The organism is Chitinophaga sp. 10T418 (assembly GCF_056394125.1).
Map to the genome: position 1 here is coordinate 692,059 of NZ_JBFTHG010000003.1, position 115,343 is coordinate 807,401.

91 protein-coding genes, 3 tRNA genes and 1 pseudogene (2 of these 95 only partly in view) are annotated in these 115,343 nt (G+C 44.3%); 51 read left to right on the forward strand and 44 right to left on the reverse strand.

Features of this window, described 5'->3' with window-relative positions:
- Positions 1 to 505, forward strand: partial view of a LytR/AlgR family response regulator transcription factor gene (locus AC1DCV_RS10950; RefSeq protein ID WP_477023216.1) — the 3' portion only. 173 nt of this gene lie to the left of the window's left edge; 505 of the gene's 678 nt are visible here — the last part of the coding sequence; the start codon falls outside the window, past its left edge; its stop codon occupies positions 503 to 505.
- Here AC1DCV_RS10950 and AC1DCV_RS10955 read toward each other — a convergent pair whose 3' ends face one another.
- The gene (locus tag AC1DCV_RS10955) at positions 506 to 955 is read right to left on the reverse strand and encodes a DinB family protein (RefSeq protein ID WP_477023217.1); all 450 of its coding nucleotides are present in this window, start codon (positions 953 to 955) and stop codon (positions 506 to 508) included.
- An 86-nt stretch (positions 956 to 1,041) separates the two neighbouring features.
- Here AC1DCV_RS10955 and AC1DCV_RS10960 point away from each other — a divergent pair, with 86 nt between their 5' ends.
- The 6 genes from AC1DCV_RS10960 to AC1DCV_RS10985 all read left to right on the forward strand — a co-directional run bounded on the left by AC1DCV_RS10960 (position 1,042) and on the right by AC1DCV_RS10985 (position 14,552).
- Positions 1,042 to 5,100, forward strand: a complete 4,059-nt coding sequence (locus AC1DCV_RS10960; protein ID WP_477023218.1) for a hybrid sensor histidine kinase/response regulator — start codon at positions 1,042 to 1,044, stop codon at positions 5,098 to 5,100.
- 247 nt (positions 5,101 to 5,347) lie between these two features.
- Positions 5,348 to 8,470, forward strand: a complete 3,123-nt coding sequence (locus tag AC1DCV_RS10965; protein WP_477023219.1) for a SusC/RagA family TonB-linked outer membrane protein — start codon at positions 5,348 to 5,350, stop codon at positions 8,468 to 8,470.
- Between the two features lie 18 nt (positions 8,471 to 8,488).
- Positions 8,489 to 10,162: a RagB/SusD family nutrient uptake outer membrane protein gene (locus tag AC1DCV_RS10970; protein WP_477023220.1), complete on the forward strand. Its 1,674-nt coding sequence runs from the start codon at positions 8,489 to 8,491 to the stop codon at positions 10,160 to 10,162.
- A 181-nt stretch (positions 10,163 to 10,343) separates the two neighbouring features.
- Entirely contained in the window at positions 10,344 to 11,858 is a 1,515-nt protein-coding gene (locus tag AC1DCV_RS10975; RefSeq protein ID WP_477023221.1) for a glycoside hydrolase family 30 protein, read from the forward strand.
- The gene (locus AC1DCV_RS10980) at positions 11,858 to 13,663 is read left to right on the forward strand and encodes a glycoside hydrolase family 35 protein (RefSeq protein WP_477023222.1); all 1,806 of its coding nucleotides are present in this window, start codon (positions 11,858 to 11,860) and stop codon (positions 13,661 to 13,663) included. The genes AC1DCV_RS10975 and AC1DCV_RS10980 overlap by 1 nt, the downstream gene beginning before the upstream one ends.
- Positions 13,664 to 13,913: 250 nt before the next feature.
- Positions 13,914 to 14,552, forward strand: coding sequence for a hypothetical protein (locus tag AC1DCV_RS10985; protein WP_477023223.1), 639 nt, complete (start codon positions 13,914 to 13,916; stop codon positions 14,550 to 14,552).
- Here AC1DCV_RS10985 and AC1DCV_RS10990 read toward each other — a convergent pair.
- Together AC1DCV_RS10990 and AC1DCV_RS10995 are read right to left on the reverse strand one after the other, a co-directional pair.
- Entirely contained in the window at positions 14,549 to 17,065 is a 2,517-nt protein-coding gene (locus tag AC1DCV_RS10990; protein WP_477023224.1) for a TonB-dependent receptor plug domain-containing protein, read from the reverse strand. The genes AC1DCV_RS10985 and AC1DCV_RS10990 overlap by 4 nt on opposite strands.
- A gap of 10 nt (positions 17,066 to 17,075) precedes the next feature.
- On the reverse strand, positions 17,076 to 17,990 hold the full coding sequence (locus AC1DCV_RS10995) for an SAM hydrolase/SAM-dependent halogenase family protein (RefSeq protein ID WP_477023225.1): 915 nt from the start codon (positions 17,988 to 17,990) through the stop codon (positions 17,076 to 17,078).
- Between the two features lie 82 nt (positions 17,991 to 18,072).
- Between AC1DCV_RS10995 and AC1DCV_RS11000 the strand changes: the two genes are divergently transcribed.
- From AC1DCV_RS11000 to AC1DCV_RS11010, 3 genes are all read left to right on the forward strand, one after another.
- Complete coding sequence (locus AC1DCV_RS11000) at positions 18,073 to 18,888, forward strand: DUF6597 domain-containing transcriptional factor (RefSeq protein WP_477023226.1); 816 nt, start codon at positions 18,073 to 18,075, stop codon at positions 18,886 to 18,888.
- Positions 18,889 to 18,946: 58 nt separating this feature from the next.
- A complete protein-coding gene (locus tag AC1DCV_RS11005) occupies positions 18,947 to 19,486 on the forward strand; it encodes a GNAT family N-acetyltransferase (RefSeq protein WP_477023227.1) in 540 nt (179 codons plus the stop codon).
- A gap of 100 nt (positions 19,487 to 19,586) precedes the next feature.
- Positions 19,587 to 20,690, forward strand: a complete 1,104-nt coding sequence (locus AC1DCV_RS11010; RefSeq protein WP_477023228.1) for an acyltransferase family protein — start codon at positions 19,587 to 19,589, stop codon at positions 20,688 to 20,690.
- A gap of 7 nt (positions 20,691 to 20,697) precedes the next feature.
- Here AC1DCV_RS11010 and AC1DCV_RS11015 read toward each other — a convergent pair whose 3' ends face one another.
- Together AC1DCV_RS11015 and AC1DCV_RS11020 are read right to left on the reverse strand one after the other, a co-directional pair.
- Entirely contained in the window at positions 20,698 to 21,570 is an 873-nt protein-coding gene (locus AC1DCV_RS11015) for an alpha/beta hydrolase (RefSeq protein ID WP_477023229.1), read from the reverse strand.
- A gap of 95 nt (positions 21,571 to 21,665) precedes the next feature.
- Positions 21,666 to 23,495: a glycoside hydrolase family 9 protein gene (locus tag AC1DCV_RS11020; RefSeq protein ID WP_477023230.1), complete on the reverse strand. Its 1,830-nt coding sequence runs from the start codon at positions 23,493 to 23,495 to the stop codon at positions 21,666 to 21,668.
- A gap of 261 nt (positions 23,496 to 23,756) precedes the next feature.
- Between AC1DCV_RS11020 and AC1DCV_RS11025 the strand changes: the two genes are divergently transcribed.
- The 5 genes from AC1DCV_RS11025 to AC1DCV_RS11045 all read left to right on the forward strand — a co-directional run bounded on the left by AC1DCV_RS11025 (position 23,757) and on the right by AC1DCV_RS11045 (position 27,208).
- Positions 23,757 to 24,215 (forward strand): carboxymuconolactone decarboxylase family protein, encoded by a 459-nt coding sequence (locus AC1DCV_RS11025; RefSeq protein WP_477023231.1) that lies wholly within the window; start codon positions 23,757 to 23,759, stop codon positions 24,213 to 24,215.
- Positions 24,216 to 24,223: 8 nt separating this feature from the next.
- Positions 24,224 to 24,445, forward strand: coding sequence for a hypothetical protein (locus AC1DCV_RS11030; RefSeq protein WP_477023232.1), 222 nt, complete (start codon positions 24,224 to 24,226; stop codon positions 24,443 to 24,445).
- Positions 24,446 to 24,460: 15 nt separating this feature from the next.
- Positions 24,461 to 25,300, forward strand: a complete 840-nt coding sequence (locus AC1DCV_RS11035) for a sigma-70 family RNA polymerase sigma factor (protein WP_477023233.1) — start codon at positions 24,461 to 24,463, stop codon at positions 25,298 to 25,300.
- 181 nt (positions 25,301 to 25,481) lie between these two features.
- Positions 25,482 to 26,447, forward strand: coding sequence for a phosphatidylinositol-specific phospholipase C (locus tag AC1DCV_RS11040; RefSeq protein WP_477023234.1), 966 nt, complete (start codon positions 25,482 to 25,484; stop codon positions 26,445 to 26,447).
- A 101-nt stretch (positions 26,448 to 26,548) separates the two neighbouring features.
- Positions 26,549 to 27,208 (forward strand): hypothetical protein, encoded by a 660-nt coding sequence (locus AC1DCV_RS11045; protein ID WP_477023235.1) that lies wholly within the window; start codon positions 26,549 to 26,551, stop codon positions 27,206 to 27,208.
- A 602-nt stretch (positions 27,209 to 27,810) separates the two neighbouring features.
- Here AC1DCV_RS11045 and AC1DCV_RS11050 read toward each other — a convergent pair.
- Positions 27,811 to 28,689: a LysR family transcriptional regulator gene (locus AC1DCV_RS11050; protein WP_477023236.1), complete on the reverse strand. Its 879-nt coding sequence runs from the start codon at positions 28,687 to 28,689 to the stop codon at positions 27,811 to 27,813.
- A gap of 85 nt (positions 28,690 to 28,774) precedes the next feature.
- Between AC1DCV_RS11050 and AC1DCV_RS11055 the strand changes: the two genes are divergently transcribed.
- On the forward strand, positions 28,775 to 29,371 hold the full coding sequence (locus tag AC1DCV_RS11055; RefSeq protein WP_477023237.1) for a thioredoxin fold domain-containing protein: 597 nt from the start codon (positions 28,775 to 28,777) through the stop codon (positions 29,369 to 29,371).
- A gap of 87 nt (positions 29,372 to 29,458) precedes the next feature.
- On the opposite strand, the gene AC1DCV_RS11060 is transcribed toward AC1DCV_RS11055, so the two are convergent.
- Positions 29,459 to 29,926 carry an ester cyclase gene (locus AC1DCV_RS11060; RefSeq protein ID WP_477023238.1) on the reverse strand — a complete coding sequence of 156 codons (468 nt, stop codon included), beginning with the start codon at positions 29,924 to 29,926 and terminating at the stop codon, positions 29,459 to 29,461.
- A gap of 314 nt (positions 29,927 to 30,240) precedes the next feature.
- Here AC1DCV_RS11060 and AC1DCV_RS11065 point away from each other — a divergent pair, with 314 nt between their 5' ends.
- Together AC1DCV_RS11065 and AC1DCV_RS11070 are read left to right on the forward strand one after the other, a co-directional pair.
- Positions 30,241 to 30,897, forward strand: coding sequence for a GIY-YIG nuclease family protein (locus AC1DCV_RS11065; protein WP_477023239.1), 657 nt, complete (start codon positions 30,241 to 30,243; stop codon positions 30,895 to 30,897).
- A gap of 87 nt (positions 30,898 to 30,984) precedes the next feature.
- Positions 30,985 to 31,446 carry a YybH family protein gene (locus AC1DCV_RS11070; RefSeq protein ID WP_477023240.1) on the forward strand — a complete coding sequence of 154 codons (462 nt, stop codon included), beginning with the start codon at positions 30,985 to 30,987 and terminating at the stop codon, positions 31,444 to 31,446.
- Positions 31,447 to 31,487: 41 nt separating this feature from the next.
- Here the strand turns inward: AC1DCV_RS11070 and AC1DCV_RS11075 are convergent, their stop codons facing one another.
- Positions 31,488 to 32,261, reverse strand: a complete 774-nt coding sequence (locus tag AC1DCV_RS11075) for a helix-turn-helix domain-containing protein (protein WP_477023241.1) — start codon at positions 32,259 to 32,261, stop codon at positions 31,488 to 31,490.
- 196 nt (positions 32,262 to 32,457) lie between these two features.
- Between AC1DCV_RS11075 and AC1DCV_RS11080 the strand changes: the two genes are divergently transcribed.
- The 3 genes from AC1DCV_RS11080 (at position 32,458) to AC1DCV_RS11090 (ending at position 34,127) form a co-directional block, all read left to right on the forward strand.
- Positions 32,458 to 32,871 carry a BrxA/BrxB family bacilliredoxin gene (locus AC1DCV_RS11080; RefSeq protein ID WP_477023242.1) on the forward strand — a complete coding sequence of 138 codons (414 nt, stop codon included), beginning with the start codon at positions 32,458 to 32,460 and terminating at the stop codon, positions 32,869 to 32,871.
- A 138-nt stretch (positions 32,872 to 33,009) separates the two neighbouring features.
- Positions 33,010 to 33,573 (forward strand): Crp/Fnr family transcriptional regulator, encoded by a 564-nt coding sequence (locus AC1DCV_RS11085; protein WP_477023243.1) that lies wholly within the window; start codon positions 33,010 to 33,012, stop codon positions 33,571 to 33,573.
- Positions 33,574 to 33,695: 122 nt separating this feature from the next.
- Positions 33,696 to 34,127: a hypothetical protein gene (locus tag AC1DCV_RS11090; protein ID WP_477023244.1), complete on the forward strand. Its 432-nt coding sequence runs from the start codon at positions 33,696 to 33,698 to the stop codon at positions 34,125 to 34,127.
- Between the two features lie 20 nt (positions 34,128 to 34,147).
- Here the strand turns inward: AC1DCV_RS11090 and AC1DCV_RS11095 are convergent, their stop codons facing one another.
- Complete coding sequence (locus AC1DCV_RS11095; RefSeq protein WP_477023245.1) at positions 34,148 to 34,909, reverse strand: LytR/AlgR family response regulator transcription factor; 762 nt, start codon at positions 34,907 to 34,909, stop codon at positions 34,148 to 34,150.
- Positions 34,890 to 35,912: a sensor histidine kinase gene (locus AC1DCV_RS11100; RefSeq protein WP_477023246.1), complete on the reverse strand. Its 1,023-nt coding sequence runs from the start codon at positions 35,910 to 35,912 to the stop codon at positions 34,890 to 34,892. Before AC1DCV_RS11100 ends, AC1DCV_RS11095 begins: the two co-directional genes overlap by 20 nt.
- Before the next feature lie 252 nt (positions 35,913 to 36,164).
- Here AC1DCV_RS11100 and AC1DCV_RS11105 point away from each other — a divergent pair, with 252 nt between their 5' ends.
- The 5 genes from AC1DCV_RS11105 to AC1DCV_RS11125 are packed head-to-tail and all read left to right on the forward strand — an operon-like array spanning position 36,165 to position 39,888.
- Positions 36,165 to 37,103 carry a heme-binding domain-containing protein gene (locus AC1DCV_RS11105; RefSeq protein ID WP_477023247.1) on the forward strand — a complete coding sequence of 313 codons (939 nt, stop codon included), beginning with the start codon at positions 36,165 to 36,167 and terminating at the stop codon, positions 37,101 to 37,103.
- A gap of 7 nt (positions 37,104 to 37,110) precedes the next feature.
- Positions 37,111 to 37,581 carry a hypothetical protein gene (locus AC1DCV_RS11110; RefSeq protein WP_477023248.1) on the forward strand — a complete coding sequence of 157 codons (471 nt, stop codon included), beginning with the start codon at positions 37,111 to 37,113 and terminating at the stop codon, positions 37,579 to 37,581.
- A gap of 11 nt (positions 37,582 to 37,592) precedes the next feature.
- Positions 37,593 to 38,387: a DUF1223 domain-containing protein gene (locus AC1DCV_RS11115; RefSeq protein ID WP_477023249.1), complete on the forward strand. Its 795-nt coding sequence runs from the start codon at positions 37,593 to 37,595 to the stop codon at positions 38,385 to 38,387.
- 8 nt (positions 38,388 to 38,395) lie between these two features.
- Entirely contained in the window at positions 38,396 to 39,430 is a 1,035-nt protein-coding gene (locus AC1DCV_RS11120) for an alpha/beta fold hydrolase (RefSeq protein WP_477023250.1), read from the forward strand.
- A gap of 35 nt (positions 39,431 to 39,465) precedes the next feature.
- Complete coding sequence (locus AC1DCV_RS11125; protein WP_477023251.1) at positions 39,466 to 39,888, forward strand: organic hydroperoxide resistance protein; 423 nt, start codon at positions 39,466 to 39,468, stop codon at positions 39,886 to 39,888.
- Between the two features lie 118 nt (positions 39,889 to 40,006).
- On the opposite strand, the gene AC1DCV_RS11130 is transcribed toward AC1DCV_RS11125, so the two are convergent.
- A complete protein-coding gene (locus AC1DCV_RS11130) occupies positions 40,007 to 40,942 on the reverse strand; it encodes a hypothetical protein (protein ID WP_477023252.1) in 936 nt (311 codons plus the stop codon).
- A gap of 726 nt (positions 40,943 to 41,668) precedes the next feature.
- Between AC1DCV_RS11130 and AC1DCV_RS11135 the strand changes: the two genes are divergently transcribed.
- Positions 41,669 to 42,148: a DUF2975 domain-containing protein gene (locus AC1DCV_RS11135; RefSeq protein WP_477023253.1), complete on the forward strand. Its 480-nt coding sequence runs from the start codon at positions 41,669 to 41,671 to the stop codon at positions 42,146 to 42,148.
- Between the two features lie 3 nt (positions 42,149 to 42,151).
- Positions 42,152 to 42,364: a helix-turn-helix domain-containing protein gene (locus AC1DCV_RS11140; protein ID WP_477023254.1), complete on the forward strand. Its 213-nt coding sequence runs from the start codon at positions 42,152 to 42,154 to the stop codon at positions 42,362 to 42,364.
- Positions 42,365 to 42,503: 139 nt separating this feature from the next.
- On the opposite strand, the gene AC1DCV_RS11145 is transcribed toward AC1DCV_RS11140, so the two are convergent.
- From AC1DCV_RS11145 to AC1DCV_RS11155, 3 genes are all read right to left on the reverse strand, one after another.
- The gene (locus AC1DCV_RS11145; RefSeq protein WP_477023255.1) at positions 42,504 to 43,694 is read right to left on the reverse strand and encodes an MFS transporter; all 1,191 of its coding nucleotides are present in this window, start codon (positions 43,692 to 43,694) and stop codon (positions 42,504 to 42,506) included.
- Positions 43,695 to 43,777: 83 nt separating this feature from the next.
- A complete protein-coding gene (locus AC1DCV_RS11150) occupies positions 43,778 to 44,350 on the reverse strand; it encodes a Crp/Fnr family transcriptional regulator (RefSeq protein WP_477023256.1) in 573 nt (190 codons plus the stop codon).
- 242 nt (positions 44,351 to 44,592) lie between these two features.
- Positions 44,593 to 45,540, reverse strand: a complete 948-nt coding sequence (locus tag AC1DCV_RS11155; protein WP_477023257.1) for a GlxA family transcriptional regulator — start codon at positions 45,538 to 45,540, stop codon at positions 44,593 to 44,595.
- 87 nt (positions 45,541 to 45,627) lie between these two features.
- Here AC1DCV_RS11155 and AC1DCV_RS11160 point away from each other — a divergent pair, with 87 nt between their 5' ends.
- Positions 45,628 to 46,602 carry a quinone oxidoreductase family protein gene (locus tag AC1DCV_RS11160; RefSeq protein WP_477023258.1) on the forward strand — a complete coding sequence of 325 codons (975 nt, stop codon included), beginning with the start codon at positions 45,628 to 45,630 and terminating at the stop codon, positions 46,600 to 46,602.
- Positions 46,603 to 46,885: 283 nt separating this feature from the next.
- On the opposite strand, the gene AC1DCV_RS11165 is transcribed toward AC1DCV_RS11160, so the two are convergent.
- Entirely contained in the window at positions 46,886 to 54,634 is a 7,749-nt protein-coding gene (locus tag AC1DCV_RS11165) for an amino acid adenylation domain-containing protein (RefSeq protein WP_477023259.1), read from the reverse strand.
- 866 nt (positions 54,635 to 55,500) lie between these two features.
- Between AC1DCV_RS11165 and AC1DCV_RS11170 the strand changes: the two genes are divergently transcribed.
- A complete protein-coding gene (locus AC1DCV_RS11170; RefSeq protein ID WP_477023260.1) occupies positions 55,501 to 56,484 on the forward strand; it encodes an NAD-dependent epimerase/dehydratase family protein in 984 nt (327 codons plus the stop codon).
- Between the two features lie 77 nt (positions 56,485 to 56,561).
- Here AC1DCV_RS11170 and AC1DCV_RS11175 read toward each other — a convergent pair whose 3' ends face one another.
- The 4 genes from AC1DCV_RS11175 to AC1DCV_RS11190 all read right to left on the reverse strand — a co-directional run bounded on the left by AC1DCV_RS11175 (position 56,562) and on the right by AC1DCV_RS11190 (position 61,383).
- Positions 56,562 to 56,912, reverse strand: coding sequence for a hypothetical protein (locus tag AC1DCV_RS11175; RefSeq protein WP_079469635.1), 351 nt, complete (start codon positions 56,910 to 56,912; stop codon positions 56,562 to 56,564).
- A gap of 49 nt (positions 56,913 to 56,961) precedes the next feature.
- Complete coding sequence (locus AC1DCV_RS11180; protein WP_477023261.1) at positions 56,962 to 59,634, reverse strand: carboxypeptidase-like regulatory domain-containing protein; 2,673 nt, start codon at positions 59,632 to 59,634, stop codon at positions 56,962 to 56,964.
- 92 nt (positions 59,635 to 59,726) lie between these two features.
- Positions 59,727 to 60,722 (reverse strand): FecR family protein, encoded by a 996-nt coding sequence (locus AC1DCV_RS11185; RefSeq protein WP_477023262.1) that lies wholly within the window; start codon positions 60,720 to 60,722, stop codon positions 59,727 to 59,729.
- An 88-nt stretch (positions 60,723 to 60,810) separates the two neighbouring features.
- Positions 60,811 to 61,383 (reverse strand): RNA polymerase sigma-70 factor, encoded by a 573-nt coding sequence (locus AC1DCV_RS11190; RefSeq protein WP_477023263.1) that lies wholly within the window; start codon positions 61,381 to 61,383, stop codon positions 60,811 to 60,813.
- Between the two features lie 203 nt (positions 61,384 to 61,586).
- Between AC1DCV_RS11190 and AC1DCV_RS11195 the strand changes: the two genes are divergently transcribed.
- Positions 61,587 to 62,087: a hypothetical protein gene (locus AC1DCV_RS11195; RefSeq protein WP_477023264.1), complete on the forward strand. Its 501-nt coding sequence runs from the start codon at positions 61,587 to 61,589 to the stop codon at positions 62,085 to 62,087.
- A 269-nt stretch (positions 62,088 to 62,356) separates the two neighbouring features.
- Here the strand turns inward: AC1DCV_RS11195 and AC1DCV_RS11200 are convergent, their stop codons facing one another.
- From AC1DCV_RS11200 to AC1DCV_RS11215, 4 genes are all read right to left on the reverse strand, one after another.
- Positions 62,357 to 62,680 carry a YdhR family protein gene (locus tag AC1DCV_RS11200; protein ID WP_477023265.1) on the reverse strand — a complete coding sequence of 108 codons (324 nt, stop codon included), beginning with the start codon at positions 62,678 to 62,680 and terminating at the stop codon, positions 62,357 to 62,359.
- A gap of 77 nt (positions 62,681 to 62,757) precedes the next feature.
- Positions 62,758 to 63,330: a Crp/Fnr family transcriptional regulator gene (locus tag AC1DCV_RS11205; protein ID WP_477023266.1), complete on the reverse strand. Its 573-nt coding sequence runs from the start codon at positions 63,328 to 63,330 to the stop codon at positions 62,758 to 62,760.
- Between the two features lie 295 nt (positions 63,331 to 63,625).
- Positions 63,626 to 63,699: transfer RNA gene (locus AC1DCV_RS11210), tRNA-Pro, on the reverse strand.
- Between the two features lie 126 nt (positions 63,700 to 63,825).
- Complete coding sequence (locus AC1DCV_RS11215) at positions 63,826 to 64,704, reverse strand: MBL fold metallo-hydrolase (protein WP_477023267.1); 879 nt, start codon at positions 64,702 to 64,704, stop codon at positions 63,826 to 63,828.
- Positions 64,705 to 64,862: 158 nt separating this feature from the next.
- On the opposite strand from AC1DCV_RS11215, the gene AC1DCV_RS11220 reads away from it, so the two are divergent.
- Positions 64,863 to 65,369 carry a GNAT family N-acetyltransferase gene (locus AC1DCV_RS11220; protein WP_477023268.1) on the forward strand — a complete coding sequence of 169 codons (507 nt, stop codon included), beginning with the start codon at positions 64,863 to 64,865 and terminating at the stop codon, positions 65,367 to 65,369.
- 42 nt (positions 65,370 to 65,411) lie between these two features.
- On the opposite strand, the gene AC1DCV_RS11225 is transcribed toward AC1DCV_RS11220, so the two are convergent.
- Positions 65,412 to 66,851, reverse strand: a complete 1,440-nt coding sequence (locus AC1DCV_RS11225; RefSeq protein ID WP_477023269.1) for an RICIN domain-containing protein — start codon at positions 66,849 to 66,851, stop codon at positions 65,412 to 65,414.
- 524 nt (positions 66,852 to 67,375) lie between these two features.
- On the opposite strand from AC1DCV_RS11225, the gene AC1DCV_RS11230 reads away from it, so the two are divergent.
- Genes AC1DCV_RS11230 through AC1DCV_RS11250 form a run of 5 tightly spaced genes read left to right on the forward strand, consistent with a single transcriptional unit; the run spans position 67,376 to position 75,139 of the window.
- Positions 67,376 to 68,548 carry an efflux RND transporter periplasmic adaptor subunit gene (locus tag AC1DCV_RS11230; protein WP_477023270.1) on the forward strand — a complete coding sequence of 391 codons (1,173 nt, stop codon included), beginning with the start codon at positions 67,376 to 67,378 and terminating at the stop codon, positions 68,546 to 68,548.
- Positions 68,549 to 68,583: 35 nt separating this feature from the next.
- Positions 68,584 to 71,757, forward strand: a complete 3,174-nt coding sequence (locus AC1DCV_RS11235) for an efflux RND transporter permease subunit (RefSeq protein ID WP_477023271.1) — start codon at positions 68,584 to 68,586, stop codon at positions 71,755 to 71,757.
- Between the two features lie 26 nt (positions 71,758 to 71,783).
- Positions 71,784 to 73,202, forward strand: a complete 1,419-nt coding sequence (locus AC1DCV_RS11240; protein WP_477023272.1) for an efflux transporter outer membrane subunit — start codon at positions 71,784 to 71,786, stop codon at positions 73,200 to 73,202.
- Positions 73,203 to 73,261: 59 nt separating this feature from the next.
- Positions 73,262 to 74,368 (forward strand): sensor histidine kinase, encoded by a 1,107-nt coding sequence (locus AC1DCV_RS11245; RefSeq protein ID WP_477023273.1) that lies wholly within the window; start codon positions 73,262 to 73,264, stop codon positions 74,366 to 74,368.
- Between the two features lie 12 nt (positions 74,369 to 74,380).
- Positions 74,381 to 75,139 (forward strand): LytR/AlgR family response regulator transcription factor, encoded by a 759-nt coding sequence (locus tag AC1DCV_RS11250; RefSeq protein ID WP_477023274.1) that lies wholly within the window; start codon positions 74,381 to 74,383, stop codon positions 75,137 to 75,139.
- On the opposite strand, the gene AC1DCV_RS11255 is transcribed toward AC1DCV_RS11250, so the two are convergent.
- The 3 genes from AC1DCV_RS11255 to AC1DCV_RS11265 all read right to left on the reverse strand — a co-directional run bounded on the left by AC1DCV_RS11255 (position 75,140) and on the right by AC1DCV_RS11265 (position 77,427).
- Positions 75,140 to 75,715 carry an ASCH domain-containing protein gene (locus AC1DCV_RS11255; protein ID WP_477023275.1) on the reverse strand — a complete coding sequence of 192 codons (576 nt, stop codon included), beginning with the start codon at positions 75,713 to 75,715 and terminating at the stop codon, positions 75,140 to 75,142. It lies immediately after the preceding gene.
- Positions 75,705 to 76,562 (reverse strand): SDR family oxidoreductase, encoded by an 858-nt coding sequence (locus tag AC1DCV_RS11260; protein ID WP_477023276.1) that lies wholly within the window; start codon positions 76,560 to 76,562, stop codon positions 75,705 to 75,707. Before AC1DCV_RS11260 ends, AC1DCV_RS11255 begins: the two co-directional genes overlap by 11 nt.
- A 61-nt stretch (positions 76,563 to 76,623) precedes the next feature.
- Positions 76,624 to 77,427 (reverse strand): DUF6597 domain-containing transcriptional factor, encoded by an 804-nt coding sequence (locus tag AC1DCV_RS11265; protein ID WP_477023277.1) that lies wholly within the window; start codon positions 77,425 to 77,427, stop codon positions 76,624 to 76,626.
- Between the two features lie 92 nt (positions 77,428 to 77,519).
- On the opposite strand from AC1DCV_RS11265, the pseudogene AC1DCV_RS11270 reads away from it, so the two are divergent.
- Positions 77,520 to 77,844 (forward strand): annotated as a pseudogene (locus AC1DCV_RS11270) (glycine cleavage system protein H).
- A 94-nt stretch (positions 77,845 to 77,938) separates the two neighbouring features.
- Here the strand turns inward: AC1DCV_RS11270 and AC1DCV_RS11275 are convergent.
- The 8 genes from AC1DCV_RS11275 to AC1DCV_RS11310 all read right to left on the reverse strand — a co-directional run bounded on the left by AC1DCV_RS11275 (position 77,939) and on the right by AC1DCV_RS11310 (position 87,469).
- On the reverse strand, positions 77,939 to 79,063 hold the full coding sequence (locus AC1DCV_RS11275) for a 2-aminoethylphosphonate--pyruvate transaminase (RefSeq protein ID WP_477023278.1): 1,125 nt from the start codon (positions 79,061 to 79,063) through the stop codon (positions 77,939 to 77,941).
- A gap of 5 nt (positions 79,064 to 79,068) precedes the next feature.
- Positions 79,069 to 80,391: a DUF5690 family protein gene (locus AC1DCV_RS11280; RefSeq protein WP_477023279.1), complete on the reverse strand. Its 1,323-nt coding sequence runs from the start codon at positions 80,389 to 80,391 to the stop codon at positions 79,069 to 79,071.
- Between the two features lie 141 nt (positions 80,392 to 80,532).
- Positions 80,533 to 82,008: a phosphonoacetaldehyde dehydrogenase gene (gene phnY / locus AC1DCV_RS11285; protein ID WP_477023280.1), complete on the reverse strand. Its 1,476-nt coding sequence runs from the start codon at positions 82,006 to 82,008 to the stop codon at positions 80,533 to 80,535.
- 94 nt (positions 82,009 to 82,102) lie between these two features.
- The gene (gene phnA / locus AC1DCV_RS11290) at positions 82,103 to 83,350 is read right to left on the reverse strand and encodes a phosphonoacetate hydrolase (protein WP_441573326.1); all 1,248 of its coding nucleotides are present in this window, start codon (positions 83,348 to 83,350) and stop codon (positions 82,103 to 82,105) included.
- 305 nt (positions 83,351 to 83,655) lie between these two features.
- On the reverse strand, positions 83,656 to 84,138 hold the full coding sequence (locus AC1DCV_RS11295; protein ID WP_477023281.1) for a hypothetical protein: 483 nt from the start codon (positions 84,136 to 84,138) through the stop codon (positions 83,656 to 83,658).
- Positions 84,139 to 84,235: 97 nt separating this feature from the next.
- A tRNA-Pro gene (locus tag AC1DCV_RS11300) sits at positions 84,236 to 84,309 on the reverse strand.
- Positions 84,310 to 84,475: 166 nt separating this feature from the next.
- Positions 84,476 to 86,872, reverse strand: coding sequence for an ABC transporter permease (locus tag AC1DCV_RS11305; RefSeq protein WP_477023282.1), 2,397 nt, complete (start codon positions 86,870 to 86,872; stop codon positions 84,476 to 84,478).
- Positions 86,873 to 87,061: 189 nt separating this feature from the next.
- The gene (locus AC1DCV_RS11310; RefSeq protein WP_477023283.1) at positions 87,062 to 87,469 is read right to left on the reverse strand and encodes a hypothetical protein; all 408 of its coding nucleotides are present in this window, start codon (positions 87,467 to 87,469) and stop codon (positions 87,062 to 87,064) included.
- Between the two features lie 582 nt (positions 87,470 to 88,051).
- Here AC1DCV_RS11310 and chrA point away from each other — a divergent pair.
- Positions 88,052 to 89,383: a chromate efflux transporter gene (gene chrA, locus AC1DCV_RS11315; RefSeq protein ID WP_477023284.1), complete on the forward strand. Its 1,332-nt coding sequence runs from the start codon at positions 88,052 to 88,054 to the stop codon at positions 89,381 to 89,383.
- Between the two features lie 49 nt (positions 89,384 to 89,432).
- On the opposite strand, the gene AC1DCV_RS11320 is transcribed toward chrA, so the two are convergent.
- The 3 genes from AC1DCV_RS11320 to dnaA form a co-directional block, all read right to left on the reverse strand.
- Positions 89,433 to 89,555 carry a hypothetical protein gene (locus AC1DCV_RS11320; RefSeq protein ID WP_477023285.1) on the reverse strand — a complete coding sequence of 41 codons (123 nt, stop codon included), beginning with the start codon at positions 89,553 to 89,555 and terminating at the stop codon, positions 89,433 to 89,435.
- 727 nt (positions 89,556 to 90,282) lie between these two features.
- Positions 90,283 to 90,371 (reverse strand) — tRNA-Ser (locus AC1DCV_RS11325).
- Positions 90,372 to 90,759: 388 nt separating this feature from the next.
- Positions 90,760 to 92,193, reverse strand: coding sequence for a chromosomal replication initiator protein DnaA (gene dnaA, locus AC1DCV_RS11330; protein ID WP_079469646.1), 1,434 nt, complete (start codon positions 92,191 to 92,193; stop codon positions 90,760 to 90,762).
- Positions 92,194 to 92,745: 552 nt separating this feature from the next.
- On the opposite strand from dnaA, the gene AC1DCV_RS11335 reads away from it, so the two are divergent.
- From AC1DCV_RS11335 to AC1DCV_RS11350, 4 genes are all read left to right on the forward strand, one after another.
- Complete coding sequence (locus AC1DCV_RS11335) at positions 92,746 to 93,132, forward strand: DUF3127 domain-containing protein (protein WP_079469647.1); 387 nt, start codon at positions 92,746 to 92,748, stop codon at positions 93,130 to 93,132.
- Positions 93,133 to 93,293: 161 nt separating this feature from the next.
- A complete protein-coding gene (locus tag AC1DCV_RS11340; protein ID WP_477023286.1) occupies positions 93,294 to 94,853 on the forward strand; it encodes an NAD(P)/FAD-dependent oxidoreductase in 1,560 nt (519 codons plus the stop codon).
- A gap of 56 nt (positions 94,854 to 94,909) precedes the next feature.
- Positions 94,910 to 95,854: an ABC transporter ATP-binding protein gene (locus AC1DCV_RS11345; RefSeq protein WP_477023287.1), complete on the forward strand. Its 945-nt coding sequence runs from the start codon at positions 94,910 to 94,912 to the stop codon at positions 95,852 to 95,854.
- A gap of 16 nt (positions 95,855 to 95,870) precedes the next feature.
- Entirely contained in the window at positions 95,871 to 97,181 is a 1,311-nt protein-coding gene (locus AC1DCV_RS11350; RefSeq protein ID WP_477023288.1) for an ABC transporter permease, read from the forward strand.
- A 97-nt stretch (positions 97,182 to 97,278) separates the two neighbouring features.
- Here the strand turns inward: AC1DCV_RS11350 and AC1DCV_RS11355 are convergent, their stop codons facing one another.
- Positions 97,279 to 98,223 carry an NAD(P)H-dependent flavin oxidoreductase gene (locus AC1DCV_RS11355; RefSeq protein ID WP_477023289.1) on the reverse strand — a complete coding sequence of 315 codons (945 nt, stop codon included), beginning with the start codon at positions 98,221 to 98,223 and terminating at the stop codon, positions 97,279 to 97,281.
- Positions 98,224 to 98,326: 103 nt separating this feature from the next.
- Positions 98,327 to 99,319 carry a sugar phosphate nucleotidyltransferase gene (locus tag AC1DCV_RS11360; protein WP_477023290.1) on the reverse strand — a complete coding sequence of 331 codons (993 nt, stop codon included), beginning with the start codon at positions 99,317 to 99,319 and terminating at the stop codon, positions 98,327 to 98,329.
- 234 nt (positions 99,320 to 99,553) lie between these two features.
- Between AC1DCV_RS11360 and AC1DCV_RS11365 the strand changes: the two genes are divergently transcribed.
- The 5 genes from AC1DCV_RS11365 (at position 99,554) to AC1DCV_RS11385 (ending at position 103,760) form a co-directional block, all read left to right on the forward strand.
- Complete coding sequence (locus AC1DCV_RS11365) at positions 99,554 to 100,831, forward strand: serine hydroxymethyltransferase (RefSeq protein ID WP_477023291.1); 1,278 nt, start codon at positions 99,554 to 99,556, stop codon at positions 100,829 to 100,831.
- A gap of 162 nt (positions 100,832 to 100,993) precedes the next feature.
- Positions 100,994 to 101,827 carry an ABC transporter ATP-binding protein gene (locus AC1DCV_RS11370; RefSeq protein WP_477023292.1) on the forward strand — a complete coding sequence of 278 codons (834 nt, stop codon included), beginning with the start codon at positions 100,994 to 100,996 and terminating at the stop codon, positions 101,825 to 101,827.
- A gap of 9 nt (positions 101,828 to 101,836) precedes the next feature.
- Positions 101,837 to 102,649: a hypothetical protein gene (locus tag AC1DCV_RS11375; protein ID WP_477023293.1), complete on the forward strand. Its 813-nt coding sequence runs from the start codon at positions 101,837 to 101,839 to the stop codon at positions 102,647 to 102,649.
- A 12-nt stretch (positions 102,650 to 102,661) separates the two neighbouring features.
- On the forward strand, positions 102,662 to 103,033 hold the full coding sequence (locus AC1DCV_RS11380; RefSeq protein ID WP_441573312.1) for a GntR family transcriptional regulator: 372 nt from the start codon (positions 102,662 to 102,664) through the stop codon (positions 103,031 to 103,033).
- A 1-nt stretch (position 103,034) separates the two neighbouring features.
- Entirely contained in the window at positions 103,035 to 103,760 is a 726-nt protein-coding gene (locus AC1DCV_RS11385; protein WP_477023294.1) for a hypothetical protein, read from the forward strand.
- 127 nt (positions 103,761 to 103,887) lie between these two features.
- Here AC1DCV_RS11385 and AC1DCV_RS11390 read toward each other — a convergent pair whose 3' ends face one another.
- From AC1DCV_RS11390 to secA, 4 genes are all read right to left on the reverse strand, one after another.
- Positions 103,888 to 105,063: a M20 metallopeptidase family protein gene (locus AC1DCV_RS11390; RefSeq protein WP_477023295.1), complete on the reverse strand. Its 1,176-nt coding sequence runs from the start codon at positions 105,061 to 105,063 to the stop codon at positions 103,888 to 103,890.
- Entirely contained in the window at positions 105,047 to 105,487 is a 441-nt protein-coding gene (locus tag AC1DCV_RS11395) for an SPOR domain-containing protein (protein WP_441573309.1), read from the reverse strand. The genes AC1DCV_RS11390 and AC1DCV_RS11395 overlap by 17 nt, the downstream gene beginning before the upstream one ends.
- A 31-nt stretch (positions 105,488 to 105,518) precedes the next feature.
- Complete coding sequence (gene deoC / locus AC1DCV_RS11400; protein ID WP_477023296.1) at positions 105,519 to 106,190, reverse strand: deoxyribose-phosphate aldolase; 672 nt, start codon at positions 106,188 to 106,190, stop codon at positions 105,519 to 105,521.
- Positions 106,191 to 106,278: 88 nt separating this feature from the next.
- On the reverse strand, positions 106,279 to 109,602 hold the full coding sequence (secA, locus tag AC1DCV_RS11405; protein ID WP_477023297.1) for a preprotein translocase subunit SecA: 3,324 nt from the start codon (positions 109,600 to 109,602) through the stop codon (positions 106,279 to 106,281).
- A 377-nt stretch (positions 109,603 to 109,979) separates the two neighbouring features.
- Here secA and AC1DCV_RS11410 point away from each other — a divergent pair, with 377 nt between their 5' ends.
- The 3 genes from AC1DCV_RS11410 to AC1DCV_RS11420 form a co-directional block, all read left to right on the forward strand.
- Positions 109,980 to 110,558 (forward strand): RNA polymerase sigma factor, encoded by a 579-nt coding sequence (locus AC1DCV_RS11410; RefSeq protein WP_477023298.1) that lies wholly within the window; start codon positions 109,980 to 109,982, stop codon positions 110,556 to 110,558.
- A 56-nt stretch (positions 110,559 to 110,614) separates the two neighbouring features.
- Complete coding sequence (locus tag AC1DCV_RS11415) at positions 110,615 to 111,769, forward strand: FecR family protein (protein ID WP_477023299.1); 1,155 nt, start codon at positions 110,615 to 110,617, stop codon at positions 111,767 to 111,769.
- 285 nt (positions 111,770 to 112,054) lie between these two features.
- On the forward strand, positions 112,055 to 115,343 hold the 5' portion of the coding sequence (locus AC1DCV_RS11420; protein ID WP_477023300.1) for a SusC/RagA family TonB-linked outer membrane protein. 95 nt of this gene lie beyond the right edge of the window; 3,289 of the gene's 3,384 nt are visible here — the first part of the coding sequence; its start codon is at positions 112,055 to 112,057; its stop codon lies beyond the right edge, outside the window.

Sequence of the window (115,343 nt, forward strand, 5' to 3'; positions counted from 1 at the left end):
CGTATTAAATGGTATCAGTTTTCTAAAAACATTAAAACAAATACCCGCTGTTATTTTCACTACCGCTTATAGAGACTATGCTGCGGATGCTTTTGACCTGGCTGCCTGCGATTACCTGGTAAAACCATTTTCGCTGGAACGCTTCATCGTTGCCGTAGATAAGGCGAAAGAAAAAATTCAGCCGGCCACAGGCAGCGATCCTTATTTTTTTCTGAAAGCAGATGGTAAAATTTATAAGCTCCCGCATGAGGATATTTTGTTTGCAGAAGCGAAAGGCAATTATACTAAAGTGGTGTGCAATCAACAGGTAATTATTCCTAACCTCTCTTTTTCCGCGCTGGAGGCCTTATTACCGGCTACTACCTTCGTCAGAACGCATCGTTCGTTTCTTATCAACAAATCAAATATTACCCATATACAAGGTAATTGCATCTACATACAAAAGCACGAAATCCCGATCGGCAACAACTATAAAGAAGCACTGTTCAGACAATTGGGGTTGTAATTAATACGTTCCCAGTATTTGTTTGAGGTGATGTTCCATATGATGCAGATAATCTTCAATTAAAAACTGCAACGGCAATACAGTACCATCTCCGTACTTGCAACATCTGAGCAGGTCGTCTTCCGGGATTACGGTGATGATAGCCGCGAGATGACGGTTATATGTTTCCCACAACTGCAAAATGAGTTGACGATCCTGCTGCTGGTATTGCTGGGCACTGACCCAGGCATCACCATCGTATGCAATCGTTGGCACATTTTCTACCAGTCCTCTTACAAACCGTTGATGGTTGTTGGAAGCTGAATCAACCAGGTGGCCCAGGATTTCTTTCTTCGACCATTTACCCGGCGCCGGTTTATTAATAAAATCGGCATCCGCTATCTGCCGGATGCGATCAGGAATAATATTACACAGATTCGTTAATTGTTGCGCTACGTGCTGCACTGCCATGAAAATCTCTTTTCATCAAAATTAGATTTTTATAATCAAAAAATACCTCCCTTTTCAATAGCTTTATGAACAGTTAAAATGAGCCTATGCGCCACGTGAGGAAAATTTGCTTTGCTATAATGGGGATGGTGATCTTCACAAAAAATATATTTGCTATCGGCTATCCGATCAAATACCTGGGTATAGAAGACGGTCTGTCGAATAATGCAGTCACCAACGTATATCAGGACCACAAAGGCTTTATGTGGTTTGGTACCTATGATGGATTGAACCGGTATGATGGTTATAAATTTAAGATTTACCGCAATAAAATAGGAGACAGCACCTCTTTGCTAGACAATGTTGTTTACACCCTCGCAGATGACAGCCACCACCAGCTTTGGGTGGGCGGGCGCAGAGGGGTATGTGTTTTTAATCCTGTGAATGAACAATTCAGTCTGCCACGCTATCTGCCGGCCAACAGTAAAATAGCCCGGAAAGTGAATGGCAATACTCATATTATCAAATCTGATRATACCGGCATTTTATTAATAGGCACAGAAAAAGATGGGCTACTTTTATTCAACAACAGCACTGCCACTGGACGGCAAATTCCGTTAAACAACCACCACACAAACATTACAGACTATGAAGTAACCGCTATTGAATTTGCCGGAAAATCGGCCTGGGTATTTGTACAGAGTATTGGCTTGTGTAAATATGATATAGCGCGGCAGCAGTTAGATATTGTTTGCAGAGATATTACCCGCGGCAATTGCTTAACGGTGGATAAATCCGGTAACATATGCCTTGGGACTGACACTGGCGTTTTTCGTTATAATTCCGCGACTGGAAAATACGCCGGCAATGCACTCCCGGAAAACAGCAAAATAGTGAATCTGTATACCGACCGGGAAGGAACTATCTGGTGTGCCTCGGATGGTAACGGCATTTACCTGATGGCCGTTACCGATTCCGTAGCCACCCCATTTACCACTGCCGGTAGCAAGCAACAACTCAACAGCAATGCGGTATATTCTATTTATGAAGACCGGGAAGGCCGGAAATGGATCGGCACCTTGCGTGGAGGAATCAACATCGTAGCACCTAAGCGCAATCCGTTTGAATTAAATGTCCTGAACAAAAACCCGGATGCCCGGGCTATCGATAATTTTATTTTTTCCTTTTGTGAAGATGTGCATCATAATATCTGGATAGGTACTGATGGCGGTGGCCTGAAATACTGGAACCGCGAAAACAATACCTGGACATCTTATCAACATGACCTCTCCGGCAAATCCGGTATCAGCAGTAATTTTATTACAGCTATCATCGCCGACAGCCAGCATGACCTGTGGATGTCGACCTGGTTTGGGGGTATTAACCGATATTCCGTCGGCAGTGGTACTTTTCAACAATATGTTTGCTTTAATCCCTATACCCGTACAGCAGAAAACAATGTATGGATGGTGTACGAAGACCGGCAACAGGATATCTGGGCCAGCACCACCAACAATGGCACCCTGTATCGCCTGAACCGGCAACAGAACAGGTTTGATCTTTTTGACAGCAGCCTGGTAAACATGCAATGCCTCGCCGAAGATAAAGACGGCAATTTCTGGGGTGGCAATTACTCATCGCTCATCAAAATAGACAAAGCCCGTAAACAGCATCAACGATTTGATATAGGCTATACCGTAAGATCCATTTACCAGGATCAGCAGGGCACCTTCTGGGTAGGTACAGACGGAGGCGGTTTGTTACGCTTTGACCGTAAAACCGGTCAGTATAAGCGTTTCACCACTTCTGAAGGATTACCCAGCAATTCTATCCTGCGTATTTTAGAAGATAAAACCGGCAATCTCTGGCTCAGCACCTTCAACGGATTATCGCGGTTCGATCCTGCCAAAAACAGCTTCCGTAATTTCTCCGCCTCCGATGGCCTGCAAAGCAACCAGTTCAGCTTTAATGCAGCATTGAAATTAAGCTCAGGAGAATTCCTGTTTGGTGGCATCAAAGGGTTTAATATTTTTTACCCGGACAGCGTATACTCTCAAACTACCATTCCCCCGGTATTGCTAACGGCTATCAGAATCAACAATACCTCCATTACACAACAGGAAAAATATGTAACGGGGAGAAGTAAAGAAGAAGTACAGGAAATTACTGTTCCCTATGACAAAGCCACTATTGCCTTTGATTTTGTGGCACTAGAGTATACCTTACCAGATAAAATCAGTTATGCCTATCGCCTCCGGGGGTGGGATAACAGCTGGAACTATGTAGGACAAACGAGGACCGCCAATTATACCCACCTGCAGGAAGGCAGCTATGTGTTTGAAATAAAAGCCAGCAATGCAGACGGGCTATGGAGCAACGACATACATACTGTTACCCTCATCGTGCTGCCTCCCTGGTACAGAACCTGGTGGGCTTACCTGATCTATATCAGCAGCACCATTGCGGCCATTTACCTGTATACCCGGTACAAAGCCAGGGAAGAGCGATTGAAATATGAAATTAAACTGGCGCACCTGGAAAATGAAAAAGAGAAAGAGCTGAATGAAAAGAAACTGTCTTTCTTCACCAATATATCCCATGAATTCAGGACACCACTTACCCTGATCATCAATCCGCTGAAGGAACTGGTGCAAAATAAAGATAACCGGGACCTGAGCATCGTTTACCGCAATGCCAGACGCCTCCTTAGCCTGGTAGATCAGCTCCTGCTATTCCGCAAAGCGGACCGGGATGGTGACCAGCTGAAAATTTCAAAGCTGGATATTGTCAACCTCTGTCAGGAAGTATATCTCTGTTTTTCTCAGCAGGCTAAAATTAAAAACATTGACTACCAGTTTCTAAGTCCACAACCTGCCATTGAAATATATGGTGATAACGAGAAACTGGAGATTGCCATATTTAACCTGCTCTCCAATGCCTTTAAATTCACACCGGATAACGGCAGTATTATTTTTGAAATAGGCAGCACGGCCAACACCGTCACTATTACCATAAAAGATAGTGGCTGTGGTATTGAAGGTAGTGTAGGCAACCGGATATTTGAGAAGTTCCAACGGGCGCAGGATCACAAAGAGTCCTTACAAACCGGTTTTGGCATTGGGCTATACCTGGTAAAACATTTCATTGAAGGGCATCATGGCACCATCAGCTACCAGAGCAAAGTAAACGAAGGCACTGCTTTTCTCATTTCCCTGAAAAAGGGAAGCGACCACTTTGCTGGCACTCCCTTACAGGAAAACACCAGTTACAAATCGGCATTCCTGGAGGAGCTGACTGCGGTAAACACCCTGCCCAAACCAGAAATCCCGGTAGATACCAAAGAAATAGAAGGAAGCAGCACTACAATTACGGAGAAAAAATCTATCCTCCTGATCGATGATCATGATGAGATCCGGCAATACCTGCAGCAACTGTTCAAGGACCAGTTCATTGTATATGAGGCGGATAACGGCACCAGTGGCTTTGCTGCCGTGCAGCAATATATGCCCGACCTCGTCATCAGCGACATACAGATGCAGGGGATGGACGGCGTAGAGCTATGCGCCAAAATCAAACAAACGGCCACCTTAAGTCATATCCCGGTGATTTTACTTACCGGCTCCTCCGCCTCCGACACCCGGATCAAAGGACTGGAAGGTGGGGCAGATGATTATATCACCAAACCATTTGAAAAAGACTTTCTCATGGCCAAAGTGCATAACATCATTAAAAACAGGAACCTGCTGCAACAGTACTTTTTTGACCGCATCACCCTCAAAAACAGTAATATCAAGGTCCCGGCCGAATACCAGGACTTCCTGAAAAGATGTATTGAAATTATTGAAGACAACCTGGAAAATGAAGAGTTCTCTATTAAGAAGTTCACACTCGAAATAGGCATGAGCCATTCCAGTCTTTATAAAAAAGTAAAATCTATTTCCGGCCAAACGATCAATTCCTTTATCCGTTCCATCCGTCTCCGCAAAGCGGCCGTTTTGCTACTTAAGGAAAACTATACCATTACCCAGGCAGCCATGCAGGTGGGGATCGGAGATGTTAAATATTTCCGGGAACAGTTTGTGAAACTGTTTGGAATGAACCCTTCTGACTACGTAAAAAAGTACAAGCATTCTTTCAACCGGGACTTTAATGTCACGGAAAGCTGAGGGGTGAGATAAGTGCTGCCAACTGCCGGCATTTCCAGCATTTCCGCCATGGTATTCACTCCAGGTATACATGGCTGCCCAATTACCCCCTGTTATAATTTACGATTTTACCCCCCTTTTTAAATGATTTACCCCCTCTATGATTGTGGAGGGGGATAGTACATTGCGGATATCATAAGGCTGGGTATTAGCCCTCCTTGCAACCAAAAGAATATTCCACCTTCCAATTCATTTAAATTAATGCGTTATGAAAAGACTTCTATCCGGAACGGACTTCTTCTTATCTGTCCTATTACGGAGCCAACCTGTTTTGGGCCGTTTGTGTTTTCTTTTACTGTTGTTTTTTGCGGTTAATGTGCAGGCACAGCAACCGCTGATTACAGGCAAGGTAACTGCCGATGGGGAGGCAATTCCCGGTGTGACTGTCCGGGTGAAGCACAAAACAGCTGGCACATCTACAGATGCCGATGGTAAATTTTCCATCGCGGCTGCTATCGGCGACACGCTCCTGTTTAATCATATTGCTTATAACAACCTGAGTGTTCCCGTAAAAAACGGGACGCCATTAAAAATAGTCCTTGAGTCACTCAGTAAAACTGTGAACGAGGTAGTGGTAGTAGGTTATGGCACACAGAAGAAAGCTACCCTCACCGGATCTATCTCGGTGGTAAAGGGAGCCGACATGGTACAAAGCCCACAGCCCAATATATCCAACTCGCTGACAGGCCGCTTTTCAGGGGTGATTGCCAATAACCGCTCCGGCGAACCCGGATATGATGGTTCCAACATCACCATCCGTGGGCTGGCTACCACCGGTAATAATGATGTGCTGGTAGTAGTAGACGGCGTACCCGGTCAAATAGGTGGACTCGAACGACTGGATCCCAATGATATAGAAAGCGTGTCTATCCTGAAAGATGCCTCTGCAGCCGTATATGGCAGCAGAGCTGCCAATGGTGTTATGCTGGTAACTACTAAAAGAGGGAAAACCGGTAAACCGGTGATCAACTATAGCTTTAACCAGGGATTTTCTTCTCCTACCCGCCTGCCCAAAATGGCCGACGCATACACCTATGCACAAATCAGGAATGAAATACAATATTATGTTAGTCCTACCGGCGGCATGAACCAGGTCTATACCGATGCACAGTTACAGAAATTCAAAGATGGATCTGATCCGGTTAATTTCCCCAACACCAACTGGCAGGAGGCTACACTGAAGAAAATGACCACGCAGAACCAACATAGCCTGTCTGTGAATGGTGGCGGAGAAAACGTACGCTACTTCGTTTCCCTTGGTATGCTGGGACAGAATGGGCTGTATAAAAACGGCGTTACCAAATACGACCAGTATAATTTCCGATCCAATATAGATGCAGATGTGACGAAAAGATTGAAGGTGAGTCTCTATTTGTCCGGACGCCAGGAAGACCGGCTATTTCCAACCACCGGTGCCGGCGACATTTTCCGCAGCATTTACAGGGCCTACCCCACTGTGCTGGACAGGTATCCAAATGGGTTGCCCACTACCGGTATAGAAAACAATAACCCGGTGATGCAGGCCACTGACGCCGGTGGTATCAACCGGAATCCGTCCCAGGTATTTAATGGTATTCTGAAAGGCTCCTATGCTATTCCAGGTGTGGAAGGATTATCGCTGGATGGGTATTTATCCGCTGATAAATCCTGGAACTTCGGCAAATCATTCAGCACGCCTTATAAGGAATATACATTTGACAAAACCAGTCAAACCTATGTACAAACAGTAGTAGGTGGTTCCGCTGGCAAAGCCTCGCTGGCGGAATCACAAAGAAACGTGTCTTTGCTAACCACCAACATCAAGTTGAATTATGCCCGCCGTTTTGGCCAGCATAATGTAAGTGCCTTTGTGGGATATGAGCAAAGCAAAAACACGCTGGATACCCTCAATGCTTCCCGTTTGAATTTCCCGACTCCTCAAACACCAGAGCTGTCGCAGGGAGGATCTACTGCTACAGATAAAAACAACTCTGGCAGCAGCTACAATTTTACCCGTAAAAGTTATTTCGGGCGTATTGCCTACGACTACCAGGAAAAATACCTCCTGGAAGTACAGGCACGTGTAGATGGATCTTCTACTTTTCCTCCCGGCAACCAGTACGGATTTTTCCCTTCCATGTCTGCTGGCTGGCGCATCTCAAAAGAAGCGTTTTTCAAGCCGGTTACTTTTATCAACGACCTGAAATTACGGGGCTCCTATGGCTCGCTGGGTAATGATAATGTAGGTTTATTCCAGTATTTCGATAACTACTCGCTGATAAATCAGTACGTACTCAACGGACAAATTCATTCCGGTATCGATTTGACCAAACTGGCCAATCCATATATTACTTGGGAGATTGCTAAAAAGATGGACCTTGGGTTGAATGCCATCTTCCTGGATCATTTCAACCTGGAATTTATTTACTTCCAACAGAAACGCTCTAAAATATTGACCCAGCGGAATGCCTCCTTGCCACAAACATCTGGTATCGTAAATCCATATGATAAGAACAAGCCATTGGTACCTGCAGAAAATATCGGTAAAGTCAACAGCAATGGTATTGAGGCCACGCTTGGCTATGATAACACAACCAGCGGCGGTTTCCACTACAATATTTCCGGTAACATAACCTATGCTAAAAACAAAATCATGTTCATTGATGAAGCTGCCGGACTGCCATCCTATCAGCGTCAAACCGGCGGACCGATGAACACTTACCTGTTGTATAATGCCATCGGCATTTTCAGAACAGCAGAAGATCTCAATAAATACAAACACCTGCCAGGTGCACAACTGGGTGACCTGATTTATGAAGATCACAATGGCGACGGTGTTATCAACGCGGACGACGCGGTGAGAACCAAATATGGCAATATTCCTGAGATCACCTATGGCTTAATATTAAATGCAGACTACAAAGGCTTCGATTTGTCGATCCTGTTTGCCGGTCAAAGTCATGTAAGTCAATATGTATTAGCTGAATCCGGCACTATCGGCAATTTTTACAGCAGTTGGGCAGATAACCGCTGGAGCCCAACCAATATTAATGGCAGCTATCCAAGGGTAGACGAACGGGCATCTGCTTCTGTTAATGGCGGCCGCTACAATAATTCCTTCTGGTTAAACGATGCTTCTTTCCTGAGATTAAAGAATATTTCACTGGGTTATACCATTCATGCGGCGCTGTTATCACGTGCCAAGATTGGCGCACTCCGGGTATATGCCAATGCATTTAACCTTTTCACCATTACTAAAGTAAAAGACTATGATCCTGAGGGGAACAGTGCCAACGGACAGTTTTATCCGCAGCAAAGGATCATCAATCTTGGTGTAAATGTTAAGTTCTAAACCGTAAAAAATCAAGCAATGAAAACGTCTCATATAATATACAATCTGGCTTTAGTTGCCGCTGGACTATTCACTTCCTGCAAAAAGGATTACCTGAACATCACACCAACAGATCGTGTGCTGAGTAGCGCCGTGCTGTCTGATTCTTCCTTATTTGAAAACTATATTCTCAACCGGTACCTAAGTATTACCATGCAGGAAAAAGAGGGAGAAGGAACTAATCCGGGATTTGGCAGAGGATTCGAATATGCTTTATGGAGTTCTATTTCGGACGAATCTATTTATAACAATGATGATAATACCTGGGTGGTACAACAGGGACAGCTGGCGCCCGAAAACACGGGTATAGCGGGTACCATCTGGGGAAGAAGCTATCGCAGCATCCGGGAATGCAACTACGCCATCAATAACATTGATAGTGTAGGCATGAGTGCCGCTCTACGCAAAAGGCTGCTGGCAGAATTGCACTTTATCCGTGGTTACCGTTATCATGACCTGATCCGCAACTATGGTGGCGTGGTGCTGATGGGTAATAAAGAGTACAATCTGACCAGTGATCTCACGGATCCGGCTTTATTTAAACGGGCTACCCTGCAGGAGTCTATGGATTACGCAGTTGCTGAACTAACGGCTGCCGCGGCAGATTTGCCGGTAAACAATGACGGTACCTGGCAATCCGGCCGCGCCACCCAGGGTGCAGCACTGGCATTGAAAGCACGCCTGTTGTTATATGCCGCGAGCCCGCTGTATAAAGTAGGTACCTGGCAGGCCGCCGCTGCTGCCGCGAAAGTAGTAATGGACATGTCTAAATACTCGCTGACAGACGACTACAGCCAGTTGTTCCTGAAATCGGATAACAATGAAATCATTTTTGCACGTCAGTATGCGGTAGGCGCACGTCACGTATGCCTGGAAATATCCAATGGCGCCAATGGTTACGGCGGATGGGCAGGTAATACGCCCTTGCAGAATATGGTAGATGCCTATGAAATGAAAAATGGTAAACCAATTACAGATGCTACCTCCGGCTACGATCCGCAAAAGCCATATGATAACCGTGATGCCCGCTTCTATGCCACTATCCTTTATAACGGCGCGCCTTACAGGGGTTCTACTGTACAAACATTCTCCCCTGGTGGCAAGGACGGCAAAGATGGTCCGTCTAACTGGAATGCTACCAAAACAGGTTACTATCTCCGTAAATTCATGGATGATAAAAATCCTATTGATAATCCCTGGGATATAGCTGGATTACAGCCCTGGATATATTTACGTTATGCAGAAGTATTACTGAACTATGCAGAAGCACAAAACGAAGCAGTAGGTCCGGATGCGTCCGTGTACGATGCCATCAATAAGATCAGACGACGCGCCAGCGTAATGCAGCCGGTACTGACACCAGGACTATCTCAAACGGACATGCGGACAGCTATACAACGGGAAAGACAAGTAGAGCTGGCATATGAAGAGCACCGTTTTTATGATGTGCGCAGATGGAAGATTGCCAACACCACAGAAAATGTACCCGCTTATGGTATAGACGTCAGCGTTACTGCACCTGGTGTATATAAGTACACCAGGAAAGTAGCTTTGGGTGGCAGGTTGTTCAGCGACAAAAATTACTGGCTGCCTATTCCACGAGCAGATATACTGGCATCCAACAAAAAGCTGGAGCAGAATCCTGGCTATTAATTTATCCGCAGTATAGTTTAATTAAAGCCGCAAAGGAATAAACAGCAGGCTATGGAGATAAAATACCGGTCAACAAGTTTCGAAATAAATCCACCTGTATTTTATTATTTTACGGTCTTGCGTCATTTGATGTTATATTCCTTTGCGGCTTCGCGTGAACCAAACCGCTTTATTAATGAACATGAAAAAAGTAATTTGCTCACTGCTCCTGTGCGGTGTGTTACAAGCAGCAGCATCGCAAAGCAGTACCCCCATACAGGTATATATAGACCTACAACACACAGCGCAAACCATTCACAACTTTGCGGCCTCCGATGCCTGGGCATGTCAATTTACAGGGAACTGGCCCGACAGTAAAAGAGTGCAGATAGCTGATTGGCTGTTTAGCACAGACACCAGCAGCAACGGACAACCCAACGGAATAGGCTTATCCATGTGGCGGTTTAATATTGGCGCAGGGAGCGCCGAGCAAGGCGAAAGCAGTGGTATCAAAGATGAATGGCGGAGAGCAGAGTGCTTCCTGGGAGCGGATCATAGCTACAACTGGCAAAAACAGGCGGGGCAATTATGGTTTTTACAGGCAGCTAAAGCAAGAGGCGTTACCCGGTTCTTAGGGTTCCTGAACAGTCCTCCGATAGCATTTACCAGCAATGGTAAAGCGTTTGCAGACCATGGTCAATGTAATCTTGCTCCTGATAAATATGAAGCAGTTAGTAATTTTCTGAAAGATGTGATACGCGGTATACAAAAAAATACCGGTGTAACGCTCGGTTATATCAGCCCGGTGAACGAGCCGCAATGGGACTGGAGCGATGGCGGACAGGAAGGTTGTCCGTATAACAATGAGCAGATATATGGACTTGCAAAAGCGATTGATAAAAAATTCAATGCAGATCAGCTTTCCACCAGCATACTGCTTACAGAAGCGGGGCAGCTCAATTATTTATATTCCAGCGAAAACAAACCAGATAAAGGCATGCAGATAAAAGCATTTTTTGATCCGCATAGCGCTACTTATCTGGGTAATCATAAAAATATTTACCAGGGGATAGCAGCGCATAGCTACTTCACTACTTCGCCGGCAGATACGGCTACCGCTATACGAAAAAGAGTACTGGCTGCACTTAATGGAATAGCATTCTGGCAATCAGAATATTGTATACTGGGTAACAATGCCGGGGAAATGGACGGCAACAAAGCAGACCTGGGCATGGATGCCGCTTTATATATGGCGCGGGTCATCCACACAGATCTCACCGTAGCGAATGCCTCCGCATGGCAATGGTGGCTGGCAGTATCCCCCTATGATTATAAAGACGGACTCATTTACGTAGATAGAAATAAAACAGATGGACAAATTCACGATACTAAAATGTTGTGGGTGTTTGGTAATTACAGTCGCTTTGTAAGACCCGGTGCTAAAAGGATTGTGGCAGAATTGAGCGATAGTACTGCCGCGAAAAACATCTTGGTATCTGCCTATAAAAACACGGACAACCGCGTGAATATTATTGTTATCAACAGCGGTACCACCGCCAGCACCATTGCTATTCAATGCAAAGAGCTGCGTAACAAAAGTATACGCAGTTATACCACCAATGCACAGGAAAACCTGCTACCCGGTTATGTTTCCGGCAACACATTTTCTGTGCCAGCCCGTTCTGTAGTAACATTGACAGGAAAAATAAATAAGTGATGAAAAAAATTAGTTTAGCTATTTTAATGTTGTTCTGCTGTTTCCAGTTAAAGGCGCAGCATACCTTTCAGTTAGGTGACTCCGCCTTTCTGCTGGATGGAAAGCCTTTCCAGATGATTTCCGGGGAGATCCACTACCTGCGGGTACCACGTGAGTCGTGGCGCGACCGGATCAGGATGGCAAAAGCAATGGGGCTGAACACCATCGGTACCTATGTATTCTGGAACATGCATGAACCTGAGCAGGGACATTATGATTTTTCCGGTAACAATGATGTGGCTGCATTTGTAAAAATTGCACAGGAAGAAGGGATGTGGGTGATATTACGTCCCAGTCCGTATGCCTGTGCTGAATGGGAGTTTGGTGGATATCCCTACTGGTTGCAGAACAAAAAAGGACTGGTGGTAAGGAGTAAAGAACCTCAGTACTTATCTGCTTATAATAACTATATTAAAGCAGTAGGTAAACATCTGTCGGGCCTGCAAATAAATCATGGTGGTAACATCCTGATGGTGCAGATAGAAAATGAATATGGTTCTTATTCCAATGATAAAGACTACCTGGAAATAAACCGTAAAATGTTTGTAGATGCAGGATTTGACGGATTACTGTACACCTGTGATCCGGCTAACGATGTTGCCAACGGACATTTGCCTGGCTTGCTCCCCGCAGTAAATGGCGTGGATGATCCGGCAAAAGTAAAACAACTGGTGAGAGATAATCACAATGGTAAAGGACCTTTCTACATTGCAGAATGGTACCCTGCCTGGTTTGATTCCTGGGGAGAAAAACACCATACTGTGCCCTACGAAAATTACCTGAGCCGGTTGGATCGCGTATTAGCGGCGGGCATTTCCATCAACATGTATATGTTTCATGGAGGCACTACCAGGGGCTATATGAATGGCGCCAACTATAACGACCAAAGTCCTTACCAACCACAGATCAGCAGCTACGATTATGATGCACCGCTCGATGAAGCAGGTAATGCTACACCGAAGTTCATGAAATTCCGGGAAGTGATTGCGAAGCATTTACCGGCCGGACAAACATTACCAGAGGTGCCTGCTAAAAAACCGGTGATCACTATACCTTCCATTACCTTTAGTCGTAGCAATGCTTTATTCAATACGTTACCGGCAGCAGTTAAAAGCGTTGATCCGTTAACGTTTGAGGACCTGCAACAGGCATATGGATATGTATTATATCGTACTACCGTTACCGGTGGTAAGCAGGCATTGCTGAAAATAAAAGATCTCCGTGACTATGGCCTGATATTTATTAACGGCAAAAGAGCGGCAATACTGGACAGACGCTTAGCACAAGACAGTGCAGTAGTAACACTCCCGGCGGGAAAGGTAACACTGGAAATACTGGTGGAGAACCTGGGACGCATCAATTTCGGTCCTTATCTCCTGAAAAATAAAAAAGGGATTAACGGCGAGGTATTACTCAATGGCCAGGCCATACATAACTGGCAACAGTTTAAACTACCGTATGATAAACAACCTGTTGTAAAAGCGGGCACTGTTGCCGCTGATGCACCAGTATTAAAAGAAGGTAGCTTTGTACTGAGCAGTGTAGGTGACACCTACCTGGACATGACAAATTGGGGTAAAGGAGTGGTATGGGTGAACGGACATCACCTGGGCAGGTACTGGCAGGTAGGTCCGCAGCAAACATTATACGTACCGGCAGAATGGCTGAAAACGGGCAGCAATAAGGTAACCGTACTGGAAATGATTAAACCTGGTGCAAATACCTTGCAGGGGCTAGATCATCCGATACTGGATGTAATACAGTAACACAAGAAAAGTTTGCGACAGCTATTGGAGCGGGGTTCCGTTTCAATAGCTGTTTTTTTATCTTTATAGGGTACCCGCCCTCCGCGTTATCCATGAAAAAATTTGCTTTGTTAGCCGTTGCCTTTTCGCCAGCTTACCTGTTTTCTCTCAATCTTCTTTCTTCACCAATAACTCTTGGAGCGATTTTTGCAATTTTCACACCATTACCTTACCATTTATTTTGTAGCCGATCATCCCGTAATTACCCGATATGAAAAAGTTTCTGCTGTTAGCCGTTGCCTGTCTCACTGGTATTACCACCTTTTCACAAAGTTTTATGCATGCAATAGGTATATCCACCTTCATTGATCATACTTCACGGATGAGAAATGTTGTGAGTGCTGCTATCACTTACTCTCCCCGTTTTAACCTGATGGAAACCAAAAAAATGTCGGTATCTGTAGGTATTCCATTGAGTGTGGGTGGTTCCGGCGGCAGTGGTGGAGGATCCGAGGGTTACTACGTTGGCGATGACTATTACTATTATGACGATAATGATGATAGTGGTCCTAAAACCAAAGGACGATGGATGGTAGATGTCCCTGTTATTATTAACCTGAATTTTGCAGGTCTTTCATCAAAGATCAATGAAAACAAATTTGGCTTTTTTGTGGGTGGTGGCTTTGGTTATCACTATGGTCCGGTAAACCTGGAGCATGTGGATCGTAACGGCAACCACTACACGGATTCCACCATGCAAAACTCCTATGGCCCTATAGGCAACCTGGGCATGCGTATCAAGCTGTCTAAGCGCACACATGAAGGTATTGACATCAAGTTCTCCTACATGAAAAGTGTGAGCAAAAGACAGCCCGATATTTATGGCGTTGCGGTGATGTATGCTTTTTAATGATTGATATTAATGGCTACCCTGGCAAAGTAAAAAGAGCCCAGTGATCCCATTTGCACAGACGCATATTTAAATACGCCAAAATAACTATTACCGTATACCTGTTTATCCGGGAAAACATCCAGGATATTATTGGCACCGATAGTAATCACCACTGGTTTCAGGGCATAGCTGAGCGACAGGTCAGTGACTACCTTTCCCTTATGTACCTGTACTTCTCCAAATGGAAAACTATTACGTGACACTTCTCCGAAGTATACATTACGTAACAATACACTGAATTTCTTATAACCATAGGTAAGTGATAAATTTGCTTTTACCCTGGGTGTACCTTCTGTAATCAGGATACTGTCGTTAGGAGAAAAGAAAATCTGCTCCTGTCCTTTTAATCCTGCCGGAATATGCAGATCTCCGGTAATCTTATTTTTGTTGTAGTTGAAGCCCAGAGAAGCATTAAAGCTATGTGGCCCTGTACGGATATTGTAATCTGCTACCACATCTATCCCTACCGTGCGGGTATCTATGCCATTGCTGAAAAAGCGGGCAGACGTGGCGCCCAGCGGATTAATAATATTTTGTATTGCTGGTACCGGCTCTCCACTGGCATCAAATCCAAAGCTGCCGGTGAGTACAATTCTGTTTTTAATGTTGGTCAGGTAACCATCCACTGAAATGCTGAAGTTACGGGCTGCCTGTGCAGTAAAGCCAAGACTGTAGTTAACAGACGTTTCCTGTTTTAATGTAGGAATACCCAATGCCTTTGCAACATTGCTCTGATTGGTAAAAAATCCGGATTGTCCGAGTGTGTTATCCGGTAAGATATCTGTGCTCAGCGCACTGAAATACTGCTGGTGTAAAGAAGGTGCGCGGAAACCATTACTCACGGCGCCTCTTACGTTAAACACGTCAGATATTTTGTAACGGGTAGCCATTTTACCACTGAGTGCTGTTCCAAAATCACTGTAATGTTCCAGACGCGCTGCAGCGCTGATTAACCATTTGGAGGTTACATCCAGTTCTCCGTCTATATAAATACCCGTATTATTCCTGTTTTTATGAATCGCATTCTGTGGAGAAAAACCGGTAAAAGATTGCGATCCACCGGCCAGGCCGGAAGGATTGGTGACCGTACCATCGGGTTTGGTTACCAGTGCATAATTTTTCCAGGAAGCTTCTTCTCCTTCCCGGATGCGGTAATCGTCTACCCTGAATTCGGCGCCAAAGGCCAGGTTGAGGCCTGCTGCCACCTGCGTAAATCGGCGGCTGAAATCCAGGTTAGTCGTGTTTTGCAGGAACTCATGTCCGCCGGCTTTAAACGCTGTAGGAGAAGCAGCCTGCAGGGAAGCATTCACGGTATGATCTACCCGGTAATCGAAGCGGTTATCGCCGAGGGTATTGCTCAGGTCTGCCTGCCAGTCTCCCAGCTTATGTTTCAGTCCTATTGCAATAGAACGGTCGTGGATACGCGAATCAGTAGAGGGTTGAAAACCGTCCGGGAAAATGGGGTATACATTCACCGTGGGATCGCTTGGGAGGCGCCGGAAACCGAAACCTTGTCCCTGCCGGTAGCTGTAGCCCCCAAAAGAATAGAATTCGCTTTTCCCGTTGTTAAAAGGCAACGATAAATTATAGAAAACACCCCCGTTTTTTATTTGGGCATCGCCGATCTGGAAATTGAAATCATCTCTTTTCAATCCTTTCTGTTTCAGCATATCATCATCATACTTCCGGGAGGCAGCAGGATCGCTGGTAAAATCGTAGGAGAAAAAGTTATCCAGGGCAGACTGATCGAAGATGATCAGGTTATTGTTTTGTGCCCGGGTAGTTTTGCCTCTCTGGTAGGCTTCGCCGCTGATGTTGAGGTAGCCGCCCTGTTTGCCCAGGCCGGTACCGTAGTTAAGGCTTAGCTGTCCCAGGCCACCATCGCCGCGGGAGGTAACGCCACCCGTTACGGCAGCAAACAGCTGATGCGTATTTTGCTTCAGTATAATGTTGATCACACCGGCAATAGCATCTGAGCCGTATTGGGCGGAGGCGCCATCACGCAGCACTTCTACCCGGTCGATCGCTGAAGCGGGGATGGCGTTCAGATCGGTGCCTACCGAGCCATTACCTACTGTTCCCTGGTTATTGACCAACGAGGTAGTATGACGGCGTTTTCCGTTAATCAGTACCAGCAACTGATCTGGCCCCAGACCCCGGATACTGGCCGGATCAATATGCTCACTTCCATCGGAGGAGGATTGTCTGTTGGAGTTGAAGGAAGGAGAGATATATTGCAACAATTGATTCAGGTCATTTTGCGGGGCCAGGATCTGTAATTTAGAGATGTGAAACACATCTACCGGCGCCACCGTATTCAGGCGGGTACGACCACTGCTGCGGGTACCCACCGTCACAACTTCATTCAGCGTGCGCACCGCAGGAGCAGGAATAGTATCTGTTACCTTTTGGGCTTGTGCAATACCGCTGACCAGTACAAGAAAAGAGGCAGGGAATAAAAATTTTATCATCAGACGTTGGTTATTGTTTGCGTGAAACGGTTACTTCTACACTCCATTCACTTCCACTTCCAATATGATGCGTAGCTGCAAAATCGCCCATATTAAGGGCAAACGACAATTGCATTAAGCTATTGAGGTAGCTCAATGGCTGGCCTTCTGCTACTGCGCCAAAGGTTTGGCTGTACGGGGCGTTGGTTTCGTATACTTTTTTGCCCTTGTGGAAGAAAGTTACATGCAGCACATCGCCGTATTTCAGTTGCAACTGGCTTATTAAATCCGCGGTGATATTCGTCCAGATGTTACCATACTGTACATCCAGGATGGAAATGTTTCCTTTCAGTTTTCCACCTTCCAGTACGGCTGTCTGGTAAGGAATGTTTACCACCTCTTTGGGCAATACAGGACCTACCTGTTCGTAGCTGATGGTGCCGGCTGCCAGTCTTGCGGCTGTATAGGCATATACATCCCTGCCATGGAAAGTGTATGATTTCTGCGAATCTTTACGGCGGTTCACGGCTTCGTCAATTTGCCGTATTTCTTCAATGCCCAGTGATTTGGCTACGAGCGTTAAGGTGCCATTATCTGGTGTCACGATAAAATGACCACTATTTGTTTTCAGGACCACTGATTTCCGGCTGGTACCTACCCCGGGATCTACCACAGAAACAAACACGGTTCCTGCCGGCCAATAGGGCACCGTTTGTTCCAGTCGATAAGCTGCTTCCCAGATATTATAGGCGGGTATTTCATGTGTAAGGTCATATAGTTTCAGGTCGAATGAAACGCCGGAAGCCACGCCCTTCATGGCGGAAACGGCGCCATCTTTCAGGCCGAAGTCGGATTGGAAAACCACAATCTTGTTTTGAGCAAATCCATAGCTGGTCACCAAAACGAGTACCAGACTGCTGATAAAACGGTGTAAGTCTTTTCTCATGAGTGTTAATTAGTCTACAAATTTAGTAGATTATTAGGAAATCAGTAAAAATTCTTACCTTGAAGGTAAGATTACCTTTATAATGAAGTACCAGGAACTACCACCGCCATCTTATCTTAAAAACCATGTCCGTTATTTCTGGACACTGGAGAGTAGTGGTACCGAACATTTACCTCATATATTCGGGCCTGTAGCGGATGGCTGTCCCGGATTAATTTTTCAGCAATCACCTAACAGTACTTTTTTCCTGGACGATAAACAATTGCCGGATCTATTGCTGTACGGTCAAACGACCAGGTATACAGAATTACATTTAACAGGTGTTTTTTGTTCCATAGGCGTTTGTTGTTATCCCAATGCATTGAAATCCATTTTCGGATTAAATGCAGATGAACTGACCAATACCTGTTTAGATCTGGATCTGCTGGAAGCTTCCAAAGATTTTTATCTCGCTGAGAAATTATCTGATACCACTTCCATGGCGGGAAAAATTGACGTAATCGCGGCATTTTTGTTTAACCAGATCAACAAAAACGAGGGAGCAGCAGATGATATCACGCAGTTTGCGTTATCCCGTATTATACAATCCAACGGCAGCATTTCGTTAAAAGACCTGCAGGAGCAATTGCAGTTAACGGAAAGAAGTTTTGAGCGCCGGTTCAAACAGGGCGTAGGCATCTCTCCCAAATTATTTTCCCGGATATGCCGTTTTCAAAATTCATTAGCGCAGTTGAGGAGCAACAATTACAGTAAGCTATCTGATATCGCTTTCGAAAACGATTATGCCGACCAATCCCACTATATACGTGCCTTCAAAGAGTTTGCAGGCTTCTCCCCTTATCAGTATCAAAAAAAGTCTTCTGAAGTAACGGCTAATTTTCTGTTGATGGCCAAATAGGTGTTTGTCTTATCGGCGGGTTCCTTTAAATTGGGCCGTAAATAAAGAAAAGGACTGTATGGAGATATTTGTATCTACCGCCCGATTGATTCTGAGAGAATTGATTCCGGCCGATGCCCCTGGTATGTTTGAGCTGGACTCAGATCCGGAAGTGCAGCGGTACCTGGCCAACCAGCTCATTACCACCATGGAAGAAGCCCGTGAAAAAATCAATTTTATCCGGCAGCAATACAAAGAGAATGGTATTGGAAGATGGGCAGTCATTGAAAAAGATACCAACAGTTTTGTGGGTTGGGCTGGATTGAAGCTGATCACCACACCATTTAACAACCATGTAGATTACTACGATCTGGGTTATCGGTTTATAAAAAAATACTGGGGCAGGGGCTATGCCACTGAATGCACCATCGCTTCACTGAACTATGGATTTAATCAATTGAAACCGGATGCTATTTATGCCTGTGCAGATGTAGAGAATATCGGCTCCAACCGGGTGCTAGAAAAAACCGGATTTAAAATGCAGGAAACTTTTCATCTCGACCAGGTGCTTCATAACTGGTTTAAGATCAGCCGGGAAGAGTGGGCACAACGTTACTGAGCGGGCGATACTGACTGAGGTGTAGTTACAGCAGGCTGCATTAACTTGCTGTACACTAATAAGGAGCCAACCCTTTACCCTCAAAATCAGTATCCCATTTATGAAGATTAACAGCATACAGTTCTTACGCGCGATAGCAGTCATTCTCGTTGTACACGTACATGCTATTGATACTCAGGAAGCCTTTTCCGTATCTCATCAGCAAAAATTTTATTTCCTGGAAAACTTTGGCGCCATAGGTGTGGACCTGTTCTTTGGGATATCGGGTTTTATCATCAGTTACGTGGCAAACAGCTATTTTGGAGCKAGGGAAGGTGTTGATTTTCTGAAGAAGCGTTTTTTAAGAATCAATCCTATTTATTATGTGGCCAGTTTGCTGTTCATGGTAATGTTTTGTTTGTTTGACAAATTCTTCCCTGTGATAGCAGTATTAAATGGCTTAAAAGATACGGCGTTGATGTTACCGGTGTTGAACTCGCAGAAGTGGCTGGCGCCTATTTTGATAGTGGGTTGGTCACTCAGCTATGAGTGGTGGTTCTATGTGTTGTTTTTCCTGCTGATTTTATGCCGTGTAAAAAATAAGGCATTATTGCTGTTACTTGTTATTCCTGCCCTGGTAGTTATAGGCCGGCTTTTACATCCTACTGATTTCAGGCTGATATTCTATACCAATCCAATTATGCTGGAGTTTCTCTTTGGTGTAATTATTTACTGGCTGTACCGGCATGCCAGAGTGGCTACCGGGGTGGCCGCGCTACTGCTGATACTGGGCCTGGCAGGATATGTTTATAATATCATTTATGGCTTTGGGAACATCTCCGAGCTGGGTAGTGTGACCAGTGGTACTGGTAGTTTGAAACGGGTATTACTGTGGGGATTGCCCAGTGCATTTATTTTGGCCGGCAGTATTTTCCTGGAAAAGAAAGGAGTATTTGCCAGACTATGGAATAACCGCTTTGGTCTCCTGGTAGGAGATGCGTCTTATTCTATTTATTTAACGCACTATACACTCTTTTACGTATTGACGCAGGTGTATATACAAACTGGTTTCTTCTGGAATCCGGATCTTTCCATATTGGTACATATGGTGCTGGCAGTGGGAGCGGGCATTTTTTTCTACCTGAAGGTAGAGCGCCCGTTGATAAAACTGCTGCATTCCAAGCCACCTGTACAACAACCTCCCGTTCGCGCTGCTATGCCATGACTCAATATCAGGGGGTATTGGGTAACCAGCCCCCTCTTTTCATCCACCAGATCATAGGATCCAACCATTCGTATACGGGTAACCGTTGGGTAAATCCGTGGTTGCCTGTGGGAAACAGGTGTAGCTCTGCAGGAATCCCCCCTTTCAGCATGGCCTGATAGAAGGCTACACTGTTATTCACGCTTACCACCATATCATCATTGGCATGCGTAATATAAGCCGGTGGTGTATTATTGTTGACCCATTCCTCATTGGAAAAGAACGCAATCTTTTCTGCCGTAGGAGACTCTCCGATCAGGTTGATTTTTGAACCTGCATGAGCAAGGTCTTTGTTCATGCTGATAACAGGATATACCAGGATCATAAAATCCGGGCGCAGGTCAGTATTTTCTTTATTGGGAATATAGCTTCTGGCGCTATGGGTACCCAACGTGGACGCTAAGTGCCCACCGGCGGAATAGCCGGCAATACCTATCTTACTCTTATCCAGCCCCCACTTATCGGCATTCATCCTTACCAGTTTAATGGCCTGTTGGGCATCCTGTAAGGGGCCCATGCTTTTGTCGCGCATGGTGGCATCTGAAGGCAGTCTGTATTTCACCACGAAGGCCGTCACACCTTTGGTTTTAAATGCTTCTGCTATTTTAATACCTTCTTCATCGAAGGCGAGGAAAGCGTAGGCGCCGCCAGGAAAGATAATCACGGCGGTACCATTGGGCTTTTCCGGTTTATAGATAGAAATAGTGGGGGCATCTGCGGGAGCTGTTTTGCCGATACTGTTGGGAATAGAATCTTTGTAAAGCGGTAATATTTCCTGGGCTTTTAAACGGGTAATAAATAATGCCAGCGGAAAAACAAGAAGGGCCAAAAGCTTTTTCATGCGCAGATAATTATGTTGAATTATCTGTCAAAAGAAAAAATTTTAGCCCCCAAGTATGTTTTAGAATTCAGAAAGTAAAATGATTAACAATTGCTTCACCATTTTTCTGCCACCGCCAGCAGGTACCAGGCAGCATGTGGCAGCCACTGTTCAGCCCAGCGCCAGTCGTAGTCTTTCCCGGTACTGGCGTAAGAAAGATTGAAATCAATATCTGCTTCATTCTCCAGTCCGGAGGTGATACCATTTACAATTCCACCCGGTGCATTGGTATATTCAAATGTGCCAAAGAAGCCGTAAGCAGGATTATTGTGACCACTGCCCTGTAACATACAGGCATCATAGGGATTGAGTCCCAGGATCCAGTTGAGCTGGTTGAGTGCCAGCGTTTCCAGGCTGTCGTGCAGGGGTTTATCTGCTTCAAAGAAATGCGCAGCCATTCTGGCGGCAGCAGCAATAGAGCCCAGTCTTGCATTTTCACCCTGCCACCAGGGAGATGCTTCACTACCATGCGGGAAGAAGAACGTTGTTTTCCTGATCCCGGCCGTATCTTCTGTGTACTGCCGGCTGTAGCCAAACGGATTATTTACTTCCGCCGTTAGTGCCAGTTCATACTGCATATACCTGCGGATCGTTTCCTTTAACCGGGGTTGCACATTGGCCGGCGCCAACGGATAAAAGTTCAATAAGCTGATCACGGGTAAACCGGCATCTGATGGGTGAAAGAAAGGTCTGTCTTTATCATCTGCCCGGAAATAATTGGCATATTTACCACTGGTGATCAGCCGGTCCATCAGCTGCTGCGACCTTTTGCCGGCAGCGGCCAGGTATCCGGGTTTCTTTGTGGCCTTGTACAATTCCGTTGCAGCACTCAATGCACAATAATCATCTACAATATTCTCTTTGCCATCGTTAGTCATTTTGCTGTTTTCCTTTTCAAGGAAAGCAAAAGCATCTTCTGCTGTTTTCAGATAAGCAGCGTTAGTGTATTCCCCGGAGGTATCATAAGTGGAAGCAATGGCCAGTGCCGCAATAGAGAGGCCTGCTCCTGAGCGGTAACTGGACTGGTAGCTACGCCAGTTACTGTTTTCCACGGTGCTGCTGAAAGCCTGGTCTTTTGATTGTTTAATGCGATAGCCTTTATCTTCTTCACGGATCACGCGGTCTTTTGCCTGCTTGCCCGCCCCTGGAGCGTGTACAGAACGGTAAAAGGAACCATTGGGTGCTTTCAGCCGCACCAGGTAATCAGCGCCATACATCGCTTCATCGAGTATCCTCCGGAGATATTGCCGGTAATCGGTACCTGGCTTTTGTTTTAATAAAGCTTCTGTCTTCAGCAAACTCCACACAGTAAGGGAAATCTGCTGTGGGTTAAAATAGGTGGAAAAAGACAGGTGAGAAAGATGTTTACCGTAGTCACCGGTCGCATCATACCAGCCTCCGTGGGCGTCTATGGTGTCTGTTGTTTTACCGGATAGCAGCAGGTGATGATCAGCCTGATCCAACAGCCCGGAGCTTCTTTGTCCTTTGAAATAATAGATAACATCTGAGATGGTAGCCTGTTCCAGTACATTTTTATTAATAGAGAAAGGATAGGAAGATACCGGCTTACCGGCTACGTTGATGCGTACCAGGTAGTTCCCGGTCGTTTTAAATGCGCTGAAATCGATGGTCCAGAACAGCCAGTGTTTCCATTGACTCACCGGACCGCTGTATGTGACTTTTCCTTCGTATACTTTTTTCCCTGTTGTCGTTTCCAGCAGTTCAAAACTATTAATGGTTGCTTTTGTTTCGGCAATCACAATAGCTTGCTTAGGCTGATTGTATTCATAACCGATATGATTGATGAGTACTTTAATGGGCTGGGCGACTATTACTCCTGGTAGCAATAGCAACAGGAAGGATACAATGCGTATGAAAAATTTCATGATGGATAATTGTAAGGAGATAAGGTTTGTGATAGTAATATCTCCCTAAAATAATCAATCGGATATTAAGATCCGTAAATATTACATGGATGAAAAGGCGATTGCGGGCCAAAAATAATCACCTCTAAACAATTAATTATCAATTAATTAAAGATAACACGTCACATTTTTTCAAAAAAAGAAGGCCATCGTGTCACGTTTTGCTTCCATGTTCTGTCTTATTACTGTAACACACCAATTAAAAAATAAAAACGACACAAAATGGAACAGAGAATTTCTTACCAGGATACGACCAAAGGGCTTTTTGACGGATTAATGAAGACAGAATTTTACTTCAAAAAATCAGGAGCCGACCTGAAATTGCTGGAGCTGATGAAATACAGAATATCCCAGATCAATGGTTGCGCCTATTGCCTGGATGCACATCACAAAGAATCCATCCACATGGGAGAAACAGAGCTGCGTCTGCATTCATTGGTGGCCTGGAGAGAATGCCCGTACTACAGCGATAAAGAAAGAGCCGCGCTGGCCCTCGCTGAAGTGCTGACGAATACCAGCCGGGAAGAAGTAAGTGACGAGTTGTATACCACTTTATCCGGCCTATTTACCAAGGCAGAAATAGCTGATCTGACAGTCGCTATTGCTCAGATCAATGCCTGGAACAGGATTAACAAAGCATTTCGCACTACACCCGGTAATTATAAAGTAGGACAGTTTTAAACATATACATGATGACACCTTCCAACAAAAACAATCAACATAAAATGGCCTTCATTATCTGGCTGGCCATTTTTCCACTGATCACCCTTACATTCTATTTATTTGGCGACCTGCTGCTATTGCTGCCGCTTGTATTAAGAACATTTATATTGACAATCATTATAGTTCCAACAGTATTCTATATTATTGTGCCCTTGTACACCCGCCTTTTATCAGGCTGGTTCAAATAACCTAAATCATCTGTGGTGAAAGATTATCAGACTATATTATTTCCATACGCCTATAATATCTTAGGGGCTGTTGAAGATGCTAAGGATGCCATTCAGGATGTATTATACAATTACCTGGCGGCTTCCAGGGAGGGCATAGAAAATGAGAAGAACTACCTGATTAAAAGTGTGATTAACCAGGCCCTCAATATCAAGCAAAAGAAAAAGCAGGTAAAGCTGGGAGATGTGTGGTTGCCCGAGCCGGTAGCTACAGAGGGAGCAGATACTAATATCAACCTGCATGATATTGCGTCCTATTCTATGCTGGTGTTACTGGAGCAACTCAATCCAAAAGAGCGGGCCGTATTTATTCTGAAAGAGAGTTTTGGCTATTCTCACGAAGATATTGCGGAAGTACTGGCTATCACCACAGAAGGATCCCGGAAGCTGCTGAGCAGGGCACGTACAAGACTAAACGAATCGCGGCAGCCCGCTACCAACCGGAAAGTAGTTCCATCTGATATGCTGAACAATTTTATTCATGCTATCAGGAGCAGGGATACACATGCCCTGGAAAACCTGCTCTCCCGCGATGTTACCTTCTTTGCAGATGGCGGTAACAAGATGAGCGTAGTGAAAAAGATTTCTATTGGCTTGCAGGAAGTGGCAGAACTGTTACTCTATATTTATGAGAAATATGACTCGGGCTTCAGGGTAGAAACGGCCGAAATCAATCACCAGCCTGCGCTGCTGTATTACAATGACACCGCACTCGTGGCCTGTCAGATATTGAGTGTTTCAGCGGAAGATGGGAAGATATTCCAGGTCAGCAATGTGGTAGACCCGGACAAGCTGAAATCTTTTCCGGTAAAATAAAACAGTGATGGGTGGAGCAGCAAAACTGTCTCCACCCGCAACGTGATCATGTTTCTCCCGGTCGTCAACATTGATGTCCTTTTGCGGTTAATATCTCCCTTCACTATTAACCGATATTTAATTTTCACTGCGATGCAAAAACGATTTTCCGGTGTATTTTTAAGTATAAACATTTTCCACTATGAAGCAGAAAACCCTTTTTCTGGCCCTGGCCGCGTTCTCCCTTTTTGGTTGTAAAAAAGACCTGGTAAACCCAACTGCCAACACCGGCATTGAAACAGGAAAAAACAGCCTCACTGCCAACACACTCACCGTATCGCTCACCGCATGGATGGGATCTATTGCCGACAATACCAATATCAGCAATTTGTCTATTCCAGGTACGCATGATAGCGGCGCCCGAAATGAGCCCATTGGCGGTACTGCCAAATGTCAGAATCTCAGCATCCGTGAACAGCTGGATGCAGGTACACGTTTCCTCGACATCAGATGCCGTCACATTGGAGATGCTTTTGCTATCCACCACGGTTCTATTTATCAGAACCTGAACTTCACAGATGTATTAACCGCCTGTTATGACTTCCTCGCCACTAATCCTACAGAAACCATTGTGATGTGCGTGAAAGAGGAATATGATCCTACCAACAACACCCGCTCATTTGAACAAACATTTGACAGCTACACCGCACTTCAACCATCAAAATGGTACTTAGGTGATGCGGTGCCTAACCTTGGCCAGGTAAGAGGTAAAATTGTACTGCTGAGAAGATTCGGCGCTTCCAGTACGCCTAAAGGTATTGAAGCGACTAACTGGTCCGATAATACCACCTTCTCTATCAACAACGCCAACTCCAGTTTACGTGTACAGGATCAATATGTAGTTCCTGATAATAATGCTAAATGGACCGGCATCACTAATTTATTAACTGAAGCCAAGAATGGCAGCCAGTCAGTATTGTACATCAACTTCACCAGTGGTTATAAATCGCTGATCTTTGGTATTCCAAGTATTACCACTGTTTCCAATAATATTAATCCACGGATCAATACTTACTTCACCACTAATACCCATGGCAGGTATGGAATTCTTCCAATGGATTTCGCCGCGGCAGACAGGAATACGTTGATTATTAATACGAATTTCTAGGGTAGAAAATAATTGGCTATTTTTAAAAAATGATGGTCATCTGTTGATGACCATCATTTTTTTATTCAGTTGATCAGACTATTAACAATACCTCCTAACCTATGTTTTCATTCTTCCGCAAGCAAAAAGCAAATATCCATTCGATTGGCATTACCCATCCTGACTGGCCTAAAGTTAAAAATGACGATACTATTATTCAATGGGTGAATCCGGAAAATACCATTGCTGTATCTGTGAATTTCTTTGATGTACCGCCGGATATTCCAGCTACCAAAGACATTGACGTACTGAGAAACTTTTATAGAAACAATATATCCCGCATAAATGGCGGACTGATTGAAGTGGATACATCTCAGCTAAATAACCTTACTATCATTAAAACATTGTTTAAGATTCCGCAGGAAATATCCGGGATCACTTATTTAGCCTCCTTAACATTGCCATTTAAAACCTGTAGTTACGTGCTTAAAGTGCAGGCAGCGGAAACAGGAGCAACCGGCATGAGAGAGGCTTTCATTACCAACAAGCTACTATCAGGTGCTTCATCTGCTCCCCTTGAACAACTACTTTCCGAATGGTCGGATGATCCATATGATCCTCATTTCAAAGAGGGAACGCTGATGAATAAATCAGAGCAGGAAACATATGATCCGTTGTTTCCGGATCATCCGCTGACACAAGCCAGGAAGCTCATCACCCGAATAGGAAAGGACATTCAGCCTGGCGCTGAAATTGGCAAGCTCTTATCATTTTACAATTAAATAAATACTTATAAGGTATCCTAATTATAAAAATTCGCTCCCTTTAGGAGGGTATTTTTTTCAATATTGACAACATATATTTCGAACCTTTTTATAAAAGATTTGTTAAATGAGAAGGCCGCTGAAAATAAAATAACATATCCTTTGACTCAAAATAACTTTAAATAACCGATGCAATAATATACACCCCGATATCAATAGTGGAGTTAGTGAAAACCCTTTACTGCTCCTACACCTGGTTGGCAGCATTCATCTGAAATATACCTGCGTGTATACCGGTGCTATGTGTACCGGAAACAGATGGTATCCATGCCAGCTCACCGGGATCCCAACTCAAATATTATGAACAGGTAGCGGACTGGGACCGCACTATATAGTTAATGCAGATCCAATTATCCAGTGGTGTGGCGATTTTCCTGCATTTCTACCCACACAGGTGGCTAACCTGACGAGCACACTGGCAATGATTGTATAGTACTGTAGGTTCGAATCCTGCCCTGTTCACGAAGCCTGAATTATACACTACTGATCAGGTGATTGGCGGCAAGCACTTTTAAAGCAAGAGATAAAAAGCTTTCCCAATTGAATAATAGTTAGGCAACTTATTGAAAATACTCCTTCACTGCAGATACAAACAAAGGTATCAGTGGATGGCTCTTATTCAGGCTGGCCGCTCTCCACACCCTCTTTTTGAGAGGCGACTTCAACGGCAGGGTCACGATATCCTTACTTTTCAGGTAAGGAGCAATTACCCAGGTAGCGAAAATGCCAATCCCCATACCCGCATTGATCATTTCAACGATGGCTTCTGTCAGTTGAATACGCGTAGTGGTTTTCGGTTTCGTTTCCCGGAAAAACTCTTTCGAAAAATGGTTATGCGTGCCATAACCATCATATATCAGCAGGTCTTCCGTAGCAAAATCAGCAGCGGTGAGCGCTGTTTTTGTACGCGTATAGGGATGATTGCGTGGTAACACCACCACCAGGTTATCTGAAAATAAATTGGTGGTATAGATAGCCGGATGATCCGGTTTCTCTGAAACAATCGCCAGATCCAGTTCTCCGTTCAGCAGGTATTCCAGCGGTCTTTGTGTAGCCCCCACTACGATCGATATTTCCACCTGTTCTATCCGGGATTTTAAGCGGGTAATAATTTCCGGCAACCAATGATAACAGGTATAGCATTCTGTGCTGATACGCAGGCTGGATACCTTGCCTTTTTTAAATGCATGTATATCCTCATTTAAGCGCGACAGTTGCGGCAGGATCGCGCCGGCACTTTCCATGATGCGCCTTCCCGCATGTGTGAGCAGGAGCTTCTTATTTACCCGTTCAAAAACGGGCAACCCCGTTCTGTTCTCCAGGTCTTTTAGCTGGTGACTTAATGCTGATTGCGTAAGAAACAGGCTGTCGGCAGCTTTGGTGAGAGATCCATGTTCCACAATACGTTGCACCAGGAGCAGATCGTTGCTTATAATCATGAATATTTTTAATTAAAAATACGAAAACTATTCATTTCACTCATGAATTATGGTCCCCTACCTTTGACAAATAAAAAAATATACCATGGAAACAACCATAAAAAAATTTACCGAAGCAGATGTACACAGTGCTTTTGAACTGGCACGGGCCACACAAAAACCAGTGTTGATAGATTTCTGGAACACCAACTGTAAAGGTTGTGAACGGATGGATGCGATCACCTATGAAGATGCATCCGTACAGGAATACCTGGATCAGCATTATGTGCTGGTGAAATATCATGCCAGCAAAATAAGCAGGGAATTTTCCAAAACCTATCTGCCTAATGCGCTGCAATGGACACCGGCACTATACATATACTCACCGGATGGTGCAGTAGTGCGTAACGTAGCAGGATATCACTCGCCCAAACAGTTTATCATTGAACTATCTATCGGCCATGGAGCCATGTTAATGCGCAAAGGAAAACATGCAGAAGCATTGGAGTTATTGAGTCATCTCACCATCGCAGCGGAGTACCCTGTGCTGGATCAGGAAGCCATGTACTGGGCCGGCGTGGCATCATTCTTTGCCAACCGGAAAGATTTCAGGGATATAGTGCCTTACTGGAACAAGCTGATAGCCACTTATCCTGGTTCTACCTGGGCAGAGAAGGCCGATATTTTACCGGCAGAAATATAGAAAAATATTTAAGATCCGGCAGAGGACAACCTAAATCCAATTACAAGAGCAGGTGTCTCCATTGCCTGGGAGACACCTGCTTTTGTGTTATTTAACTGTTTTAAGCAGCCCTAATTGCTTCAAGGCAGTAACGCCATCATCCAGCCCTATTTCGGCTACAATTTTACCATTCTCAATTTTAAGCACGGTGGTTCCGGTAAAGTGCATCTTTTTCCCGGTAGCCGCGGGTAAAGACCCTGCTAAAAAATCACTGAAAGCCGGCCCTGTATGCGTACCTCCGCCTTCCCAACGACCCACTACATAATCGCCTTCAGCAATAAGGTCTGCGGCGCCCCAGAAATTAAGATCCGGGAAAGCGGCGCGGAAATCAGTCATGAAAGCTTTGATATCTTCATGTCCTTTCCTGGGTTCGTGCAATGAATACTGCAACAGCATATCTGGCGCTGCCAGTTCGTCTACGATCGACAGGTCACAGGTATCACCCCAGAAACTGGTAAACCAGCGTCCTACAATCGCTTTGTTGATTTCTTCTTTTGTTTTTTCGAGCGTTCCCATAATTTGAATGTTTAGTTTTTCAATTGTTTTAATTCACTAACAGATTCAAAATTACGGGCGGCTATAACGGATAGTAACCCGGTTCTTGCGGTTTTAAAATAAAGCAGACATTCCTGATTTCAGCAAGTTCTGGGTTGCGTAAAATAGCCGGTCATCGTACCATTGCAGATGATGCCAACACTGTCATACAGCCACTAATTAAGATCTGTCCCGACTCAAATTATCATTTACCATCATTCTTCAATTTTGTATATAATAATCATAGTCGTAAATTGATATCTTAATTCTCATTTAACAAGCGCGAAAACCACCTCATGGAGCAAGTACAAGTCGGTAAATGTGTGTACATTCTGAATACAGGGAAGAACCTGTATAAGATTGGCAAGACGCAGGACCTGCATAAGCGGTTAGCGGCTTATCATACACACTTGCCCGTTATGTTCCGTGTTATCCGGCAATATGCGGCATTGAATATGACCGACCTGGAAGAAAGTCTGCATATCCTGTTTCAGCATAAACGTGTAAAAGGAGAATGGTTTGAATTAAGTAAAGACGACCTGATCATCTGCGATAATGTGGCCAGAAACTATGCCCTTCAAGGGTTACAAAAACAGCCACGTAAGTATAATGATATCACTTTTAGCAACAACCCCATGTTGCAGGTGATGGAAGCCAATGAAAAATACCTGCAGGATTACTCCCGGATTGTAGATGATATCAAGCTGGGACTTAATAACAACGAAGTTTTTGAGCTACACGAAGGCACCGTTAGCAAAGTTATTATTGAAACCGTTCGGAGACTGATGCGCTACCGTACCCCCAATTCGGAATTCCTGGGCAAATGGCTGCGGGTGGCCAGCGAACTAAGTAGCAACGCCAGTGAGACCAGCATTCTCCAAAAATACAAAGGGCAGGTGAGTCGTTCTACCATACAAATGATCAAAAGGATATTGCATAACCAGCTATACTGACTCATTTTCAACCTTTACTATTTTGTTCGTTTTCTTACAATTCCAGGTGTCTGGTAGTTGTGATCTTTGTAAGAAACAAACTAACTTATGAAATCAGCCCTCCCCGTGCTCCTGTTTATCATGGCCATATGCTCTTTTAACGGTATGGCACAGTCACAGCAGCATACCAGTCTGGATGATGCAAAAAAAGCCATTGCAAAAGCCAATGCTGTTCACTTCAGCTTATTTGCCAAAAATGATGGATCTATTCTGAGCCTGTATACAGAAGATGCCTGTTTATTAATGCCCGGTGCACCTGCTTTCTGCGGACGGGAAGGACTTTCAAAATTCTTTGATGGTGTTTATGCCGCCGGCTCCAGAGACGGAAAAATTATTACCCTTGATGTTTATGGCGATGGAGAAGAATATGTAACAGAAGAAGGTCTCACACAGGTATTTGACGCCAATGGAAAAATGCTGGGTGAGGGCAAATATATCGTGATCTGGAAAAAGACCAAAGACGGCTGGAAGATGTTCAGAGACATGTTTAACAGCAGTCAGTCTAAATAGTATGATCGCCTGTCAAACGGGCATTTTTTTGCAGGGCTCCATCACCCAGCGGAACGAATTGCTGAAGGTGTTAGCCCTGTAAATCTTTTGAACTCCTTTATAAAATGCGCCTGGTCGAAATAGCCACAGTCGTACGCAATGGTTGTAAGCGGTATATCCCCGGACTGAATCAGTTGCAGACTTTTATTGAACCGCTGAATCTGGAAAAATGCCCTCGGGGTAAGACCCACATTATCGAGAAACAGCTTCTGGATATATCGTTCGGAAAAGCCGTATTTATCAGATAAGTATTTAATATCGAATAACTCCCCTTCTGTGCTGATATGACTGCATATCCGCTCAAGAATCGTAATCTTATTGTTCAACTTCCTGCTTTTATGTAATCGTTGAATCAGGAAAAGATCCAGCTCCCTTACTTTTTGTTCCAGGGTCGCGGCATGAATTAACCTGTCATAGAATTCGCCGCATTCCTTTCCGAGAAGGCCTTCCAGGTCTACCGAATCATTGGTAAACTCCGCAATGGGGTTAGGGAAAAAGAGTGCGTTGGCATGGGGATGAATCCTTGCGATGAGCACCTCCGTACCTTTGGTAACCGAAAGCCGGGTAGGCACGGTCAGTTGCCCCAGCACCTCTACTTTGGGCATATCAATAGGGCGACCGTTAATAATGGTACTGGCGCTGCCACCTGAAATATTGACGGCAAAGTCAATGTAGCCACTGGGGAAAAATGTTTGATCGGTCATATCCCTTTCCGTGGAAAACACCCAGTAGCCTTGCACGTAGGGTTTCAATATATGGGAAGGAGAAAATTGCATAGGGGCGATGTGATCGTTGGTTAGATGAATGTAAGAAAAATGTACTACAACGGAAAAAAAATGTAGCCTGTTACAAGAGGATATAAAATCATGGAAAAGACCGGCCAATTTGCTAACAAAATTTCGAACCTTTTCTTTGGCATGTTGTTAAATGGGAAGTTTTCAGTCGTATTTATTCACCTCAAAATAATATGTCATGCCTTATTCCCCTTTATTAGTAAAACCCTTCAGAGAAGAATTAACCCAGGTTGGTGTAGAGGAGTTAACTACTCCTGAGTCCGTGGATAAAATAATGGACAAAGACGGCGTTACCATGATTGTCATTAACAGCGTTTGCGGATGTGCCGCTGGCTCAGCCCGGCCAGGAATCAGACGGGCGCTGGAACATGACAAGAAGCCAGACAGGGTGGCCAGTGTATTTGCCGGACAGGATCTCGAAGCTACTGCCAGATTTAGAAATCATATAGCAGACATCCCGCCATCTTCGCCTTCCATTGCCCTTTTTAAAGACAAGGAATTGGTTTATTTCATTCCTAAACACAGGATTGAAGGCCGTGATGCAATTTCGCTTGCTGATGATTTAAAATCCGTATTTGACGAGTTCTGTTAATTCCGGTATTCTACCTTACAGACGACAATAAAAAACAACCTATCAGAAAAGGTCTGCCTATGGCGGACCTTTTCTGATTAATTAGAACAGCAGTTTTCTTCCGTCTTTAGTATTATCTTCGGAAAATAAGCACCCGCTATGCAAGAAGTACAGGCCTGGCTTAAAGAGCTCGCCGACCTAACTGACGAAGAGGCTCAAGCCATAAATAGTAAACTGATCTCGCTTTCATGCAAAAAAAATACGATTCTCCTTAAACAGGGACATAGTTGCGAATATATTTATTTCATTGAAAAAGGATTCGCCAGAGCCTTTTACACCAGGGATGGAAAACATGCGACTACTTTGTTCGCCAGGGAAGGTGATATCATTACCTCTATGTATTCTTTAATCACCAAAAGAAAAAGCAATGAAAGCATTGAGATCTTAGAAGATGCGTCCTTACTTAGAATTAGTGATGCAGAATTACAGACGCTCTACAAGACTTACCCCAACCTAAACCGGCTCGGCAGAATCCTGTTGGAAAAATATTTTGTTGAATTGGAAGAAAGAACGCTCTCTCTGCAATTTGACAGCGCTTTGGAAAGATACCAGAAGTTAATAACAAACCAGCCTTACGTCCTTCAGAGAGCCTCCCTGGGGCAAATAGCCTCCTTTCTTGGCATGTCACAAATTACACTCAGTCGTATAAGAAGCCACATCTAAATGCCATTTTTTAGCTTTTGCTAAAAACCAGCGCCCATAATATCCGGATTTTTGTCTTGCAAAAACAGGCGGCAGCGATAAATGACGCTGGACAAAATTCATTACCAAATCAAATATGATTTATGGAGGACGTTAGAATGGACGATACTCTTTATGAGAAAATTACTGCTTTATCCACAGCAGGAGATCTGCTTACGGATGCGAATGATTATGAAGGCGCGTTAAAGAAGTTCAAAATGGCGCTTGACCTGGTACCATTTCCTAAAACAGATTGGGCAGTATCGCTATGGCTGTATGCCAGTATCGGAGATATCTACTTTTTAATGAAAGCATATAAAGTAGCCAGTGAAAACTTTTCCAAAGCACTACATGCTCCGGATGGACATAAAAATGCTTTTATACATTTAAGGTTGGGGCAGATATTTTACGAAACTAACATCCCGGATAAAGCCATGGATCACTTACTCAAAGCATATGAGTTAAAAGGCCATGAGGTTTTTGAAATCGAACATGAAAAATATTTCTGGTTCCTCAAAAGTCATGTGCTCATATAATTATAACCCGATGCTTTCCCTCAACGATTCTCCATCCATTGCAGGAAATGAGTAATTTTTTCCTTTCCTACCACCAGCGGCTCATCGGTAGGCACGCTTAGATGCAATGCCAGTTTTCGCGCAGAATAATGTTCTACCTCTTTAATAGCATCAAAGTTTACCAGATACTGCCTGTTCAACCGATAAAACTGTTTGGAAGAAAGCTGTGACTGTATCTGCTCCAGCGTTTGTGGAATAATATATTTCTGCTGCTGGAAAGTAACCATATAAGGTGAATCATACTTGATGTACAAATACGCGATCTGATCTGTACGTACGGTGATATACTTGTTATTATGAAATACCAGGAAACTGGTTTTACCTTCATTCTTGTCCAGTCTCTTGATCAGCTCCTCCCAGTCGGACTGCTTACGCTCCTGAAAGAAATTCCTGAAATTATCCATCTTTTTAAAAGCAGCTTCCAGGTCACCAGCAGAAAAGGGTTTCAGCAGATAATCCACGCCGTTTGATTTAATGGCGTCCATAGAATATTCCCCAAAAGCAGTACAGAAAATCACGGGAGAAGAGATCTTTACCATCTTGAATATCTCAAAACACAATCCATCTGACAACTGTACATCCATAAATATCAGGTCCGGCGGTTCATTCGCAGATAAATAGGCCACTGCCTGCTCAATACTATTCAACATAGCATCCACACTGGCATCAGGTTTGATTTTGGCAATCAGTCCTGATAACGATTTGGCTGCTTTAACTTCATCTTCAATAATAATTATCTTCATTGATTACCGGTAATTTTACAGTAAAGGTTGATGTTTCAGGACATATGTCAATATTCCTGTTTAACAGATGATTATACCGTTCGTTAATATTCTCCAGCCCAATACCTGTAGATGCTTCAGGCGTGATCTTAGGTTGTACATTATTCTTCACCACAATAAAATCATTTTCTGAATAGACCTCCACATACAACGGCTTATTGGGAGCTACCACATTATGCTTAATACAATTCTCCACCAACAGTTGCAGCGTAAAAGGTGGAATCATGGATTTTTGCAGACTTTCTTCCACCCGGATATTCACTTCAAACCCTTCTTCAAAACGCGCTTTGAGCAAAAATATATAAGCTTCCAGAATTTTCAACTCCTCAGATAAGTGTATCAGGTCCAGCTTCCTGTTTTCCAGCGTAAAACGGTAAAAATCGGACAGCTTCAGGATAAAGTCAACACTATGCTCATCTTCACTCTCCACCATATATTTGAGTGTATTGAGTGTATTAAATAAAAAATGCGGATTTACCTGTTGCCGTAATAATTCATACTGAGCCGCCAGGTTATCCATCCTGGTACGCTCCAGCTCTATGCTCACCCGCTGGTTCTGATAGGTCTGATACAGCATATGAATAAACATATAAAAGGTCAGGTTAATCAATACCCCTCTCACTTCAAACATCAGCATTACCGGACCAAAGTTAATATGCGTTAATATCAGCTGCTGTATATACGACAGCAGGAACATCACCACCAGACCCACCAGCAGATTTTTGATCAGGGGATAGAGCGAAAATCCCCTGGCCACTTCATGCGAAGTATATACTGGTAAGGTTTTCATATTATAATACCATACAAACAGGGAGAATACGAATGTGATCAGCGAATTGGCGATCACCTCATAAATATTATACTGATGCTGTATCAGGTTGGGCAATGATACAATCACCCCTAAGAAGAGAGAGCTTAACCATATAATACGGCCTGAAATCTTAAAGGCTTGTCTTTTTTTCATAGCAGACCAAAGATAAAAGTATTTGTACAACAAGGGCAAAAAACAAGACCGTATCCGGCGTTTAATGCCCTGAACCGGACATAATCCACTCTGACATGGCCAGGCCGGAAAATGACCGCTTTTAAGCCCAATAAAGCCGATTCCGTTCAGGTTCCGATCTGTCCATGTCAGAGTGGATTTTGCCGATTACAGGGTATTCTGTTTTCAGGGGCACCCGGGATACTGTCTCTTTGTGTCATAATACTTCGAAACATGAAATTATCAAACCGGCTAAAAACAATCACCATCTCCGCAGTAGTACTTGCTGTAGTAGTTGCAGTGGCTTCCTTCACCACTCCTGTGGCAGACAATCCTCCGGTAACCGGGGAAATACAGGTACCTGCAGACGTGAAACAAATGCTGCAACGTGCCTGCTACGACTGCCATTCCAACACCTCCAACCTGAAATGGTTCGATAGATTACCTGTTGTGGCCGGGTTAGTAAAAGAAGATATACTCACCGCCCGTAAGCATCTGAACTTTTCTGAGTGGGATAAATTATCAAAAACAGAACAGGAGTCTGCACTCTGGGAAGCATATAACATGATCAACTCCGGTAATATGCCGCTGCCTTCCTATGCAGCGCTGCATAGCAATGCGAAAGTCACTCCGGCAGAACTCTCCGACCTGCGCAACTATCTCAACACCAGGCGGGCAAAGGTTGTTCCAGATACCACTAAAACCGCTGCAGCAGCGCAACAATGGAATAAACCGGCTGTACCTACTCCGCAACTCCCGGTGTCGGCAAACGGCATCCGCTATATGCCGGAATTCCGTCAGTGGCAGGTTATGAGTACCACTTCCCGGTTCGACAATACCACCATGCGCGTGATGTTCGCCAACCCGGTTGCCATGCAGGCTATAAAGGAAAATAATATCCACCCATGGCCCGATGGTGCCGTTATCGCTAAAGTAGTATGGGATAAAAACATAGATAATGAAGGTAATATACACCCGGGCAAGTTCCTGAATATACAGTACATGGTTAGAAACAAGGCGCTGTATAAAGATACCGATGGCTGGGGCTATGCTAAGTTTGAAACACCGAACCTTAAGCCATATGGTACCCTGATGACCTTCAAATCCTGCGCTTCCTGCCACCGCGCAGCCAACAAAACCGGTGGTATTTTCGATCTGTCTACCTTAAACTAATATAGCCATGCGCGTTATACTCTTCCTGATCATTGCGGCCACCGCATTCACCGGATGCTCCACCGCTAAAAAAGATATCCCTGTCATCAGGCCTTATGTATTCAATGATAGTGGTCTGCACGTGATCACTACCATCATCAATGAAAAAGCAGGAGCTGTCGCCATACTGTACGGTAACAATGCAGCTGTGGACTATCATACCAATCACCTGGCCTCACACCAACCGGCAGAACAATATACACTGGTTACCTACCGTGAGCAGGATAACAGGTTCTGGTTTGGCAGCTATATCAATGGGGAACTGCTCAGCGTGGAAACAGTAGATATGCATCCACTGGCAAACGGACAACAGCCTGATTATTCAATCCAGACATATAACGGAAACGCAGCTACGGAAAACAACGCTGCCGCCAGAACCACATTCATTACAACCCAGGATCCGGCATGGTATCCCGGAGATCTTCCATCATCCATCTAAAATCATCACATATGAAATCATTGATCGTATCCGCCTTCAGCATAGGAATGCTTTGTTTCAGCACATTGATAGGCTCCTGTAATACTTTATACGGGAACAATTCCACTTCGCTGGTAAATGCCGACAGCACCAAAGGATTTGCGGTAGTAGAACTATTTACCTCTGAAGGCTGCTCCAGCTGTCCGCCTGCAGATGAATTGCTGGCAAGACTTGAAAAAGAAAGCCAGGGAAAACCGCTCTATCTATTGGCCTTCCACGTAGATTACTGGGATCACCAGGGGTGGCGCGACAGCTTCAGTCAGCATATCTTTTCTGAAAGACAACAGCAATATGCCAGCTGGCTGCACCTCCCTAACATATACACCCCGCAGATGGTCATCAATGGCGGCAGTGAATTTGTAGGCTCTGATGTTGGCGGCGTAACACAAGCCATCAACAAGGCTTTTACACAGGAAACTCCGGATAACTTTTCCCTGCAAACGAAGATGGCCGCGCAACAAATGGAAGTTACCTGGCAATTATCTTCTCCACAAAAAAATACCAGACTACTACTCGCTCTTGTACAAAAGAACGGACAAAGCAATGTAAAAGCAGGTGAAAACGCTGGCAGAAAGCTTTCTCATGTGCAGATAGTGCAGTCACTGACGACGGTAGATATCAGGAAAACAACCACTGCATTGCTGCCTGTTCCGGCAGACTTTAATACGCAAAACTGGGAACTGATCGGGTTTGTACAAAAAGAAAGCAATGGTCAGATCATCGCAGCTACCAGGGCAGATCTTCAACACTTCTCCACCAACAAATAATTACTGATATGAAACCGTCCAAAACATACGATCGCCGTCACTTCCTGGGAATGGGCACACTGGCATTAGGTGCACTGGGTTTACCATTTCGTTCTCTTGGCGCCATGACTCCCACAGAGAAAAATAAAAGTACCTCTATTAGTATTCCGTTTAAACCGATAAAACAAATCAATGCCGGCGTACTCAACATAGGTTATGTGGAGATGGGACCAGCCGATGGTACCCCGGTAATACTTCTCCATGGCTGGCCTTACGACATACACAGCTATGAAGCCGTGGCGCCGCAACTGGCAGCGAAAGGATTTCGCGTCATCGTACCGCACCTGCGTGGCCATGGCACCACAACATTCCTTTCTTCAGACACCATGCGGAATGGTCAACAGGCGGTAGTAGCCCTCGATATCATCGCACTGATGGATGCCCTGCACATAAAAAAAGCAATACTGGGCGGATACGACTGGGGTACCCGCACCGCCAACATCATGGCCGCCTTGTGGCCGGAGAGAGTACAGGCGATGGTATGCGTGAATGGATATCTGATCAATAACCGCGAGAAAAATAAACAACCATTACCTCCGCAGGCAGAATGGAGCTGGTGGTATCAATTCTATTTCGCTACGGAAAGAGGCAGGCAAGGATTGGAGCAGAACCGGGAAGAACTCGCCAGGCTCATCTGGAAATTCAACTCTCCGGCATGGAAATTCGACGACAGCACTTTCAAGGAATATGCCAGCTCTTTCAGCAATGCGGATTATACAAATGTGGTGATCCACAACTACCGCTGGCGACTGGGTATTGCTGATGGCGATCCTGCATATGATGCGCTGGAAGCCAGGCTCGCGGAAGGTCCCGTTATCAACGTCCCCACCATTACGCTGGACGGAGATGCAGACGGCATCGCCAAAGCCACCGATGGTCAGGCATACAAAAAGAAATTTGTGGGTATACATCGCCATTACGTAATACCAGGAGCGGGGCATAATCTTCCTGGCGAAGCACCAGAACGTTTTGCCCAGGCTGTTATCGAAGCAGCGTCACTTTAGAAACTAATCTATTTATAAATAAAAAAACATTTATTATGAATACCAATACCACCACCACGAAAATACTATATACCGGCAAAACCCGCACTACAGGCGGTCGCGAAGGCAGCTCCGCGAGCACCGACAATCAGCTTAACATCAAACTGGGTGTACCCGGCAGCGGAAAAGGCACGAATCCGGAACAGCTGTTTGCTGCTGGATGGTCCGCCTGTTTTATAGGTGCCATGGGTCTTGCAGCGCATGCACTGCGCATTAAGCTCCCGGAAAATACCGCTGTAAATGCTGAAGTAGATCTCATGAATACAGATGGAGCATATAGTTTACAGGCACGCCTATACGTTGAATTACCAGGAATAGAAGAAGAAACAGCCCGGCAGATCGTTACAACAGCACATGCTACCTGCCCGTATTCAAAGGCCATCCGGAATAATATCCCTGTTGAAATAGTAGTGTCATAAAACCAACCATGGCATGTGGTAAGTTAACGGGTAGCCTTGGGGCTGCCCGTTTTTTATTGGGTCTTATGTCTAAACAAAGTAACTAAAGCGCTGGTATGACTCCAGTTCCTCCACTATACTATTTGATTAAAAAAAGTCCCAGGGAATAGCTGAACAAATAATTTTGACCTTTTAACTTAATCATTTTAGGTTGCGTCATATCCTCGCACTTAACCTTATATTTAGCAACCTGGTAATATACCAGATAAACAGGCGATGCTATTCTCCCATTTTGCCAACGGATCAGTATATCATCATCGAATGTTTCAGGCGCTGCCGGTGATTTAGCGAAGTCATTTTTATACAGGTCATCTTGTCTTACGAGCAATGCATTATTCTTTACTTCAAAAACATCACATCTTTCTCTGTGTACCACCTGGTACTCACATGGCTTCAGCCCGTAAGGCTGTAATAGCTCAATTTCATAGTCATCCAGCATCTTAAACTTTATGCTGTCCGCAAACTGTGAACCCAAAGCCTCAGATTTTCTATCTATACTATCTTTAAAAACAACTGTTTTAAAGTAGTCATGTTTTTTATAGTCCGGATAATCATATTTTTCTCTATTGAAGTACAAGTCTCCCTGCTTGTCAAGATAAAATGGCAATTTCCAATCAAAGGTCTTCTCTATGATCACCGTTCCGTGAATGTCGATAATTTTAAATGGAAGATGACTGTCGTCTGGTTTCAATAATATCCTATCGTCCTTTAAGAAAACCAATTCGGAGAGATGTTCCGTACCGAGCACCTTTATAAATTTCGTTGTATCTTTTACAAGATCCGCAAGGAAAGGAACTTCGGGATGCGTATCCTTTTTGGGGAATGGATTACACGACAACAGTGTTCCCATTAAAAATACCAAACAAACAGCTACCTGAAAGATTGAAATTGGGGCTCTTTTCATATTTTTCTTTTCATCTGGATACATGACATTATCTAACAATGCTTTCCCAGCATCTAAAATACAATATAAACAGATAACAGTCAGACAAAAAAAATGAACGATAACGATCAAACTATGAATGTAAAAACATTGTAAGACTGAATGTTTATACTACTTCTACACAAGATTTTTTCACTGCCTGTATGGACGTTTATATTCCTTTCATTAAAAAGCACGGCATCGGGCAAGCTACCACTTGCTTGAAGTAAAAGGATTTTTTGCACCATTGACAGTAGAACTGGAAGCCACCCTTATAAAATAAAATGCAAAAGAAGAAGTAGAAATATTTTATCTGACAAGCCTTACATCCTGGCAAAAATCTATCACCTGGAGTGATGCTGTTGATGTTAAGTGTTGACGGATTTATACATTGCCTCCCCAACTTATCTATCCGCAGGCATATCCACCTGTCATTCAACTGGATTAAAGCTGTTTTACCCTCATTTTGATGAATAAACCCCTTATACCTGCCTCCTTTAAATTGTACATCTTTTTTTATCAGCCAGAGCCTGTTATAGATTCTTTACTATAGCCAGTTCTGAACGTCATCCCCGCATCAAGTCCACCTCTGCTGCGCGGCTTCTATATATCCTATGCCTGACCCAGGTATAAGATCGGCGGAGTCTATATAATGAAGAGGCAATGCCGGCTACAATGATGGGTGTGTTCAATGCACTATATCTTATAACGACGAGGAAGATAATCTCCTCTACAATTTTCCAAAAACGCTAAATATTTATTGTTTATCAATAAATATTTATTATTTTTACAGCACCATCTAAAATTCATAAAATCATTATGAAAAGAATTTCAATAATATTTCTTCAGGCGGTCATCGTGCTTATCGGTATTGTGGCACTTGCCATTTTGATTCGACTTCCCTTAACCGAAGGAAGAGCCGCCAACTTAGATTTATTTAGCATTTACGCTGACCCATTCATCTTATATGGATATGCAGCATCCATTGCTTTTTTTGTTGCGCTATACAAGGCATTCAGATTACTTGGATATATCGGACAAAATAAAGTATTCTCATCAAACGCTGTTAAGGCTTTAAAGAGCATAAAGTATTGTGCAATCGTACTGGGTGTTTTAATTGTAATAGCAGGACTATACATAAGGATATCCCATAATAAAGAGGACGACCCTGCGGGTTTTCTTGCCATTTGTATTGTGACTACTTTTGTTGCTGTCGTAATTGCAACTGCTGCAGCAATATTTGAAAAAATATTGCAAAATGCCATAGATATGAAATCCGAAAATGACTTAACAATTTAAGCTATGCCAATTATTGTAAACCTAGACGTGATGATGGCAAAGCGAAAAATTTCTCTCAATGAACTTTCTGAAAGAGTTGATTTGACATTATCTAACCTTTCAATCTTAAAGACAGGGAAGGCAAAAGCAATTCGTTTTAGCACATTAGACGCAATTTGTAAAGCATTGGACTGCCAACCGGGTGACATTCTGGAATATGTAAATGACGAGAAATAACAACGGACCGCTAACAAACGGTTTGGCAACAGTCAGCATTACAAGCGGAAATAAAAAAGACAGGATAGCATAAATGCTATCCTGTCCAGTCTGGTCGGGGCAACTGTACACATTTCGAACTTTCTTATCCCGGACTTAATCAGCGTTCAGTAGTCTTGTTTCTCTGATAATTCCAAATTCCCAAAAGCAACGCTACCAATACAAAAACTCCGCCCACCCAAGGCATGGCATGTAGGGAGAATCTGTTCACAACGATCCCTCCCACCAGTGACCCAAAAGTCACTCCAATATTAAATGCAGACACGTTTACAGCAGATGCAATGCCACCACTTCCCGGCTTGTTTTTTTCCGATAGCTGCACTACCAGCAGTTGCAATGCAGGGACATTTCCATACGCCAGAAATCCCAACATCAATACAAGCGCGATGACAAAAAGCTTACTATCCAATACAAATGATAAAAGGAATAATACAATGGCGTGGAAAAGGAACAGGTACACCAAAGTTCTCGACGGCTTACGATCAGATAAGCGTCCTCCGGCAAAATTCCCTATAGCTACCCCAACTCCAAATATTAATAAAACAAGATTAATGGCGTTCCCGGAAAATCCCGTGATATTTTTTAATATAGGAGATAAGTAAGTGAACAAAACAAAAGTCCCTGTATAGGCAAAAATATTAGACAACAATACGATCAGGACGGAGGAACTTCTGAATACATCTGGAATGTCCCTTAACCTTAATGCAGCGGTTGGTTTAGGCTGTTGCGGCAATACAATGCCAAGCGTTACTAACCCTACAATAGCCCAAATGATAATTGCCAAAAAAGTGTTGCTCCAACCATAATGAGTACCAATGTAAGTTCCCAGGGGAGCACCCACAACTGTAGAAATCATTAACCCCGAAAAAACCAATGATATGGCGGTTGCTTTCTTGTTGTCTGCAACCATATTGCTGGCCACCACCACTGCGTGTGCTAAAAACAAACCATTAGCAGCACCAGTGATTACCCTGCTCATGAGTAGCATTGAAATGTCTTTTGCAAAAAAAGCAATCATATTTCCAAATACAAAGGAAAGGAGCGTCAGTATCAGCAGTTTTTTACGTTCTATGCTTCCTGTAAGTGCCGTAAACAGGGGACCTCCTATGGCAATACCCAATGCGTACATGGTCACCAATAACCCCGTTGAAGAAAGTGGGACGGATAAATCGGATGCGATGGAGGGTAGCAACCCTACAACAACAAATTCTGCTGTTCCAAATCCGAATATGCAAAAAGTTAAAGCCCAAATAGCCGAAGGAATCTTTTTTGATGTTGCTTGTTCTATCATTAATCTGAATTTTATTTCTACAAAATTCAGTTTGGAAGCAGCAGCATTAAAGGAAGTAGATCACAAAACGAGCGTGATAAATATCACGCGCTTGGGGATGTTAGCCTGCTCAGGGTTTCTCTCGAAATGCCTAAATAAGAGGCAATCAAATTTTTGGGAACCCGTTGTAAAAGGTCTGGATATTGCTGTATCAGGTACTCAAAGCGTTGCTTTGCATTGAAGCTAATGAGCGACAAGATTCGTTTCTGCAAAGCGATATACCCCGAAGTTGTTTTTTTACGAAAGAAATATTCCATTTTTCGCATTTCCTGACAAAGCTTTTCCTTGTTTTCCAATGAGATATAAAGTGTTTCGCTGTTTTCAAGACAGTCCACATTCAAAGTCGCCGGAGTTTGGCTATGAAAAGCTGCAGAATCTGAAATCCACCAATTTTCCGTGGCAAAAAGTATAATATGGGCTTTCCCTTTATCGTCAATATCCCAGGATTTCAACAAGCCGCTTATTACAAAATAGTCATACCTGGCGTAGTCGCCATTTTGTATGACATACTGATTTTTCAAAAACTTCCTATACGTAAAGTGGGACAGAACATATTCAAACTCATCGTTCGTTAGCTGTACTATTTCTTCAATATGTGCTCTTAGTTGTTGGCTCATTTAACGCTTAATTTGTATTCAGTGCTTTCGTTATACTTTCCCCTAAACGATGATGTACGCTTCATTATATAGCTACCAGAAAAGTCACATCACACCTAAATTTAAACAAAAGATCACAGGTACAGTACAACTAACTCATATACCAGCCACCATTAACATTTTTATTGTTTGACCTGCAATGTATCCGTTGGTTGCCAGCACTAAGCGCGTGAGATATATTGAACAGAAAAGTCAACGCTCACTCATCTCCCTGTTTCCCTGCGGAATTCCCCTGGCGGCATGCCGGTGATATTAGAAAACAAGCGTGAGAAGGAAGCCAAATCCTCATACCCTACCCGGTAGCAGATTTCGGAAATACTGAGTTTAGTTTCTCCCAATAATTTCTTCGCTATTTCCATTCGTTTTTCCTGGATCCATTTACCCGGACTGGTATCCAATTCTTCCCGGAACTTGCGTGATAACGTCCGGGAGGACATACCCATTTGCCGGGATAGAAAATCCAGGCTTAGGATTTCCATATTGTCTTTTAGCAGTTTGGTGAGTTGTTTTTCAAAGCTGCCAACCAATTCGGTAGCCGGAATCTCATAAGGGCTTTGAAATTCGCGCGCAGGCGGGAGTACCATTATTTTCCGTACACGTTTCAGCTGCTTTGCAAAACCGAGGTCTGTTAGCAGGCTGCTAATCAATTCCAACCCGGCAAAGCCTCCGCCGGAAGTATAAATATTTTCCTGTTTCACTACAATCCGGGAAGGTTCCCAGCGTACTGCAGGAAACCGCTGTTGTACCTCTTCTTTCAACCACCAGGAGATAGTAGCCCGCTTCCCATCCAGCACACCATTGGCCGCCAGGAGATAAGAGGCTCCGCAGGTGGCCGCAATAATGGCGCCGTGTCGTTGTGCGGCCTTAATAAATGGAGCCGCACGTTTTGCTTCCAGTGCCAATAAACGGTGTTCGGGGCTAGCCTGCGMTCCAGCCCCTGCTAATAAAATCAATACATCTGCTTTTTTAGAAGGTTTTGTTCTCGCATTAAAAGAAATAGCAGAACGTGAAACAGCGTGTGCATGTTTGGACACAAACTCAAAAGTAAAAACTTCCGATTCATTCACTGTATTCATCGCCTGCAGTACTTCCACCACGCTGGAGGCTATCGCTGCATAAAAACCGGAAGGTAAATAGATAACGAAATGCATGTGTCTATTTTTGCATAGTAATTGTCAGATAAGACATATCGAAGATAAGAAATGCCCGGTAATATTGTGATTCAAACAAACAACGCAATGAAAGCAATAACATTTAGCCGCATCGGCGCACCGGAAGAAGTACTCCAATTATCTGAAGTGCCAGTACCGGTTATAAAAGATAACGAAGTTTTGATCAGAACAACCGCAGCCTCTATTAACCCGGGTGATTTTCTATTTATTCAGAACCTTTACCCGGAACCCAAAAAGCCAGTATTCCCTCAACAGGTAGCCGGCAATCACGGCGCTGGTATTATAGAAAAAGCAGGGAAAGGAGTGTCGCTGCAACCGGGCAGCCACGCAGCATTCAGCTATTACAACTCCTGGGCGGAATATGTAGCGGTTCCGGCAGAATGGCTGATCCCCTTACCAGCCGATTATCCTCCTGAACTAGCTTCCCAGTTCGTAAATATGATTACTGCATGGGACCTGTTGAAGCAGTCGGACGTTAAGCCAGGACAGTGGCTGGTGTTGACGGCTGGTAATTCTACCGTATCAACATTGGTGTCTCAACTGGCGAAACAACAAGGAATACCCGTTATTTCCATTGTACGTCATGTCAAACAAGTACATTTACTGGAATCACTGGGTGCCACAGCAGTAATAGACCTTTCGGCAGAGCAGGGAAATATCACACAACGCATAATGGATATTACCGGCAATAAAGGCGTAAATGGTATTATTGATAATGTGGGAGGTCCGGTTACCGGGGAGTTGATCCGGTGCGTCGCCTTTGGCGGCAAACTAATTATCAATGGCGGTATGAGTGCGGAGAAATACACACTTCATAATTTCGACATTCTATTAAAAGGTCTCCAGGTTCAACCGCATGTATACCGCTACTTTTTCACGCCACCACTTCCGGAAGATATTGCTATGCTGAAGGAAATTGCAGAAATGACTGCCGGTTTTACTTCAAATGTTTTCGCGGGGCATGCGCTGGAAGATTTTAAAACAGCCATCAAAGAGAGTATTCACTTTTCGGAAAAAGGGAAGCATATTTTCATCATGTAATCAAATAAAAAAGCCATACAGTTTATGCTGTATGGCTTTTTCTAGTCAGGATGACTGGATACATTTCGAACTTATTTATCGGAGATCTATTGAAAATCAACGATTATGTTTATCTACTTAGATAGCCTTTTTCTCTTTGTGTTTTAAATAATAAACTGTTGCTAAAATCATTATTATCGCAAGCCCGACTACTGTAAAAGGAGTGAGTATTAGAAAAATCCTCCAATGTCAAAGGCAGCATTAAACTAATTGCACACAATAATTCTGACTGTTGAAACCAGCGTTAATTAATCAAAAGTCGTAAATCTGATATCTTATCATACGGTGATTGTATGATGCTCTGCAGGATCACTATATATTGTTTAAATAGGTCCAGTATCATCTCCCTTTGAAAGATATCTGTATTATATTCTACTGCAAGCCGCAACCCATCGTGACGTTCCCGGGCGGCAATATTCAATTCAAATTGACTGGTTTCATGCCTGATGCTGATCTCCGATGCTGAAAGTCCTTCCAGGTCAAGTTTAGGAACATCGGGCATATTCTGAAGGAGAAATATTGCCTGGAAAAGCGGCATTTTCTCCTGGCCATGAGGATATTGAAAATGGTCCAACATCATTTCCAAAGGTACATCCTGGTGTTCATATGCCTCCAGGATGACTTTCCGGACTTGATGAAGAAATTGAATAAAATCCGGATTGCCACGCAAGTCGCTGCGAAGAGGAAGCAGATTATTGGAAAAGAAACCTACAAGTCCTTTCTGTTCCTGTCTCGTCCTCCCAGCCATTGCCGTGGCTATGCAGATGTCATGTCTGCCGCTGTAACGGTATATGGCGACCTTAAAAGCTGCGAGCAGCGTCATGAACAACGTGCAATCCTCCTGTTGTGAAAGCTGCCGGAGTGATTGGACTAGTTCCATATCCAGCTTAAAATAGAGCATGGCCCCCTTGGTAATTGTGGATGAATTACCCCTGTTATCCGACGGAAGCAGCCAGGGTGTATAGCCATGTAGTCTTTCCTTCCAATACTGAAGGCCCTTTTCCAGCATGCCTGAAGCGATATACCGATGCTGCCATAATGCATAGTCTGCAAACTGTAGTGAAAGAGGAGGCTGCTGGCTGGAGCTTCCTGCAACAAAAGCATTGTACATTTCCATGAATTCCTTCATGATGATCGATAATGACCAGCCATCCGCTGCAATGTGATGCAGAACGATGACCAGTATGTGCTCGCCCTTAGCAAGACGCACCAGGCAAGCCCTCAGCATGTAATGCCTGGAAAGATCAAAAGGGGTATTCACCAGGGACATGATGAGGTCCAGGAGGTATGCATCAGAAAGATCAGCCATTGAATGATCGAGCTGATGTAATTCCCAGTCGTCTCCGGTAAGGAACAATTGGTATCTGCTGCCTTCTGATCGATCCGTCTGTATGATGGTTCTAAGCGCTTCATGGCGCTTGATGATCCCCGCGAAGGCCGCTGCCAATGCATGACTGTTACAATCGCCAGTAAGCCTGTAAACCCGGTTGATGTGATAATGGATCGATCCATATTGTTTGTCGATCTGCCATAATTCTTCCTGGCCAAAGGAAAGAGGTATTGCCGTGATGGCCTGCCGGTCAAATGGAGTAATGTCTTCCATAAAGGAATTTTCGGGGTCCTTTCCGGCAAGGAACAAGGCTAGCTTTTCCAAAGTTCTGTGCCTGTACAAATCACCAACAGAGATAGTGATCTCGAATTCTTTCTTAATATGCGCCTTTAACTGCATCAGGAGTAGTGAATGCCCTCCCAATTGGAAGAAATCGTCTTTGCGACCGATAGCCGGCAACTGCAACAGCTGTTGCCATATGGCCTCCAGGGTCTTTTCCCGGCTGTTTTGAGGTGCTTCGTAGCTATTGCTCATTGCCTGTGGGTCCGGGTCAGGCAGCCCCTTCTTGTCGATCTTTCCATTGGCTGTTAAAGGAAGGGAGGCCATCGGATGGATAATGGCAGGGATCATATAGGATGGTAATGATGCAGCAAGATACTCTTGCAGGGCTGTGATCTCATATGCCCCCACCGGTAGTACGACGTAAGCAATCAATTGCAAGAAATTCCTATCTGTCTGGCGGGCAACCACAACTGCCTGCCTTGCAAGACCGCTCCTGATGATCATCTCTTCGATCTCTCCCGGCTCGACCCGAAATCCCCTGATCTTCAATTGCTGGTCCGCCCGACTCAGGAATTCAATAGTTCCATCGGACAGGTAACGGGCCAGATCGCCGGTTCGGTATACCCGGCCGGTAGTAAGACCGGCTCCATCTACAAAACGCTCTGCGGTCAGATCGGCACGCCGGTAATATCCCCTGGATAATCCATCTCCGCCTACGTACAATTCTCCAGTTACACCAACTGGCATATTTTGCCGGTAAGCGTTCAATATGAAGGCAGATCTGCCTGCGAGCGGGCGACCGATCGGAATGTTACTATCAGGTACCTGCTTTATGCAATGGGTCAATGAGAATGTAGTATTCTCTGTCGGCCCGTATCCGTTGATGATCTCCAGGTCAGGATAGGCTGAACGCAATTTTTGTATATGCGTCACCGATAGTTTTTCACCGCCAGCTAATACAGCTCGCAAACCGCTGAATATCGTAATGTCGTTTTCGATCAGTTGATTCAGCCAACTGGCGGTGAACCACATAAGGGTGATGCCATTATTACGGATCGCCAAACGAAGAAGGTCAGTATCCAGTAGCTCTTCTTCATGACAAAGTACCAGCCTGCCACCATTCAAAAGCATCCCGAAATATTCAAAAGTAGTGGCGTCAAATGAGGGGGAACCGGTGGCAAGCAACCTATCTGATGGTCCGAGGGAGACAAAATTTCCTTCTTTGGCCAGGCTAACTACCCCACGTTGTGTGATCATAACGCCTTTGGGTTGTCCGGTCGATCCGGAGGTATACATCAGGTAGGCCAGGCTGTCAGCATCGTTGTCGGCTAGAATTTCCTCCCCGGGTACTGTTTCCGGAAGTTCTTGTATATCGTCTATGTTGATGAGCGCTGACTCTGGCAATAACCCCTTCAACAGGGGGTGCACAAAGGTCGAGGTGACGATTAATGCAGGTGCTAATTCTTCCAGCATGCGTTCAATGCGCTGCATGGGGTAGGATGGGTCCAATGGCACGTATGCGCCCCCCGCTTTCAATATGCCCAGGATAGCGATGATCAGTTCGGGTGACCGGTGTATACATACAGGTATCAGCTGCTCCTTGCTGATGCCTTTAATGACAAGCAGACTGGCCAGCTGGTTGGCCAGTCTACCCAGTTCTGTGTAGCTTATCGCTACGTTTCCGGCCTGCAGTGCGATCGATTCCGGCTGCAGCCTTACCTGTTCTTCAAACAGCATGCTGATCGTTTTATTTGCCGGATAGGGAAGGGGGCCAGACGGTACTATTACCTGGTCCCCGGAGGTCAGGATCATCGATCTGTCAATCTCTTCATGGAAATTATAAATGATTTGGTTCAGCGCCCTTTCGAAATATTGATGGAATGTTTCGATCGTTTTCCCGCTTTTAAAAATCCGGGATTGGGAGAATAGAATCGACAGCACATTACCGGTGATATTTATCGAACAATCCAGGTAAGTATTGGTGATGGCAAAATTGCCGTAGGTGATGCTGTTGTCGTCATCTACTGAGCCATGGAACAGCCCTTTTTCCAACTGGTCGTATACATGGAAATTGATAAAATTAAAAATTATATCAAAGAACGGATTCCCATTGTCGCGGACTTCCTTATTCACTGCCGCTATCTCAGAAAATGGCAGCCTTTCATAGGTCTTCAGTTCTAGTTGCTTTTGATCTATCTGCCTGATGAATTCCTGCCATCGGGTTCCGGGAGGTGGGACCGGGAACCTGAAAGGGATGGTATTTAAAAAGCAACCTAATATCCTGTCGCCGTCCTCAACGATGGGCCTGTTGTTGGTTACCAGCCCGATAGTAAGCTCTTCTTCATAAGTGAATAAGCTGACGGTATAGTATAAAGCTCCAAGGAACAAGCTTTTCAACGGGATGTTCGCGTCCCTGGCCCTTGTTTTTATTGCTTCGAAGATGGCCGGATCGTATTTCCGGATATATCGCTGTACCATCTTTTCTGTTGAAAATATATCAAGGGGCTTATAACCATCCATTTCCCTTTGCCAGAAGGTCCTGGACAGAAGGTTATTGCTTTCGGCGATGCCTTCGATGACATAATCTTTGTAGCTTCCCTGCAAGGCTGGTAATATGACGGGGGCATATGCATCTCTGAGCTGCAGGTAACAATTATTGAGTTCGGTGTTCAAAGCCGACACGCTCCATCCATCCAGGATTGCATGATGGGTCTGCAAAATGAAAACATTGCGCGTTCTGAAAGTGATGACCGCTGTCCGCCAAAGGGGAGCCAGCGTACAATCGAATGGTTTCTTCCTTTCTTCCCGAAGCCAGGAACGGATATGGTCCGGGGCAAATTGATCATCAATATGTTGGTTATCGATCACTTCAATACGGACAGGAACAGACCGGTAGACTATTTGCATGCCTACAGGATGCCAGTCAGGGCGAAAGGCTGTCCGTAGTATACCATGTTTTTCGGTCACCAGGGACAATGCTTTTTCAAATAATGATATGTCGGTGTCTTTAGGCAACCAATAAGTGAACTGATCGTGATAGATTGCCTGTTCAGGCTCCCGGGCTGAAATGAAGATCATTCCTTGCTGGACAGCGCTCATTGGAAAAATGTCTTCTACAAGATGGGCATCCGGCAACTGGGTCAGCAATGTTTGTTTCTGACCGGATACGGACTGCATGATCTGCTGGTATGTTTCTTTGTTCTTCGAGGATTGATCCATCTCCCCGATCAGAGACGCAAGGGTGGCAATGGTGGCCCTCCGGTAAATATCTGCGACCTGTATTTCTTTAACGAATATTTTTCGCATCCGGCTAACGATCCTGATCAAACGGATGGAGTCTCCTCCGAGGTCAAAGAAGTTATCGTCTATGCCGGGTTCTTTCACTCCGAGTATCTCTTCCCAGATGGCAGCGATCCGGCTTTGTGTTTCATCAGTCGGCCATTTTTTTTCAGCATTGACGCGGACCAGCTCCTCCCGGGCAGGTAATGCAGCCCTGTCGATTTTACCATTGGAAGTAAGCGGCATTTTTTCCAATTGGATAATATTTACGGGGATCATGTATTCCGGAAGCCTGCTGCGCAGGCTCCATAAAATGCTATCACAATCGACGGGGTGTGTGGTCACTATATAGGCAACCAATTGTTGCTCTCCTGCATGGCCCTCCTTGTTGGAGGTGGCCATTACAAATGCCTGTTTCACATGCCCGTTTTGGAGAAGGGCACTTTCTATTTCGCCGAGTTCGATACGGTAACCTCTTATTTTTACCTGGTTATCTATCCTGCCAAGATATTCCAATACTCCACCCGGATGCCATCTGGCCAGATCACCAGTCTTATATAACCGGTTGTAGCTTCCTTTACTAAATGGGTTTGGAATGAACCGCCCGGCTGTCAGGTCATCACGTTTCAAATACCCCCTTGCCAAACCCGCACCAGCAATATACATTTCTCCGGGCACCCCAATTGGTAGCAAGGCATGGTCATTGTCCAGAATAAAAACCGCCAGAGATGGGATCGGACGGCCGATCATGCTTCCCGGACTATCCAGCAGGTCGTCTTTGATCTCCTGGAAGGTAACGTGAACGGTCGTTTCTGTGATACCGTACATGTTGATCAGCCGGCAAGCAGGATACATTTTTTTCCAGGGCCTCAGTAACATTGGATTTAACGCTTCTCCACCAAAAATGACATATCGCAGAGGAGTGGATGACACTAGTGGATTGTCTGTCATATATTCCTGAAGCACGTAAAAAGCGGCAGGTGTCTGGTTCAGGACGGTCACTCCCTCCGCTACCAATAATGCAGCGAATGCAGGCGTATCCCGGGCCATCTGTTTGGGTACAATAACCAGCCTTCCCCCATAGAGCAACGCACCATACATTTCCCATACCGAAAAATCAAAACAATAGGAATGGAAAAGGGTCCATACATCCCCGGCATGAAAACCATAAATGTCCCTGGTCTGATCAAACAGGCTGATCACATTTTTGTGTTCGATGATCACTCCTTTGGGCCTGCCGGTGGAACCAGAAGTATAGATGATATAGGCCGCATCGTCTGCTCCGGGTCCATACTGGCCGGAGGTGTTGGTTTGAGTAGCCGAAACGTTGCGACTAACAGGAGGAACCTCATCATCCAGTATGATGATCTCTCCGCCGAATACCGGGCTAACAAGCGGCAAACATTCCCTGGTGGTAAGGACAAGCGGCGCGGAAGTATCTTCGATCATAAAACGGATCCTTTCGGGCGGATACGCCGGATCGATCGGTACATACGCTCCTGCCGCCTGCAAAACAGCCAGAAGGGCTATGATCATATCCGGCGATCGTTCCAGACAAACCGGTACCAACATTCCCCTTCCGATCCCGCGGCTTCGCAGATATTCTCCCAGGTGCGCTGATCTTTCCATCAGCTCCCTATAGGTCAGATGCGACCCGTTGCATGTTATGGCTATATTATCCGGAGTGCCGGCAGCCTGTTGCATAATCCTGCCAATGATCGTTGCCCCGGGGTCATGGGGGATTATGTCTCCCGCAGATCCCAGCAGGGATCTACGTTCCTCCGGGGGCAGGATATCTATGCTGCGCAGCGGGTTGTTCATATTTCCTTGGAATTGCTCCAGGATGTACATGAGCCGGGCAGGAAAAAGAGCGGCTTCTCCAGGCAGAAAATATGCAGTCTGGTAGATTATATTCAATTGCAGCGGCTGATGCTTTCCATAGTCCTGCCAATATACGCGCAGTGGCCTTTTTTCATATTCATTCCAACACTGGTGGAACGTAGTACTGATACCCGCTCCAAAATCCAAACCCAGATCCAGCATCAGGTGATTGACCACGATCTCAAAAAGGCTATCATCGGATGATTTGTCCCTGATCAATGCGCTCAGATCATTCAATGTGACATGCTGATTATTATAATCTTCTTTTTGACTTTTGCTGATATGGTCCAAAAGATCGGTTAAGCGCATATCCGGATCATAACTGCCTATAAACGGAACGATCCCGGAGAACATCCCGACAATGCTGCGTTGTGCACCATTTTTGCGTTTGTGCCGTACAATGCCCATCAATAATTCAGATTGTCCTGTTGCCCTTGCAAAATAGATGATCAAAGCGGCTGCCGTAAGTTTTTGAAGCGTCATGCCAGTGAGCGATGATAAATTGTCCAATGAACTTCTCTCTGCTTCAGTCAATGCGTAGGAGAACAAACCGCTAGTTTTTCCTCCTGTATCTGCGTTGTTATATTTAAATGTGAACAATTTTGCTGGTCGTGTCTCCAGTTTCCTGGTCCAGTATTGTAGTTGCCGTTGATATTCATCGCTGTTGTAGAAGGGCAGCATATCTGCCATCTCTTTGGCATAAGAAGGATAGGTCGTATCCGGTATGTCACCTGCGATCACCTGCCTGTATTTTTCTGCAATAGCTTTCAACCAGATCTGGTATCCGCTTCCATCGATCAAAAGATGGTGGAAACGGAAGTAATACCAATAACTATCCTCACTGATCCTCAGCAGATAGTGCTCGAATAACTTACCTCCTTTTTGCACGCGGAAAGGGATATTGCCTTGCTCCTGTATCCATTGCCTGGCTGACTGCTGTGGATCCTTTTGCTGACGGTAATCGCGGTATTCGAGAATGCCTGGATCAGGTTTATCTGCCAGATAACCTATAGGCTGCTGGTCTGCCAGATCGAAACTCATGGCAAAAATGTCATGCCCTGAATTGACGATGTCCAATGCTTTTTTGAATGTTTTCACGGAGAGAGCTCCGTTTAGGATAAGATATCCTGTGAGGATATAACGAGGGCTGTCCGGATGGATCAATTGGTCCACATAAATATCCTGTTGGGCAGGATGGAGGATAAAACTGTTCTTGGGCATAATGGATGGGGGTTTCTACAGAAAAATAAATTTCATGTTGCTGGATAGTCATAGAAATACATATTGCAAGGCAGACACATGTCTGTCCTTACAATAGGTAGAAATAGATCTGCATCAATGGTTTATGGGAATCTCAAACAGGTTATAGGGATCGTGCCTGTCAGAGCAGCAGAAATGAGTACGGAATTGAGTGAAGATGAATTTTCGCGCGATGAATTATTTAGCGATGGCATGATAAGGGTTTTAGGTCTAGATTGAATTTGGTGTATAATAATGCTGGCATAATTACAAAGAAGTTACAATTTTTTTTTCGTTGCCAATACCTGGTTATAAGGATTTTTTCCAGTCGGAGCCGTAAAGATAAAACTGGATATGAAAGAGAGGGAATGGAGAATGATTTAAGAAAGAAAAAATCATCCAGATGATCAAGCTTGTTTATTACTAAGTTGGAAAAACTGGACCGGGGATATTAGAAGAAGCGGGAAATAATAAGTTCGATGTATCCTGAAAAATTAAGTTTTGACGGACTTTCACTTCGAACTGCGGGCATCAATGAAGCGGTGCGCCTCATATACTCACAGGACAAAGATTTTGGCCTAAATAAAAACAGGACAAACGAGAATAAATCTCCTTTGTCCTGTCTAGTCGGGGTGACTGAACAGATTTCGAACCTATTTATCGACGATTTGATCCCAATCGGAGATTTTAGCGTCAATCGACGGTAACAGCGCACGGAGCCTACATATTATGCAGGAGCCTTGCAAGGGATGCAGTTCTTGTTTTTTTAGGGAATGCTGCCGGGACAATTGTCCTGCCAGAGCGGGATTTTTTTCMGATTTTGTAGTATCCGTATAAAAATAGAGAATATGAAAGTTTTGGTAACCGGCAGCGCCGGGCATCTTGGAGAGGCGCTGGTACGCACATTAAGACAACATTCTACTGAAGTAATCGGGTTGGATATCCAGCCCTCTGCATTTACTACTAACGTAGGCTCCATTACGGACCGCTCCTTCGTCAGAGATTGTATGAAAGGGGTAACCACCGTTTTGCATGCAGCCACGCTGCATAAGCCCCATGTGGCCACGCATACTATGCAGCAATTCGTAGATACCAATATTACCGGCACGCTTAATCTCCTGCAGGAAGCAGTGGCTGCTGGCGTGCAGTGTTTTGTTTTCACCAGCACGACCAGTGTTTTTGGGGATGCATTAGTGCCGCCTGCCGGAGCGCCTGCAGCCTGGATTACGGAGGAAATGCAGCCACAGCCCAAGAATATTTACGGGGTAACCAAAAAAGCAGCGGAAGACCTTTGCCAGCTCTTCTACAGAAATCTCGGCCTGCCCTGCATTGTACTTCGCACTTCCCGTTTCTTTCCTGAAAAAGACGACGACAAACATATGCGGGAAACCTTTCAGGACGAGAACCTGAAGGCCAACGAGTTTCTGTTTCGCAGGGTAGAGCTGGAAGACGTGGTAAATGCACATTTGCTGGCGGCAGAAAAGGCTTCCTCCATCGGATGGGGCGTTTATATCATCAGCGCTACTACACCGTTCTGCCCGGCAGATCTGCACGACCTGCGCCGCAATGCGCCCGGGGTAGTACTGCGCACCGTACCTGCTTATACAACAGCGTATAGCCATCGCGGATGGAAGATTCACCAAAGCATAGACCGGGTATATGTAAATGAGAAAGCGAGGAAAGACCTGGGTTGGGAACCAACATATGATTTCGCTTACGTAGTAGCACGTATAAACGCAGGAGAAAGTTTACGCAGCCCACTTGCCCAATTAACCGGCTCAAAAGGATATCATGCAGAGAGCTTTACGGATGGCCCCTATCCCATCAGTTAATCAGTAAATAGTCCATAAATCTCGCAATTCATGGGCTATTTACTGAAGACGCCCTCTTATAAATGATGTCTTTTGCATTAATTATTCTGTGCTCCTGCATCGATCCAGCAGGTAATAATTGCTTTTTGCATGGCTGTAAAAGTGGTATCACGGGGCATTGTTCCATTTGCTACTGCGTTGCGAATGGCTGCCCGTGAATTGAATATCTGCGAATAAGTTGTCAATTCGCCTGGGCCACTGGTGCTGCCAGCTGCATGACAACCGCTTTTTGCACAACTGGATATCATTAAAGGCTTCACGGTAGTTGAAAATGTAGTGGTGAAAGAGCCACAATCTACTTCCCCGGGATTAAGATTATCGGTCCCCTTTTTCTTACATGCAATTACCAGTATTATAACAATACATACTAAACCAAAAAAAAATTTCATATAAAATGTTTTAATAGAATTTACTAATCTTATGCAGCTGCGTAATACGTCAAAACTCAACTTTAAGGTTGAGAACCGGAATAATACCCAGATCTGTTACTGTCGGGTCAAGATGTATGATATTCCTTGGGTCAACGTTGGGTTCTACTTCAAGAACATTTTCCCGGTTAGTGATGTTTTGTACATCCAACGACAATATCCACGAATAACTCCGGTTATTTTTTCTGAACTTTAAACCGGCATCAAATCGCATATATCGAGACATATGCTGACTATACGTTTCCTCTGGTGGAAAAAACAGATAAGTTTTTCCACTATTATCGGTAGCCACCCGACCAGGTGAATAACGGAAGCCACCATGGGAAGTAGCTCTTACATTAATGCTGAACGTATTTTGTTTAAGTGCACCTGTATTGAAGTCCTTACCAGCCAGTGCATTCACCAGATAGTTAGTGTTAAAACGGGTGTTATATGTTTGACCATTGGCCGGTTTGTACTTTGAATCGAACACGCTGCCAGAGAGCAGGAAATAGTAATTTTTTGAAAAGAATTTTTCCACAGTAATCTCAATGCCTTTATTATATCCCTTTCCCTTGCTTGCATAAGCTGTGTCTGTCAAGCCATACAGGTTGTTAATAGTGGAAATAATACTTCCGGGATTGTCGACAACAGGAATATGATATAAGTACTGGTAATATATCTCTGCCTTTAATTTAAGGTTCTTTGAAAGCATTTTTTCATATCCAAGTACATAGTGCATGGCTTTCGTAAGCTTCAAATCCAGGTTGGGTTGAGTGATTGCGCCGCCAGGTTCTTTTATCCTGGTAAAATACATAGAGATGGGTTCAATTCTTGAATGCATACCAAAGCCAAAACTCAAAAAGCTGTTGCTTCCTGTATTCAATTTTCCGCCGAGCCGTGGCTCAATGGCGTATTTATGATTCAGTAAAAAGCTGGTTGCATGAAGACCACTATTGATCTCAAAGTTTGGGGACAGGTGGTACTTCCATTGAAAAAATCCTTCTATCGACCCAGTATTGCCATGCTGGTCCAGGAACACCTGACTAACGCGATTCTGGTCATAGTTCATTCCATAAATGGAAAAGAAAAAATGGCTGTAGGTCATACCTACCCTGACAACGCTGCCGGAATTAAATTTATGGTTCACTGAAGTGGTGAATCGAATGGTGGGATAGCTATAACGGCTGCTGTCTTTAGGCCAAAAGTGATAATTATTGTCCAGTTCCTTGCTTGTCAAACGATCTGATTGATAGGAAAGTGCAAGCGTTGATTTAAGATAGGTTTTTTTATTTGGCAACAACAGTGTATGCTTTACACCCATCACTCCAATCAGATGGCGTTCAACTTTGTCGAGCTGTGTGCCTGGGTCCCGGCGCCACATCATTGAATCATTGGAGCTGTAATAACCTGTTTTACTGATACCGCCGATACCAAAGATAGAAAATTCACCTGCCTTCCGGGTAGGGAAATTGATATGCATACTGAAGTCCTGAAATACTGGTGATTTCTGGTTGTCTGGCAGGTGGATGATTCCTCCTTCGCTCAGGAACTGAAGGTTGCCATAACGATAGTTCAGCAAGTAGGAGCTTTTTTTACTTTTTGATATCGGCCCTTCTAATGAAGCCTCGGAACCTATCACACCCACTTGCAGACCATATTCGGCTTTGTCGGAATTTCCTTTGCGCAAATTAAGATCCATGATACCAGCCAGCGCATTTCCATATTCGGCAGGGAAGGCGCCTGTAAAAAAATCAAAATTTGAAAGCATACCTGCACCGACTATGCTGAACAGGCCGCCGGCATCTCCCTGTCCCCTGCTAAAATGGTTGGGAGCCGGGATTTCTATGCCCTCCAGCTTCCATAATAATCCGCCGGGAGCATTGCCACGAATAATGATGTTATTCCTGCCATTTCCGCCTGATAATACTCCGGCCAGGGCACTTACCATGCGTGCCGGATCATTGTACCCCGCAGCATATCTGGACGCATCTTCCGGGGTAACCACATGCGCACTGACCGTTGCCATTGAATTTAATGCGCGGTTCCTGCTTTGACCCTGGCTAACGACCACTTCCCGCAAGGTTTTAACCGATTCCTGGAGTTCGATCGTCAGAAATGTTTCTTTGCCTGAAACAACTATAATATCCGCAGCTAGTTGTTCCTGGTAACCAATAGAAGAAAACTGCAGGCTTTGTCGTCCTACAGGAATTTCCAGTAGAAAAAAGCCATTACTATCGGTAATGGCGCCCCTTGCCATTGAGGCATTTAAAACAGTGATACTTACATTTGCCAGGGGCGAATGGCTTTCTTTATCCACTACTTTTCCCTTAATAACCTGTATCAGCCCGGGTAGATCTGTTCTTTTTGTGGATGCAGGGGGGCTCTTTGAAAGCAGGACCATGTTATCTATCACACGGTATTTAATGCCCTTTTCAGCAAACAGCAGGGATAGTACTTTTTCTATAGAATGATTTTTGAAATGGATCGATACGCGACTTTCTTTTAACAAAGGCACGAGCTCCAGACTATATGAAAAGCGATACCCGGAATGCTGCTGAATAGAATCCAACGCAGATATAAGCGGTACATTGTTCAGATCTAGTGTAATGCGTTCGTTTTGTGCAAGAGCAGGTACTGTTGTGGCAAAGAATAGAAGAAGGCTCTGCAAAGTAGCTGCACCTATCCATCGGCTTTTTTTCATACTTTTGTTTGGATTTAGTCAATAATGCTTGGACGCTTTGTTGATGAAATTATAATAGCCGGTAAATATGCTCGTAACATATTACCGGTTTTTTATTTTCTGGTGATCAATATTTCATTTCCCTGGATCTGGTAACGTATAGGAGCAACAAAACACAGCATATCCATGACTTCCGTTACTTTTTTTCTCTTGGAGAAAGTGAAATTATATCCGATGGTGTCGGTTACAGAGGGATCAATCGAAAAATGTACCTGGTATAATTCAGATAATTTGTTGACAATAGTATTAAGACTGGCGGCCCCCAGCGTTATCTGCCCATGTCGCCAGCTGGTGTAAGCATCGGTATTTACATTTTGCACCGTTAGCTTGTGAGCGCCTTTTTCAAAGCGGGCGATTTGCCCCGGTACAAGCACTGCAAGCTTATTTCCTACACTGTCGTCAATAGCGATTTTTCCCCTTATTAATACAGCTTCGGCCTGGCTTTCTCCGGGATAAGCCTGAACATTGAAGCTGGTGCCTAATACTTTAATACTTATGTTCGAGGTGTGTATTATAAAAGGATGGGATGAATCATGAGTTACATCAAAATACGCTTCACCTTGTAGCGATACGGTCCGTGTACCATTTAGGAATTGACGGGGATATGATATGGTACTATTGCTATTCAACCATATCCGGGTTCCATCACTCAGCACTACCAGCTTGCTGCTGTCTGTATGCTTTACCGAAGCGGTGAGCCAGGCTTCAGTGTTTTTATTAAAATGATGCTGCCCTAGGAAGAACCAGGCAACAGCCATTGCAACTATGAGTATCGCGGCATAACGGCCCCATTGCAGGTATATTTTCTTCCTATGTTGCCCGCCTTTACGCCGAATATTTTCAGTAAGGATGGCGAGGGCTCTGGCCAGTTGCTCCTCCGAGCCGAAATATTCTATCCTGGAAGCATACCATAATACCCGGGTTTCATAAAATAGATGACGATTTTGTTCAGAAGCCTTTAGCCAGGATTCAAATAACTGCTTCTCTTCCGGAGAACAGGTACCTTGCAGATACCTGATCATTATTAGTTCGTTAAGCTGTTCGTTCATCTTATACGGCTTTTCTACCTGTTATAAGACAGTTGACCTCACAAAAACCTCCATACCTCCGGCAAAAAAAAATTGCGGAGGTCAGAAATTATAAGAAACTCATTAACAGCGCTTTGAGATGAAGAAGTGTTTTCCGTAATGTTTTCAAGGCATGATTAATATGCTTTTCAACAGTGCTGACCGAAATACTCATCATTTCGCCGATCTCTTTGTTTCTGTAATCATCGAGGTAACTTAATTTGAACACCTCCCGGCATTTGTCCGGGAGACTTTCTATTGCCTGGTGGACCTCCTCCCTTAATTCATTATTATATAATTTGTGAATGACCGGATTCTTATCAGGATCGCATAGAAGGGCTTCCTGAATTTTTAATGTATATTCAATTTCCTGTTGCTTGCCATGTCGCATTTTTAAACGGCTCAGGGTATTAAGAGAACGATTATAAACTGATTTGAACAAGTAGGCCTTAACTGAGGTATGAATGTTAATTGTATCTCTGTTTTGCCAGGTTTGGAGAAAAACATCCTGAACAACGTCTTCCGCGGTGGTATCTCCTACCAATAAACCCGCATAAGCTCTCAATGCGGCATAATGTTCCCTGAACAACTGATTAAAGCTTTCTATTTCTCCCTTAAATGGCGATTGATAACTCATTTCCATATCCAGACAGTATTGAATATACTAATTAGCACATACAAATTTTACTATAAGATACCCTTGGGACTATAAACGCCTGATTGCCTTACAGGCGTACCCGTTACGGGAAGGCCGAGAAAGGACAGAGATGCCGGGCCTCGGTCGGGCCAGGGTTCGTTGGCCAGCAGCATCCGTCCGCGGGCGTCATAGGTGAAAAGCACGTCAGCATGCCGCTGCATCAGCGCTGCTGTCGTCAGGTCATTCATCGGGTCCATGACTGCAAGTTATCCCAATTAATAATTATCTTTCTAAAAATCCCATCACACCATAAGCAAAATAATGTGCCTGTTAACAGATATGCTTTTCTTCGTGAGTGCTTATCACAGCTTTCTTTATTTTCGGGTGGAATTCCACTTTTCTTCAATTTGCAGAACGATCAGAAACAACTACAACTACAAATAAAGGAGCAGGAAGGAAAGCTATCTTATATAACGGATTTACTTTCCTTCAGTCAAATAGCGCCTGCCGATTTCCGGGAAATGAAAACGGAGTACAGCAGTAAACCTGAAAAGCCGGAAGCAAAATTAAGCAGGTTTGACCAAGACCAGGTAAATATTAGCGGCCTTCCGGACAAGGGAATGAACAACCATTTAAAGCTGGATTATGCGTATGAAACCGGGGATATTGAAAAGAAGCGGGAAGTAATTAGTTCGACGCCTCCAGAATAACTTTTGACGGATTTTCATTTCGAACTAATCTCATCAATGAAGCGATACGCTTGATATATGTACGGGACAAGGATTTGGGCTAAAATAAAAAAGGACAAAACGGGAATAATTCCATTTTGTCCTTTCTAAGTCGGGACGACTGGAAACATTTCGAACTTTTTAATGAAAGATTTGGCCGTAATTGATCTTTTCTGCATGCAAGCGGACACAATAGTCCCTGGATGAAGTGGTCGAAGCAATTTCAAATCGCAATAATGGATAGCTCACGATCATTTGTAAAAGGGTGATCCCATCTCACGGCTGGCCTCTTCTACAGTATCTCCATCAAAAATTTTCACCGTCAGACTGGCATTTGCATTTTTCGCTTGTTGCGCATATAACCCGGTAGCAAACTCCCTTGCGTTTTCTTCAGAGTCGAATTCGTAAAACCCACCTATGGTGTGTGTGCCAATGCCCAAAAGCCATGTTTTCGCTACCAATCCTTTCACTTCTTTAAGTTGTTCATTCACCATACTCCATAATTCCTTGGTAAACTGCGGAACAACAGTTTGAAATTCTCCATAGAGAAAAACCCTTCTGATTGAATTACTCATTATATTTTTTTTGCTGTTAAATGATAAAACAAAAGTAGGAGAAGGATTAGCCGCAAATGTTGTCATATGACAACATTTCAGAGCTTTGCTTTCAATTTACTGAGTGTGGAGTTTGTCATGCCTAAATAAGAAGCCACAGCCTTACTGGAAATCCTTGTCAGCAGCAAAGGTTCATGTTCCAATACCCATTTCAGCTTATCTGTTCCATCCATGCCAAGAAAACTGTAGATCCGCATCTGAGCATGGATAAAGGCAAATTCAATCGTCTTATTATAAAACAATCTAAATTGAGCATATCTTTCGGTCAGATTAAAAAACGATGCTTTGTCAATAACCATGAGCTCTGAAGGTTCGTGCGAAATAAGTATATCTCTCGAAGGTTTTTGTGTAATTAAACTTGTAATTGAAGTAATGAAACTGTTTTCGAAAGCGAAATAGGCAGTTATCTCATTTCCTTTTTTATCAATTTCATATAATCTCAGACAGCCTTTATTAATAAAATAAAAATGTCCACAAATACTTCCCTCCCGCTCTATTACCTGGTTGCGGCGAACCTTTATAAACTTAAAAGCTCTGGCCACCTCTTCTGACTCCTCTTCATTTAGTAGTGTATTCTTTTTAAGAAAATCCTGAAGTGGTAAGCTATTCATAATTTAAAAAATTTCTTCTAAAAAAATGCAAAGGAAAAAATGAAGGTATTCTTATCTAAAGATAGTCAAAGTGTTAAGAAAGGGTCATTTGTAAGTTAAGTATTGAAACTGTGTTAACCGGGCAATGGCGACAAACATTATATGCCGTTGACCCATCAAGTCGGTTTTATACCTAAGCAGGGAGGGAGGATCAAGGGATCAAGTTGAAAACCTGGGGGAAGTTGAAAGATGATTTTAAACAAAAATGGGAATAGTCGGACCTATTTAGTCGCATCTATTCCCATTTGTATATTTGTCGGGGCGGCAGGATTCGAACCTGCGACCTCCTGCTCCCAAAGCAGGCGCGATACCGGGCTACGCTACGCCCCGTCTCCGACCTTTTGTAGCGGGATGCAAATGTAGGAAATAAAAGTTCACAAAAACAAATCCTGTGAAAAAATTTTAGCAAAATAAATTTCCGGCAACAAATACACATCTCTAGAAACAGCCACCACATTACTTATTAACCGGATCCCCGGATAATATATCCTTCACTGTTAGTCCGGGCAACAACCGGAATACGGGGATATTTATCGCATATTTCCCGCACAAATCTTTGATGCTGCGATCTATCTGTTCCGCTGAATACCTTGAGGAGAAGTGCCCCAGGATGAGTTGTTGCACAGAAATCTGGCTGATCATTTCCATTACTTCTTCCAGTTTACTGTGCTTATTTTTATGGGCAATCATTTTCACGTCTCCCTCGCTGGCCAAAAAAGTGGCTTCATGTATCAGTATGCCCGACTGATCCCATCGTTGCAGATCTGCTACGGGTGTATCGCCGGAATACCCTACCAGGTTAGTCCTTACCTCCATGGTAGTGCTTTCCTTGCCTTTGTCCATGATGAGCTGTTTAAGTGCCGATGCCGGCAAACCAGCCAGCTCCGGTTTTACTTTCTGCTTTACCTGCATCACTTTATAACTCAGACTTCTGATGATATTTTTGTCGGTGGTTACATGTTCATTGCGGACAGGTACCACCACCAGGTCTTCTTTCACCCATATTTCGTCACCAGGAGCAACGGCCTTCCATTGTACACCTGTCGTATTTGGATCAAATCTTTTTAAGAATTCTTCCATGGCCGGAAACGATTTGCTATCGCGTGGATAGCAGATCACTGGAAAACCATCCCTTGCATTTAACTGGTTAAGTTGCAATAATCCGGTCAGGTGATCCCGGTCGGCATGCGAAATAAAAACATAATTAATTTTCCTGCTCTTCTGTAATAATGCGGCTGTTAGTCCATCACCTGCATCCATTAAAATACCCAGTTCTTCTAAAAGATACCAGGTAGAAAACAATGCAGTAGAGTATCCTGATATTGTTAATTTCATCTGTCAGCTATTGTTATATTATAAAGATAGATATATTACAGTAAACCCTCTCTATAAAGACTTATCTCAAATCTGATCTGGTATAAATAAACAAAACTGAATCTGTTTTAATTCGCATTAAAGTTTGAATTTTACCATCGCTAAATTCATACTTTATCATGAAAATTATCAACGGCACAACCGAAGACATCGACATCATATTCAGCTTGTATGATGCGGGCACCATCCTGCAAAAAAAAGTTGCCCAGAAGCACTGGCTGGGATTTGACAGGACACTGATAGAAAATGAAATCTGTGAAAAAAGATTGTGGAAGATCGTAGCAGACAACCAGATTGTATGCGTTTTTTCCATTGCTTTTGAAGATCCCTTTATCTGGAAAGAAAAGGATAAAGATCCGGCCATTTATATTCACCGTATAGCCACCCATCCTGATTTCCGGGGTAATGGTTACGTGAAAAGTATAGTGGACTGGGCTAAAGTTTATGCAGCAGAGAATAGGAAAGAGTTTATCAGAATGGATACAGGAAGTGGCAACAACAAACTGAATGATTACTATGTAAGCTGCGGATTCAATTACCTGGGTATTGTCGCTACCGGCGATGCACCGGAACTGCCAGCGCACTACAAGGGTGGCACTTCCAGCTTATTTGAAATACCATTGTAATAAACCGGAGGTGCCTGTTATTGCCTCCGGTTTATTATTTCTTTACTGCTGCACAAATTTAAATTTCTGCGCATTAGAAGTGTTGCTGCTCCAGATCTCTATCTTGGTACCATTTGCGGTATTGTTACTGTATACATCAAGCGAAGACCCTGTTGCCACCAGGGGTTTTACGTTATAGTATCCACCACCGGCACTAATGATTTGCCATTGTTGTGCAGTACTCCCGTTATCAGTAGCAATATCTACCTGTGTACCATTGGCAGTTCCTCCGCCATTTACATTCAATGCTTTGGTAAGCGCATGCAGCGGCTGTAATTTGTAATTGCCACTGCCAATGCTCGTTACTTTCCATTGTTGATTATTCGTAGATGGCGAATTATTACTCCATAATTCTACTTTGGTTCCATCGGCGGTGCCGCTTGCGGTTACATCCAGTAAGCTGGTATTATTGGTAGCGGAAATAATTTTATAAGTAGCTCCCGAAATAATGCCACCACTTGTGCTGCCTCCAAAATAGAAATCAATTTCGCCGTTGCTGGTGCTGCTGTTTACAATTACGCTGTTATTACCGGAAGGTGTGGTAATGGGTCCACCGGAAACTGACCAGTTAAAAGTAGCTGGTGGCGTGCCTGTACGCGTGGTCAGCTTTATGTTGTTCATGCTTACAAACGGATCATTGGGCCACTGGGTAATATCATTGGTATATGCTTCCCAGCATTCTATCACACCCGTGGCTTCTGTAGGACGTGTTACCGTTACATCTGCTGCGGGATATCCGGTAAATGATTCCTTATATACCCAGTTGGTGCCATCGTTGGAAATGTAGGTAATAACCCCTTGCAATGCAGTGCCTGGAGATACATTTACGTATTGTCCGTGAAAATAATTACCTGCTAAAAAATACCAGTTGGCAATGGCATAAAATGCACCGCCTGCAGTCCCTCCCCACATCAACACTGGTTGCAGTGCACCACCATCAATACCATTCCACAAAAAGGTGGTGGCTGTGCTGCTGGCTTGTTGCGGTACACCGGGAACAATCCAGTTAGTAGAAAAAGATTTGATGTTGCTGGCTGCTGCCACTACCGTATAGCCGGGGTAGTTAGTCCCGTCAACAGCAGCTGCTGATGCCATGCGTTCAGTGCCTGTGCTGACCGGGCTTTTAAATTTCGCCGCATATTTATACGGATTAGTGGCGGTTAACTCCTCTTTTGACAATGCGCCGATGTCCTGTATCACTTTTCCAGAAGCTATTTCCACCTTTTGCAACCGCCCGTTTGTTATCCTGGCAGTGGTTTTATTATCCACTTCAAATACATGATCAGCAGACACCATACCATAAGGAGTTTGTACCATTTTGTCCGGTGGGGCCTTCATTTTTTCATTGGTGTTGGAGCTGGTCTGATCTTTTTTGCAGGAAGCCATGATACAGGCAATACTCAGCGTGGCGGCGGCCAGCCGGAATAATTGATTTTTTTTCATTGTTTGGAATTTTTGGTTTTTACAATAAATAAATGCTGGTAGCCAGCATTATTAATGCGCTATTCATAACAGGGTCATAGTTATTGGTTGGTTAATTAAATAGCAAAAAGATACGGGCACAATAATTTCTCATTGCACTGTTTTGAATGGTTAATGTAAATGGGAAAACTGATTCATGAGTGCTGGTTTGGATAGTGCCTTTTTGTTGTTCACCGGGCCTTTCATCTATTTTGGGTTGCTCCTGGGGATGTCGCTTCATTGCTGCGTTGTAGTGCTCCCCACTTTTCATGTGATTATAAATCTACATTAAATGTGTTGAATTTACAAGGGCCACTAGAAAATACTTATCGTATTCATCCTAACCATTTCTATATCATCGCCCCAAAATAAAAGACAGCTTATTTTCATTCCGTTCTTTTTCCGGTTCATCCCCCTTTTTTTCCGGTTCATTTACTTTCTCCTGCGCCCACCTGCCTCCGCGATTGATATTTGTTCTCCATTACGCAAAAAATAATCAGATGGCAATGAAGTATAGAACAGCTTACAGCAATATATTACCCGGACTGATGATAGCAGGCTTACTATCGGCTGCACTTTATGGTTGCAGCGCCAGCGCCGGATCAGATGCCGCCGCAGCAGCGGCGCCAGAGCTGCCTGTTATCACACTGGATACCACCAGCGCAATCACCAGCAGCGAATATTCCGCTATGCTGGAAGGCAAGGTAAATGTAGATATACGTACACAGGTAGATGGTTATCTTGATAAAATATTTGTAGACGAAGGTAGCTTTGTAAAAGCCGGTCAATCCCTTTTCCAGATAAATGACCGCCCTTACCGGGAACAACTGAATAAGGATATGGCAAACCTGCATGCGATGGAGTCGTCTGTCACGGCGGCAGAACTGGAAGTAGACAAGGTAAAACCGCTGGTAGCAAATAAAGTAGTGGCCGAAATGCAATTAAAAACGGCCATGGCCACTTTGCAAACAGCCAAAGCCAATGTAGAGCAGGCCAGGGCTGCCGTTGCCGCCTCACAAATCAATGTTGGGTTTACACTGGTGAAAGCCCCCGTAAGCGGTTACATTGGCCGTATACCCAAAAGAGTAGGTAACCTTGTTGGAAAAGCAGACGCCTCCCCGCTCACCACCTTGTCTGATATCAGTGAAGTATATGCCTATTTTTCTATGAGCGAAAACGACTTCATGAATTTCAGCAAAGGCGCTTCCGGCAATACGCTGCAACAGCAACTACATCAGCTACGCCCCGTTACACTGATATTATCCAACGGCGATATATTTCAGCAGAAAGGACGTATTGAAATGGTAGATGGCCAATTTAATAAATCCACAGCGGCTATCAGCTTGCGCGCTACGTTCCCGAATCCCACCGCCACACTACGTTCTGGCAATACCGGGAAAGTGAAAATAGAACAACTCTATACCGGTATCATCCAGGTACCACAATCTGCCACCCTGGAAATGCAGAACAAGGTATTTGTATACGAACTGGGTGACAGCAACATTGTTAAACGGCGGATAATACAACTCGCAGGCAGCAATGGCGATCAATTCATTGTAAAAGATGGGCTGAAACGTGGCGATAAAATAGTTACTGCCGGCATCGAAACCCTGATGGAAGGCATCCCGGTAATACCTGCCGGTACCAGGACAGACACCGCACAAACACAAAGAAAATAAGTGCGCAGCTCCGCTGCACAAAAAGATACTGAGTTATGCTGAATAAAATAATACAACGTCCCGTACTCGCTACGGTGATATCCGTTATCCTGGTGATCCTGGGGCTGGTAGGCCTTTCCCGCCTGCCCATTACCCAGTTCCCCGACATTGCACCACCCAGCGTAGTGGTAAGCGCCTCCTTTCCCGGCGGTAATGCCGCCACGGTATTGCGTGCGGTAGTAACCCCACTGGAAGAAGCCATCAACGGCGTGGAGAATATGACTTATATCCAGTCGAATGCCGGCAATGATGGCGTAGGCTCCGTCACCGTTTACTTTAAGCTGGGAACAGATCCTGACCAGGCGGCTGTAAATGTGCAGAACCGGGTATCACAGGTAACCAGCCAGCTTCCCGCAGAAGTAGTGCAGGCCGGCATCACTACCACCAAACAGCAGAGTGGTATGATCATGATCCTGGATGTTTACAGCGAGGATAAAAATAAATATGATGAGGCGTTCCTCCAGAACTTCACTAAGATCAATGTAATTCCGGAAATCAAACGTATCCCGGGGGTAGGCCAGGCGCAAATCTTTGGCGCCAAAGACTATGCCATGCGGGTATGGCTGAAACCCGCACAGCTGTCCGCGTACAACGTTACGCCGGCAGAAGTGATGGCGGCCATCCGTGACCAGAGCGTAGAAGCTGCGCCGGGTAAATTCGGAGAAGGCACCGATGAACCATTATCCTATGTGATCAATTACAAAGGGAAATTCAACCTGCCCGAACAGTTTGAAAAAATAGTGATCCGCGCAGCTCCTGATGGCTCCGTACTATACCTGAAAGACCTAGCCCGCATAGAACTGGGATCCGCCAACTATACCACCGACAACCGTGTAAACGGAAAGGATGCGGTAACGATGGCCATCTTTCAGACCAATGGCTCCAACGCCAACGCCATACAAACAGCTATTAAAACGGTGATGGACAAAGCGGCCAAAACATTCCCCAAAGGAATAAAATACGATGTAACGATGAGTACGAAGGAACAACTGGATGTATCCATCAACCAGGTAAAGTCTACCCTGGTGGAAGCATTCATCCTGGTATTTGTGATCGTATTCCTGTTCCTGCAGGACTTCAGATCCACCCTGATTCCGGCGATCGCTGTTCCGGTATCATTGGTTGGTACTTTCTTCTTCCTGCTGATGATGGGTTTCTCTATCAACATGCTCACCCTGTTTGCCCTGGTACTGGCCATTGGTATTGTGGTGGATGATGCGATTGTGGTAGTGGAAGCAGTACACAGTAAAATGGAACGTACACATCTGCCGGCAAAGGCAGCCACCATATCAGCGATGAGTGAAATCACCGGCGCCATTGTATCTATTACACTCGTGATGGCAGCAGTATTTTTGCCTGTTGGTTTCATGGAAGGCCCTACCGGCGTATTTTACCGGCAGTTCGCCTTTACACTGGCCATCGCCATCCTGATATCCGCATTAAATGCGCTGACGCTGAGTCCTGCGCTCTGCGCACTGTTCCTGAAAAACACCCATGCAGGTGAAGATGGCAGCGAACATGCGAAACAGGGATTTGCGGGCAGGTTCTTCACGGCATTCAATACCAGTTTCCAAACCATGACCAATAAATACACCCGTGGTGTAAAATGGTTGATCGCACATAAATGGGTGAGCATGGGCGCGCTGACACTCATCACCGCTGCTACGGCGTGGATGATGCTGACAACCCCCAAAGGTTTTATCCCGAATGAAGATGGCAGCTTTGTGGCATTTTCTCTGTCGCTTCCTGCTGGTGCAGGACTGGATCGTACTACCCAGGTATTACGTAAGGCAGATAGTGTCCTGAAAGATATGCCCATGATAGCATCCACCACCAGCATCTCCGGGTATAATATTCTTAGTAATGGCGCCAGCCCCGCGTATGCCATGGGTTTCGTAAAACTAAAGCCCATTAAAGAACGTGGTAAAATGCAGCAGATAGATGGCATCGTGGGGCTGTTAAATCAACAGCTGGGCACTATTAAAGAAGGTACGTTCAGCGTGTTTACCTTCCCCACAGTACCCGGATTTGGTACGTTCAGCGGACTTGAACTCGTATTACAGGATCGTACCGGCGGATCAATGGAAAAATTCAGTGAAACCGCCAACAAGTTTATTGGTGAAATGATGCAGACACCGGAGATAGGCGCCGCCTTTACCATGTTCAAAGCAGACTTCCCGCAATACGAAATATTAGTGGATGCGGTGAAAGCCAAACAACTGGGTGTTAGCATCAGTGACCTGATGACGACCTTACAGACCTATTACGGCAGTAACCAGGCAAACGACTTTAACCGCTTCGGTAAATACTACCGGGTGATGGTACAGGCTACTCCTGAATCCCGGAATAACGCCGCCAGCCTGGAAGGCATTTTTGTAAAAAATGACCAGGCGCAGATGGTGCCTGTAAACAGTATCATTACACTTAAGAAAATGTATGGACCGGAGATGATGAACCGCTATAATCTCTTCAACTCCATCAGCGTTAACGCCATGCCTAAACCAGGGTATAGTACTGGTGATGCCATCAAGGCGGTAGAAAAGTTAGCCGCTACCAAACTCCCTGCCGGATTCAGTTTCGAGTGGACAGGATTGAGCAGGGAAGAAACTACTTCCGGCAACCAGATGGTGATGATATTTGCCCTGGCCATCGTTTTTGTGTACTTCCTGCTGGCAGCACAATACGAAAGCTACCTGTTGCCACTTGCCGTATTATCATCCATTCCTACGGGCATACTGGGCGTGTTCCTGGCTATCCGGATGGCGGGCATAGAAAACAATATTTATGTACAGGTAGGACTGGTGATGCTGATAGGTCTGCTGGCTAAAAATGCCATCCTGATCGTGGAGTTTGCGGTACAACGCCGCCATGCCGGTAAGCCGCTGTTGTCCGCTGCACTGGAAGCCGCGAAACTGAGGTTGCGACCTATCATCATGACATCGCTGGCTTTTGTGGCAGGTCTGATTCCGCTGATGACGGTAAAAGGTCCTTCTGCACTGGGTAACCACTCTATCAGTATTGGTACCGCCGGCGGTATGCTATCCGGTGTCATACTCGGTGTATTCGTCATCCCGGTGTTGTTCGTCATCTTCCAGTTTTTACAGGAGAAAGTATCCGGTAAAAAACAGGTGACGGTACATGAACCGGCGATGGCAGCAACAACCGTTTAATCTTCATCTCCCAAAACAGAAAAAAAATGAACAAGCATATATCACTTTTCCTGACCGTAGCTATGTTTGGCAGCATAGTTACGGCCTGCAGGGTGGGCAAAGATTACAGCAGACCGGCCACCACTTTACCCGAACAATATCGCAACGCCACGTTGCCGGCCGACAGTAACAATATTGGTCTCCTACCAGTGAAAACATTTTTCACAGACCCGGTATTGCAAACACTGATCGATAGCGCCATGGCACGCAACTTTGATTTGCAGGTGGCATTGAAAAACGTGGCAGCTGCCGCACAATCGGCCAAAGCAGCCCGCGCAGGCGCCTTACCGGAACTCAACCTTCAGGTGCAGGCTAATCGTAACTGGCCGTCTAAAAACAGCTTAAATGGCTCTTTATCGGAACAGTACATGGGCACCAAGTACATGGACGACTATAACGCTAACCTGGGACTTAGCTGGGAAGTGGTAGCCTGGGGAAAAATCAGCCGGCTGAAAGAAGCAGCGCTGGCTTCCTACCTGCAAACAGCAGAAGCATCGAAAGCAGTACAAACCCGCATTGTGAGTGATGTGGCGCAGGGATATTACAACCTGCTCATGCTGGATACACAAAGAGAAATAGCCGCTAAAAACCTGGCCCTGACAGACAGTACACTGCAAATTATGCAACTGCAATTTACTTCCGGACAAATCAATACGCTGGCCATTGAGCAAACACAGGCCCAGCGACAGGTAGCTACAGCCCTGCTACCGAAAATAGAGCAGGAAATCATCCTGCAGGAAAATGCACTGCAAATACTTACCGGCAACCTGCCGGGCGGCATTGCCCGCAGCAGCCGGCTGGAAGCAGTACATTTTGATTTGCCTTTATCGGCAGGCATTCCGGCAGCTATATTAACACAACGGCCCGATGTACATGCCGCGGAACTGGCAGTGCAGGCAGCCAATGCCCGCACCGGTGCTGCCCGCGCCAGCATGTACCCGGCATTGAATATCACCGCCAGTGCAGGCGTCAACTCATTTAAAGCAAGTAATTGGTTAAATATACCAGGCAGCCTTTTTGAAACAGTAGGCGGCAGTCTTACACAGCCCATCTTCCAACGGAGGAAATTAAAAACAGACTGGGAAACAGCGAAAATAGAATGGGAGAAATCAGCACTTGAATTTAAAAAATCAGTGCTCACCGCCGTAGGAGAAGTGTCTGACGCATTGGTAAAAATAGACAAGCTGCAATCGCAGCATGCGATCACGCAGGTGCGGGTAGAAAAGCTGCAAAGCGCTACCCGGAATGCCAGCCTGCTGTTTCAAAGTGGTATGGCTACCTACCTGGAAGTCATCACCGCCCAAAGCAATGTATTACAAAGTGAACTAGACCTGGCAGCCCTGCAGCGCGACCGCCTGAGCGCAACAGTTGACCTCTACCGCTCATTGGGTGGAGGCTGGAAGTAAGAAGTACCACCGAATTATTTATATTTAAGCGTGGCTGTACTGCTTACTAAATACAAACAATGAATCACTACCAAAACAAACAAACAAAATTATTCAACAGGTATTACAGGATATTCATCATTCCCATGATATTTCTCCTGTACTTCCTGTTGTCTTACCTGGTAAATCCATACAGTAAATACTGGACGGCAATACATACCAGGAGCTGGAAGGACCTGCTGATTGAATGGTCGGTGATGATGCTCGTGTGTGGATTGATTACGGAATTCAGCCTCATCTCTGCCCGGTGGATGGATAAACGGATACCCTGGGAAAAATGGCCATTAAAACGATTCATTGCACAGTTATTTTGCCAGGTCATTTCTGTTTTCCTGTTATTAACCATCCTCACAGTAGTACTTAGCTTTTTATTCGGCCCACCACCGGATTTAAAAGAAAACGGGCCGGATAAACTAGACGAATGGCAGTTTGTGTTTGTATGTGTCATGATGTCTATTCTGATCAGCGCGGTACAAACCGGGAACTACCTGCTGCAACGCTGGAAAACATCCATGCTGGAAGCCGCCGAATTAAAACTCAACGCGGCAGAACTGAAACAGATTGCTATGCAGGCAGAGTTGCAATCGCTGAAACTGCAGCTGGACCCACATTTCATGTTCAACAATTTCAGTACACTGTCGGCACTCATTGAAGAAGATAAAAGTACTGCACTGTCATTTCTCGAAAATCTGTCGAGGGTGTACCGCTACATGATCATCAACCTCAATAACGATATCATTACCCTGCGGGAAGAATTGAAGTTTATACAGGCCTTTGCTTTTCTCATAAAAATCCGTCACGGGGAAAATGTAGATATACAAACCGATATTCCGGAAGCCATTAATTCCAGGGGCATTCCGCCAATCACCCTGCAACTGCTGATCGAAAATGCTATCAAACATAATGTGGCATCCACGGCACAACCTTTACATATTCGTATTTACCTCGATGACGCTGGTAAATTAACCGTCAGCAATAATATACAGCTCATCCCGACCAACATTCCGTCAACCAAACTGGGCCTGGAGAATATCCGGAACCGGTATCGACTACTGTCTGATCTGTCCACAGAAATTAAAGAAGAAAACGGACAGTTTATGGTGATACTGCCTTTACTTGATTTTTAAAAACTAACTGTCATGCGCGTTGTGATTATTGAAGATGAGAAACCAAACGCTACCCGCTTAAAAAATATCCTGTTGGATATTTCACCTGCTATCATCATAGAAGCAACCCTGGATACTGTTTCTGCCAGCGTAGACTGGTTTAAGCAACATCCCCATCCCGATGTGGCATTGATGGATATACGCCTGGCAGATGGCTTGTCTTTCGACATTTTTCCGCAGGTAGAACTTTCCTGTCCTGTTATCTTCACCACCGCCTACGATGAATACGCGATCCGCGCATTTAAAGTAAACAGTGTGGATTACCTGCTGAAACCTATTGAAAAAGATGATCTGCAACAGGCGCTGGAAGGCATTAAAAAACACGCGCCACAACCTGGTCCCACGGAAATGGTGCAACAGTTACTTCAGTTTTTTAAACAAAAAGAAGTTACCTACCGCACCCGGTTTATGTTGCCATTCCGTGATGGTTATAAAACCGTGTTGGTAGATGATGTTGACTTTATATTTTATGCATTCAACGTGACTCACCTCGTGCTGAAAGATAAAACCCAGGTGGCCCTCACACAAACCATGGATGAACTGGAAGAACAATTGGATCCTAATCAGTTTTTCCGCGCTAACCGCCAGCATATTATCAACATCAGCGGTATCGATAACATACAAAACTATTTCAACGGCAAGCTGAAAATCAAGCTTAAACGCGACCCGGAAAGAGAAGTACTGGTGAGTAAGGAAAAAGTACCCTTATTTAAACAGTGGCTGGACAAGTAATTATAACCTGCTTAAAAATGCAGTTCCCAATGGAGAAAGTGTATAGCCGGGATCGTGACTGATGGTTAATCCCAGGTTCTTCAATTTTCTGACATGTAGTTTCAGCCAATCCTTTTCCATTCCTGTTTTAACGGCGAGTTCCGCCGCCTTTAATTTCGGATGATCGCGGATAACAGTTAATAGCGTGGTTGTCCATTCGCCCTGTTTGCTGTACTGATCCAACCGGGTCAACCTGTTGCGAAGTAACTCAAAAGCTTCGGGTGTCAGTACAGTTTGTTCCCGCAGGGATATGCGCGGATCCTCCGCATGATAACGAACCTCAATTTTATAAATATCTCCTTCGGGAACAGATTGCAATAATTTCAGCAAGTCAGCCACCTGTGCAAATCCCGCCGCCATTGCATCTTTTTTCGTGATGGCCGTTAAGCTAACGGTGCTTACTTTTCCTATACGGACAACTCCCACCGCTGTCTTTACTTCGCTGTTTTCCTTCACCGAGAGCTTCTTCCATCTGCGAAAGGCGAGGGAGATTTCTCCGGATTTTATTCCGTCAAGATGTGTTTGTTTAAACAGCATATGTTTTGAGATAATCCGTTAAGGAAGTCCTTTTCCGTTGCAATAATACTTCGAGTGTATCGTCGGTATGAGAAAATTCGCCGGTTTTAATTCCCGCGGCCATGCTGACCAGTAAATTAATGATTCCCGGTGGTAAGTGGAAGGTCGTTAATGCACTGCGGTAGGTATCCTCAGTGATATCTACATAGTCTAAAGCGGTTCCCTTCTGCGCAGACAGTATTGCGGCGATGTCATGAAAACTGTACGCCTGTTCACCGGTGATTTCATATATTTTGCGCTCATAACCGTTATGAAGTATCACCTGCGCTAATGCCGCCGCAATATCCAGCCGGGATACAAAACTTACTTTACCGTTTCCGGCGGGGTAGTAAATGGCACCCTCTTCCAGGGCATTACCAATGAACTCCGGGATAGCTTCCATATACAGACTATTGCGAAAAAAAGTATAGGGGATACCCGTTTTCCGGATGGCATTTTCGGTTTGCAATGACTGTTGCGTTGACAGACAAAAAGCGTTGGGCCGGGGATCAACACTGCTGGTATAAATGATACGTTTTACCCCTTGTTGGTGTGCAGCCATTACCACATTATATTCCTGTTCAATTCCTGTAGCGCCTATACTGGTGGTGGATATCTGCAATAATTGCTGTACTCCCTGTAATGCCTGCTGCAATGAATGTTTATCATCGTAGCTCGCCTTGCGCACCTGCACACCCGCCTCTTGAAGTTCCAGTACCTTAGCCGGATCACGCACAATGGCGATGAGCTGGGTGGGTGCGACCTGTTGTAGCAGGTGGTGGATTGTTGCTTTTCCTAGTTTCCCATTAGCGCCCGTTATTGCTATCATATACTTTTTCCAACAAAGCTATGACAGCTTAGCACCTCAAAATAGAACAGAACCGGCAACATTATTTTAGTAGCTCAGGAAAATTGGTCACTATTTCATTCGTTTGACGGTGGAAATAATGAGGTATCATACCGGTAAATGATTTGAACTCCCGGATAAAATGCGATTGGTCGGCGTAATTGTTTTCGAATGCGATATCCGACAATTGCTGATATTGACGACTGCGCAACTGGTTTAATGAGGCCTGGAATCGGGTAATGCGGGTATATAATTTAGGAGAGATGCCTACCGTTTGTTTGAAAGACCTTTCAAAATTACTTTCGGAGATATAGAGTTCCCGTGGGAAATCTTTAAGTACTACATTTCCTTTTGCCGCCTGTATTTTGGATAAACAATACTTCACTTTATTATTTTCCTTTCTTTTATTTTTTTTAATCAGGGAGATGAAAAAAGCAGACAATACATCTATACTTTGTGCTATGGATACGGCGTTCAGCAATTGTTCACCAAGGTTTATACCGGTTATTAAAGCCAGATCCTGAAGTTGATCTGTTAATTCAGCAGCATGGATACCAAAGATAGTACTGATAGCATCCGGCTGGAAATAAACACCGATAGATTTGAATGGCCCTATAGATGTTTGTTCGGCATGTTGAGTGGATTGTCCGTACAAAAAAGTATTGGGCAACTTTTGATGATAGCAATCGAGGAAGGTACTGTTATTCTGAAAAACGAGGCCGGGATTGCCATCGGGGATTATTTTAAAATGTGTTTGGATGGGATTTGCACAGGTGTTTTCCAGTACCCAGAAAAACCGGATATAATTCTGAAGCGCAGAAATAGGCAGTATTTGCTGGTATCTCATTAATTAATTATTAACAGTAAAACACACTTATAAACAAAATCCGGCCCAAAACGTTCTATTACCATCTCAAAGGTAACTAAACCTCCATAACCATGACTACACCCGAAAACCTACGTTATTCAAAGGACCATACCTGGGTGCTCGTAAGCGGTAACAATGCTACCATAGGTATTACGGCTCAATCTCAAAAACAATTGGGCCAAATCGTATACGGAGAGCTGCCGCAAAAAGACAGTACCATTGATACCTATAACGCATTTGGCACTGTTGAATCAGTGAAGGCCGTTATTGAACTTTTTACACCTATATGGGAAGGGCTGGATGGTCAAATTAAAAATGAATGCTCCTGATGAGGTGAAAAACCTGATGACAGCGAAGGCGTATGATGATTTTTGTAAAGAAGAGAGTGCAGGATAAATAAATTATCACAAAAACGCCTTACAGGAATCCTGTAAGGCGTTTTGTGATAATTAAACGATTGTTACGACAGCGTCGCAACAATCCACGTATATCAGGCTACTGCCGTACCATTCGTTACTCCTTCCGCTTTCATCACTTCTTCTATAGCCGCCACCAATGCCTTTACATCCTCCGGGAATATCTGTCCGATATTACCGATGCGAAATGCATTTGCCTTGCCTAATTTTCCCGGATAAATAATAAATCCACGCTCATTCAGCTGCTCATAGAAGCGTTCAAAGTTAAACGCAGGATCTTCCGGATAAAGGAAGGAAGAAATAATATGTCCCTGGATTTCCGGACGGAGATACTGCTTGAATCCCAGAGCTGACATCCCTTCGTCTAATACAGCTTTATTCTCTTTATACCTTTTTTCTCTTGCAGCAATGCCACCCTCTTCTTTCAGCTCCTGCATGGCCTGGCGGAAAGCCATCAGACTCAGGGTAGGAGGTGTAAATCTGAATTGTCCGTTTMCTTCCAGTCCGGCCCACTGTTCGTATAAATCGAGGCTCAGACTGCGTGCCTGTCCTTTAGCTTTTTCCAGCTCACTTTTTTTACAGATGGCGAAAGCAAAACCCGGTACACCTTCAATACATTTATTGGAAGAAGATACTAAAAAGTCTATTTCCATCGCTTTCATATTCATTTCTACCCCACCAAAGCTACTCATAGCATCTACAATGAATACTTTGTCAAACTGCCGGCAAACAGCGCCTATTTCAGCAATAGGGTTGAATAAACCAGTGGTGGTTTCGCTATGGATACAGACTACGTGTGTTACTTCCGGATGGGCATTCAGTAATTCCCTGGTAGCTGCTGCTGTTACAATTTCATCTTCCGCAAATCTCACCACCTGGTGACGCAGCTGATGAATACCTGCCATTTTCGCAATCCGGTCGCCATAAGCTCCATTGGCCAGGATGAGCAGATGATCATTTTTACCCACCACACTACTAATTACGCTTTCTACACCAAACGTACCGGAGCCTTGTACCAATACGGTCTCATATCCATCTTCTTTTGTAACATGTGCCAGTGTTAATAATTCACTACGGATCTGTTTCACCGCATTTACAAATTCATCATCTCTTGATCCCATATCCCGTAGCATCGCTTCTTTCACAGTGAGGGAGGTGGAAAGCGKACCAGGTGTAAACAATAATTTCTTTTGACTCATGTTCATTAAATTAAAGGTTGTAATTTCTTCAGGTTATTCACTTCGGGATTTTTCCGCCCCATCTTACGGTTAAAAAATAAGGCAATCAATAATAGGAGCACTGCACCTGTCAATGTGAGCAGGTAACTGAAATGCATCAGCACTTTAGACCAGCTCATATCTCTCATAAAAAACTCTTTGTATAAAAGCAGCGCTACACTGCCCATATATCCCAGGGCATCGCAGATGTAAATGAAAAAGCCCACATTGGCTTTTAGTTTAAATAAGGCAATCATTCTTTCGAAAACGGCTACCTGTATAGGAATGTAGGCTAAAAACAATCCCATGCCGGTGAGCAACATCCACCAGAATGGTGTTAGCTGCCGGAATTGAAAAAGCAGGGTGCTACCGCCACAAAGCAATACACCAAATAAGATCAGCCATTGCGTGGCCCAAAAACCTCTGATATTATTTCGTATCAGCGACAAACAACCTACTGAAATTAATACTACCAGGCCACTGATCATCTCCGTTTGTGAAAACACCGACTTATCCCAGGAAGGCTGTATTTCATTCCATATTTCCACAGAAAAATTATCACGAAAATCGCGCATGGTGGCCAAAAACGCGTACATCAACACAAAACACACCACACCACCTCCCACTTCTTTTAATACCGCTCTCTTATTATCTTTCGTCATAGGCACCCTTTCTACACGCAATAGTTTATCTGTTTCTGTAGGAGGAGGAATAGTAGCCAGCATCCAGGAGAAAAAAAGAAATAACGGAAGAAAAAGAAAACCGATCAAACAAGGCATCCACATTTCGGAAACAGCAGGTAGCCAGCCATGTACGGTAAAGTAGACTGTTTTTAAAATGCCGGAAGACACGATCAGGCTAATACTCAACCCCATTCCCAATGCCTCCGTAAAACGCCGTCCTTCCAGGTAATTAAAAACAATGCCCCATACCATTCCCAGTGGCAGGCCATTAAAAAAAAGAAAAATGAAATTATAGGGTGCAGGTATCAATCCAAAAAAGAATAGACTTACTTCTGCAAAAAGAATTAAACTAATGATCAGTTTCTGACGATTTTTAGGTTTCAGCTCGGAAATAATTTTAATGCCAATAAACTTGGATGTCATATATCCCAATGCCTGTGCAACAATCAATACGGCTTTGTAATCCATTTCCAGGAAATGATGCCCTGCATAAGTACCGGCAGTAAAGGGTTTACGAAAGGCATACATGCAGAAGTAGGCACCAAAAGCCGCTATCATAGACCATGCAATAAAAAATGGTTTTGAACTGTTAAGTTGGTTGGTAAGTACACTCGATTTTGATTTCATCGAAAATTATTTTTACTAATTTTTACAGATGGTATTGAGTTTCGGCACAACCAGTTATTACACCAGTCAATTCTAAAAAGCCCCGCAAGGAAATAATCCTGGAGCGTCTTTTATTTAAACGAATCGATTATTTTCTTACCATCACCATGGCATTGAAAATGTTTTTACAAAGGTGAAACATTTCATGGCTTCAATCACGCCTTCCTTTACACCCAGGCCTGAATCCTTGATACCGCCAAAAGGTGAGCTTTCGATACGATAACCAGGTACTTCATTAATGTTCACTGTTCCCACTTTTAATTCCTTTACAAAGCGGAGCGCATACTCCATGTTATTGGTAACGATACCGCTGGATAAACCATAGGCCGTACTGTTACTTAAGGCAATCGCATCATCAATATCTTTAAATGTGAGCACAGGAGCCAATGGACCAAATGATTCATGCACCACCATTTCTGCGTTTCTCGGTACATCAATGATCACAGTGGGTCCCAGCAATGCTCCTTTCCTTTTTCCATCCAATACTACTTTGGCACCTTGTTCCACCGATTTCTTCACTACTGTTTCCAGGTAAATAGCCGCCGCTTCATCAATCACGGTGCCTACTTTGGTGTTTTCATCGGCAGGATCACCACTGGTATATTCTTTTGCTTTTGCCACAAATCTTTCTACAAAAGCGTCTTTTATCTTTTCGTGAACCAGTATTCTTTTTACGGCAGTACAACGCTGACCACTATTACGGAATGCGCCTTCGGCGGCCAGGAATACGGCTTTATCCAGGTCTGCATCTTCCATAATAATCAATGGGTCGTTACCACCTAATTCCAGGATCACTTTTTTATATCCTGCGGTGGCAGCAATATGTTTACCTACCGCCACGCTGCCGGTAAATGATACTATTTCCACGCGGCTGTCTTTCACGAGCGATTCTGCTATTTCTTTGGTAGGTCCCAGCAGCACGCTCAGCATGTAATGCGGCAATCCTGCTTCATACAGGAGTTCTACCAGCTTCACAGCAGTGAGTGGTGTTTTTTCTGATGGCTTCAGGATCACTGGTGTACCTACCGCAATAGCAGGTGCGATTTTATGTATTACCTGGTTAAGCGGATGATTAAACGGCGTGATACAAACAGCCAGTGATAAGGGTTCCCGCAGCGTAAAAATTTTACGCGCCTTACCACTGGGTGAAATATCGCAGGAAAATATCTGTCCATCATCTTTCAACGCTTCAATGGCAGCAAACATCAGCACATCATGTGCCCTGCCTGTTTCATAGCGGGCTTCCCTGATAGCCAGACCGGATTCTGCACTGATCACCTGCGCAAATTCTTCCTTCCGCTCGGTGAGCAGTTGTCTTGTTTTTTCCAGGATCACATAACGCTCGTACCTGGTTAGTTTTTGTCCACCTTTTAATGCCGTTTCAATAGCTTGTTCTGCATGCGCAGCATTCGCCAATGTAACGGTACCCACTAAACGATTATCATAGGGGCTGCGGACTTCCAATACTTTATCTGATTCAATAGCTTTTCCTGCAACATAACATGGTAGCGTGATAACAGATGTGTTGTTAAGGTTGCTGACTTTTTCCTGTATTGTTGGAATGAGAGGCTCGCTCATAATAAATAGTTATTTGCTTTTGATAAGCGGCATTGTCAACCTGCACGGTTACAATGCCTCCTCTGTTTTATTTAAGTAGCAAGTGGCTGCTGTATTAGTTATTTGTTCCGTTCACGGTGAAATCGAAAATGTCAAAATTTCTTGGATCGCCAGCTGCTTTCATTTTGTAGGTTTCATTCAGGGGATGGGAAATGACCATAGGAACCATTTCTTCATAACGTCCGCCGTGGGAGCGTAAAGTACCATCCAGTGCAGAAAGGTCGTGGTATTGTGGACGGCGGCCTACTACCACATCTCTTCCGGATAATACTACGAGGTCACCGATGCGGTCTTCCGGCTGCTCCAGCACATGTACGGCAGTGGCTTTATCATATACTTCGGTAATACCGGGTTGTATGGCCAGCCAGTCTTTGATTTCCGTGATCTTTGATTTATCATTTACATGTACCACTACATAAGACCCTAAAGCGCCGTGGTGCTTCACATAAGGATCTGTAATAGGGCAGATCACGCGGAAACCATTTTCTCCGAATTTCGCTTCCAGCATATCTTCCACAAACAATACATTCGGGCTGCCGTCGGCTTTTACTTTTGCGTTCATTCCGTGATCCGCGGTAGCACCTACAATAGCGCCCAGTTTTATCAGCTTTCCTATTTCCGCATCCATTGCTTCATAAAAATCCAGTGAGGCGGCAGCATCGGGTGCATATGTGTGCTGCATGTAATCTGTGAGCGACAGGTACAGAAAATCAGCCAGGCCATGTTCTATAAAGGCAACGCCTGCACGAAGTACAAACAAACTCGCATCAGCGCTATAAATAACGGGAGTAGGGTGTCCTACAATTTCTTCCACACCATCTACACCGTGTGTTTCTTTCTTTGCCTGGTTTGCTTTTTCAGCAGAGATAGCAATGCCCTGCATTTTGTGAGAAAGGATATCTCTCAGTTTTTCTTTAGCAGTAACTACCGCCACTTTTCTTCCCGCATTAGCAGCAGCAGCCAGCAACGTCTCTGCTCTCAGGTATTCTGCAGAGTTCATCATTACTTCCTGGTCTTTCGCTGCATCATAGAAAAAGTTACCACTGATACCATGTACCGCTGGTGTAACACCTGTTACAATAGATGAGTTATTTACGTTGGTAAAAGAAGGTAAAGCGCCACGCACCATCCCACGATAACCGGCTAACGCCATTTTTTTCAGATTGGGCATACGATCAAATGCCATGGTGGTGTCCAGGTACTCATCTGCCGACCCATCCATACAGATTACTACAATAGGTTTTGCAGCCGGTGTATATTGGATACCATTTGCTGAAAACGCCTGCGTTGAAATACTACTCATCACTGATTTTATTTTATATTATGTTATATGTTATAAACAAGATTCAAGGAGCGGCCCATCAATGGCTGGCTCCTTGAATAAAGAATTACTTTAGTACACAAATGTTTAGTTATACTTATAAAAGTATAGTATAAATATACAAACATTTATAATAAAAAGTTCACAAATACTAAACTTACGCAAACGCTTGTGTAGAGAGAGGAAGGAGAGGATAAAGAATGAAAACCAGTATGATAGTGAATAAAAGCGGACAAAAGGGGAACAAAAATTCAATAATATCTAAAATGGAGATAAATGGTAAGATCTTATTTTGAAGGCATAATAACAGCTCTTTCTTTTCTATTTTTAATAATCCCACCTATTATATTCACAACATACGTTAACTGTCCTATTACAAACAAGAGCTTCAAAAGCAGGGATATTTTGATTTCCCTTGGGGTACTTCGTACTACTCCTTTGTAAAGAATAACTTCCAGGTTATCTGATGGATACTTAAATACCCATACGCGCACCATCAGCAGAAAACAAGAAATTATTATCGTGATCAGTACGTGAATCCAGGTCAACGCCCCTGTTAACAGCAATTTTCCCGTTATCACATAAATGGTCCAACCAAGCAAAAAGATAAATGCAGCCATCCACATCAGAAATTCCGAGGCGATGAAAACAGTGTGATGAAATAAATGTATGACTTCACTTTGTCCTTCAAAAAACAAAGGAATAATAGCCAATACTAACGCAGTTAATAATAACAAACTATAGGGTAAATTGATTGGCTGCTTTTTCATAGGGTATTGTTATAGGTATCATTTCGGGTAAAGCTTACGCTCCTGCAAACATAAAAAAAGCCTTACAGTTTACACTGTAAGGCTTCAATTTTCTAAGTCGGGGCGGCAGGATTCGAACCTGCGACCTCCTGCTCCCAAAGCAGGCGCGATACCGGGCTACGCTACGCCCCGAAATCCCTTCTTAGTCCGTTCTCTCTGCTTTATCGGCGGCCCTTGTGGCGCTACCATTGCTTCAATTGCGGAGTGCAAATGTAGGAAAATGTTTCACATAAAAACAAATTTTTTTTGATAAAAAATGGAAGATCCGATAAAACATGCCAGCACAGGGCATTTCCCATTACTCAGATCGCAAACTTTTTACAGGATTAGTCATCGCTGCACGGATAGATTGGTAACTCACCGTCATAAAGGAAATAACGATGGCAATGACGCCGGCAATGATAAAAAACCACCATTCGAGATGAATATGAAAGGCGAAATTCTGCAGCCATTTATTCATCACCCACCAGGCGATGGGAAAGGCAATGATCAATGAAAACGCCACCAGCTTAATAAAATCTTTTGATAACATCCCAACAATACCAGCTACGCTGGCTCCCAGCACCTTTCTGACGCCTATTTCCTTGATACGTTTTTGGGTAGCAAAAGTAGTGAGCCCAAAAAGTCCCAGGCAGGAAACAATAACGGAGAGTACGGCGAAGATGTTAAACAACTTGCCCATGCGCTGTTCTGCTATATATAACCTGGATAAGTCTTCATTAATAAATCCAAAGGAAAAAGGAAAATCCGAATATACCTGTCGAAATACTTTTTTCATGGTACCCAGCATATGATCCATATTGGCAGATGTAGTTCTGATAACGATATAGCCGGTATTTCCGTTAAAATTCCCTGCACTGCCATTTCTGATAATGAGGGCCTCTATTGGTTGCTGTATTGGTTTAAAATTAAAGTCTTTCACAACTCCCACAATTACCCCTGCTCTGCCATCCATGGCAAGTTTCTTCCCAACTGCAGTGGCCTCTTCCAGGTGCATCACTTTCAACGCTGCTTCATTCACTACAAAATTGTCATCATCTCCCTTGAAGGCTTTCGAAAAAAATCTGCCGGTCTTTATGTGCATCCCAAAAGTGCTCACAAACTGATCGTCTACCCATAGTTGCGGGAAAACACGATCGTCCTGTGGCGTTTTGGCTTCCCACTCCACTGACCTGGTACCTGTGGCCAAATCAGTGGGCAAGTGACTGATAAAAGAGTAATTGGTGATATCCGGGTATTGGCTCATCGTTGTTCTTATAGCCTGTTGGTTGCCCTGCAGGTCACCCAGGCGGGGGATAGGCACATACATCAGGTTATCTTTATTATAACCAATATCCATGGTACGGATAAACTGCAGCTGTTTATAAACAACAATAGTGCTCACGATCAGGATCACGGCAATAGAAAACTGCACTACAATCAGGCTGTTTCTGAAAAACGTTTTACGCCCATGCAGCATTTTCACACCCTTCAACACTTTCACCGGGTTAAAAGATGAGAGAAATAACGCCGGGTAGCTTCCCGAGAGCAGTCCAACAACTACGGCGATTCCGGCAAGCCCCGCCAGCATCTTTACATTGAGCAGATGAATAGCAATAGATTTGGCCGCCAGATCATTGAACAATGGTAATAGCACCACCGCCATCATTAATCCAATCAGCAGGGAAATAAACGACAGCAACAACGCCTCACTCAAAAACTGTATCACCAGTTGGGAACGAAGAGCGCCCACTGTTTTACGCAGACCCACTTCTTTGGCACGTTGTCCGGATAAGGCGGTAGACAGGTTCATAAAATTGATCCCTGCGATCAGCAGAATAAAAATGGCGATCAGCGAGAAGATTCTTACATGCGCATAGCTACCCTGACCCGCTACATCCAGCATATAACTGGAATGCAGATGTATATCTGACAGGCTTTGCAGGAAAAGCTTCCCATTGGTGCCGGAGTGATCATTCTTCCGGTAAACATTCATGATCTGTTGTTGCAGCGATGCCAATGCTGTTGGAGTAGCATGAAAATGATCGTTCAACTGTAGATAGGTATACACATCAAAATTAGCCCAGGCCTGCTGCAGATTAATGGTCCTGCCATATAATTCTATAGGCACCAGCATATCAAACTGCAGATGCGAATTATGAGGAATATCTTTTAATATACCTGTCACCTGTAAATCGTTCCCATTATAATCGTTATCGATGTGCAGGGTTTGTCCCATCGCGTGGTCAGCACTGCCAAAATATTTCCTGGCGCCACTCTCCGTTAGTACTACCCCATCAGGTCGCACCAATAAACTCCTGGCATCGCCCTGCAATACCGGGAAGCTAAAAATGCGGAGGAAGTTGGTATCGGCATAATAGATGTTCTTCTCTTCAAATTTCCGGGTGCCTATTGTTACCATACTTTGCAACGCAGAAATACGGAAAGCGCGCTTAATAGCGGGAATACCCTCGTTAATGGCGGTACCAATTGGCACAGGCACCACCGCTGCATTAATACCCGACACCTGGCCGGTTAACCGGTAAATACTGCCAGCATTCGCATTAAACTGATCATAGCTTAATTCATCCTGCACCCACAAAAAAATTAGTATGCTACAGGTCATCCCTGTGGCTAACCCAAAAATGTTAAGCCCGGAAAATAATTTGTGCCGGAAAAGATTCCGGAAGGCTGATTTCAGATAGCTCCTGAACATACGATAATGAATTATTCTTTTTTGCGGGGCGCCAATAAAATGCCAGTTATAGAAATATTAAAAACAACGCCCTTACACATGTAAAAATAAATAACATGTTCGGTAGCAATACATAAATCGTTCGATTTTAGGGCGCACAGAAAAGGGAGTAGCATATACTACTCCCTTTAAAACGATGATGCCAATCTATTATTCGGCGCTCTTCTTTCCGTTGTTCTGTGCATTAATAGCTTTCAGCTGCGTAAGCTGATCTGGTGTCAGGATTGTCTGATACTGCTGTTTGCGATAGGCAGATATTTCTTTGGAACCTGGTCCGCCTTTCTGGCCGCTTGCTTTCAGCGCATCCTTCCGGCGTATACATTCTGTATTTACCGCCAGCACTTTCTGGTATTGATCATCGGTGAGATGTAATTTAGTCTTTAACTCATCGGTATAAGCAACTGCGCGCTTTTCAGGAGCAGGCAATGCTTTAGGAGCAGGTGCGGCGGCCGGAGCAGGTGCCTGTTTCGGAGCAGGGGCTTGTTTAGGCGCAGCTGTTTGTGCGAAGGCCGGAGATACCGCCAGCAGGATAGCGATTGCAGCAATTAACTTTTTCATGTGTGTTTATTGTTTTAGTACCGGCAGTAAACCAATTTCCTTGCCAGCGAACAATAACGTCGCTTTTCGGAGCTTAAAATCTCCTTAAAAGGCAATAATTCCTCTCTAATAGCAACTCTCCGCATGATACTCCGGAACAATATTTCCCCGATCCCTGTTACTCAACGTTCCTTTCAATTTTAGCATCACGCCTGATACAGGAAGTGATATTTAAACACGCCTTCTCTTTCAATTCAAAAAAAGCAAAAGAGCCTCAAATTTCGCCGCACGCCAACCAGGATTACCCTGCGATCACCGAACTCATTTCACAGGCTGAAAAGCGCCTTATTCCGCCGCAAATAAACACCCCAAAACATTGCACAGAAGCCATTTTAAACATATCTTTGCATCATATCATCACCGCTGAAAGACAGCGCATTTTTTAATAGCAAAACAATCTTAAAACCGGCGCTTATTGCCGGATAATTCCTTCCGCTTTATACATCTCTTAGATGACGGTAACTGGCCACACGTAGTGTTCAATATGGCGATACTATGCCCGTACTTTTTTTACTGCGCAGGAAGGGAGGTATTTAAATTTATATGGAAAAACAAAAAATAACACCTCATCCGGAGTTTAAAGAAGCGTTGATATTCTGGTTCAAATTAGGATGGATCAGCTTCGGCGGTACCGCAGGACATATAGCCATTATGCACGACTACCTGGTGGACAAGAAAAAATGGATCAGCAACAGTAAATTCCTGCACGCCCTCAATCATTGCATGATACTGCCAGGACCAGAAGCCCAACAATTGTCCATTTACATTGGATGGCTGTTACATGGAAAGCGGGGAGGACTGGCAGCCGGAATATTGTTTGTATTACCTTCTATGTTTATACTGCTGGCACTCAGCATCACTTATGTATTATTTGGCAGCATCCCCTGGGTTACCTCCCTGTTTGCCGGCTTAAAGCCGGCAGTGATCGCGATCATCGTTCTGGCGATGTTTAAGATAGCACGGAAAGCCTTGCATGGTCCGCTGCATTATTTTGTAGCTGTAGTAGCTTTTGTATGCATCTTCTTTTTCAACACTTCACTCATTACCATCATTGGAGGCACCATCATTTTCGCTATTTGCTGCAGACTGATACGTCCTGCTGCATTACAGACAAAGCCAACGCAAGCCGAAGCAACAGCAGATGAAAGCGGATATGTGTTGAATAAAAATACGCTGACTGCTGACAGTGGATTAAAATTAAAACCGGTATTACAACTACTGGGGGCGGGCCTCCTTCTCTGGCTGCTTCCTTTTCTCCTGTTTTTTTTGTTCCTCAGCGATTTTAGTTTCTGGCAACACCTGAGTATCTTCTTTACACAAACAGCCTTCGTGACCATTGGTGGCTCCTATACAGTGTTACCTTATGTAGCACAATTCAGCGTTACGAAACTGAACTGGCTGAGTAAACTGCAAATGATGGACGGATTTGCCCTGGCAGAAACGACACCCGGTCCATTGATCATCGTATTGTCTTTTGTGGGTTTTATGGCAGGATACAACCATTTTGGCGGGTCTTTATGGATGGGAACAGTGGGATTACTCGCCACAACTTACTTCACGTTTTTGCCCTGTTTCCTGCTTATTTTCATAGGGGCGCCTTTAATTGAAAAAACGCATGGCAACGCCATGATTGAAAATACACTGGGACTAATCACCGCTGCAGTAGTGGGTGTTATACTGAACCTTACCCTTTATCTGGGTAAAGATGTATTATTCCCGGATGGCATCATGATCAACAAACTGGACCACCTGGCATTGGCCTGGATACTGGTTTCGCTGGTATTGATGCACCAATTCAAATTGAATATTTTATACCTGATTGGATTAAGTATGGGGTATGGGTTACTGCATTATTTACTACTGGGAGTATGGTAGCGAACACGGGACACTAAACAACAAGCCTTGCAGAAAGGCTTGTCAACTTTTATTCCGGCAGTAAACCATTCTCCTTTAACAAGCCTTCTTCATCTCCGGCAATAAAAGCAAAGAGCTTCGGTTCATCTCCTATTTTCTGCAGGAAATAAATCACATCAAAATCATTCGCCACTTTTTCACCATCTTCCGGAGATAGGTAGAAAGCCAGTGAATCTTTACCATGGCATGAAAGGTATCCGGCAAAGCAATGGTTTGTTCTCCGATCTTCATGGATTGCGTGCCGATTTGTTTATAGTGTTCATATCCTTCGGGAATGGATGCTATAAACTTTTTATCATATGGGCGCTCATCAAACTCTTTGGGCTGGCTTCTAAAAAATATTCTGCGAATTGAGCTGCTACTTTTTCCGCATCCACACTTTCTCCTTTAAGAGCATCCTGAAAGCTCTTCTCATAATTTTTGAAAAAGTGATGGATGTCTGCGAGCAAAAATGTTTTACACCATCACCCCATTTTGTAAGATGAAGAAAACTCTCACCGGATGATTAAATCAACATCAGGTCCCTTCAAGACTATGCTTCTTATCTCCAAAGGGTAAAGACGAAAATTGCTGATGAAAAGGGCTGGCTGTTTTGTAAGAAATCCTGATTCTTAATTCCGGTGGCCCATTGCTTTAAAAAATTTCCTTTTAAGTCTGGAGTCATAAAAGAAGGAAGACACGTACACCGCAGCAATAAAATTGATGAAGTTTGAAGATTATAAACTGGAGCACCTGATTTTTAACCAGGCATCTATACTTATAAATAGAGGTGCCATCATAAGGGAGAGGGTATGCAGCAGAAGAAATGCTCAAATGAAAAAAGCCTTCAAATCTTACGACTTGAAGGCTTTTAATCTCTGCGGAGAGAGAGGGATTCGAACCCTCGATACAGTTTAACCCGTATGACGGTTTAGCAAACCGTTCCTTTCGGCCACTCAGGCATCTCTCCGTATTTCCCTGAAGGGGTTGCAAAAATAGGAAAAGTTTTATATTCTCCAAAAGCATTTTCATTTTTTTCTGATTTTTTTTCAAAAAACCGGGTACAGGAATACTTTACCGACAAACATGGTGCTTGTAAATCCCTTTATCCATAGGCTTTTCAGCGCAATGCAGCAATTTCTCCTTTTCGAATGCCGGCATATAAAACAGATAAATGATCGTTAAAAAAATGGTCAACCGGCTGCATCAGACATATAGTCTCCGCGCGTGATGACTGAAAGGAGTCATGCCAATCGAATATAAAATAAACATTATATAATAAATACAGTGCAGGATAAAAATACGGATGCCATTCTGAAAAGAATGGCATCCGTAAAATAGGTTTATGGGGATGGGCCTTACATGGCGGCCAGTTGTACTTTCTGTTGCAATTCAATTACACTGTCACGGAAGTTATTATCTGTATCCATCAGGTCTTTCACTGTCTGACAGCTATGAATCACGGTAGTGTGATCACGGCCACCAAAATGTTCACCGATTGTTTTCAAGGAATTTTTGGTAAATGATTTAGCGAGATACATGGTAATCTGCCTGGCCTGCACAATTTCACGTTTACGTGTTTTTTGCAACAGCTTATCATAAGGCACATCAAAATATTCGCACACCATTTTTTGTATGCTTTCGATGGTAATTTCTTTGGAAGAAGTTTTTACAAAAGATTTCAGCACCCGCTTCGCTAACTCCAGGTCTATTTCTTTGCGGTTCAGTGATGACTGTGCCAGCAATGAAATGAGGGCGCCTTCCAGTTCGCGTACATTTGTCTGAATATTGTATGCTACGTACTTCACTACTTCCTTCGGCATCTCCAGTCCATCATTCCGCATTTTCATTTCCAGGATTTCCATCCTGGTTTCAAAATCAGGAATCTGTATGTCTGCACTCAGGCCCCAGCGAAAGCGGCTCAGCAACCTTTCCTGTACACCATCCAGATCTTTGGGCGCCTTGTCAGACGTTAAGATCAGTTGCTTGCCAGACTGGTGTAAATGGTTGAAGATAGCAAAGAAAGCATCCTGCGTTTTCTCTGCACGGGCAAAGAACTGGATATCATCTACAATCAACACATCTATCAACTGATAGAAGTGAATAAAATCGTTGATGATGTTATTCTTGGAATGATCTATAAACTGATTAATGAATTTCTCCGCACTTACATACAACACCGCTTTATTAGGATGTATACGTTTCACATCATTGCCTACTGCCTGTGCAAGATGGGTTTTTCCCAATCCTACACCGCCATATATTACCAACGGATTAAAAGAGGTGCCACCGGGCTTCTCAGCCACCGTTTTACCTGCACGTCTTGCCACACGATTACTGTCTCCTTCTACATACGCATCAAACGTATAGTTGGGATTTAGCTGCGAGTCAATTTGTACCCTTTTAATACCCGGAATAACAAAGGGATTCTTAACCGGGTTGTGGATCGTTAAAGGAAAATCTACTTCATTGTCTTTTTGAGGTTTTGTAAACTGCGTAGGCATGTTTACTGTCCTGGGATGCTGATGTGGTGTACCGTTCTCGACTACAATGCGATACTCCAACCTGGCTTCTTTGCCTAATTCTCTCTTGATGGTTTTTCCTAACAATCCCACGTAATGCTCCTCAAGGTATTCATAAAAGAATTGGCTGGGGACCTGGATGGTTAAAACATTGTTTTCAAGTTTAATGGGTTTAATAGGTTCAAACCATGTCTTAAACGGCTGCCATTCTACTATATCCCTAATTATATTAAGACACTTTTCCCAAACTTGTTCGCAAGTTTTATTCATTGAGATAAAAAAAATTAGTTGTTTCTTAATTAAGGATGCTTAGTTCTCGAATTCGAAATTCCCCAACGCAGGATGTTGAAAAATTTTCAGACAGGATGACGAATATCTGTAGAAAATGTTGAAAAAAAAAATTTATCTACCCTTGTTTATATTCTCCTGATTACAGAGTACCAAAACTCCTCTTTCCACTACTGCCGTGGCTTTACAGCCCTGACGTGACAAGGTTTTCAATACTATAAACCCCATTGATTAACAGCACCTTTATCTTCTTCATTCTCCTTTTTATCATAAATATGGATATATAATTGATAAAATAATATTGTATCCTTTCTCTCAAAAAAAATCGTTCACTGATAAAAGCCGAGATATTCACACTTTTTCCGGAGAGGGTGCAAAACTATGTTAGTATCTCCATTTAAAAAAATGTATTCGGGGATAGTTATTATGAAACAATTTATTTATATCCGCGCGCACCGGATTAATAAAAAATATTTGCACGCACTAAGGCGAATACCTTATCTTTGACCCTTCTGAATTTAAAATAATTTTTCTATGAGTTTTGAAATTACCGGAAAGCTGATTGTGAAGTACAACACGGTACAACGTAGCGAAACTTTTAAGACAAGAGAGTTCGTTATAGAGAAGTCCGATGACATCAATGGCCGTGTTATCAACAACTACATTAAGTTTCAGTCGGTGCAAGACCGCACTGGTATTGTTGACCGGTTCAATGAAGGTGAAAACGTTAAAGTTTATTTCAATATCAAAGGCACCAGATGGGAAAAAGATGGTAAAGTAAATTACATCACCAACCTGGATGCATGGCGTATGGAATCTGTAATGGCAGCACCTGCTCCGGGTACAGATCCTCAGCCTAACTACAATACACCTCAGATGCCTGCCGGCGGAGGTGATGGTGGTGATGATCTGCCTTTTTAAGCATAAGCGAAAAGCATAAAGCAAAAAGCTATTGAAGCGAAGATGGAAGCGTATAAAACCGCTACTGTCTTCGCTTCAATAGCTTTTTGCTTTATGCTTTTCGCTTTTACCCTTATTAGCTATCTTTGCAGCAGTTTTAGGATAACCACCTAACCGCTAATATGATACAACAAATATCTCTCAAATTACTGCCGGCAGATGCCGCCTCTTCTACACATATCACACAGCACGCCGCTGCTGCTCTGAGTGTAAAACCCAAAGACATTACAGGATTCAATCTGCTGAAACGCTCTATAGACGCACGTTCCAGACAAGTATTCTTTATCCTTACCCTACAGGTGTTTGTAAATGAACCATTCATCGAAAGGCAACATACCCATCCGGTATATCCTTCCCTGCCAGCCAATGCCCCACGGGTATTGATTGCAGGCGCAGGCCCCGCAGGTCTCTTTGCTGCACTCCGGCTCATAGAAGCAGGCCTGAAGCCTGTTATCATTGAACGTGGTAAAGATGTACGAGCAAGAAGAAGAGACCTCGCAGCACTTAATAAAACCGGTATCGTAAACCCCGACTCCAACTACTGCTTCGGCGAAGGTGGAGCCGGCACCTACTCCGATGGTAAACTATACACCCGCTCCAATAAGCGTGGTGACATTAACCGCATACTCAACATATTTGTTCACTTCGGCGCAGAAGATAAAATAATGATCGATGCGCATCCACATATTGGTACCAACAAACTCCCACATATCATCACAGCCATGCGGGAGCAAATTATCGACAGCGGAGGAGAAGTGCACTTCGAACAAAAAGTAACCGCCATACAAATGAAAGATGGCGCCGTTACCGGCGTACAAACCGCATCCGGACAAATCTTTGAAGGCAAACAATTAATCCTGGCCACCGGCCACTCCGCACGTGATATATTTATCATGCTGCACCAACAAAATATTTTACTGGAAGCTAAACCCTTCGCCCTCGGTGTCAGAATAGAGCACCCGCAGGAACTGATCGACAGCGCCCAGTATCACTGCGATGTACGTGGTGAATTCCTGCCCCCCGCCAGCTATAGCCTGGTGGAACAGGTAGATGGCCGCGGCGTATTTTCTTTCTGTATGTGCCCCGGTGGCATTATTGCCCCCGCAGCTACAGATCCCGGTGAACTGGTTGTAAACGGATGGTCCCCATCCAAACGTAATAACCCCTTCGCCAACTCCGGTATGGTGGTAACAGTAGATGAATCTGACTTTGCTCCATTTGCACACCACGGCCCACTCGCTGCCATGTATTTTCAACAGGCAGTTGAAAGACAGGCCTACATCGCTGGCGGCGGTAACTTCGTAGCGCCTGCACAAAGAATGACCGACTTCGTTGCCAGAAAAGTATCGGCCTCCCTGCCCGCATGCTCCTATGTACCCGGCCTGCAAAGCACCGACCTCCGTACTGTATTGCCCAAAGTAGTACACCAACGCCTCGCAGGCGCCTTTAAAGCATTTGGCCGTAAAATGAAAGGATACTATACAGAGAATGCGGTACTCGTGGCAACAGAATCACGTACCTCTTCCCCGGTACGTATTCCCCGCAACAATGACACACTCGAACATCCACAGGTAGCTGGCCTATATCCCTGCGCAGAAGGCGCCGGATATGCCGGAGGTATCGTATCTGCCGCTATGGACGGAGAACGCGTGGCCGCCATTATTGCCGATAAACTACGATAAATATCCGGGTAGCATATTATGATTAATTATTGCGGATTAATCATTAATTTTTCACCATGAACCTACTCGAAGTTAAACACCTGAAAAAGCATTATCAAACCCATAAAGCGGTGGATGATGTTAGCTTTGATATACAACAGGGCAGCATCTTCGGATTACTGGGACCCAACGGTGCCGGTAAAACAACCCTACTACGCATGATTACCGGCATCTTCTACCCCGATGAAGGCCAGATACTTTTTAACGGCAAAAAATTCGATCCGGAAAACGATGTACAATACATCGGCTATATGCCGGAAGAAAGAGGCCTGTATAAAAAAATGATGGTAGGCGAACAAACCCTCTACCTGGCCCGGCTGAAAGGACTCAGTAAAAAAGAAGCAGTAGAGAAAATCAAATACTGGTTCGATAAGTTCGATATCAATTCCTGGTACAATAAAAAAGTAGATGAACTCAGTAAAGGCATGCAACAGAAAGTACAGTTCATTTCTACCATCCTGCACCAACCCAAACTACTGATACTGGATGAACCCTTTTCCGGCCTGGATCCTATTAATTCCAACCTGATCAAACAGGAAATATTTAATCTCAGCCAGCAAGGCACTACCATCATCTTTTCTACACACCGTATGGAACAGGTGGAAGAAATCTGCGATCATATCATGCTGCTCAACAAAGGCCGTAAGATCCTGGATGGCAGCGTACAACAAATACAGCAGGACTTTAAACAAGGTCTCTTCAAAGTAGGTTTGGGTACTATGCCTAATCCGGCTCAAATGGCCACCTGGCACTTTAATATTGTGCAAACACATGATAAGGCGTTTACGGTGAAAATGAATGAAGACAGCACCACCAACGATATCCTGCTGCATTTTATCCGCCAGGATATCCCTGTCACTTATTTCGAAGAAATCCTTCCCTCCATCAACGAGGTATTTATCACCCAGGTACAGCAAACTGAAAATGCCACCGCCAACGTGGCAGCTCTTCCACTGATCTGATTATTCTGCTTACTTTATGGAAAAAATATGGCTCATCATAAAACGAGAATTTTTTACCCGCGTCCGTAAAAGATCTTTCCTCGTCACCACTTTGCTCGTGCCAGTGGCCTTTGCGGCCATGATCATTGTGCCCATCCTCCTGGCTACCTCTTCCAGCGAACATAAACGCATCGCTGTAGTGGATAAAAGCGGATTATTCGAAAACAAATTCCCCGATACAAAAGGGGTGTATTTCAAATATCTCCAGCAACAAAACATCGACAGCCTCAAACTGCACTATGAAGCACAAGGCTATGAAGGCCTGCTGTACATTCCACAGTTTGACATCAGCCGTCCTTCCGGCTTCGAATTTTATAGCAGCGGTCAGGCCAGCATTACCATTGAAAGCAATATCAACAAGGATATCAACGATATCATTGAAAAGAAACGCCTGGAACTGCAGGGGATTGATCAATCCAAAATGGATGGGATCCGGTCTAATGTGGAAGTCACCTTTAAAAACGGTAAGGAAGAGAAAAAAGGTAATTCCTGGGTAGCCTATGGTGTAGGCTATGCCAGCGGATTTATTATCTACATTGTCCTGTTGTTGTTTGGCACATCCGTTATGCGGGGGGTGATGGAAGAAAAAGTAAGCCGTATTGCGGAAGTCATGATTTCCAGTGTGAAACCCTTTCAGCTCATGATGGGCAAAATCATCGGCATTGCTGCAGTAGGACTGTTACAGTTCTTTATATGGGGCGTTCTTGTTACGGCCATTTATTCCCTGATTCCTTTGTTCTTCTCACCGGAAAGTATGCAGGCAGCAGCGCAGGGCGGCGCTATGGCCCAGGCCAGTCAGGCCGATCAGATAGAAATGATTCACAAAATGAGAGAGCTGGTTGGCAGCATCCAGTGGAGCCTGATCGTTCCATGTTTTGTTTTGTATTTCCTGGGGGGCTACCTGTTTTATTCCTCTTTGTACGCCGCTATTGGCAGTCTCGCTAATGAAGACGCCACCGATATACAACAACTCACTATTCCGGTAACGGTACCTATCATCATTGGTATCATGATCATGATGAAGGCCGTACAGGACCCCGGCAGCCCGCTGGCGGTATGGGGCAGTATTATCCCCTTCACATCGCCCATGGTGATGATGGCCAGGCTGCCTTACGGCGTGCCGGGCACCGTACCCTACTGGCAACTGGCACTGTCGTTTATTTGCCTCATAGGAGGCTTTATACTCACTACCTGGGCAGCCGGCAGAATATACCGCACCGGTATATTGATGTATGGCAAGAAAATTACGTTAAAAGAAGCGATGAAGTGGGTGGTGAGGAAACCGTAAAGCTTTTAGCCATTAGCTGTTAGCAAAATGCAGCGGAGATCTATGGGGAGCAGCTGGTATTCCTTCCTCAAAAATCTCCGCTGCATTTTGCTAACAGCTAACAGCTAATGGCTAAAAGCTTAATCGTTGCCTGGAACTCTGTCCATATTTCTTCCAGCACAAGGGCGGCGGGTTTTATATCATGTATCAGTGCACTCACCTGACCTATTTCCAGTTCCCCTTCTTCGAGGTTACCTTCAAACATACCGGTTTTGGCCCGTGCCCGCCCCAGCAGTACTTTCAGCGCATTTACATCTGCCCCGTTATCTTCGGCTTCTTTGATTGCCTGATAGAAATTGTTTTTGATCAAACGTACCGGGGTGAGTTTCTTTAAACTGAGCATGGTATCCCCTTCTTTTGCGTTGACCACCGCTTGTTTAAAATTTATATGGGAAGATGCTTCGGGGGTCGCTACAAAACGGCTGCCTACCTGTACACCGGAGGCCCCAAGTGCAAAAGCTGCCGCCATGGCTTTTCCTGAACCAATGCCTCCCGCTGCTATCACGGGTATTTGTACCTGTTCGCATACTGCCGGAATCAATACCATGGTAGTTGTTTCTTCACGACCGTTATGGCCACCGGCTTCAAAGCCTTCTGCTACTACTGCATCTACACCGGCAGCCTCGCTTTTCAGGGCGAAGGCTGCACTGGATACCACGTGTACTACTTTTACACCAGCAGCTTTCAATACCGGTGTCCATGTTTTTGGGTTTCCGGCAGAAGTGAATACAATTTGTACCCCTTCTTCCAGGATAATATTTATCAGCTGATCTATATCAGGATATAGCAAAGGTATATTTACGCCGAAAGGCTTGTTAGTAGCCTGTTTGCATCGCTGTATATGCAACCGCAATACATCCGGATACATACTGCCGGCGCCTATCAGCCCGAGGCCACCGGCATTACTAACAGCGCTGGCTAAACGCCAGCCACTTGCCCAGATCATACCAGCCTGGATAACAGGATATTGAATATTGAATAAGGAAGTGATACGGTTGTTCATGGAAGCGAATATACTTAAAAGCAGAAAGCAGAAGGCATAAAGCAAAAAGCTATTGTGGCGATTAAATATCCGCGACAATAGCTTTTTGCTTTATGCCTTCTCTTTACCCCAGATCTATTTCCGTATTGTCACCAATGTTCAGGCTCTGACTCAATCCGCGGATATTGGCATCGCTGCCGATGAGCGAAGATTTCAGCACCACTTCATACAGGTTACTGAAAGAGCCGATGATGGAATCTTTTACAATAGAGTAATTGATCACGGTATTATCTCCTATGGCTACATTAGGGCCAATAATAGCGTTCTTAATATTACATCCTTCCCCTATGCTTACCGGTGGAATGATGATCGTATTTTCATACGGTAATACCGGGTTATTGGCGAGTTTATATTTCTTCAGCAGAATGGCATTTGTTTCCAGCAGGGTATCTTTACGACCACAATCAAACCAGTTGGATACTTTAAAGCCATTGAACTGTACGCCATGTTCAATCATGCATTCCAGCGCATCTGTGAGCTGGAACTCATCATGTGATTTTATTTTATTGTCGATGTTGCTTTGGAGGCAATCATAGAGTTGTTGCGTTTCTTTGATCTTGTAGAGTCCTACCAGTGCGAGGTTAGACTTAGGGATCTGAGGTTTTTCCACCACGCGGGTAATTTTGCCTGTTTCATCCAGTTCTGCTACACCAAAATTACGAGGGTCATCTACTTTCTTCAGGCCCAGCATAGAAAAAGGAGAGTCGATAACTTCTTTGAAATCACATTCACAAATGGTATCTCCCAGTACGATCAGTATTTCATCGGTGCCTACGATGTCGCGGGTGAGGGATAAGGCATGGCCGGTACCTTCGCGGCTGTTTTGTTGTACAAAGTGACAGGTAAGTTGTGGATACTTCTTCTCCACATAGTGCTGGATTTTTTCGCCCAGGTAACCTACCACAAATACAAATTCGTTGATACCTGCATCCACCAGCTGATCAATAATAATACTGAGAATGGTTCTGCCGGCTAAAGGTATTAATGCTTTAGGCTGTGTATATGTGTGTGGACGAAGCTTGGTGCCTGCCCCTGCCACTGGTATTATTGCCTTCATTACTTGTTGTAGTTAGGATGATAGCTATTGCTGCTCGAATGCCGCGAAAATAGGACAAAAAAGCCGAAAGCGGAAAGCATAAAGTATAAAGCTATTGAAGCGGAGATAGCAGCGGATCTACAGGATTATCATATCCTTTTATCTCCGCTTCAATAGCTTTTTGCCTTCTCCTTTATGCTTTCCGCTTGCAATTGATCCCGCTTTAATTTATTTTTGCACCAAATTTAAGGCAACATGCAAAGAGACCAGCAAATATTTGATTTAATCGGCCAGGAATTGGAGCGTCAGCGCCATGGCATTGAGTTGATCGCATCTGAAAATTTTACCAGTTACCAGGTAATGCAGGCGATGGGACAAGTGATGACGAATAAATATGCCGAAGGTTATCCTGGCAAAAGATATTATGCAGGCTGCGAAATTGTAGACCAAAGCGAACAACTGGCCATAGACAGAGCTAAACAAATATTTGGTGCCGCCTATGTGAACGTACAACCTCACTCTGGTGCACAGGCCAATGCTGCTGTAATGCTGGCAATACTCCAACCCGGTGATAAAATCCTGGGACTGGATCTGAGCATGGGTGGTCACCTGACCCATGGTTCTGCTGTAAACTACTCCGGCAAGCTTTACCAGCCTCATTTCTACGGTGTTAACAAAGAAACCGGCCTGGTAGAATACGATAAAATGGAAGAAATCGCGAACCGCGAAAAACCAAAACTGATTGTTTGCGGTGCATCTGCTTACAGCCGTGACTGGGATTACAAACGTATCCGCGAAATAGCTGACCAGGTAGGCGCCTTTGTAATGGCAGATATTGCACACCCCGCAGGTCTGATCGCCAAAGGCTTACTGAACTCTCCGTTTGCACATTGCCATTTCGTTACAACTACCACCCACAAAACACTGCGTGGTCCTCGTGGCGGTATGATCATGATGGGCGCTGATTTCGAAAATCCATTTGGTCTGAAAACACCAAAAGGCGAAACCCGCATGATGAGTTCCCTCATTGATACATCTGTATTCCCAGGTATCCAGGGCGGTCCACTCGAACACGTTATTGCCGCTAAAGCAGTTTCCTTCTTCGAAATCCTGTCTGACGATTATACTGTATATGCTAACCAGATTCTTAAAAATGCCCAGTCAATGGCGAAAAGCTTCGTTGGCAAAGGCTATGAAATCATTTCCGGCGGTACTGATAATCACCTGATGCTGATTGACCTCCGCAATAAAAATATCTCCGGTAAAAAAGCAGAACAAACACTCGTAAAAGCGGATATCACTGTTAATAAAAACATGGTACCATTTGACGATAAATCTGCCTTTGTTACCTCTGGTATCCGCGTAGGTGTTCCAGCTATCACTACCCGTGGTATGAACGAAGGCCATATGGGCCAGATCGTTGACTGGATCGATCAACTGCTGATGGATGCTGATAACGAAGCACTCATCACCAGCGTAAGAGGCGAAGTAAATACGTTCATGAAACAGTTTACCCTGTACCCTGAACTGTAAGTATAACTACCTGCTATATAAGTTATAAAAGAGGAAGTCTGTATAAGACTTCCTCTTTTTTGTTCCCTGCTTTTTTATCTCTCCCAAAAAATTCTTTTGAAATATTAAAAATCCAATTATCTTTATAGTGTACTAGTTAAGTAGTACACTAAATCACATAATATGATTAACATCCAATCCCTGACATTCAGCTATCGGAAAAACAAGCCCCTGTTCGAGAATCTGCAACTACGCCTGGAAGCAGGCCACATCTATGGTTTGCTGGGAAAAAACGGTGCGGGTAAGTCTACCCTCCTGAAACAAATGGCCGGGCTGTTATTCCCCGACAGCGGCACCTGTGAAGTAATGGGCTTCGCTTCCGCCAAAAGACAACCCGCCTTCCTGCGGGAAATATTCCTGGTGCCGGAAGAATTCTATCTGCCTAAAGTGAGCGTTAAAAAGTATGTGAATACCTACGCACCTTTCTACCCCAACTTCGATGAAGCAGCGTTTTTCAGGTACCTGAAAGAGTTTGAAATTCCCCGCGATCAGAAACTGACGGAGATGTCTTACGGACAAAAGAAAAAAGTGCTGATCAGTTTTGCCCTCGCCACCAACACTAAAGTGCTGATCATGGACGAACCTACCAATGGGCTGGATATCCCGTCTAAAAGCCAGTTCCGTAAAGTAATTGCAGCAGCCGTGAGTGAAGATAAATGTATTGTCATCTCCACGCACCAGGTACGCGACCTCGACAACCTGATAGACAGCATCGTTATTATAGATGGTCATAAAATCATTTTCCGGGAAGATGTGCAAACGGTAACGGATAAACTGAGTTTCAAAACAGTGAGCCGTATGGAAGAAACCACCGGTGTATTGTTCGCCGACAGTAATCTCCGTGGCCATACCATCATTACCAAAAATGCAGGCAACGAACACAGTAAAATAGATATGGAGCTGTTGTTCAACGCAATACTCACTAATCACAAACCTATCCAGGAAATATTCAACTAATTACTACCCATGCAAGCAAATAACGTTTTCAACCTCCGGCGCATGCAGTTCTACCTGCAGAAACACTCTACGGATCACCTTCGTTTTTATCTAATGGGAGCAGTGGCCTTATTTGTATTATCTACTACTGTAGGTATCCTGGCAATACTTTCCCACCACCGATTCGAACACGTCACTGATCTCGTACCGTTCTACTATTTTGGCCTGTTCTTAGGTGGACTCCTCTTTACCAGCCGTTCATTCAATGAACTGGCCAACAAAGAAAAAGGGGTAGACTACTTAATGTTACCAGCGTCTCAATTCGAAAAATTCTTTACGCTGTTCTTGATCAGTACCATCGGTTATTTTTTGTTCTATCATCTCAGCTGTTACCTCAGTTTCAGGATCATTGAAAATGTACAACTCTCTATCACCGGACAACAGATAGAAAGAAACTATAAATTCATTAGCGACCCGGATGAAAAAAAGTATATCTACTATGGCTACTTTGTGCTACAATCCATTTTCTTACTCGGCGCTACCTATTTTCATAAATATAGTTTCCTCAAAACAGTTTTCAGTGTATTCATTTTCCTCTTTGGTCTGTATTTGATCAACTGTATAGTGATTACCTTATTATTCGGGCTGGAAGGAGAATTCTGGAAAAGAGCCATGCCATTTGTGATGGTGAATAAACTGGAAGGCGGGCCAACATCCTGGCATACCACCACTTACCTCATTCCACGCTGGCTGCTGGATGTATACCTCTTTACCCTGAGATTTATACTAGCACCTGTGTTTTGGACCATAGCTTATTTCCGGTTGAAGGATCAAGAAATTTAAAACTTTTGTGAGATGGAATTCAAAGAAACCCAAGCTATATACGTACAGATCGCGGATTACATCTGCGAACAGATATTGCTTAATAAATGGCAACCGGATGAACGCATTCCTTCCGTCAGGGAACTTGCAGTATTACTGGAAGTAAATCCCAATACCGTGATGCGTACCTGCGAGCTGTTGCAGCAGCAGGAAATCATTTTCAATAAAAGAGGAATCGGCTACTTCATCAGTGCAGATGCCGTAAAGAAAATCAGGCAATTCAAAAAAGAAACATTCATCAGCAATGAATTGCCCAGCTTCTTCCGCAGCTTGTACCTACTGGATCTGGGCCTCGATGAACTGAAACCTCATTTTGAGAAATTCAAAAAATCTAATTTCAACTAATATGAAAACGAGTAAAAAATTATTGATCGGTTTCACTGGTGTACTCGTGTTTTTGATGTTGTTTGCTGCCACCCTGCTAAGGGTGAACTATAGTAAAGCGATTACCAACGAAGAACAATACAGTCACCAACCTGCACCAGATCCCAAGGATAAAACGGAAAACCTTCAGCCGTTCAGTGTTTTGGTGCTTACTAACGGTCAGGCGGATCTGGCGACCACGGAAACCCATCAGGAGGATACAAAAAATGGGCATGTGAGCTACACACAGGGCATCAATAACGTAAATATTAGCAGGGGAGATACCTACACACTGGGACATCATAGCAATGTAACTATCCGGCAGTCAGCCGATACCTTATTTATCCGCATGGATCAGCAATATGATATTTCGCTTACTTGTCCGTCATTGAGGGTCATCAATAACAGCTACTGCAATGTATCGATAAGAGACTTCACCATACCGGATCTGACAATTAAATCAGGTCCTAATGCCGGTGCATTCCTGTCGAATAATCATTTCAAGTCATTAACTTATGCAGGTGAACTGGCGAACGACTTTTCTCTGTCCGGCGACAATACGCTGGATAGTGTAAAAATAACGATGGGGAAAAGTGGTGCACTCCGGTTTGAAGATATCGAATACAAAGTGGCAGATATCAGGGTAGATAGTTTACGGGAATTAAACATCTACGGTAAAGCCATCAGTTGTATTAAACAGATTAACTAACAATAACGACTACACGTTTTTAGCAATAATTTCTATCGATATATAAACGGGCTTGTTTTTTAACCGGTCTTCTTTATTAAAAAGATAAAAAAAAGTCCCGATTTTCATCGGGACTTTTCATTTATCATTAAAACTGCGTAGCTAAATAGGCCATAGTGCCCATTCCTATTTCAATCGCATGTTCATCTACATCGAAAGTAGGAGTATGTACACCGGAAGTAATTCCCCGGGCAATATTACCAGTACCAAGTCTAAAAAAACAGGCAGGTACTACTTGTGAATAGAAAGCAAAATCTTCTGCCCCCATTCTGATTTCTGTATCACCTACATCGTCCGCACCGAGGTATTCAGTAGCGAAGTGGCGGGCCTTCTTAGTCACTTCTTCATTATTATATAACGTAGGATAACCTACCAGTATTTCAATATCGATTTCAGCGCCCATGGCTTCTGCAATACCTACCGCCTGTTTACGGATCAGCTCATGTGCTTTAAAGCGCCAGGTTTCATCCATAGCCCTGAAAGTGCCCATCAGCTTTACTTCACTCGGAATAACGTTGGTCGTAAATCCGCCGTTGAAAGCACAAATCGACAATACAGAAGGAGAGAAGGGATTGTTGTTACGGGAGATGATCTGTTGTAAACTTACTACCAGTTGAGACGCCACCAGGATAGTATCTACGGTAAGATGTGGCTGCGCCGCATGGCCACCTTTACCTTTGATGGTAATATATATTTCATCGGCACTCGCCATGTACTTTCCTTCACGAAACCCCAGCTTACCGGCTTCCAGGGTAGGATGCACATGCATACCCAGGATAGCATCCGGACGTGGGTTTTCGAGTGCGCCTTCCTCAATCATAATACTGGCGCCTCCGGGATGTTTTTCTTCTCCCGGCTGAAACAGTACTTTGATAGTGCCTTCAAACTGATCTTTTAATTCATTCAATATTTTGGTAGCACCTAATACACAGGAGGTGTGTACATCATGTCCGCAAGCGTGCATCACGCCTACATTGGTAGATTTATAGGGCACATCATTGGCTTCTGTAATTGGCAGGGCGTCCATATCAGCACGCAGGGCAATTACTTTGGAGGCCGGATTTTTCCCTTCAATCAGGGCAACGATGCCGGTGCCGGCAATGCCTGCCTGGAAAGGAACACCAAAAGCGGAGAGTTGCTGCTGTATAAAAGCAGTCGTTTCAAATTCCTGAAAGGATAGTTCCGGATGGGAATGCAAATGCCTCCTGACAGCAGTAAACTCAGGAGCATACGCCTTTGCCAGCTCTTTAATACGGTTCTTCATTCGATAGTTCTTTATCCGGTGACACGTTAATAATGGCTGGTACTACAAATACGCCTCCTGAAAACAGGTCAGATAATTTGTCCCGTAATTCGGCGGCTTCTTCACGGCTTTTAAAATCGCCTACGCGCACTTTAAAATAGGGGGCCTGGTAATCGAGATAGGTACGATAGTCACCAAAGAGTTGCATCACTTTTGCTTTGGCTTCATTGGCATCGCCACGTTTGTTGGTGGAAATTACCTGCACCCGGAAACCAGACTGGTTACGGATGGCCAGGGTGTTAATGTAGATCTGTTTTTTAATCAGCACATCCACACGACTATCTTTTACCACCCTTACATTTCCGTTGGTTGCTGTTGCATTGTCTTGTGCCATGGCCCAACTACTTCCCAACAGACAGCAAACCAGGATGAATAACTTTTGCATGAATACTGTATAATTAACTATGAATAATTATTTATTGCGCCGCAGCGTCCTTGCTTTCCTTCACGATGCTCACACTGGCGCTGGCTCCTATGCGGGTAGCTCCGGCTTCTATCAGCTCCTGGGCAAAAACAAAGGTACGAATACCACCCGAAGCTTTTATCTGTATGTTGGCAGGTAAATTAGCTCTCATCAGTCTTACCGCTTCTACTGTAGCCCCTCTTTCTGCATAGCCGGTAGATGTTTTCATGAAATCAACTCCGTACTTTGCATACAGCTGGCAACATTTGACGATCTCTTCCTCCAATAATATGCCACTTTCAATGATGATCTTGATTACTTTTTTCTTTTCCCGGATGATGTACATGATATTGGCGATCTCTTTTTCCAGGTATTCCCAGTCATTGTTTTTGATCGCTGAAATATTGATCACCAGGTCCAGTTCATCTGCGCCATCTACAATGGCCAGCACCGTTTCTGCTACTTTCGCTTCAATAGCGGAATAACCGAAAGGAAATCCTATGACGGTAGCTACTTTGGTGTTGGTAGCACCCAGGAATTGTTTGGCCAGCTTTACATATAACGGCGGCACACAGGCGGCCGCAAAATCATACTCCACACATTGCATACACAGCTGTTTGATGTCTTCCAGTGTAGTAGTAGGTTTTAATATAGTATGGTCTATATAGCGGTTAATCTCCATCATCGTTCATTTACTTATTACAAGGCGAAATTAATGCAAAACGGATTACGTTGCCGTAATCCGTTCTGATATCATTTACAGGTAAAAGCGCTTAAGCGTTCTTGCCATGGCATTGTTTGTACTTCTTACCGCTACCACAAGGGCAAAGGTCGTTACGACCAATTTGTGGTCCCTGGTGACGGATTGGCTCCGTCTTCACTTCTTCAGCAGTCTGGAAGTCAGGTGCACCGGCCTGATGGCCGTTGTGATCTACCAGGTCTTCATGAGAAGCACGCATACGGCTCATATCCGTTTTTTCTTCTACTGCTTCCCTGATTTCAGGTGCAGTTTCCTCTGCCTGGTTATTTACGGGGATACCGCATTTAGACAGGAAGGAAACGATGTCGCGGCTGGTTTCACCATCCATTTCCTTGAACAGGTTGAATGCTTCGAATTTATAGATCAGTAATGGATCTTTCTGTTCGTATACAGCACTCTGTACGGATTGTTTCAGGTCATCCATTGCACGCAGGTGCTCTTTCCAGGACTCATCTATCAGCGCCAGTGTAATGCTGCGTTCCAGGGCATTCATGGTTTCATGCCCCTTGGTTTCCACTACTTTCTGCAGGTTAGCCATTACGTTGATACCTTTTTTACCGTCTGTAAACGGAATAGAGATATTTTCGATCTGGTGACCCTGTTCCTGGTGAATGCGTTCAATCACCGGCAGTGTATTGCTGATCAGTTCATTTACTTTGCGTGTATAGTTATCTTTTCCTTCGTGATACAGTTTGGAAGACAGATTAGGGATATCTGTTCTGTTCAGTTCTTCCCTGGTAATTGCTGTATCGATAGAGAAGTTCATAATAGCATCCATTTTGAACGCTTCATAGTCGCCACTTCCTTTGTGGGTGGTTACCATGTTTTCCGCTACATCATAGAATGCGTTGTCGATATCTATTGCCAGACGTTCGCCAAACAGGGCGTGATTACGTTTTGCGTAGATCACAGTACGTTGCTTGTTCATCACATCATCATATTCCAGCAAACGCTTACGGATACCGAAGTTATTTTCTTCTACTTTCTTCTGTGCTCTTTCAATGGAGCGGGTGATCATGCTATGTTGAATCACTTCTCCTTCTTTGTAGCCCATGCGGTCCATCAGACCAGCAATACGTTCTGAACCGAACATACGCATCAGGTCATCTTCCAGGGAAACGAAGAACTGTGAAGTTCCCGGATCACCCTGACGACCGGCACGACCACGTAACTGTCTGTCTACACGACGGCTTTCATGCCTTTCTGTACCAATAATCGCCAGACCACCTGCTTCTTTTACACCGGGTCCGAGTTTGATATCCGTACCACGACCTGCCATGTTGGTAGCAATGGTAATGGCTCCCGGCAAACCTGCTTCCGCAACGATTTGTGCTTCACGGGCATGTTGTTTCGCGTTCAGTACATTATGTGCTACTTTATCGAACGTCAGCATCTTGCTCAGCAATTCGGATACTTCCACGGAGGTAGTACCTACCAGTACCGGGCGTCCTTTTGCCTGCAGTGTTTTGATTTCTTCGATAACTGCTTTGTATTTATCTCTTTTGGTTTTATATACCAGGTCTTCCGCATCGATACGGGTGATCGGGAGGTTGGTAGGAATGGTTACCACATCCAGTTTGTAGATTTCCCAGAGTTCACCAGCTTCCGTAGAGGCAGTACCGGTCATACCGGCCAGCTTGTGATACATACGGAAGAAGTTCTGCAGCGTGATGGTAGCAAATGTTTGGGTGGCAGCTTCCACTTTCACATTTTCTTTGGCTTCAATCGCCTGGTGCAAGCCATCAGAGTAACGGCGTCCATCAAGGATACGACCGGTTTGCTCATCTACGATCTTCACTTTACCGTCCATTACTACGTACTCTACATCTTTATCAAATAAAGTGTAGGCTTTTAATAATTGCTGAACGGAGTGGATACGATCTGACTTAGAGGCGAAGTCCTGCAGTAATACATCTTTCTGCTGCAATTTCTCTTCTGGTGTAACTGACAGTTTTTCAATTTCTGCCAATTCAGAACCCACATCTGGCAGAATAAAGAAGTTTGCATCTTCTCCACCTTGTGTGATCAGGTGAATACCTTTATCGGTGAGGTCTACACTGTTTTGTTTTTCTTCGATTACAAAGAAAAGGCCTTCATCTACTTTCGGCATTTCGCGTTGCTGATCTGCCAGGTAGTAGTTTTCAGCTTTCTGTAATAATACCCTGTTACCTGCTTCGCTGAGATATTTGATCAGTGCACTGCTCTTTGGCAAGCCTCTCCAGGCGCGCATCAGGGCCAATCCACCGGTTTTAGGATCATCTTTACCCTCGGCAATCAGTTTTTTAGCTTCCTGCAGGTATTGGTTCACCGCTTTTTTCTGCATTTCCACCAGGTATTCAATACGTGGTTTCAATGCGTGGAATTCCTGTTCTTCTCCACGTGGGATAGGACCGGAAATGATCAGCGGGGTACGGGCATCATCCACCAGTACGCTATCCACCTCATCCACCATCGCATAGTGATGCTTGCGCTGCACCATTTCATCCGGGTTGTGTACCATGTTATCACGGAGGTAGTCAAAACCGAATTCGTTGTTGGTACCGTAGGTGATATCCGCCAGGTAAGCATTACGGCGGTCGGGTGTATTAGGCTGGTGTTTATCGATACAGTCTACTGTAATATCCAGGAATTCGAAGAGGGGACCATTCCACTCAGAGTCACGACGAGCCAGGTAATCATTCACAGTTACAATGTGAACACCCTGGCCAGCCAGTGCGTTGAGGTAAGCAGGCAGGGTAGACACGAGTGTTTTACCTTCACCCGTTGCCATTTCCGCAATCTTACCCTGATGTAATACGGTACCACCAATCAACTGTACATCGTAGTGCACCATGTTCCAGGTAACGCGGCTACCAGCTGCATTCCAGCTGTTTTGCCAAATCGCCTTATCTCCCTGGATGCTCACATAATCCCCTTTCAGGGCCAGTTGACGATCCAGATCAGTAGCAGTTACTTCCAGTGTGGTATTATTGGTAAAGCGGCGGGCAGTTTCCTTTACAACAGCAAAAGCCGCTGGAAGTAATTCTTTCAGTATTACTTCCAGTTGCTTGTCGCGGTCTTTTTTGAGAATATCTATTTCCTGATAAATCGTGTCTTTTGCGGTTACATCTTCCTCTTCTTCTGCAGCAGCCTGCTTTTCCGCTATTTCTTTATCAATAACGGCGAGATGTTCAGCGATGCGTGCGCGGAAGTCCTGCGTTTTACGGCGCAGCTCATCAGTAGGCAGGGATTGCAGTTTTTCGTACTCCTCATTAATCTGCTGCACCACTGGAGAGATGGATTTGATATCCCTTTCTGATTTATTCCCTCCAAATAGCTTTGATAAAAAACCTAACATGTTAAATGTTTAATTACGAATTACGATTTCTATTTATTGTAACCTAACCCCATCCAGGCTGAGTTGATCATCAGTTGATATTTCCTGCTTTCCCGGCCTGTGGCACTTAGGCTGCGCTGCGGGCTTAGTCAGTTGGATAGACGGCATCCAGATTACTCAAATATTGTGCTTGTAACAGTGAACTGTCAAGGTGTCAGTTTTACAGCTCCCCGGGCAAGGCCTGTAAAAGTAGGAATAAATTTGGGGATTTAGCGGGGATTTTGAGGGGATTTTGCAATTTCCGGGCATCAATTAACATATCCATAGTATTTACTGCGAACATACTGTCGTGGCAGGTCTAAGTTGAAAACTTTAGCCAAAAAAAGTATATTCACGCCATGATTGACGAGGTATTGCAATTACAGCGCCTTGCAGCGGGCGACCGCGATGCATATACTGCGCTGTATAAATATTATCAACCGAAACTACTTCGCTACCTGCTGCCATTTACGGGGGACACGGCTATTATTGCAGACGAAATAACACAAGATATCTTTGTGAAAATATGGCTTAAAAGAGAAACCTTCGTCGGTTTGCAGGCCTTTGAATACTACTTATACCGCATGGCCCGCAACCGTCTCATTGATATTTTCCGCAGTGAAAAAAAGAGAAAACAACAGGATGCCGCCCTCCCGCCAGATGCCCCGGACTACCACCTGGAAGACGAACTCAAGTACCGGGAATACCAGCAGATAGCCCAACAAGCCATCGCCCTTTTACCGGAAAGAAGAAGACTCATCTTTGAACTGAGCACCCAGCAAGACCTTTCCTGGGCCGAAATTGCCGCACAACTGGACCTCTCCGTGGCAGTGGTCAAAAAACAATTACATCTTGCCAGTAAATTTATAAAAGAGTACATGAGAAAACATGGAGATATCATTTTTGCCCTGTTGCTCTGCATTTCATTGGTTAGATAATTTTTTTTCGGTTACCGTCCCCTTTGTCTTTTTCCCAACGTGTATATAACATCGTGATGAACCAATACCAGGAATTATTCCAGAAAATTGCCGCCGGTAACAGTACACCGGAAGAAAGAGCCTCGCTGCGCGAATGGCTGCAAACCCTTAATGAATCTACGTATCAACAGATATTAATAGAATACGGCGATCTCCTGGTACAGCAAAACGTGATGGAGCCCTATAATGCAGCACTATTAAAAAAGATAAATGAACAGATCACGATAGCTGAACAAACGCCCCCGTTCACGCCTTTATACCACCGCCTGTGGTTCCGTTACAGTGCTGCCGCCTCACTGCTCGCTGCCCTGCTGCTATGCTGGTTCCTGTTCAAACCGGCTCAAACGCCCGTTTACAGCGCTATTCAGCCGGGGGGCAATAAAGCAATCCTAACACTGGGCAACGGACAACAGATTGTACTGAACAATGCAGAAAACGGTGTATTAGGCCAACAGGGCGCTTCACAGATCATTAAAATAGACAGTGGACTCTTGTCTTACCACGTCGCCGGCGCCACCAGCGAGGTACAGTATAATACCATTACCACCCCACGTGGCGGCCAATTCCAGGTAATACTGCCGGATGGTTCGCGGGTATGGTTGAATGCCGCCTCCTCCCTGCGCTTTCCAACAATATTTGCTGGCCATGAAAGAACTGTAGACCTTACCGGTGAAGCGTACTTTGAAATAGCACCACAGCCGGAGATGCCATTTACCGTTGCCATCAATCATATAAAAGTAGCCGTACTCGGCACCTCTTTTAATATTATGGCATATACAGAGGAGAAAAAAATCAGCACCACACTGGTAACAGGAGCCGTAAAAGTAAGCAACAGCGATAACCAGGTAACTATTGCGCCAGGCCAGGAAGCCATACTGGATGCCGGTTCCACTCAGTTTAAAATAAACAATGCCAATATAGCCGCCACCATAGCGTGGAAAAACGGTAAATTTTTATTTGACGAAACAGATATCTATTCCATCATGCGACAGGTAGCCAGATGGTATGATGTAGACATTCGCTATGAAGGTGATCTTACCGGTATCACCCTCACCGGTGGGATCTCCCGCCAACAATATATATCCCAGCTTCTGGAGATATTGCAAGCAACCGGCAACGTAAAATTTAAATTAAAGGATAAGCAAATTACAGTAATGGCTGCTCATAAGTGAACATCGCAGCCTGATTTAAATCGTCAACAACCAACCATTTTCAATTAGTCAATTACCAATTACATGAGTAAGTAACAATCAACCATCAACCAGTAAAAGCCAAACAAAAACCGGAAGTGGTTCGAAGCACTTCCGGCGGATGTTTGGGCCTATACATTAACAAAAGGCATCCGTTCAAAAATGCAATTATTAGTCAAACCTAAACTATACGAAAGTATGAAAGTATTTCTATGCAACAAAGTCAGGCCCTGGCCACGACTCTCATCAACCAAAACGCTGTTAATAATGAAATTAACATCCCTGTTGCTACTTTTTTTTGCTCTACAGTTAAGTGCTACTACTTATTCACAGTCCGTTTCCCTTTCCGGGAAAAATATACCGCTAAAAACGGTATTCAACGCAATTCGTAGTCAATCCGGCTTTGAAATACTGTATAATCCTCACCTGGTCAGCCATGCAGGTGCCGTAGATCTCGATCTTAAAAATGCTTCGGTACAAGAGGTATTGAAAGTGTGTTTTAAAGACAAACCGCTGGATTTTGAAATCAAGTACAACACCATCATTATAAAGGCGAAAGAGATCAGCCTCCCGCCTGTAGAGGTACCCGTGAATACTGCACCAGCTATGGCGATCCGTGGTACGGTACTCGATGGACTAACAGGCGTACCTATAGCCGGCGCCAGTATAATGCTCTCTGAAACAGCCGGTACCACCACTGATCTGGAAGGAAAATTCAGTATTACTGTCAACAGCGACAATGCGGTTTTACAGATCAAACATATTGCCTATGAAACGGCGACTGTTAAAATATACAAAGATGGTAACATCACCATCAAACTGAAGCCAAGAGCCCTTCAGCTGGAAGGGCATTCCGTCACTACCGGTATGTTCAAACGCCCGAAAGAAAGCTTCACCGGCGCGGCTACCGTCATTTCCGGGCAGCAACTACGCAGTGTAAGCATGCTGAATGCGCTGCAGGCAATGAAAGTATTTGATCCTTCTATCCGAATTCCCGATAACATCCAATTTGGGAGTGACCCCAATAAACTTCCAAACATTAACATGCGCGGGACTAATAATTTCCCTCAACAGGTTACCGGAAAGACCGGCGCTACCTCAGGCGCCGACTTCATGGCGAATTACGCCACCAACCCCAACCAGCCGCTATTTATCCTGGATGGATTTGAAGTAAGTCTGCAGAAATTATACGACATGGATATCAACCGCATCGCCAGTTTTACCATTCTGAAAGATGCAGCCGCCACTTCTCTCTACGGCTCCCGCGCTGCCAATGGCGTAATAGTGGTGGATACCAAGCAACCATTACCGGGAAAACTGCAGGTGAGCTACAGTGGTGTCATGCAGGTAACGGCTCCCGATCTTACGGTGTATCATCTGCTGAATGCACGCGACAAACTGGAAGTGGAAAGACTGGCAGGTTTATACAGCCAGTACAGTGGTAACACAGATAGAGCAGATGCTGATGCATTTTACAGGAAGCTATATTCCTCCCGTCTGGCCGCAGTGGAAAGAGGTGTAAATACCTATTGGCTGGCACAACCTGTCAGAACAGGCGTAGGACAAAAGCATTCGCTTTACCTCGAAGGCGGCGACCAGTATATCCGCTATGGATTAAACCTGGGTTATGACCACGATGCAGGGGTGATGAAAAACAGCGACCGTAATAATTATAATGTGGATATGAACCTCAGCTATCGTTTCAAAGGATTCCTGTTCAAAAATGTATTATCTGTTAACTACAATAAAGCCAATAACTCTAACTATGGCAGCTTTAGTGACTATAGCCGATTAAATCAGTATTGGTCACCCTATGACGCTAACGGAAAAATCAGTCAGCTGCTGGAATCTTACCAGGAGCCGTTGAGCTATCAACTCGTCAGATATACCAATCCATTGTTTAACACCACGCTTCACACCCTTAATAACAGCGAATACACCAGCGTCAGCAACCAAACATCCGCCGAATGGACCATTGGAAAAGGTTTCCGCCTGAGTGGCCGTTTGGGTCTCACCAAACAAACAGATGAAAGCAATTTATTTTTGCCCGCTACCCACACTTCTTTTATGTCGGAATCTGACTTTACTAAAAAAGGAAGTTACACCAGGGGAAATAATAAATTCTTTTCTTACGATGCCAGCCTGAATCTCGACTATTCAAAAAGATCCGGGCGTCATTTATTTTTTAACACCACCAGCATCAGTACCGCTGAAACAAACAGTGATGCGGCCAGTATCTATGTGCTCGGATTCCCCAGTGACCGCATGGATCAGTTGCAATTTGGTAATGCTTATCCCGTAAATACCAGGCCTGACGGGAGCGCAAATGTAACAAGGCGTATTTCAGGGTTTACCAATTTCAGTTACAGTTACGACCAGCGCTTTTCCACAGATGTGGGGATAAGTGCAGATGGCTCTTCCCAGTTTGGTATTAATAAACGTTTTGCTCCATTCTGGAGTGTTGGTGCGGGTTGGAATCTGAATAAAGAAAAATTCCTCGCCGCCACCAATAAATGGCTGGATATCCTCCGCATACGCGCCACCATTGGAACCACCGGTAGTAACAGTTTTCCACCTTACATGGGCATCACTACCTATAGCTACTATACTGACCAGAGCTATCGTGGCCAGGTAGGCTCCACCCTGATGGGCTACGGCAATCCCAATCTGCAATGGCAGCAAACCCTGAAAAAGAACCTGGGGACCGACCTCGCCCTATGGCATAGCCGTTTGGTTGTGCGCCTTGATATTTACCAGGAAAATACCCAAAGCCTGATACTCGATATCAATACGCCTCCGTCTGCCGGCGTAACCAGCTACAAAGAAAATGTAGGGGAACTGGAAAACAAAGGCTATGAATTCAATACTACTTTCTTTGCTGTAAAACAGGATACAAAAGGCATTTACTGGAGCTTTTTTGTAAATGGCATTCATAACAATACCTATATCAAACATATTTCCAATTCATTAAAAAAACTGAACGACAACAACGATAAAAACGATAACGGACAACAAAAAATGCCTCAACTCAGATTTCAGGAAGGGCAAAGCCCCAATGCCATATGGGCAGTTCCTTCCAAAGGGATAGATCCGTCCACCGGCCGCGAATTATACGTCAAAAAAAATGGTACCCTCACCTACGACTGGAGTCCACAGGATAAAGTGGTGGTAGGCGATGTTATCCCTTCTCTGCAGGGAAACTTCGGAAGCAATGCTACCTGGAAAGGAATGTCGCTGGGCGTGTATTTCAACTACCAGTACAGGGGACAGCTATATAACCAAACACTGGCTGATCGTGTAGAAAACGCAGACCTGGCATACCAGGTAGACGAACGCGTACTGCTTGGAAGATGGAAGCAACCAGGCGACAAAACTTTCTTCAAAGGACTGAGCAGCGAAACCGGTAGAGTTATTACTACTCCTACCTACGCCACTTCCCGTTTTGTACAGACAAATAATTTCGTCAACCTGCAAAGCATATCCTTTGCATATGTTATACCGGAGAAGTATACACGTAAATGGAAGCTGCAGAATACACGTATCGGACTTATCGCAA

Bases quoted from the DNA above. Each gene is read 5' to 3' on its own strand.
- deoC (WP_477023296.1), bottom strand. From the start codon at position 106,190: ATGATGGAGATTAACCGCTATATAGACCATACTATATTAAAACCTACT.
- AC1DCV_RS11055 (WP_477023237.1), top strand. From the start codon at position 28,775: ATGGAAACAACCATAAAAAAATTTACCGAAGCAGATGTACACAGTGCT.
- dnaA (WP_079469646.1), bottom strand. From the start codon at position 92,193: ATGAATAAAACTTGCGAACAAGTTTGGGAAAAGTGTCTTAATATAATT.
- AC1DCV_RS11060 (WP_477023238.1), bottom strand. From the start codon at position 29,926: ATGGGAACGCTCGAAAAAACAAAAGAAGAAATCAACAAAGCGATTGTA.
- AC1DCV_RS11375 (WP_477023293.1), top strand. From the start codon at position 101,837: ATGCAAGCAAATAACGTTTTCAACCTCCGGCGCATGCAGTTCTACCTG.
- AC1DCV_RS10985 (WP_477023223.1), top strand. From the start codon at position 13,914: ATGAAAAAGTTTCTGCTGTTAGCCGTTGCCTGTCTCACTGGTATTACC.
- AC1DCV_RS11115 (WP_477023249.1), top strand. From the start codon at position 37,593: ATGAAATCATTGATCGTATCCGCCTTCAGCATAGGAATGCTTTGTTTC.
- AC1DCV_RS11245 (WP_477023273.1), top strand. From the start codon at position 73,262: ATGAATCACTACCAAAACAAACAAACAAAATTATTCAACAGGTATTAC.
- AC1DCV_RS11145 (WP_477023255.1), bottom strand. From the start codon at position 43,694: ATGATAGAACAAGCAACATCAAAAAAGATTCCTTCGGCTATTTGGGCT.
- AC1DCV_RS11100 (WP_477023246.1), bottom strand. From the start codon at position 35,912: ATGAAAAAAAGACAAGCCTTTAAGATTTCAGGCCGTATTATATGGTTA.
- AC1DCV_RS11135 (WP_477023253.1), top strand. From the start codon at position 41,669: ATGAAAAGAATTTCAATAATATTTCTTCAGGCGGTCATCGTGCTTATC.
- AC1DCV_RS10965 (WP_477023219.1), top strand. From the start codon at position 5,348: ATGAAAAGACTTCTATCCGGAACGGACTTCTTCTTATCTGTCCTATTA.
- AC1DCV_RS11105 (WP_477023247.1), top strand. From the start codon at position 36,165: ATGAAATTATCAAACCGGCTAAAAACAATCACCATCTCCGCAGTAGTA.
- AC1DCV_RS11050 (WP_477023236.1), bottom strand. From the start codon at position 28,689: ATGATTATAAGCAACGATCTGCTCCTGGTGCAACGTATTGTGGAACAT.
- AC1DCV_RS11395 (WP_441573309.1), bottom strand. From the start codon at position 105,487: ATGCAAAAGTTATTCATCCTGGTTTGCTGTCTGTTGGGAAGTAGTTGG.
- AC1DCV_RS10990 (WP_477023224.1), bottom strand. From the start codon at position 17,065: ATGATAAAATTTTTATTCCCTGCCTCTTTTCTTGTACTGGTCAGCGGT.
- AC1DCV_RS11335 (WP_079469647.1), top strand. From the start codon at position 92,746: ATGAGTTTTGAAATTACCGGAAAGCTGATTGTGAAGTACAACACGGTA.
- AC1DCV_RS11085 (WP_477023243.1), top strand. From the start codon at position 33,010: ATGCAAGAAGTACAGGCCTGGCTTAAAGAGCTCGCCGACCTAACTGAC.
- AC1DCV_RS11175 (WP_079469635.1), bottom strand. From the start codon at position 56,912: ATGAAATTTTTTTTTGGTTTAGTATGTATTGTTATAATACTGGTAATT.
- AC1DCV_RS11140 (WP_477023254.1), top strand. From the start codon at position 42,152: ATGCCAATTATTGTAAACCTAGACGTGATGATGGCAAAGCGAAAAATT.
- phnA (WP_441573326.1), bottom strand. From the start codon at position 83,350: ATGAGTAGTATTTCAACGCAGGCGTTTTCAGCAAATGGTATCCAATAT.
- AC1DCV_RS11000 (WP_477023226.1), top strand. From the start codon at position 18,073: ATGAAGTACCAGGAACTACCACCGCCATCTTATCTTAAAAACCATGTC.
- AC1DCV_RS11350 (WP_477023288.1), top strand. From the start codon at position 95,871: ATGGAAAAAATATGGCTCATCATAAAACGAGAATTTTTTACCCGCGTC.
- AC1DCV_RS11305 (WP_477023282.1), bottom strand. From the start codon at position 86,872: ATGTTCAGGAGCTATCTGAAATCAGCCTTCCGGAATCTTTTCCGGCAC.
- AC1DCV_RS11220 (WP_477023268.1), top strand. From the start codon at position 64,863: ATGAAAATTATCAACGGCACAACCGAAGACATCGACATCATATTCAGC.
- AC1DCV_RS11200 (WP_477023265.1), bottom strand. From the start codon at position 62,680: ATGAGTAATTCAATCAGAAGGGTTTTTCTCTATGGAGAATTTCAAACT.
- AC1DCV_RS11150 (WP_477023256.1), bottom strand. From the start codon at position 44,350: ATGAGCCAACAACTAAGAGCACATATTGAAGAAATAGTACAGCTAACG.
- AC1DCV_RS11090 (WP_477023244.1), top strand. From the start codon at position 33,696: ATGGAGGACGTTAGAATGGACGATACTCTTTATGAGAAAATTACTGCT.
- AC1DCV_RS11190 (WP_477023263.1), bottom strand. From the start codon at position 61,383: ATGGAAATGAGTTATCAATCGCCATTTAAGGGAGAAATAGAAAGCTTT.
- AC1DCV_RS11345 (WP_477023287.1), top strand. From the start codon at position 94,910: ATGAACCTACTCGAAGTTAAACACCTGAAAAAGCATTATCAAACCCAT.
- phnY (WP_477023280.1), bottom strand. From the start codon at position 82,008: ATGAGCGAGCCTCTCATTCCAACAATACAGGAAAAAGTCAGCAACCTT.
- AC1DCV_RS11360 (WP_477023290.1), bottom strand. From the start codon at position 99,319: ATGAAGGCAATAATACCAGTGGCAGGGGCAGGCACCAAGCTTCGTCCA.
- AC1DCV_RS11005 (WP_477023227.1), top strand. From the start codon at position 18,947: ATGGAGATATTTGTATCTACCGCCCGATTGATTCTGAGAGAATTGATT.
- AC1DCV_RS11215 (WP_477023267.1), bottom strand. From the start codon at position 64,704: ATGAAATTAACAATATCAGGATACTCTACTGCATTGTTTTCTACCTGG.
- AC1DCV_RS11225 (WP_477023269.1), bottom strand. From the start codon at position 66,851: ATGAAAAAAAATCAATTATTCCGGCTGGCCGCCGCCACGCTGAGTATT.
- AC1DCV_RS11390 (WP_477023295.1), bottom strand. From the start codon at position 105,063: ATGAAGAACCGTATTAAAGAGCTGGCAAAGGCGTATGCTCCTGAGTTT.
- AC1DCV_RS11120 (WP_477023250.1), top strand. From the start codon at position 38,396: ATGAAACCGTCCAAAACATACGATCGCCGTCACTTCCTGGGAATGGGC.
- AC1DCV_RS11065 (WP_477023239.1), top strand. From the start codon at position 30,241: ATGGAGCAAGTACAAGTCGGTAAATGTGTGTACATTCTGAATACAGGG.
- AC1DCV_RS11370 (WP_477023292.1), top strand. From the start codon at position 100,994: ATGATTAACATCCAATCCCTGACATTCAGCTATCGGAAAAACAAGCCC.
- AC1DCV_RS11095 (WP_477023245.1), bottom strand. From the start codon at position 34,909: ATGAAGATAATTATTATTGAAGATGAAGTTAAAGCAGCCAAATCGTTA.
- AC1DCV_RS11240 (WP_477023272.1), top strand. From the start codon at position 71,784: ATGAACAAGCATATATCACTTTTCCTGACCGTAGCTATGTTTGGCAGC.
- AC1DCV_RS11250 (WP_477023274.1), top strand. From the start codon at position 74,381: ATGCGCGTTGTGATTATTGAAGATGAGAAACCAAACGCTACCCGCTTA.
- AC1DCV_RS11075 (WP_477023241.1), bottom strand. From the start codon at position 32,261: ATGCAATTTTCTCCTTCCCATATATTGAAACCCTACGTGCAAGGCTAC.
- AC1DCV_RS11385 (WP_477023294.1), top strand. From the start codon at position 103,035: ATGAAAACGAGTAAAAAATTATTGATCGGTTTCACTGGTGTACTCGTG.
- AC1DCV_RS11165 (WP_477023259.1), bottom strand. From the start codon at position 54,634: ATGCCCAAGAACAGTTTTATCCTCCATCCTGCCCAACAGGATATTTAT.
- AC1DCV_RS10995 (WP_477023225.1), bottom strand. From the start codon at position 17,990: ATGAGAAAAGACTTACACCGTTTTATCAGCAGTCTGGTACTCGTTTTG.
- AC1DCV_RS10975 (WP_477023221.1), top strand. From the start codon at position 10,344: ATGAAAAAAGTAATTTGCTCACTGCTCCTGTGCGGTGTGTTACAAGCA.
- AC1DCV_RS11030 (WP_477023232.1), top strand. From the start codon at position 24,224: ATGATGACACCTTCCAACAAAAACAATCAACATAAAATGGCCTTCATT.
- AC1DCV_RS11255 (WP_477023275.1), bottom strand. From the start codon at position 75,715: ATGCTGTTTAAACAAACACATCTTGACGGAATAAAATCCGGAGAAATC.
- AC1DCV_RS11025 (WP_477023231.1), top strand. From the start codon at position 23,757: ATGGAACAGAGAATTTCTTACCAGGATACGACCAAAGGGCTTTTTGAC.
- AC1DCV_RS10955 (WP_477023217.1), bottom strand. From the start codon at position 955: ATGGCAGTGCAGCACGTAGCGCAACAATTAACGAATCTGTGTAATATT.
- secA (WP_477023297.1), bottom strand. From the start codon at position 109,602: ATGTTAGGTTTTTTATCAAAGCTATTTGGAGGGAATAAATCAGAAAGG.
- AC1DCV_RS10980 (WP_477023222.1), top strand. From the start codon at position 11,858: ATGAAAAAAATTAGTTTAGCTATTTTAATGTTGTTCTGCTGTTTCCAG.
- AC1DCV_RS11110 (WP_477023248.1), top strand. From the start codon at position 37,111: ATGCGCGTTATACTCTTCCTGATCATTGCGGCCACCGCATTCACCGGA.
- AC1DCV_RS10970 (WP_477023220.1), top strand. From the start codon at position 8,489: ATGAAAACGTCTCATATAATATACAATCTGGCTTTAGTTGCCGCTGGA.
- AC1DCV_RS11160 (WP_477023258.1), top strand. From the start codon at position 45,628: ATGAAAGCAATAACATTTAGCCGCATCGGCGCACCGGAAGAAGTACTC.
- AC1DCV_RS11310 (WP_477023283.1), bottom strand. From the start codon at position 87,469: ATGAAAAAGTTAATTGCTGCAATCGCTATCCTGCTGGCGGTATCTCCG.
- AC1DCV_RS11355 (WP_477023289.1), bottom strand. From the start codon at position 98,223: ATGAACAACCGTATCACTTCCTTATTCAATATTCAATATCCTGTTATC.
- AC1DCV_RS11340 (WP_477023286.1), top strand. From the start codon at position 93,294: ATGATACAACAAATATCTCTCAAATTACTGCCGGCAGATGCCGCCTCT.
- AC1DCV_RS11180 (WP_477023261.1), bottom strand. From the start codon at position 59,634: ATGAAAAAAAGCCGATGGATAGGTGCAGCTACTTTGCAGAGCCTTCTT.
- AC1DCV_RS11015 (WP_477023229.1), bottom strand. From the start codon at position 21,570: ATGAAAAAGCTTTTGGCCCTTCTTGTTTTTCCGCTGGCATTATTTATT.
- AC1DCV_RS11020 (WP_477023230.1), bottom strand. From the start codon at position 23,495: ATGAAATTTTTCATACGCATTGTATCCTTCCTGTTGCTATTGCTACCA.
- AC1DCV_RS11265 (WP_477023277.1), bottom strand. From the start codon at position 77,427: ATGAGATACCAGCAAATACTGCCTATTTCTGCGCTTCAGAATTATATC.
- AC1DCV_RS11205 (WP_477023266.1), bottom strand. From the start codon at position 63,330: ATGAATAGCTTACCACTTCAGGATTTTCTTAAAAAGAATACACTACTA.
- AC1DCV_RS11260 (WP_477023276.1), bottom strand. From the start codon at position 76,562: ATGATAGCAATAACGGGCGCTAATGGGAAACTAGGAAAAGCAACAATC.
- AC1DCV_RS11280 (WP_477023279.1), bottom strand. From the start codon at position 80,391: ATGAAATCAAAATCGAGTGTACTTACCAACCAACTTAACAGTTCAAAA.
- AC1DCV_RS11235 (WP_477023271.1), top strand. From the start codon at position 68,584: ATGCTGAATAAAATAATACAACGTCCCGTACTCGCTACGGTGATATCC.
- AC1DCV_RS11045 (WP_477023235.1), top strand. From the start codon at position 26,549: ATGTTTTCATTCTTCCGCAAGCAAAAAGCAAATATCCATTCGATTGGC.
- AC1DCV_RS11170 (WP_477023260.1), top strand. From the start codon at position 55,501: ATGAAAGTTTTGGTAACCGGCAGCGCCGGGCATCTTGGAGAGGCGCTG.
- AC1DCV_RS11185 (WP_477023262.1), bottom strand. From the start codon at position 60,722: ATGAACGAACAGCTTAACGAACTAATAATGATCAGGTATCTGCAAGGT.
- AC1DCV_RS11230 (WP_477023270.1), top strand. From the start codon at position 67,376: ATGAAGTATAGAACAGCTTACAGCAATATATTACCCGGACTGATGATA.
- AC1DCV_RS11365 (WP_477023291.1), top strand. From the start codon at position 99,554: ATGCAAAGAGACCAGCAAATATTTGATTTAATCGGCCAGGAATTGGAG.
- AC1DCV_RS11410 (WP_477023298.1), top strand. From the start codon at position 109,980: ATGATTGACGAGGTATTGCAATTACAGCGCCTTGCAGCGGGCGACCGC.
- AC1DCV_RS11040 (WP_477023234.1), top strand. From the start codon at position 25,482: ATGAAGCAGAAAACCCTTTTTCTGGCCCTGGCCGCGTTCTCCCTTTTT.
- chrA (WP_477023284.1), top strand. From the start codon at position 88,052: ATGGAAAAACAAAAAATAACACCTCATCCGGAGTTTAAAGAAGCGTTG.
- AC1DCV_RS11415 (WP_477023299.1), top strand. From the start codon at position 110,615: ATGAACCAATACCAGGAATTATTCCAGAAAATTGCCGCCGGTAACAGT.
- AC1DCV_RS11380 (WP_441573312.1), top strand. From the start codon at position 102,662: ATGGAATTCAAAGAAACCCAAGCTATATACGTACAGATCGCGGATTAC.
- AC1DCV_RS11070 (WP_477023240.1), top strand. From the start codon at position 30,985: ATGAAATCAGCCCTCCCCGTGCTCCTGTTTATCATGGCCATATGCTCT.
- AC1DCV_RS11125 (WP_477023251.1), top strand. From the start codon at position 39,466: ATGAATACCAATACCACCACCACGAAAATACTATATACCGGCAAAACC.
- AC1DCV_RS11195 (WP_477023264.1), top strand. From the start codon at position 61,587: ATGCCGCTGCATCAGCGCTGCTGTCGTCAGGTCATTCATCGGGTCCAT.
- AC1DCV_RS11295 (WP_477023281.1), bottom strand. From the start codon at position 84,138: ATGAAAAAGCAGCCAATCAATTTACCCTATAGTTTGTTATTATTAACT.
- AC1DCV_RS11080 (WP_477023242.1), top strand. From the start codon at position 32,458: ATGCCTTATTCCCCTTTATTAGTAAAACCCTTCAGAGAAGAATTAACC.